This is a genomic window from Blautia sp. DFI.1.216, assembly GCF_020594215.1.
Classification (GTDB): domain Bacteria; phylum Bacillota; class Clostridia; order Lachnospirales; family Lachnospiraceae; genus Blautia_A; species Blautia_A wexlerae.
In genome coordinates, this window is record NZ_JAJDML010000013.1 from 1 (window position 1) to 85,443 (window position 85,443).

Below are 85,443 nucleotides of genomic sequence, written 5' to 3' on the forward strand. Positions count from 1 at the left end.
CTGTGACTGTTACTTACACAAAATGCAAAAATGCCACAGGTTATGAAATCCTGCTGGGAAACAAATACAAAACCTCCGCAGGTGAAAAATATCCGGTTAAGAAATATCTGAAACGTACAGAAGGCAAAAATACCGTAACTGTAACCTTTACAAACGTAAAGAAGGGTACCTGGTATGTGACCATACGGGCATGGAACCAAACATCCAAAGACAAATCCAGAGTTTACAGTCCATACTCCACAATGAAGAAATTTAAGACAAAGAAATAGCTTCTGTTTCTTACAGATATTTCTACTGTAAAGATAATGCCAAACAGCCTTGTAGGCAAATGAAACAGTTGACAGCTGAAAAAACCAATGATAAGATAAATGCACTCAAATTATAACAGAACAGGCTTACAGTCAGAAAAGGATCAGAATTTCGGTTCTGATTATTTTTTGTGTTTTATTCCGTTGACAAGGGAAAGTTCGCACTTGAAAAAGAATAAAAACTGGGTTATAATACGAACAAATGTTTGCAATGCAAAAAATCATTCCCGGATTTACAGTAAGCAATCCGGTTGATAGAAAGAAAGGAAATGTAACAGACATGGCAAAGAAAAACACCTATGATGCAGGGAGCATCTCTGTCCTGGAAGGTCTGGAGGCGGTTCGTAAGCGTCCGGGAATGTACATCGGAAGTGTTTCACGAAAAGGATTAAATCATCTCATTTATGAGATCGTAGATAACGCAGTAGATGAACATCTGGCAGGATACTGCAGTCTGATCCATGTGATTCTGGAGAAGGATGGTTCCTGTACGGTTACGGATAATGGAAGAGGGATTCCGGTAGATATGCATGAGAAAGGAGTGTCGGCAGAGAGACTGGTATTTACAACTCTTCATGCAGGCGGTAAATTTGATAATTCTGCCTATAAGACCAGCGGAGGACTTCATGGAGTAGGTTCTTCGGTTGTGAATGCCCTGTCTACATATCTGGACATTAAGATCAGTCGTGACGGATATGTGCATCATGATCACTATGAACGGGGAATTCCGACCATTGAACTTGAGGAAGGGCTGCTGCCGAAGCTGGGTAAGACCAGACAGACCGGAACAAGTATCAATTTCCTCCCTGACCCGGAGATTTTTGAAAAGACAAGATTTTCTGCAACAGAAGTAAAGAGCAGACTTCATGAGACTGCATATCTGAATCCGGAACTGACTATTCGCTTTGAGGATAAAAGAGGTGCAGAGGTCGAGGATATTACCTATCATGAGCCGGATGGTATCATTGGATTTATCAAAGATCTGAACCACAGCGCGGAAGTCCTGCATGATCCGGTTTACCTGAAAGGGGAAGCAGACGGCATTCAGGTAGAGGTGGCATTTCAGTTTACCAATGAATTTCGTGAGAATGTACTGGGCTTCTGTAATAACATTTACAATGCAGAGGGCGGTACTCATCTGACTGGATTTAAGACTACATTTACCACAGTCATGAATACTTATGCGAGAGAGATTGGCGTTCTTAAAGACAAGGATCCGAACTTCACAGGTGCAGATATCCGTAACGGAATGACAGCAGTTGTTTCCATCAAGCATCCGGAACCGCGTTTCGAGGGACAGACCAAGACAAAGCTGGATAATCAGGATGCATCACGCGCAACCGGAAAGGTTGTAGGAGAGCAGATGGTACTCTATTTTGACAGAAATCTGGAGACTCTTAAGACAATCCTTTCCTGCGCGGAGAAAGCTGCCAAAATCCGCAAGACAGAGGAGAGAGCCAAGACCAATCTTCTGACAAAGCAGAAATATTCCTTTGACTCTAACGGAAAGCTGGCAAACTGTGAAAAAAAGGATCCTTCCCAGTGTGAGATCTTTATCGTAGAGGGAGATTCTGCGGGAGGTTCCGCAAAGACTGCCCGTAATCGTAATTATCAGGCGATCCTTCCTATCAGAGGTAAGATCCTGAATGTGGAGAAGGCTACTATTGATAAGGTGCTTGCCAATGCGGAGATTAAGACCATGATCAATGCATTCGGATGTGGATTCTCCGAAGGATACGGAAATGACTTTGATATTACGAAGCTTCGTTACGACAAGATTGTGATCATGGCTGATGCCGATGTGGATGGGGCGCATATTTCCACACTGCTCCTTACTTTATTCTATCGTTTCATGCCGGATCTGATTACTGAGGGACATGTGTATATTGCCATGCCGCCATTATATAAAGTCATGCCTAAGAAGGGGCAGGAGGAATACCTGTACGATGATAAGGCACTGGAGAGATACAGACGTGCCCATAAGCCGGGAAGCTTTACTCTTCAGAGATATAAAGGTCTGGGCGAGATGGATGCGGAGCAGCTCTGGGAGACGACTCTGAATCCGGAAACTAGAATGATGAAGCGGGTGGAGATTGAAGATGCGAGACTTGCATCAAGCGTGACAGAGATTCTGATGGGAAGCGATGTCCCGCCGAGAAAGAAATTTATCTATGAGCATGCACAGGATGCAGAGCTGGACATCTGATTTCGCCGGAGTGTTATGTGGAAATTAAGACAGATACATGGATATGTGTCTGAGATGGAGGAAAGAAATTAAATGGAAACAAAACAGGAGAATGTGATTCCTACCGACTATGCGGAGGTCATGCAGAAATCCTATATAGATTATGCCATGAGTGTTATTATCTCCAGAGCCCTGCCGGATGTGCGTGACGGATTGAAGCCTGTACAGAGAAGAACCCTGTATGATATGTATGAACTGGGCATCCGTTATGACAGGCCATACAGAAAATGTGCCCGTATCGTAGGGGATACCATGGGTAAATATCACCCCCACGGTGACAGTTCTATCTACGAAGCGCTTGTGGTAATGGCTCAGGATTTTAAGAAAGGCAAAACATTGGTCGACGGACATGGAAACTTCGGTTCCATCGAGGGCGACGGTGCAGCTGCCATGCGATATACAGAAGCCAGACTGGAGAAACTGACACAGGATGTTTTCCTCGAAGATCTGGATAAGAATGTGGTAGATTTTATGCCGAACTTTGATGAGACAGAGAAGGAACCGGTGGTACTTCCTGTCAGAATCCCGAATCTGCTGGTAAACGGAGCAGACGGTATTGCAGTCGGTATGGCAACCAGTATTCCACCTCACAATCTGGGTGAAGTGGTAGATGCTGTAAAAGCATATATGAAGAATAACGACATCAGCGTCAAAGGGCTGATGCGCTATCTCAAGGGACCGGACTTTCCGACAGGTGGTCTGGTAGTAAATAAAGATGACCTGCTCAGGATTTATGAGACAGGAACAGGGAAGCTCCGTGTCAGAGGTAAGGTGGAGACAGTGAAGCTCAAAGGCGGCAGACAGCAGCTTGTGATCACGGAGATTCCTTACACAATGATCGGTGCAAATATCGGAAAATTCCTGAATGATATTGCGTCTCTTGTGGAAAACAAGAAGGCAACAGATATCGTGGATATTTCCAACCAGTCTTCCAAAGAGGGAATCCGTATTGTTCTTGACCTGAAGCGTGACGCAGATGTAGAGAATCTTACAAATATGCTCTATAAGAAGACAAAGCTGGAAGATACTTTTGGCGTGAATATGCTGGCAGTTGCGGATGGCAGACCGGAGACTCTGAGTCTGAAGCAGGTGATCGAGCATCACGTAGATTTCGTATTCGATGTCACGACCAGAAAGTACACCACACTTCTGAATAAAGAGCAGGAGAAGAAAGAAATCCAGGAAGGTCTGATCAAGGCATGTGATGTGATCGACCTGATCATCGAGATCCTGCGAGGAAGCAAGAACAGAGAACAGGTAAAGAAATGCCTGGTTGACGGTGTGACAGAAGGAATCAGGTTCAAGAGCAAATCAAGCGAGAAAGCTGCGCAGAAGCTGCATTTCTCAGAAAAACAGGCAGCTGCGATCTTGGATATGCGTCTGTACAAACTGATCGGTCTGGAGATCGAGGCACTTCAGGCAGACTATGCAGAAACAATGAAGAACATTTCCGTTTATGAAGATATCCTGAATAATTATGATTCCATGGCAGAAGTGATTATGAAAGAACTGGATCAGATCAAGAAAGAATACGGTACGAAACGCCGCACAGTGATCGAGAATGCAGAAGAAGTTGTCTATGAGGAAAAGAAGATGGAAGAAATGGAAGTCACATTCCTTATGGACCGCTTCGGATATATGCGGACCATTGATAAGTCTGCATATGAGAGAAATAAAGAAGCTGCCAATGCAGAGAACAAATATGTGTTTAACTGTATGAATACAGATAAGATCTGTATCTTTACAGATAATGGAAAGATGCACAGTATCAAGGTGGCAGATATTCCGCTGGTTCGTTTCAGGGATAAGGGGACACCGGCAGATAATCTGAGCAATTATGACAGTGCACAGGAACGTATGCTCTATGTAGCACCACTGGCATCTGTAAAAGAAAATACACTTCTGTTTGTCACTGCTGCATCCATGTGCAAGCTGGTGAGTGGTGCAGAGTTTGATGTGGCGAAGAGAACGATCGTGTCTACGAAACTTGCTGAAGAGGATTCTCTGATTTTTGTGGGTTCTGCGGATGAAATGGAACAGGTGGTATTCCAGAGTGAAGGCGGATATTTCTTAAGATTTCAGAAACAGGATATTTCTGCTATGAAGAAAACATCTATCGGGGTGCGTGGAATGAAACTGGCAGAAGGAGATAAGCTGGATCATGCATATCTTCTGGAAAGCCGCCAGGAATATACCATTACTTACCATGATAAACCCTATATTCTCAACAGGATAAAACTGTCCAAACGGGACAGTAAAGGAATAAAACCACGTATATAAAACCAACAAATCCGCTAAAATCAAGGTTTTTGCAGGAAAAGCCTTGCAATTGCCGGAAATTGGTGTTACAATACATCTAAATTAGAACTTGTTGACAAAGGAGTGGGCGTGAGCCCACTCTTATTTGTTGCATGGAAAGGCAGGTGGGAAAATGAGCAGACGGGAAGAGTATGAAAAGCGCGCAGAGGAACTTCTGGCACCGATCGTAGAACTTAACGGCTTTGAACTGGTTGATGTAGAATATGTGAAGGAAGCAGGTAACTGGTATCTGAGAGGATACATTGACAAACCAGGCGGAATTACAGTAAATGACTGCGAGACAGTCAGCAGAGCATTCAGTGACAAACTGGATGAGAATGATTTTATTGAAGACAGTTATATCATGGAGATCAGTTCACCGGGACTGGACAGACCGCTGAAGAAAGACAAAGACTTTGAGAGAAACATGGGAAAACTGGTGGAAATCCGTACCTATCGGCCAATCGAGAAGCAAAAAGAGTTCTGCGGGATTTTGACCGCATATGATAGTAACAGTGTGACAATCGATGAGGATGGAACCGAGCGTGTTTTTGATAAGAAAGACACAGCCCTGATACGCCTCGCAATAGAGTTTTAGTTAATTCGGGAGGATAAGAAAAAAATGAGCAGAGAGTTAAAGGAGGCACTGGATATCCTTGAAAAGGAAAAGAGTATCAGCAAAGATACTCTGCTTGAGGCAATTGAGCAGTCTCTGATCCAGGCCTGCAAAAACCATTTTGGAAAAGCTGACAATGTACATGTAACTATTAATCCGGAAACCTGCGATTTTTCAGTGTATGCAGACAGAAGTATCGTAGAATACGTAGAGGATCCTGCAATGGAGATTTCTCTGGCAGATGCTTTGAAGATCACATCAAGAGCTGAGATCGGAGGCATGATACAGGTTCCGATCCAGTCTAAGGAATTCGGACGTATTGCGACACAGAATGCAAAGAACGTTATCCTGCAGAAAATCCGTGAGGAAGAACGTAAAGTGCTGTATGATGAATATTATGGAAAAGAGAAAGAAGTAGTAACCGGTATTGTACAGCGTGTGATGGGTAAGAATGTAAGCATCAATCTTGGTAAGGCAGATGCAGTATTAAGTGAGAATGAACAGGTGAAAGGGGAAACCTTCCAGCCGACAGAGAGAATTAAGGTGTATATTCTTGAAGTCAAGGATACCCCGAAGGGACCTCGTATTCTGGTATCCAGAACTCATCCGGGACTTGTGAAACGTCTCTTTGAGTCAGAAGTTGCAGAAGTAAAAGACGGAACTGTTGAGATCAAGAGCATCGCACGTGAGGCCGGTTCCCGTACAAAGATCGCTGTATGGAGCAACGATCCGGATGTAGATGCAGTTGGTGCATGCGTAGGTATGAACGGCGCACGTGTCAATGCAGTAGTTGAGGAACTTCGCGGTGAGAAGATCGATATCATCAACTGGGATGAGAATCCTGCAATCCTGATCGAGAATGCATTGAGCCCTGCAAAGGTTATCGCAGTTATGGCAGATCCTGATGAGAAGACAGCTCTGGTAGTTGTTCCTGATTATCAGCTGTCCCTTGCAATCGGTAAAGAAGGTCAGAATGCACGTCTTGCTGCAAGACTTACAGGATTTAAGATTGACATCAAGAGTGAGACTCAGGCAAAAGAAGCCGGTGATTTCTATGATTATGATGATGACGAGACTGCAGAAGATGCAGCTGAGGCATCAGCAGAGGAAACTTCAGCAGAAGATTCCCTGACAGAAGAAACCGAAGCAGAAGAAGTTTCAGAGGAAGTTCCTGTAGAAGAAGAGCCACAGGCTCAGGAAGCAGGAGAGAATGAAGACGAAGAATAAGATTCCCATGCGCCAGTGTACCGGCTGCAGGGAAATGAAAAGCAAGAAAGAGATGCTCAGAGTTCTTAAGACTACAGAAGATGAAATCGTGCTTGATACTACTGGTAAGAAAAACGGCAGAGGCGCATATCTGTGTCTTTCCAGAGAATGTCTGGATAAAGCGATTAAAAATCATGGACTTGAGCGTTCACTGAAAACTGCGGTTCCGGATGAGGTATACGAACGACTTAAGAAGGAGCTGGAAGATATTGAAAAATAACAGAGTACTGTCGCTGATAGGGCTGGCTACCAAAGCAGGCAAGACCGTAAGCGGAGAATTTTCCACAGAGAAATCTGTAAAGACCGGAAAAGGACTGCTTGTGATCGTTGCTGAGGATGCCTCCGAGAATACAAAGAAGAAATTCAGGAATATGTGCAGTTTTTATGAAGTTCCGATTTTCTTCTTCTCAGATAAAGAGAGCTTAGGCAGAGCAATGGGAAAGGAGTACCGCGCCTGTCTGGCTGTCCAGGATGAGAACTTTGCGAAAGCAATCATGAAGGAGGTATAGCGATTGTCAAAATTAAGAGTACATGAGCTGGCCAGAGAGCTTGGACGACAGAACAGAGAAGTGATCGAGTTTCTGAAATCAAAAGGCGTTGATGTGAGAAGCCATATGAGTATGGTGGATGAGCCTGCGGTTTCGGAAGTAAAGAATAGATTCAGAAAAGACAATAATAACAGGGGAAAGGAGCATATTGCGAAATTGGAGACTCCCAAGACAGAAGAAAAGGTTGTAACAGCAAAATCAGAAGGAGATAAAACTGAAACACCTAAAAAGAAAAAAAATATTATCCGCGTTTTTCATGCACAGAATGCAAGTGACGGAGGAAAAACAAGAAAGAAACCTGTGAAAGCTGAAGGCGAGAGAACAGGTTCACCAAGAAATGCAGAAGGAAGAAATTCCGACAGTTCAAGAACAGACGGTGACAGACCAAGAAGAAATAATAATGACCGCCCAGGTACAGGCAACAGAAGACCGGACGGACAGAACCGTCAGGGAAGACCTCAGGGTGAAGGAAGATCCCAGGGAGGACGTTTTGGCCAGGGAAGAAACCAGGGCGAAGGAAACCGTCAGGGAAGACCTCAGGGCGAGGGAAGATCCCAGGGAGATAACCGCCAGGGAGGACGTTTCGGACAGGGAAGATCCCAGGGCGATGGTCAGGGCCGTTCGGGCGGAAGATTCCAGGGCGATGGAAATCGTCAGGGAGGACGTTTCGGACAGGGAAGACCACAGGGAGATGGAAACCGTCAGGGAGGAAGACCGCAGGGCAATGGCCAGGGTCGTCCGGACGGAAACAGAAGTGAAGGACGTGACGGACGCTTCGGCGGCAGTCAGGGACGTCAGGGACAGCGCCAGAATACAAGAAAGAATGACGATATGGCATTTGCACCGGAACTGACAAAGACTTCCAAAGACAGCAAGAGAGAAAGAGACAGAGAGAACAAAAACAAGAAAAAAGATTTTGATAAGACACAGAGTGGCGGACGCAGACCAAACCAGGGTGGATTCAATAAGAATTCCAGAATCCCGAAAGCTCTGCAGAAACCGGCTCCGCAGCCAAAACAGGAAGAGAAGAAACCTGAGGTTAAGGAAATCACACTTCCGGAGAAGATGACGATCCGCGAACTGGCAGAAGCTATGAAAATGCAGCCGTCAGTAATTGTGAAGAAGCTCTTTATGCAGGGTATGATGGTTACCGTAAACCATGAGATCGATTTTGAGAAAGCTCAGGAGATTGCTCTGGAATATGATATCATCGCAGAACCGGAAGAGAAGGTAGACGTTATCGAAGAACTCCTCAAAGAGGATGAAGAAGACGAAAAAGATATGGTTTCAAGACCACCTGTAGTCTGTGTTATGGGGCACGTTGACCATGGTAAAACATCTCTTCTGGATGCAATCCGTAAGACAAATGTAACACGTGGAGAAGCCGGCGGTATCACACAGCATATCGGTGCTTCTGTAGTAGAGGTTGGCGGACAGAAGATCACATTCCTGGATACACCTGGACATGAAGCTTTCACAGCTATGCGTATGCGTGGTGCAAACTCCACAGATATTGCAGTTCTGGTTGTAGCAGCTGATGATGGTGTGATGCCTCAGACAGTAGAGGCTATCAGCCATGCGAAGGCGGCAGGCGTTGAGATCATAGTTGCAATCAACAAGATTGATAAGCCAAGTGCTAATATTGAGCGTGTAAAACAGGAACTTTCTGAATATGAACTGATTCCGGAAGACTGGGGCGGAAGTACGATTTTTGTTCCTGTATCCGCACATACAGGAGAGGGAATCGATACTCTTCTTGAGATGATCCTTCTTACAGCCGAGGTATGTGAATTAAAGGCAAATCCGAACCGTTCCGCAAGAGGTCTTGTAATCGAGGCTCAGCTTGATAAAGGTAAAGGTCCGGTTGCCACGATCCTTGTCCAGAAAGGTACTCTTCATGTGGGAGACTTTATTGCAGCAGGAGCATGCAATGGTAAGGTTCGTGCCATGATGGATGATAAGGGACGCAGGATTAAAGAAGCAGGTCCTTCTACTCCTGTAGAAATCCTGGGACTTGGTGATGTGCCGAATGCAGGTGAAATTCTTCTTGCATTTGACAGTGATAAGGAAGCCAAGAACTTTGCAGGTGCATTTGTATCTGAGAACAAGAACCGTCTTCTTGAGGAGACTAAGGGCAAATTATCTCTGGATAATCTCTTTGATCAGATTCAGGCAAGCGATCTGAAGGAACTTCCGCTCATTGTCAAAGCAGATGTACAGGGATCTGTGGAAGCTGTAAAACAGAGTCTGACCAAACTTTCCAACGAAGAAGTGGTTGTAAAGGTGATCCATGGCGGTGTTGGTGCGATCAATGAGTCTGACGTAAGTCTTGCGGCTACATCAAATGCGATCATTATCGGCTTTAATGTCCGTCCGGATGCAACCGCAAAACAGCTTGCTGAGCAGGAAGGTGTAGATCTTCGTCTGTATAGAGTTATTTATCAGGCAATCGAAGATGTAGAAGCTGCCATGAAGGGTATGCTTGATCCTATATTTGAGGAGAAAGTTATCGGTCATGCGGAAGTGCGTCAGCTGTTCAAGGCATCCGGTATTGGTACGATTGCAGGAAGCTATATTCTGGATGGTATCTTCCAGAGAAACTGCAAGGTTCGTATTTCCAGAGAAGGCGAGCAGATATTTGAAGGTGAGCTTGCATCCCTGAAGAGATTCAAAGACGATGTTAAGGAAGTTAAGGCAGGATACGAATGTGGCCTTGTATTTGACGGATTTAACGATGTGAAAGAGGAAGATAAAGTAGAAGCTTATATCATGGTAGAAGTACCGAGATAGTAATGGTTTATAAAGGTAGGGTGCGCGATTCATAGTGTCAGGTACAGTGTGGTGCGCACCTTGACTTGATTGTGGTAATTCAGAAAATAATGTGATCAGGATAGTCGATGATCCGGATTGCTCACAGTATTTGACAGAATTGCCGGATATATAGGAGTAAAACTTAAAATGAGAAAAAACAGTATTAAGAATACCCGGATCAATGGGGAAGTCCAGAAGGAACTCAGCACCATTATCCGCAACGAGATCAAGGACCCGCGTATTCATCCGATGACTTCTGTCATGGCTGTAGAAGTGGCTCCTGACCTGAAAACCTGCAGAGCATATATCAGTGTGCTGGGTGAAAAAGAAGCAAAGGAAGCGACGATCAAAGGTCTGAACAGTGCAGAAGGCTACATCAGACGCCAGCTGGCGCGTAATTTAAACCTGAGAAATACACCGGAGATCCGTTTTATTCTGGACGAATCTATTGAGTATGGTGTAAATATGTCAAAGCTTATTGATGATGTTACCAAGAAAGACAGCAACTCCCACAGACAGGATGAGGAGCAGGATGAGAATTAAAAGAGGATGAGAACATGGAAAATATTGCGGAAATACTGGAAGGTGTGAAAACAATGGGAATCGGCGGACATATCCGTCCGGATGGTGACTGCGTTGGTTCCTGTATGGCGTTATATTTATATGTAAAAACCTATTATCCGGAAATTCAGGCAGATGTGTACCTGGATAATCCCAAACCTGTTTTCGGACATATTGACTGTATGGATGAGATTAAAACAGAGCTGGACGGTGACAAAGAGTATGACCTTTTTGTTACCTGTGATGTAAGTGCAAGAGACAGACTTGCCATTGCAGGTCCATACTTTGACACTGCAAAAAGAACAGCATGTATTGATCATCATATCAGTAACTCCGGATTTGCACAGGTGAATCATATCAGGGGAGAGGTAAGCTCTGCCTGTGAAGTTCTCTATGGGCTTTTTGATCCTGAGAAAGTGGTCCGTACCATTGCAGTGCCGATCTATACGGGAATGGTTCATGACACAGGGGTATTTCAGTACTCTTCAACTTCACCGGAGACCATGCGTATTGCCGGGGAACTGATGAAGACAGGATTCAATTTCAGTAAGATCATTGACGAATCTTTCTATCAGAAAACTTATGTGCAGAATCAGGTAATGGGGCGTGTTCTTGCAGAAAGTATCCTGCTTCTGGATGGAAAATGTATTATCGGATATCTTAAAAAAAGAGACATGGAGTTCTATGGTGTGGATGGCAAGGATCTGGACGGTATCGTCAGTCAGCTTCGTCTTACAGCGGGAGTGGAAGTTGCCATGTTTATCTATGAAGTGGAAACTCAGTCTTTCAAAGTTTCCCTGCGTTCCAACGGAAATGTGGATGTAAGCAAGATTGCAGTATATTTTGGCGGCGGCGGTCATATGAGAGCAGCAGGATGTGATCTTCAGGGTTCTGTGTATGATGTGATCAACAATGTGACAGAACAGATCTGCAAACAGTTTCAGGAGCAGGAAGTCTGATGGATGGAGTAATTGTAATCCGTAAGGAGAAAGGATTCACTTCCCATGATGTGGTGGCAAAGCTTCGGGGAATCCTTCATATGAAGAAAATCGGACATACCGGAACTCTTGATCCGGATGCAGAAGGAGTGCTCCCGGTGGCTCTGGGAAAAGCAACCCGTCTGGTGGATATGATCACAGATAAAGAGAAAACCTATGAGGCAGTGATGCGTCTGGGTGTTGTTACGGATACCCAGGATATGAGCGGAACTGTTCTCTCACAGACTACAGAGCTTTCCGTTACAGAAGAAGAGCTTTGCACAGTGGTCAGTTCTTTTGTGGGAGACTATATGCAGGTGCCGCCAATGTATTCAGCACTGAAGGTCAATGGAAAGAAACTCTATGAACTTGCCAGAGAGGGCAAGACTGTGGAGCGTAAACCAAGACCTGTACATTTTTATGAGATAGAAATTCTGGATATCAGTTTTCCGCTGGTGCGTTTTCGTGTGACCTGCAGCAAGGGAACCTATATCCGTACTCTGTGCCATGATATAGGGGAAAAGCTGGGCTGTGGAGCTTCCATGGAAAGTCTTTTGCGGACAAAGGTGGGCAGATTTACACTGGATGATGCCATTACCCTGGCGCAGACAGAAGAGGCAGTGCAGAAAGGAACCATAGAGAGTAAAATCCTCGGTATTGAGGAGATTCTTGCAGAGTATCCAAGGGTATGCTGTACAAAAGAAGGGGACAGACTTCTGGCTAATGGAAATCCTCTTGTACAGGCACTGGTCGATGCACAGGAGAAAAACGGATGGATCCGTATGTGCAGCAGTGAAGGCAGTTTTGCCGGAGTTTACCAGTGGGACGAGAAAAGAAACAGGTATTTCCCTGTAAAAATGTTTTAGGAGACATGATGGAATATTTAAGGATTGAGAATGATTTTCCCAGAATTTCACACAGTGCGGTAACACTTGGGAAGTTTGACGGCATACACCGCGGACATCAGAAACTGGTTGAGAAAATTATTGAGCAGAAACAGGAAGGTGCACAGGCGGTTGTACTTGCGCTTGGAACTGCCTCAAGAACAATCCTCACAAAGGAAGAGAGATGTCGTATATTGGAAGAAATGGGAGTGGATATACTGTTGGAATGTCCGCTCACAGAGAAAATACGGCACATGAAAGCAGAGAATTTTATAAAAGAAATACTGATAGGAGATCTGCAGGTTTCCTATGTGGCAGTTGGAGAGGATTTCCGTTTTGGCTATGAGCGGAAAGGAACTCCTGCCATGCTCAAAGAGTTCGGAAAGAAATATGGATTTCATACGGAAGTCCTGCCAAAAGAAATGGACGGACGCCGTAAGATTAGTAGTACCTTTGTCAGGGAAGAACTGAACAGAGGAAATATGGAAAAATTCCGTTTCCTTATGGGAACAGATTTCTCAGTAGAAGGAATCGTTGAACATGGACGTGGAATGGGACATAAATATCTGCTTCCGACCACCAACCTGATCCCTCCGGTAGAGAAACTGATGCCTCCAAACGGGGTTTATATCACAGTATCCCATTTCAGAGACAGAAGTTATCAGGGAATTACCAATGTAGGTCATAAGCCTACTGTTGGCGGCGAGAAGTTTATTGGTGTGGAAACATATCTGTTTGACTGCAATGAAGATCTGTATGGGGAATACTGCAAGGTGGATTTCAAAAAATTCCTCAGACCTGAACAGAAGTTTTCTTCGCTGGAGGCACTGAAGGCACAGCTGGAGAGGGATGCTGTGAAGGGACAGGAATATTTTGAAACTTTGTAAAAAAGAGGTTTACACGCCAGAATCAATGTGCTATACTAACCAAGGTGAATTTAGCCCATGTTCAGGGACCGGACACTCCGACCATCTCTTAATGTGTGGCGGTCAATCAATAATAATTATAGAATACAGGAGGAAATCACAATGATTTCAAAAGAAAAGAAAGCAGCGATCATGAAAGAATATGCAAGAACTGAAGGCGATACAGGATCACCGGAAGTACAGGTAGCAGTTCTTACAGCAAGAATTCAGGAACTTACAGAGCATTTACAGAGCAACCATAAAGATCATCACTCCAGACGTGGTCTTCTGAAAATGGTAGGTCAGAGACGTGGACTGTTAGCTTACCTGAAGAAAACAGACATCGAAAGATACCGTGCACTGATTGAAAAATTAGGCTTAAGAAAATAATAGCCTTTTAGTATGCGGAAGGGGGCGGATTTCCATCCGCCTCCCTTTTTATGTATATGGCAGTTCTGTAAAATATGGTGTTTTTCAGGATTGCGGTGGCTTGTTGTTTCGACTGCATCTGCATATTCAGAAGCTGCGAAACATGACAGGAGTTATTTCCGAGACTACTGAAAAGATTATTTTGTATATGAAAGTAACAAAACAGGCAGATATATTTGCCTGAAAAGTAGTTTTTTCAGTTGTTTCGGACTCCTGTTTTAATGTGACAATTTCATAAAAAGTCTGAACGTTGATGGACAAGATTGTCAGCAGACGGAACAGACAAATTTGAAAAGAATAAAGTAGTTACCGGACATGCAGTGAACGGTAACAGAAAATGACAACAGAATTATGAAAAAAGGAGAATGAACATATGTACAAAAGTTATTCCATGGAATTAGCCGGAAGAACCTTGACAGTAGATATCAACCGCGTTGCAAAACAGGCAAACGGTGCAGCATTAATGCACTATGGTGATACTACAGTTTTATCTACAGCAACAGCATCCAAAGAGCCAAGAGAAGGAATTGATTTCTTCCCGTTAAGCGTTGAATATGAAGAGAAAATGTATGCAGTAGGCAAAATCCCAGGAGGATTTAACAAGAGGGAAGGAAAAGCAAGCGAGCATGCAATCCTTACTTCCCGCGTGATCGACAGACCAATGCGTCCTCTGTTTCCGAAGGACTACAGAAACGACGTAACACTGGTAAACATGGTTATGTCTGTTGATCCTGAGTGTAATCCGGAGATTCCGGCTATGCTTGGTTCCTCTATTGCAACCTGCATTTCCGATATTCCGTTTGATGGTCCGTGTGCTACCACACAGGTTGGTCTGATCAATGGTGAATATATCATCAACCCTACCATGGCACAGAAAGATGTATCTGACCTTCAGCTTACAGTAGCTTCCACAAGAGAGAAAGTAATCATGATCGAAGCCGGCGCAAAAGAAGTTCCGGAAGACAAGATGATCGAAGCTATCTATAAAGCTCATGAAGTAAACCAGGAGATCATCAAATTTATCGATAAGATCGTAGAAGAATGCGGAAAACCGAAACACAGCTACGAATCATGTGCAGTTCCGGAAGAACTCTTCGCAGCGATCAAAGAGGTCGTACCTCCGGCAGAAATGGAAGTTGCCGTATTCTCTGACGATAAACAGACAAGAGAAGAAAATATCCGTCAGGTAACAGAGAAACTGAAAGAAGCTTTTGCCGACAAGGAAGAGTGGCTTGCAGTTCTGGGCGAGGCTGTATATCAGTACCAGAAGAAGACTGTCCGCAAGATGATCTTAAAAGACCACAAACGTCCTGATGGTCGTGCCATTACTCAGATCCGTCCTCTGGCAGCAGAGACAGATATTATCCCGAGAGTACATGGTTCTGCTATGTTCACACGTGGACAGACACAGATCTGTACCATCACAACTCTGGCTCCTCTTGCAGAAGCACAGAAGCTTGACGGACTTGACGAATTTGAAACTTCAAAGAGATATATGCATCACTACAATTTCCCGTCCTATTCTGTAGGTGAGACAAAACCATCCAGAGGACCGGGACGTCGTGAGATCGGACATGGTGCACTTGCTGAAAGAGCATTAGTTCCTGTACTTCCAAGCGAAGAGGAATTCCCATATGCGATCCGTACTGTATCTGAGACATTTGAATCCAATGGTTCTACTTCTCAGGCAAGTATCTGTGCATCCACAATGTCTCTGATGGCAGCCGGTGTACCGATCAAAAAACCGGTAGCAGGTATTTCCTGTGGTCTGGTAACAGGCGATACAGATGATGATTACATCGTTCTGACAGATATCCAGGGACTTGAAGACTTCTTCGGAGATATGGACTTCAAGGTAGCCGGAACTCATGACGGTATCACAGCAATCCAGATGGATATCAAGATCCATGGACTGACAAGACCGATCGTGGAAGAAGCAATCAGACGTACAAAAGAAGCAAGAGAATATATCCTGACAGAAGTTATGGAGAAATGCATCGCAGCTCCACGTACAGCTGTAGGCGAATATGCTCCGAAGATCATCCAGATCCAGATCGATCCTCAGAAGATCGGTGATGTTGTAGGTCAGAGAGGAAAGACTATCAATACGATCATCGAGCGTACAGGTGTTAAGATCGATATCACAGACGAAGGTGCGGTATCTATCTGTGGAGTTGATCAGAAGAGCATGGATGAGGCAGCTAACATGGTTAAGATCATTGCAACTGATTTTGAAGCAGGACAGATCTTTACAGGTAAAGTTGTCAGCATCAAAGAGTTTGGTGCATTCGTTGAATTTGCACCGGGTAAAGAGGGAATGGTACACATTTCCAAGATCTGTAAAGAAAGAATCAATCGTGTTGAGGATGTTCTCACACTTGGTGATAAAGTTAAGGTTATCTGCCTTGGCAAAGACAAGATGGGAAGAATCAGCTTCAGCATGAAGGATGTACCGGAAGAAGCGTAAAAAATTATGAGATATCACAATATTACCAAGGACGATATGCTTAATGGCGACGGACTTCGTGTAGTGCTCTGGGTGGCAGGATGCAATCACTGCTGTCCGGAGTGCCAGAATCCTGTCACCTGGGATCCAAACGGCGGACTGCCTTTCGGTGAGGCAGAACGCAAGGAGATTTTTGCGGAACTGGATAAGGATTATGTGAGCGGAATTACCTTTTCAGGTGGAGATCCACTGCACCCGGCAAATATCACTGAGGTAACAGCCTTTGCGAAGGAGATCAGAAAGAGATATCCTGGTAAAACAATCTGGCTTTATACAGGTTTCCTCTGGGAGGAGATCTGCAAAGAAGAGATTGTGCGTTATCTGGATGTCTGCGTAGACGGTGAATTTGAGGTGGACAAGAAAGAACTTTCCCTTAAATGGAAAGGTTCCAGCAATCAGAGAGTGATCGATGTTCCCAAAACTCTTCATGAAGGAAAAGTCGTATTGCATAAATAAGAAATATACAGGCAGTTCAAGTATGCGTCAGGTGTACCTGAACTGCTTTTTTACTGAATCAGTCAAATATTCAGCTATGAGTGTACTGCGAAGCAAGAGTGTCAGCTTTGCATGACCAGACAGGAGGAAAAACAGATGAAACGAATCGCAAAATTTCATAAAGTAAGCAAAGAACGCTTCACAGCAGACTGGATTGATACCTTCGCACAGTCTCAGGAAGAAGCAGAGAAAGTATACGAGGCTATCCGTCTGCCGAAGAGAGCGACAGCAGGAAGTGCCGGCTATGACTTCTTTGCACCGGCAGAATTTACTCTGAAGCCAGGCGAAACAGTAAAGATCCCGACAGGAATCCGGGTAGAAATGCAGCCGGAATGGGTGCTGAAATGTTATCCGAGAAGCGGACTGGGATTTAAATACCGTCTTCAGCTTAACAACACAGTTGGTATCATTGACAGTGATTATTTCTATTCAGATAACGAAGGCCACATTTTTTCAAAGATCACAAATGATTCCAATGAAAACAAAACTCTGACAATTCCGGCAGATACAGGATTCATGCAGGGAATCTTTGTAGAGTACGGAATCACGGTAGATGATGATGCTACAGAAATCCGCAATGGTGGATTTGGAAGTACTACTGCGAAATAGTGGGTAAAAGTAATGTAATGTTCGGGCGGAGCATATTTCACAAAGTTTATAGATGAAATCAGAGCCAGAATGTAAAAAAAGTAGAACATAGGGAAGAATCTGAGATTTTTACTTTACGTTCTGCTTTTTCTTTGCTATAATATTTTGAGATTCAAAATATTTGCAATACATACAATTTAAACGAATCAAGTAAGGTCCTGCTTCAATTGCGAAAAGCAATAAGCAGTGGGTGGGGTCGTATATTCGCAGTATATCAGAAGCAGCTTTAATAGAAAATATCAGGCAAAGGAATAAATTCAGGGAGAAAAGTTATGATCATTGAGCCAAAAGTAAGAGAATATATCTGTACAACCGCACATCCGCAGGGATGTGCAGAGAGTGTGCGCAATCAGGCAGATTACGCCTGTAAGCAGGGAATTGTAAATGGAACAAAGAAAGCTCTGATTATTGGATGTTCTACAGGATACGGTCTGGCATCCCGTATCTGTGCACTGGAAAACTGTGGTGCCGATACTCTTGGAATCATGTTTGAACGTCAGGCAAATGGCAGAAGGACAGCTACACCCGGATGGTATAATACAGCAGAGTTTCACAGACTGGCTTCCGGGAAAGGTGTTTATGCAAAGACCATTAACGGAGATGCTTTTTCAAAGGAAATCAAGGAGAAGGCGATTGAACTGATCAAAAAGGATCTTGGAAAAGTGGACCTGGTAGTCTACAGCCTGGCAGCACCGAGACGTACAGATGCAGAAGGAAAGACCTGGTCTTCCTGTCTGAAAACTACAGATGAGCCATTTACAGAGAAGAGTCTGGATCTGAGAAATAATGAGATCACAGAGAAAACAGTGGAACCTGCTACAGAGGAAGAAGTTTTAAGTACTGTAAAGGTTATGGGCGGTGAAGACTGGGCAGACTGGATCGATGCGTTGAAAGCGGCAGATGTACTGACTGAGAATGCAGTGACTGTAGCATATTCCTACATCGGACCGGAACTGACTTATCCAATCTACTATCATGGAACCATTGGAACTGCCAAACAGCACTTACAGAAAACAATGTCAGAGATTAATCAGGCACATCCGGATGTCTGTGCGGTAATATCAGTAAATAAAGGCCTTGTAACTCAGGCAAGTGCAGCAATTCCAGTTGTGCCGCTGTATTTTGCAATTCTCTATAAAGTAATGAAGAAAGCCGGAAATCATGAAAACTGCATTCAGCAGATTGCCAGACTATTTACACAGAAACTCTACACACCAACAGGCTTCCAGACAGATGAGAATGGTTTCATTCGTATGGATGATTACGAACTGACGCCGGAGATTCAGGAAGAAGTAAAAAAATGCTGGAAAGCTGTTACTACAGACACTGTAAAGGAATATTGCGATATTGATGGTTACTGGGAAGATTTCTATCATATGTTTGGATTCCGATATGAAGATATCGACTATACTCAGGATGTGGATGCTGATATAGAAATTGATGGAGTTGTAATGTAATAAAAAATTCTCTCTTAACAAATGATCATGAAGTATATTGGTTCATAAATGTTAAGAGAGAATTTTTTATTTTGCCTTATGCACCGGATCTGCCGGGTATCCGCTGCGAAGTTTCTGCATTCCACGCTGGAGCGCATCTTTGGAGTTTTTCCAGTCAGCATCCTTATTTCTGTAATCAAACTTATCTGACAGCCATACCAGATCTTCTTCCATACGCTGGAAGTTTTCATCCATCAGCCTGAACATGGCAGGATAAAACTCAGCTTTTTCTTTATCGTTCAGATACTTATCTGCGCCGTCGCACAGAATCCCGAAGTGATGCAGACAACAGTTTCTCAGCTTTTGGACAGGCTTTTCCCAATTTCTATGATCTGCTCATAGCACTGCCTGAAAAACATCCGATATCCTTCACAGAAATAGTTTTTATAAAACCCAGTATCAGGTTGAAAATCCCGATTGCGCTGGCAACCTCCCCGGCAGAGCCGGAAATACTTACAGAAGCGGCACTCTTCATCCAATTTCCGGGATTGCTCGATGAACTGAATCTCGCTCCTTCTCTGGTTAATGTCATCCAGGCGATCTGTGTTAAAATTTCCTAAACGGTACTCATCCATCATATAAAAATCGCATGGATACACACTTCCGTCTGCTTCTACCACATTCTGGATTCCACAGACTCCTCTCTGTTCACAGGATTCCGCCATGTATCCTGCCGCAAGACCGACATAATTTTCAAACTGCCGGATAAAAGGCTGCTTTCCGCGCCTCAAATCCTTGTACCACAGCCGGAATAAATCTGTCAGAAACCGTCCATATACTTCTGGTGAAAGGGAATACGGGTTTTTCCCATGTTCTTCTCCAAAGGGATCCAGACAGGCAATATATTGTTGATAATACCATCCCCTCCTTTGATAAGTGCCATATATTTCCCGAATATTCTCCGCGATTTTTGGCGTGACAACGGTTAAGATATTATAATCCACCCCATACTCATCCAACAGCATTGCCGTCTGATTGACACGGGCAAAGGTGCCGCTCCCAGAATGTGTGTGCCGCATAGAGTTATGGATTTCTTCCGTTCCGTCCACCGACAGACCAATCAGGAAATGATTTTCTTTGAAAAACTGGCACCATTCTTCTGTAATTGCATAGCCATTGGTCTGAAACGCATTCTGCACCCGTACATGATTTCTGTTGTATTGGTTCTGAAATTCAATTACTTTTTTAAAAAAACCAACTCCGCGCAGGGTTGGCTCACCGCCTTGATAAGTGTAGCTTATCATGCCCTCTGCATGCAACATTGTTTTCCGTATTATGTTTTTCAGCGTTTTCTCACTCATGTACCCGAAAGATTCTTGTGTACGTTTCTGTGCTTCATCACAGTAGAAACAATAGTCACAAGACATGTTACACATGCTGGAAGATGGTTTCATTAAAACACTTATTGCCGGCATTTTATCTCTCCTTTATCTATAATTACTTAGGTGTTTTATAAACACCATCAACCCTTTGATTTTATTGGGCTTTCTCACTTGATTTATATAAATTTTCTCTCCTCCAGTGGTAAAATATAGGTAATGACACCAATATATTTGCACACCAGAGAGGAGAAAAATTATGGCTACTAAATACCACCAGATTTCTTTAAGCGACATTTTTTCAGACTGTCAAAACTCATTCATTGATGAGTCCCCTTCTTTCTTTTCACTTCTGTCGGAACACTTCGACTTAAATGAATTTATTCCTCCAGAATTCCCTACAGCTTTTTATCTTTCTATCGGTCGAAAACGTTTGTATCCATTACAGGGGTTTCTTATCGCTTTCATTCTTCAAAAGATTTTTTCCATCCCTACGGATTCCCTGCTTTTGCTTTTTTTGCATCTCAGCAAAGAATTAAAAGAGTTCTGGGGTTTCACTAAGGTTCAGGATGCTTCTTTGATGTCTTGCTTTAAGCATGATTTTGAGCCTTACATTGAACTTATGTTTCAACGCATGGCTGATTACACCGAACCCATTTGTCAGCTGATCGATTCTTCTCTTTCTCAGATGCTCACTTTGATACATCTGGGATTGAACTTTATGTTACCCAAAATAATCCCAAGACTCTCAATGCTTTGATCAAGAAGCTTAAAGTATTCTATAAAGACAAGCCTGACATCGATCCTTATAAGATGGCTTACGGACTAATACCTTCACAGGCTGTTTCCTGCACTGATGCCAAACAGATGTATATCAATGGACATTTCTGTTATGCCGATAAATTTGCTATTCTTACAAACGGTTTAGGAATCGTAAGGCACATCTCTTTTATTGATGACAATGACTTTAAAGCTTCTCGCCCTGAACTTAATGCATAAAAGAAAACAGATTCTCCTGATGAAAATAAATCAGTCGGGGATGCTTCAGCTCTTGTTTCTGTTCTCAGCGACTACTTTTCACTCCATCCTGATTTTCATCCGGATACTTTTCTGGGTGATTCTGCTTTCAATGCTGCCGAACTATATGGAAAGTTATTCCATGACTTTCATTTTTCCCGGACTCTGATTCCTTATAACCTCAGAAATGAAAGTTCCCTTAAAAAGTTGGGTACAATGCTTATGGCTATCCAACCTGCCTCAATGACCCTTCTCTTTCCATGAAATACTGTGGAATTACAAAGGAAAAAGGACGGACTCACCGTATCAAATGGATCTGTCCCAAAATGAACTACCATAAAGGCTGGATCTGTGATTGCGATAAACCTTGCAGCTCTGCCAAAAGGGGCAGGACAACTTACACCTACGAAAATATGGATTTACGAATATTTCCCGGAGTCCAACGTGATTCTGATGAATGGAATGATACTTATAAAGTAAGGACCATTGTAGAACGAGCTATCAATCATTTCAAAATCAATATGTGTATTGCCGGAAGAAAAACCAGAAGTCATATCTCCACAAAAGCTGACGTTTTTCTCGCTGGTATTGCCAGCCAGTTAACCGTAATTGTTGCATATGCAATAAATTGTCCACAATACATTCGAAGCTTGAAACCTTTAGTTGCCTGAAAAAATATTCAATTGTCATAATTCTTATTTGGGCTTATTAAAGTACGTACGCCCAAAATCTGATGTTCTATGTCAATTCAGAAACAATTCTGAATATTAACCTTTTTTCTCTCCTTATATAGGGGATAGTTGTCCACAATAATTAATAAAATCATTTATCAATTACCTACTATAATTACTCTGTTTGTTTTTCCCCCAGTGTACAAAAGGAAACGCGCCACCGAAGGTATCTATGATTGTTCCATATGTAGAATCATAGCACATTTTCTTTTTCAGTTCTAGAGCGTGTTTGAAAAATCATTCCCGCAATCTGCACGCCCCACTTTGCGGGATATTTCACCCAAATTCAGTTGCCGTAGCCCACTACGGCGCTCTCGTCCGGGCAAAATATCCCACAAATTGTGACACACATCTTGCAGAAAGCCTTTTTCAGACACGCTCTAGTACAGCTTTCCTCTTTACTGTGACCTCGGCATTCGTATCTCTACTACAGTGCCCTGACGGATATTGTACACGGTAAAGGCTCTTGTGATGCCTGATTCTTCCCTGTTTATTGTCCCCTCCAGCTTGTTCACAAGCAACTTATCATCCACAATTAATATACGAATGTCCACGGTTATCACTCTCCTGTAGTTTCGACTATCTCTTTTATTCTTTGTCTTATTTTATGGAATTATGTCAGTCTTCACTGCGGGTATTCATACCGAAACCAAAGCCGCAAGTATTTTCATATACTTAACATACGTAAAACTATCTGTCTATTTAAAACCTGACTTATCATTATCAATTATACGTCATGCCATACATTTACATCGTTTATACATAACAGTTTTACAACAAAGGATGCTGTGCCCTTCTTAGTATCCTCTGGTAAGATTATGCGGCACAATCATACTTCCGCAGATTCATAACCTTTTCCATATTTTCGGCATAAATCAATAAAGGACTTCATTTGTTCTGTGAAATATTTCCGCTTATAATAAATCACATTCAGATTTCTTTTTAGCGGTTTTTTGAATGGTAACAGACATACATGATTCTCTTCCATATCTTTTTTCACTAAAAGGTAAGGAAGTACGGCAACGCCAAGACCGACAGACACCGCTTTTACAATAGCCTGTGTACTTGTGCTCTCCCAGACAGGATGAACTGTCATATTTTTCAGTTCAAAACCGGCATCTAGGATTTCCCGTCCCGCACTTCCTTTTTCCCGCATGAGAAAAGGATACGCTGACAATTCTTCCAAAGTAACCCATTTTTTATCAGCTAATGGATGCGTAATAGGAACAATCGCACATAAATGGTCTGTCATAAATGGAATTGCCATGATATCAGCGTATTCGGGCTGGTTTTCAATCAAAGCAATGTCAATCTTATTCTCTAAAACAAGTTGTTCAATAGCAGCAGACTGTTTGATGATAACAGTAATTTTCAGCATTGGATAAATTTCCTGATATTGTTTAAGCATTAGTGGGAGAATATGAGTGCCAATCGTAATGCTTGCACCGATACGGAGTGTTCCGCAATGATCCCAATTTTTAATTTTCTGTTCCATTTCATCAAACAACTCTATAATATGCAGTGCATATCTGTAAAGTTCATTCCCCGCTTCGGTCGGACTGATGTGCCGCCCAATCCGCTCAAAGAAACGGGTCCCGTAATATTCCTCCATCTCTTTTATGGCAAGGCTGACGGACGGCTGAGCGAGATGCAGATCATCAGCAGCCTTTGTAATGCTGTTGTGTTCATATACAGAGACGAATATTTTCATATATCTGAGCGTCATAATATCCTTTCTTCCAATCCATAATAAAATAGTTATCTATTTCATAGAATAATAATATTTTACATATGTGTCAAGAGCGGATATACTGGTATGCGAAGGAGGAAAAATCATGGAAAATAAAAAGAACGTATTATGGAAGCTATTTATATCAACTTTATATTTAAGTGCCTTTACATTTGGCGGCGGATATGTAATTGTTACATTGATGAAAAAAAAATTTGTGGATGATTATCACTGGATTGGAGAGAATGAGATGTTGGATTTGGTTGCAATCGCGCAGTCATCGCCGGGACCAATCGCAGTAAATGGCGCAATTGTAGTTGGGTATAAGCTTGCCGGAATGCCTGGAGTACTGGTGGCAATCATTGGAACAATTATTCCACCGTTTTTGATTATATCTGTGATTTCGGCTTGTTACAATGCTTTCCGCAGCAATTATTTTGTGAGCCAGATGTTGGAAGGTATGCAGGCTGGCGTTGGCGCGGTTATCGCATCTGTGACTTATGAAATGGGAGCCGGTATCGTTCAGGATAAGAATGGCATATCCATAGTAATCATGGTTGGTGCATTTATTTCCTCCTGTATCTTTGAAGTAAATGTAGTCTATGTTGTTATCGTTTGCGGACTGATCGGAGTAATCCGGACATGTATTGCAAAGAGGAGGAAGAATAAATGATTTATCTGCAATTGTTTTTGAGTTTTTTACAGATTGGTTTATTCAGTTTTGGCGGCGGATATGCGGCAATGCCCTTGATTCAGGGGCAGGTGGTTACAGCACATGGGTGGCTCAGCATGTCTGAATTTACAGATCTTATCACCATTTCCCAGATGACACCAGGTCCGATTGCAGTCAATTCAGCAACTTTCGTTGGAATTAAGATTGCCGGGATTCCGGGAGCTTTGATTGCGACTCTTGGATGCATTTTGCCATCTTGCATCATTGTTACGGTGATTGCAAAGTTATATCTGAGATATAGAGAGCTGGATATGCTACAGGGAATCCTGAATTCTCTGAGGCCTGCTGTTGTTGCGATGATTGCATCTGCCGGAATTTCCATTTTGATTACAGCATTTTGGGGAAGTTCCGCATCAATTGCATTGGCAGGAACGAAATGGAGCCTTGTAGTGATATTTGCCATCTGTGTCGTATTACTTCAGAAAGTGAAAATGAACCCTGTCTGGGTTATGGTGGCGGCAGGAGTTATGAAAGTGGCAGTATCATTCCTTGGAGGATGATACCCCACAGCCGACAGCGGGCATCACGGTTTCCTGTCCACTAAGGGGAAATAAATCCATTATTTATCAGGCCACCACTTTGGAGTATTGGATGTAAGCAGAGACTGCTGGAATTCTTTAGGAGGAATTCCGGCAGTCTTTTTGAATACCCGGCTAAAATAAAGCGGATCGGAGAAACCCACCATGGATGCAATATCTGACAGTTTCATCGCATTTGTTGCAATTAGCTCCTTTGCTTTTTCTACCCGAAGTTCATTTAGATAACGCATCGGTGCAACCCCAATACGTTTCTTGAATATGTGGGAAAAATACCCAACACTTAACTTGCAATATTCTGCCATTGATGCAACATTCCAGTTATCTTTATACCGTTGATTAAGCTGCATGATCAGCCGGTCAATAGAGAAGTCATTTCCTAACGGAGAGAGAATCTGTTGATGGTAACGCGCGATGACGGCAAGTATTTGTAAAAAATTACATAGAACAACATCCTCAAAAAATGGTTTTTTCAATTGCAGCTCAATAATCGTTTCCTGAAAAAGAGTCTTTAACATAGTATGCTCCCCGATATAACAGTTATGTAGATTGTATTTCTCTATTATATTTTTACAGTTATTTCCGGTGAAATGAATCCAATAGATTTCAGGGTGTTCATTTGCATAATAGGAATAGATCTGAGGCTCTTTCGGACGGAAAAGAAGAATATTTCCGGCGCCTAATACTTTTCGTTCATTATTCAGCCAATAGTGACCGGCACCTTTGTAGACATAAATAAGCTGATAATCAACGCGGCCGGCGAAACGGTTCTGAGAATAATCTTTTGTTTTAAAAACCTGCATGCCGCAGCAGTTGACGGATAATGAAACAGAGTCATCAGCAAACCCGGTTACACGTCTTTCATTTCTTAAGTGCCCGGATACATTAATCATAAAAACACCCTCTTCCCTTTAGTCAGACTTTCTCTTTTTAATGTGAATATAACACGAAAAAGCAGAACTGTCCATACAAAACACATAAAAAGGTATGGAATAAAGATTTAAAACCACTATACTAAAATGAAGAAATGAGCAGAATAAACCATAGTGCATAAGATTGAAGGAGGATGTAACATGAGAAAACAATTGATATTTCTGATGACAGATACGACCAGAAAAGACATGGTCGGATGCTACGGCAATCCAAAGATGAAAACCCCGAATCTGGACCGTCTGGCTGAAGAAGGAATCCGTTATGAGAATGCGTATACCTGCCAGCCGGTCTGTGGACCAGCAAGAAGTGCAATCTTCACTGGTACATTTCCGCACACGAATGGCATGGTAACAAACAGCATTGCAATGGGGGACAACGTAAAGACGGTAGGACAAAGACTGAGTGATAACGGCATTGCATGCGGTTATATAGGAAAATGGCATCTGGATGGCTCAGATTACTTTGGAAACGGACGTTGCCCGGATGGATGGGATTCAGATTACTGGTATGATATGAAAACTTACCTGAATGAACTAAGCGATGAAGATAAGGTGAAATCCAGAGATCCAAAGGAGGCTTACAAAGAAGGTTTTTCGGAAGAATTTACCTATGCACACCGCTGCTCGGATCGTGCAATTAAATATCTGGAAGAACATAAGGATGAAGATTTCTTCTTAAGTGTATCTTATGATGAACCTCACGGTCCGTCTCTTTGTCCGGCACCATTTAATCATATGTATGATGGGTTCAGGTTCGACAGTTGTCCGAATTTTCAGGATGACCTTTCTAAGAAACCATTCATGCAGAGACTGTGGTCCGGAAAGAACTTACATGCAGCGGAGGACGAAATCAATAAGCCATCCGATGGATTATCCTTATTCCTTGGATGTAATTCCTTTGCAGATTATGAAATCGGAAGAGTATTGGATAAAATCAAAGAAGTCGCACCGGATGCGATGGTTATCTTCACATCTGACCATGGAGATATGCTCGGAGCGCACAGATTATTTTCCAAAAATGCAGCCGCGTACAGGGAAGTGGCAAATATCCCTCTGATTATCAAAGGCGGCGCAAAGGGCTGCGTGGAAGATGCGATGGCATCCCACATTGATATTGCACCGACAATCATGGATTACTTTGGACTTCCGATTCCGAAATTACTGGAAGGAAAGAGTATGCTGCCGCAGATCTATGAGCCATCAAAGGAAATCAACGATGTGGTATACACAGAATTTACCAGATATGAGCTTGACCACGATGGATTCGGCGGTCTGCAGATTATGAGGGCAGTCATGTCCAAACGGTATAAACTGGTTATTCATCTGTTAGACAGTGATGAATTCTATGATTTGGAAAAAGACCCGTATGAGATGAACAACCTGATTGATGATGAAACTTATACAGAAATCAGAAATGAAATGCATGACAGGCTGATTGAACATATGAATAGTACCAGAGATTTGTACAGAGGTTATCAGTGGCGCATGCGTCCATGGAGAAAAGATTTCATACCAAACTGGGAAAACGAAGGCTATACAAGACAGAGAGAAAATGAAGAGTATGAACCAAGACAGTTAGATTATGATACGGGACTTCCAATGGAATCATCCGTCAGGAAAAAATGTTAGAGGGATAAGGAGAGAATACGATGGAAGAAAAGAAATATTTAAAATGGTATAATAAAGTAGGCTATGGCTCTGGAGATATTGCCGGTAATGTGGTATTCGCATTCCTGTCATCATTCATTATGATTTATCTGACCAATACGGTAGGGCTGAATGCAGGTGTCATCGGCTCACTGATTGCTGTATCAAAAGTATTGGATGGTATTTCAGATGTTATCTTTGGTTCAATGATTGATAAGACACATACTAAAATGGGTAAGGCAAGACCCTGGATGCTCGGTGCATATTTTGGATGTGCGATCACACTGATTGCGGCATTTTCTGTACCGACAACCATTGGAAGAACATCCCAGTATATTTGGTTCTTTATCACATATTTACTGTTAAATGCAGGGTTTTATACAGCAAACAATATTGCTTACTCTACACTGACCGCTCTAATCACAAAGAATGGAAAAGAACGTGTACAGATGGGATCTATCCGTTTCATGTTTGCATTTGGAACAAGCTTTATCATTCAGACAATTACAGTAGATCTTGTTCAAAAACTGGGGGGCGGAGCTGCCGGATGGAGAACCATCGCAATCATTTACGCTATAATCGGACTGATTTCCAATACGATTACAGTATTTTCTGTAAAGGAACTTCCGGAGGAAGAACTCAGAGATGGAAACACAGAAAAAGCTGAAGAAAAATACAGCTTAATCGGATCTATTAAAATGCTGATTCATAATAAATATTATCTGGTAATCCTTGTAGTAGATATCCTTCGCCAGACTTATTCTGCAATCATTAACATGGGAATTTTTTATATGACTTATGTACTTGGAAAAGCAGAACTTTTGGGAACCTTCTCAGGTGCAATCAACCTGGCACTGATTGTAGGACTTGCATTCCTTCCGGCTTTGGTTGCGAAATTCAAAGGGTATTATAAACTGAACTTCTCAGGATATTTAGTAGCTGCTGCAGGACGCGGAATCGTCATTGTTGCAGGTTATATGGGCAATGTACCGTTGATGTTAGTTGGTACTGCAATCGGTGCAATTGGTATGGCCCCATGGCAGGGCAACTTAAATGCGTTAGTTGCAGAATGTTCTGAGCATACATTCCTTCAGTATGGAAAGCGAATCGACGGAACTATGTTCTCATGTACATCCATGGGACTGAAAATCGGCAGCGGACTTGGAACAGCAATTGTAGGCTGGCTGCTTGACTTCGGTGGATTCAACGGAAAACTGGCAGTTCAGTCACAGTCTTGCATCAATATGCTTCACTTTATGTACCTGTGGCTCCCAATGCTGATTAATATTCTCGTCGTTCTTCTTTTGACACAACTGAATGTAGAGAAGGCAAATGAAAAATTAAGGGCACAGAAAGCAATTGAAACAAAATAAATCGAGTAGGAGGCAACCATTAGTTGATTAGTCGACCTCTCGTCGAGTAAGTAAGAGGACTCTCACCTCAAACTTCTCACGGAACCGTACGTGAAAGTCTCCTTTCATACGGCTCTTATCATTCAACAATACGAATACAGATCACTCCAATGAGTAAACAGTTTTGGCTCTCGCTGTCTTACAGTGCTGAGACCTATCCGTTTCTTTCCGAAGCTGACAAGGGGCGTTTCAAAGAGGCAAAGGAAAATATCACCAGGCATGAGACATTCCCCCTAAGCATTGGAGTGTAGTTCTGATTAAGTCTGGATTGGTGTTATTAAAGAATCGAATGGTAGAATTACCCATCACGATTTCCATAGCAACACCAGTGTGCCAACAAGTTGATTTCTCAAACAATCTTGCGTCTGAATTTCTTATTTCCGCGTTGTCGTCGGTCGCCGTAGCACCGGCACGGCAAAGATATCTGACGCAGAACTTCACACTATGATGGACTGGATTGTTTGCAGTAATTTATGGAATTGCTATAGGACTGCTATAAGATAAAAAATAAGAACCATCACACATTTCATAAAATGGTGATGGTTCTTATTTTTCAGACACGCTCTAGTCAATCTTCTCCATAGAATCTTTTGCATTCTGGAGAACTGTGTCAAAAGCAACTGCAGCTTTTGCATATTCTTCATCGCTTTCGATGTTGGAAAGCATCGGATCACCGCTCTCAGTACGGGCAAATGTGTAGAGGTAAACCTCGCCACTTTCATTCTGACCGTTCTCATCAAGTGGGAGAAGTGCGATATATTCCTTCGCATCTACCGGGAAAACGGTGAGGATCGCACATTCTACCTCTGTATCGTCTTCCATGGTAAGGGTGATTGTCTTGTGGTTTTCAACAGGATCGCATCCGCCGGCTGAACTGCATCCACCACCGCAGGAAGCGCAGTCACTCGGGTTACATCCGCCAGCTGTAAATTCGTCACTCATTTTATATTCCTCATTCTTTCTTATTTATCAGGGACTATGTTTATCTGATGTCAGTTCATTGTAGCAGAAACCGGAAAAAAATGCAATGAGCAGAAACCGGAGAAAAAGAGGTTTTTTACAGTCATGAAACGTGCTATAATAGACCAGAAGCGTTCAGGGGAGAATCGTTAGCAAATGCTGAACAGGGCTAATAAGAAAACAAAGGGGATCAGTTGATTATGAAATTAATCTCATGGAATGTAAATGGTATACGTGCATGCATTGGCAAAGGGTTTGAAGAGAGTTTTGCAGCACTTGATGCGGATATTTTCTGCCTGCAGGAAACGAAATGCCAGCAAGGGCAGGTGAAGCTGGAACTTCCGGGATATTATCAGTACTGGAATTATGCCAACAGACGGGGATATTCCGGAACTGCTGTTTTTACAAAGAAAGAGCCACTGTCTGTGGCGTATGGAATTGGAATTGAGGAACATGACAAAGAAGGGCGTGTGATCACCCTGGAATATGAAAAATTTTATCTGGTGACTGTATATACACCAAATTCCCAGAGTGAACTGCGCAGACTGGAATACCGTATGCACTGGGAAGAGGATTTTCTGGCATACTTGTTGAAATTGCAGGAAAGTAAGCCTGTGATCTGCTGCGGGGATTTCAATGTGGCACATCAGGAGATCGACCTGAAGAATCCTAAGACCAACCGGAAAAATGCCGGATTTACAGATGAAGAGAGAGCATGCTTTGGTAAGGTGCTGGAGAGTGGATTTATCGATACATTCCGTTATTTTTATCCGGATGTAGAGGGCAGATATTCCTGGTGGTCTTACAGATTTAAAGCAAGAGAGAAGAATGCAGGGTGGAGAATTGACTATTTTATCACGTCTCCACAGTTGAAGGATAAGCTTGAAGGCGCAGAAATCCATTCTGAAATTATGGGTTCCGATCATTGTCCGGTAGAACTTCAGATTACATTATAGCGTTGTATAGTGTTTCTGAAAAGTGTAATGAGCAACAAGAAAAAATATGAAGGAGAGAAAGAGATGGCTGAGAGCAGAAAGATGAAAACAGAAAAGGGGCTGGCTCTTGTGCCTGGTGCAAATCCGTTGGCAGATGGCTGTAATTTTGCAGTTGAGGTACCGGAAGACAGCAGAGCATCTCTGATTCTCTACAAAAAGAGATCAGCAAAACCTTATGTGGAGATTCCTTTTACAGAAGAAAACAGAACCGGAAATGTATATGCAATGTATATTCCGGATTTTGATCTGAAAGAGTACGAGTACAATTTTCTGATAAATGGAAAGGTGTATACTGATCCCTGTGCGTACAAGATTCTGGGACGGGAACGCTTTGGTGCAGAGGTGGGTACGAATCCGCACAAAGTCAGGGGAGGATTTCTTAAAAAAGAAGTTTTTGACTGGGAGAACGACAAAAATCCGGCTATTCCATATCACGAAATGATCCTTTATAAACTGCATGTGCGCGGATATACAAAAGCGAATCGGACGATAACCGGTACAAAGGGAACTTTTCAGGCACTGGAGGAAATGATCCCGTACTGGAAAGAGCTTGGTATCAATACAATTGAACTGATGCCTGCATATGAATTTATGGAAAGCGGTACCTGTAAGAATTCTGAATCTGAGAAAATGGTATCTGAGAAGCATACACAGGGACGTGTTAATTTCTGGGGATATATGTATGGCTATTATTTTGCACCCAAGAGATCTTACTGTGCAACAGATGATCCGGAGAAAGAGTTTAAAACATTCATTAAAAAACTGCATCAGGCCGGAATTGCCTGTATCATGGAAATGTATTTTCCACGAGAATGTAATCCTGTGACAGCACTCAGGGCATTGCAGTTCTGGAAGCTTTACTATCATGTAGACGGATTTCATGTATTGGGTGAGGGAGTTTCTGCCAAATTGCTGATGCATGACGGGGTTTTAAGTGATACCCGGCTGATGTTTCACGATTTTGATGAGAGCCAGATCCGGAAAAAGAAGAAACCGGAAGACAAATGTATTGCACAGTATAATCCGGGATTTTTGCAGGATATGCGCCGTTTTCTGAAAAGTGACGAGGATATGGTTTCAGCGGCTGCTTACCATATCAGAAGGAATCCAAATACCTATGCAGTCATTAATTATATGGCCTGTCAGGATGGCTTTACCATGAATGATATGGTGACCTATAATTACAGACATAATGAAGCAAATCAGGAGAATAATCACGATGGCAGCAGTTATAATTATTCCTGGAACTGTGGCGTGGAAGGGCCAAGCAGAAGGCTGCAGATCAGACAGATGAGAGAACGTCAGATCAGAAATGCTTTTCTTATGGTGCTGCTCAGTCAGGGTGTTCCTATGATCTATGGCGGGGATGAGTTTGGAAATTCACAGAACGGAAATAATAATGCCTATTGTCAGGATAATCAGGTTGGATGGATTGACTGGAAAGCACTGAAGAAAAATGAATCCCTGTTTCAGTTTGTAAAGAATGCCATTGCTTTCCGGAAAGAACATCCGATTCTTCATGTTCCAGGAGAAATGTACGGAGTGGATTATCAGACTAGGGGACTGCCGGATGTTTCCCTTCATGGAGAACGCGCATGGTATATGAATTCTGAGAACACATCCAGACTGCTTGGAATTATGTATTGTGGCGCCTATGCGCACCGGGCAGACGGCAGCGAGGATGCTTCCATATACGTTGCATATAACTTTCACTGGGAAGATTGTATTTTTGCGCTTCCTAATCTGGCAGGATACAGAAAATGGAAGAAAGTGATTGATACCAGTGCTGTGAAAGAGAATGGTTTCCTGGAGCAGGAACAGGAAACTTATAGTAAAAAGCTGAAGGTCACACCGCGTACGATCGTGGTGCTGATGGCTGTAGAGGAGGAGAAGAAAGATGCATCCGTGGCTGCACTTTAAAACAATAACCAGACATAAGCTGTTGGTTATGCATTACTGTTTCCGGGCTGGTATGTATAAACAGGGACTGCTTCATGACCTGTCCAAATATGCACCTGTGGAATTTCTGGTTGGATGTAAATACTATCAGGGAGACAGAAGTCCCAACAATGCAGAAAGAGAAGATACAGGAATATCAAAATCCTGGCTTCATCATAAAGGGCGCAACAAACATCATTTTGAGTACTGGGTAGATTATGCACCGGGAGATGAGCATATCATCAATGGTGTGCCCATGCCCCGTAAATATATTGCGGAAATGGTGATGGACAGGATCAGTGCTTCCAGAAATTATCTGGGGGATAAGTATGATCAGCATCAGCCGCTGGACTATTATCTGAAAGGTAAGGAAAAGCTGTGGTTTATCCATCCGAAGACAAAGAGAGATCTGGAGGGACTGCTGCGGATACTTAATGATCATGGGGAAGAGGTACTGATTTCCTATATTAAGAATGTTTATCTGAAAAAAGATAAAGCCCTGGAGCGTGTCTGAAAAATCATTCCCGCAATCTGCACGCCCCACTTTGCGGTATATTTTGTCCGAATTCGGTTGTCGTAGCCCACTACGACGCCCTCATCCGAACAAAATCTCCCACAAATTGTGACGCACATCTTGCGTAAAGCATTTTTCAGACACGCTCTGGCAGGCAGAAAACATACAGCAAAAAGAGAATGTAAACAGGCTGGCAGACAGGAACAGATAAATTTCTGATTGACAGAGTACCTGTTTGGGTGTAAAAATATAAAACAGTTACTGTGAAGGTCTTTGCCGGACGGTAACAGTAATAATTCCATAAAATGGCGGAAAAATGTCGAAAAACAAGAAATACACTTGCGTGATGCTAAGGTAATGTGGTAAAGTAGCCGGGTACAGAAGTGGTACCCGGTTACTTTTTGCAGTATATAAAATGACTGTATTCTGTTTTTGGATAAATATGTGAAGGAAACAGAACATACTTTGACAAATCCAGAGTGTATGAAAAAAAGAAGAAAAAAGGAGGAGTAAATTTGAGTGGTACAACAATGGTCATATTGTCCGCATTTGTTGCCTATCTGTTACTTATGATAGTCATTGGTGTGGTTTATATGAAAAAAACAAGCAGCTCGGAAGATTATTTTCTGGGCGGACGTGGACTGAATGCATGGGTAGCTGCTCTTTCAGCACAGGCATCAGATATGAGCGGATGGCTCTTAATGGGACTTCCGGGAGCAATTTATTCACTGGGAACAGGACAGATCTGGATTGCTGTAGGTCTGTTCATCGGAACTGTATTAAACTGGGTGTGTATTTCACACAGACTTCGTAAATATACGATCGCAGCAAACAATTCCCTTACAATCCCGGCATTTTTTGAGAACAGATTTCAGGATAAGAAGAGAATCCTGTTATTGCTTTCATCCATCGTGATCGTAATCTTTTTCCTGGTTTATACAGCTTCTGCACTGGCAGCAGGCGGTAAACTTTTTAACACAGTATTTGGAATTGATTATCATATAGCTCTGGCAATTGGTGCAGCAGTCATCCTCTGTTATACATTTATGGGGGGATTTATGGCTGTATGCGTAACTGACTTTGTACAGGGAACACTGATGCTGATCGGTCTTCTGATCGTTCCGCTGGTTGCATATCTGACACTGAGCGGAAGTCTGAGTGATCTTCTGACACAGAGCGGAGCACCGGGTGGAGCAGCAGCTTTCCTGAATCCTTTTGAGAACGGAGAGCGCCCATATACATTTGTTGAAATCTTTTCCCAGCTTGCATGGGGACTTGGATACTGCGGTATGCCTCATATCCTTACCCGCTTCATGGCTGTAAAGAGTGAGAAAGAATTAAAAAAATCCAGTGCGATCGCAATCGTGTGGGATATCCTTTCTCTGACAGCAGCGTGCTTTATCGGTATTATAGGTCGTGCATATCTGCTTCCGACTGTACTTGGTGAAAATGGTGCATCTTCCTCAGAGAGTGTATTTATCGAGATGATCAATAAACTGTTTTCCAGTCATCTGGGACTTCCGTTTATCGGAGGAATCTTCCTCTGCGGTATTCTTGCGGCAATTATGTCTACAGCTGATTCACAGCTTCTGGTAACAGCGTCCGCAGCATCAGAGGATTTATATCATCAGTTCATTAAGAAGGATGCAGACTCAAAGGAAATCCTTGCAGTTGCAAGACTTACGGTTATCGTGGTGTCTGTTCTGGCATTTGTGATCGCGTGGAATCCGAACAGCAGTATCATGGGACTGGTATCCAATGCATGGGCCGGTCTTGGTGCAGCGTTTGGTCCGACTGTGGTAATGTCACTGTTCTGGAGAAGAACAAACCTTGCAGGTGCAGTTGCAGGTATTGTTTCCGGTGGTCTGACAGTTATCGTCTGGGATTATATACCGTTTGTAGCAGGACAGACTCTTGGTTCTTATACAGGACTTTATTCTCTGGCTGTAGGTTTTGCTGTCAGCCTTGTGATGATCATTATCTTCAGTCTGGCTACAAAAGCACCATCCAAAGAAATCACAGATGTGTTTGATAAAGTGACAGGAAAATAATAGAATAGAAAGACTATCCATTTTCGGATGAATTTGTTATAATGGCAGTAGCGCAAAAAAAGCGTTACTGCTTTTTCAATATTACAAGAAGAAGGTGTCGCACATGAAGAAATATGATTATCTGATAGTAGGAGCCGGCCTTTTTGGTGCAGTATTTGCACATGAGGCCACAAGACGGGGGAAAACATGCCTTGTGATCGATAAGAGAGGTCATATCGGCGGTAATATTTACACAGAAGAAGTAGAGGGGATCCAGGTACACAGATACGGTGCACATATCTTCCATACTTCCAGAAAACAGGTGTGGGATTATATCAATCAGTTTGCAGAATTTAATCATTTTGTGAATTCACCGATTGCAGTCTATAAGGATGAATTATATAATCTGCCGTTTAATATGAATACCTTTCATCAGCTCTGGGGAGTACGTACTCCTGCAGAAGCAAAGGCGAAGATACAGGAACAGATCGCAAGAATGCACATTACCCATCCGAAGAACCTGGAGGAACAGGCGCTTGCACTGGTTGGACAGGACGTATATGAGAAACTGGTAGAGGGATATACAAGGAAGCAGTGGGGCAGGGAGTGTAAAGATCTGCCGGCATTTATCATAAAAAGACTGCCTTTGCGTTATACTTATGATAATAACTATTTCAAAGATCCTTATCAGGGAATCCCCAAAGGTGGATATACACGTATTGTGAAGAAACTTCTGGAGGGTGTACAGGTATGTCTGAATACAGATTTCTTTGCAAACAGAGAAGAACTGACTGCACAGGCAGATAAAGTACTCTTTACAGGTATGATCGATGAATTTTATGACTATTGTTACGGAGAACTGGAATACAGATCACTGAGATTTGAGACAGAAGTGCTGGATATGGGAAATTATCAGGGCAATGCGGTTGTCAATTATACAGATTATGAAGTTCCGTATACAAGGATCATCGAGCATAAACATTTTGAATTTGGTACACAGCCAAAGACTGTGATCACCAGAGAATATCCGGCAGCATGGGAGAAAGGCAAAGAACCGTACTATCCGGTCAATGACCCGAAGAACAGTGAACTGTTTGACAAATATGAACGTCGCGCACTGGAAGAGAAGAATGTGATCTTTGGCGGAAGACTCGGCATGTATCGCTACATGGATATGGATCAGGTTATTGAAGAGGCGCTGTCTCTGGCAGAAACAGAGCTTACCTATGAAGAGCCATGAAAGTAAATTTGGGGATTGTAAGATAAAGGTAGCAAACAGTTACAGATAAAGTAACCGGAAAGGATAAATATATGACAGACACACCAATAATTGCTCTTTATTACAGAGAGCATGATCCGATGAAAAGAAAGATGTTTCTTGACCAGTCTATTGCTGCAGGCGAAGATGAGGAGGCAAATGCTGTCCGTAAGGAACTGTGGGAACTGCGTTACGGAGAACCTTCAGAGGCAGGTTCCGGTACGCGTGCTGATGGGTATCTGGCGCTTTGGATGGCAATGGAATACAGCAAGGATACAGCGGGAAAGCTATTTGGTTTAAGGAGAGCCAGAAAAGAAATCGAGAAAAACCTTGCCAGACTGAAATTCAGGGAAATGCAGGAAAAGAGCGAACTTCACAGGGAACTGCTTTACAGAGAATGCTGCCATATGGTCAAAACCTATATGGAACTCTGCGAGAAGGATAAGGCCTATAACACAATCTTGTGCGGGATTGTCCATATCAGCGAGAAAAGTGCAAAGAGTAAGATTCAGAACGATATTTATACCACTGCCATTGCATTTCCGGAGGAAATCAACATGCAGGAAGAACTGGAAATGATAACAAGGGCAGCAAGAGAAGTTTATGAGGCACATTTCCCGGGAGAAGGCGGATTATAAAGAAAAGCCAAAAAAAATTACTGGAGGCATACATGAACAAAGAAAATTTGACGGCTTATGAAGTTGTGACAGAAGAAAATCTGACAGATATCCATTCTACAGGCTGGCTTCTGCGCCATAAGAAAACAGGTGCAAGAGTTATGCTGATCGAGAATGATGATGAGAATAAAGTATTTAATATCGCATTCCGCACACCGCCTAAGGACAGCACAGGTGTGGCACATATCCTGGAGCACAGTGTACTCTGCGGTTCAAGGGAATTTCCATTAAAGGATCCTTTCGTAGAACTGGTAAAGGGTTCTCTGAATACGTTCCTGAATGCCATGACTTATCCGGATAAAACCTGCTATCCTGTGGCCAGCTGCAATGATAAGGATTTTCAGAATCTGATGCATGTTTATCTGGATGCGGTATTTTATCCGAATATCTATAAAAGAGAAGAGATTTTCCGTCAGGAAGGCTGGAACTATCATCTGGAACAGAAGGAAGGACCGCTGAAATATAACGGTGTTGTATATAATGAAATGAAAGGTGCTTTCTCCTCACCGGATGAAGTTCTGGAACGGGAGATTATGAATCACCTTTTCCCTGATACCACTTATGGATGTGAATCAGGTGGTGATCCGAAAAATATTCCGGATCTTACCTATGAAAATTTCCTGAACTTCCACAGAACCTATTATCATCCTTCCAACAGCTATATTTATCTGTATGGAAATATGGATATGGAAGAGAAACTGGCATTCCTGGATGAGCATTATCTGTCGCATTTTGATTATCTGGATGTGGATTCTGTTATTCAGGAACAGAAAGCATTCGGAGCATGCCAGGATGTGACTCTTGAGTATCCGGTTGCTGAGAATGAGGGAGAAGAGGACAATACCTATCTTTCTTATAACATGGTTGTTGGAAATGCTGCGGACAGTCAGATGGCGATGGCATTTGAGGTATTGGATTACGCACTGTTAAGCGCACCGGGAGCACCGTTAAAGCAGGCACTTCTGGATGTAAAAGCAGGCAAGGATGTCTATGGATCTTATGATGATGGTATTCTCCAGCCATATTTTACAGTAATTGCAAAAGGTTCCAATCCGGACAGAAAAGAAGAATTCGTATCTGTGATCAGACAGGTACTGGGAGATATTGTTAAGAATGGAATTGACAGGAAAGCTGTAGAGGCAGGAATCAATTACTTTGAATTCCGCTATCGTGAAGCTGATTTTTCCTCTTATCCGAAAGGACTGATGTACAGTCTGGATATTCTGGGAGACTGGCTGTATGAAAAAGGAAATCCCTTTGCACAGGTACAGCAGCTTACAGTTTTTGAAAAACTGAAAAAGGCAGTAAACGAAGGATATTTTGAAGAACTGATCCGTAAATATCTTCTTGAGAATCCACATGGATGCATCATGACTCTTGTGCCGAAGAAAGGTCTGGCAGCCCAGCGTGAGAAAGAGCTGGAGGAGAAGCTGGAAGCATACAGAAGCAGTCTTTCTGAAGAACAGCTGGATGCAATGGTTGAGAAGACGAAAGCACTGGAAGCATATCAGGAAGCCGGCGAAGATCCAAAAGCACTGGAGTGCATTCCGATGTTAAAGAGAAGTGATATTAAAAGAGAAGCTGCAAAGATCATAAATGAAGAATTAACGGTAGATGACAGTCTGTTCCTTTACCATGACGTATGCACAAATGGTATCGGTTACGTAGACCTGATGTTTAAGACTGACAGTATTGCGCCTGAGCAGATTCCTTATCTGGGACTTTTGAAATCCGTACTGGGTTATGTGGATACAGAGAATTACACATACGGAGAACTGTTCAATGAAATCAATGCCAATACAGGCGGTATCAACTGTGGGGTAGAGGTTTTTGACAGAGCTGATTCTACAGAAGAGTTTCAGGCTATGTTCTCTGTAAGAGGTAAGGCACTTTATACGAAAATGGATTTCCTTTTCAAAATGATCGGGGAGATCCTGAACAGCTCGAAACTGGAGGATACCAAGCGTCTCTATGAGATTGTTGCATCTGTGAAGTCCAGGGCACAGGTAAACCTGACAGGTGCCGGACATTCCACTGCTGTACTCAGAGCAGCTGCATATTCTTCTCCGATGGCTGCATTTCAGGATGAGATGGCGGGAATCGGATATTATCAGTTTATCGAGAAACTGGAAAAAGATTTTGAACAGCGAAAAGAGGAAACTGTAGAAGAGCTTTGTAAACTGATGAAAGAAATTCTCCGTCCGGAGAACTTTATGATCAGTTATACAGGTGAGAGAGAGTCCCTGGAGACAGTTCAGAAACTGGCGGGAACTGTAAAGGCAGGACTTGGCACAGAGCCGGTGGAGAAATCGGAAGAGAAGCTGACCTGCACAAAGAAGAATGAGGGATTTAAGACTTCCGGACAGGTCCAGTATGTGGCTCAGACCGGTAACTTTAAGAAAAAAGGCCTGGAATATACAGGTGCACTGGAAATTCTGAAGGTTATCTTAAGTTATGATTATCTGTGGATGAATCTGCGCGTAAAGGGCGGTGCATATGGATGTATGAGCGGATTTAAGAGGAATGGTGAGAGCTATCTGGTATCTTATCGCGATCCTCATCTGAAACGTACACTGGATGTATATAAGGGGATTCCGGATTATATCCGCAATTTTCAGGCAGATGAGCGCGAGATGACAAAATATATCATTGGTACCATCAGCGGAAAGGATGTTCCCAGGACACCTCAGATGAAAGGTTCTGTTTCCAAGACAGCATATTTCTGCGGTGTGACAGAGGAGATGCTCCAGAAAGAACGTGATCAGATTCTGAATGCGTCTGCAGAGGATATCCATGCACTGGCCGAGATTATAGAGGCAGTTCTGGCAGCAGATCAGATATGTGTGGTGGGAAGCGAGAGCAAGGTGGCTGAGGCCTCTGATGTACTGATGGAAGTGAAACCACTGATCAATTGTTAAAAAAGGAAAGAACAGAATGAACGAAAATTTTAAATCCGGATTTGTAGCGATTATTGGACGTCCAAACGTAGGTAAATCCACTCTGATGAATCATCTCATCGGACAGAAGATCGCTATCACATCCAAGAAACCACAGACAACCAGAAACCGTATCCAGACCGTTTATACCTGTGACGAAGGTCAGATCGTATTTCTCGATACTCCCGGTATCCACAAGGCAAAGAATAAGCTGGGAGAATATATGGTCCAGGTGGCAGAGCGAACTTTAAAAGAGGTAGATGCCATTATGTGGCTGGTAGAGCCAAGTACCTTTATCGGGGCAGGAGAGCGTCATATTGCAGAACAGCTTCAGGGAATCGGAGTGCCGGTAATCCTGATCATCAACAAAATTGATACTGTATCAAAGGAAGAAATCCTTCCTGCCATTGACACCTACCGAAAAGTATGCGATTTCGCAGAGATTATCCCATGCTCCGCACTGCGTGGACAGAATACACAGGATATTATCGGTTGTATCCTGAAATATCTGCCTTACGGTCCTATGTTTTATGACGAGGATACAGTTACTGATCAGCCTCAGCGTCAGATTGTGGCTGAGATCATCCGCGAGAAAGCACTTCATGCACTGGATGCGGAAATTCCGCATGGAATCGCAGTTGCCATTGACCGGATGAAAACACGTCCGGGAAAAAATCCAATCGTGGATATTGATGCGACAATTATCTGTGAAAGAGAGTCTCACAAAGGAATTATCATCGGCAAACAGGGTGCGATGTTAAAGAAAATCGGAAGTAATGCAAGATATGAGATTGAGCGTATGCTGGAATCAAAAGTGAATCTGAAGCTTTGGGTAAAAGTAAAGAAAGACTGGAGAGACAGTGATTTCCTTATCAAGAACTTTGGTTACGATAAGAAGGAAATCTAAATAAAAAGACAGTCAGGAAACAGAGAGAATGAGTGATTTGATAACTGTGCAGGGAGTAGTGCTCTCTGCCATGCCTGTGGGAGAATATGACAAGCGGATCGTCCTTCTCACCAGAGAAAGAGGCAAGATTTCCGCGTTTGCAAAAGGAGCCCGCCGCCCAAACAGCCAGTTTCTGGCGGCTGCCAATCCTTTTGTGTTTGGAACCTTTGCCCTTTATGAGGGGCGTTCCAGTTATAATCTGAATCAGGTATCCATCAGTCATCATTTTGTGGAACTGGCAGGCGAACAGCCTGGAATCTACTATGGATATTATTTTCTGGAACTGGCAGATTATTTCGGACAGGAGGGGATTGACGAGAAAGAATCTATGAACCTTCTGTATGTGACAGTGAAGGCACTTCTGAACCCGAATATTGATGACAGGCTGGTGAGGTGTATTTTTGAACTTCGTATGATGGCTGCACAGGGATTGTGTCCTTCACTGTTTCATTGTGTGTGCTGCGAAAGACAGCCTGTGGAGGGAGAAGAGCTTTTCTTTTCTCAGCAGAATCATGGTATTCTGGATAAAGCCTGTCTGGGACATGTAAATGATGCAAAGAGAATCTCAGCACCTGCATTATATACCATGCAGTACATAGTAACTGCTTCTCTTGGGAAGCTTTATACATTTACTGTTACAGAAGAAGTACTCCATGAATTGGAACGTCATATCCATACCTATATTGCTGCGAACACTGAAAAACGGTTCAAAAGTCTGGAAATTCTGGAAATAATGAGCTGAGATACCTTGAAAAAGAAATCAGATACAGTTATAATAACGTTAATTGTAGCTGTTTATTACGTTAATCAAATAGCGGAATGGATTGTGAATCAAATTGCCTGACGGATATGAACAGTTACACGCATTTTATAAAAAGAACGAGGAGAATAGTCATGGAAAAAACAATGGACAAAATCATTGCGCTGGCAAAGGCAAGAGGATTTGTTTACCCGGGTTCCGAAATCTATGGTGGTCTTGCAAACACATGGGATTACGGTAATCTTGGTGTAGAATTAAAGAATAACGTAAAACGTGCATGGTGGCAGAAATTTATTCAGGAATCCCCATACAATGTAGGTGTTGACTGTGCAATTCTGATGAACCCGCAGACATGGGTTGCATCCGGACATCTGGGAAGCTTCTCTGACCCGCTGATGGACTGTAAGGAATGTCATGAACGTTTCCGCGCAGATAAGATCATCGAAGACTTCAGCCAGGAGAATGGCATTGAACTTGAGAGCTCTGTAGACGGATGGTCTCAGGAAGAGATGATGAACTTCATCAAAGATCACAATGTACCATGCCCTACATGCGGCAAACATAACTTTACAGATATCCGTCAGTTCAACCTGATGTTCAAGACATTCCAGGGTGTTACAGAGGATGCCAAGAATACAGTATACTTAAGACCTGAAACAGCACAGGGTATTTTCGTAAACTTCAAGAATGTTCAGAGAACATCACGTAAGAAAATCCCGTTTGGTATCGGTCAGATCGGTAAATCTTTCCGTAACGAGATCACACCGGGTAACTTCACATTCCGTACACGTGAGTTCGAGCAGATGGAGCTTGAATTCTTCTGTGAGCCGGATACAGACCTTGAGTGGTTTGCATACTGGAAGAACTTCTGCCTGAACTGGTTACATTCTCTTGGATTGAAGGATGAAGAAGTTCGTTATCGTGACCATGATGCAGAAGAGTTAAGCTTCTACAGCAAAGCTACTACTGACGTAGAGTTCCTGTTCCCATTCGGATGGGGCGAGCTTTGGGGAATCGCTGACAGAACAGACTATGACCTGACACAGCATCAGAACGTATCAGGACAGGATCTGACATATTTTGATGATGAGAAGAAGCAGAAATATATCCCATATGTAATCGAGCCGTCACTGGGTGCTGACCGTGTGGTACTTGCATTCCTGTGCAGCGCATATGATGAGGAAGTTCTGGATGCAGAGAAGAATGACGTTCGTACTGTCCTTCATTTCCATCCGGCACTTGCACCTGTTAAGATCGGTGTGCTTCCTCTTTCCAAGAAGCTTAATGAGGGTGCAGAGAAAATCTATCAGCAGTTAAGCAAGAAATATAACTGTGAATATGATGATCGTGGAAACATTGGTAAACGTTACAGAAGACAGGATGAGATCGGTACTCCGTTCTGTGTAACTTATGACTTTGAGTCCGAAAACGACGGAGCAGTTACAATCCGCGACCGTGATACTATGGAGCAGGTTCGTGTGAAGATTGATGAACTGGATGCATATTTTGCGGATAAATTTACATTTTAACTGAATAAACTGCAAAGAAATTATTCGGTTATATGAGCAAATAACAAAGTGGATGATTATATCCACCTGACTGAAAAAACAGCAAGGGAGCTGTATCGGATGGGAATCCGGACACTCCTTTGCTGTTTTTTATTACAAAATACAGATTATAAAAATCTGATATCAAAAGTTATCAAAACAATTTTTGCTTGTGTAAATATTCATTTTTTAGTATAATGGGCAATAATAATATGAAAAGGAGGCAATAAAAATGAGCGAAAAGAAAAAGAGTGGCGGAGCCTTACTTGGCGCAGCGTTTCTGATGGCCACATCTGCAATCGGACCAGGATTCCTGACACAGACAGCAACGTTTACCGGACAGTATCAGGAAAGTTTTGGATTTGTTATCCTGGTTTCCGTAATCCTTGCAGCCATTGCACAGCTGAATATCTGGCGTGTGCTTTGTGTGACCGGACTTCGTGGTCAGGATGTTTCCAATAAGGTACTTCCGGGACTGGGATATCTGGTATCTATACTGATCGTATTCGGTGGTCTGGTATTTAATATCGGAAACGTAGGTGGCGGAGCACTTGGTTTTAACACATTGCTTGGAATACCTACCAAAGTTGGTTACATACTGGCAGGTCTTTTGGCAATCCTGGTATTTGTGCTGAAAAATGCCAAAAGTGCCATGGATACTATTACCAAGGTACTGGGTGCCATTATGATTATCGTAATCTTTGTTGTGATCATTGTGGTAAAACCACCGGTAGGAAGTGCATTGAAGAATACATTTGTACCGGAAGCCGGTGCCACAAATCTGATTCCTGCAATCCTTACACTTCTGGGAGGTACTGTTGGAGGATATATCACTTTCTCCGGCGCACATCGTCTGATTGATGCAGGAATTACAGGCGAGAAGAACCTGAAAGAGATCAACAAGAGTTCTGTTATGGGTATGATCATTGCTACGATTGTTCGTATTTTCCTGTTTCTGGCTGTTCTGGGCGTTGTTGTCAAGGGCGTAACACTGGATGCTGCAAATCCTGCAGCAGACGCCTTCAAGCAGGGGGCTGGTGAAATCGGATACCGTTTTGCAGGTCTGGTTCTTCTGTGCGCAGCAATCACATCCATTATCGGTGCAGCTTATACTTCAGTTTCCTTCCTGAAGACTTTCAGCAAGTCTATCGAGGAAAATGAAAATAAAGTGATCATCGGATTTATCATTATTTCTACAGCCATTATGTTTATCCTTGGAAATCCGGCAGTACTTCTTGTACTTGCAGGTGCTGTGAATGGTCTGATCCTTCCGATCACCCTGGCAATCTGTCTGATCGCTGCACATAAGAAATCTATTATGGGAGAGAATTATCATCATCCGGTAGTACTTACCATTCTTGGAGTGATCGTGGTAATTCTTACAGCATACCTCGGTGTGACTACATTTGTATCTAAGATCGGTACATTGTTATAATTGAGGAAAATGTATCCGGTTTTCAGACTGGAGAGTATATCAAAAAGGTGTGATCGTCCAGGTTACACCTTTTTGGTTCATTAACAGCCATGTGATGCAGAAAGAAGCAGATAAAAAGACATGGCGAAAAGATTAAGAAAAGAGGAGCAGATTATGCCGGACATTAGAATTTTAACAGAAGGTGATTCTTCTGTTCTGGTTGAATTTGGCAAAGAGATCAGTCCGGAGATCAACCGGAAGATCACTGCCACTGTACAGCTTATGAAAGAACAGCATATAGAGGGAGTTGTAGATATGATCCCTGCGTTCTGTTCTTTGCTGGTTAATTATGACCCGCGTGTGATTTCCTACGATGACCTGAAAAAAAGACTGGAAATTCTGTTAAAGATGGAAGTTACAGCAGGTGAAGGATGCAGAAAAGTTTATGAGATCCCTGTATGCTATGGGGGAGAATATGGTCCGGATATTGAGAATATTGCAGAACATGCCGGACTTTCCGTAGAGGAAGTAATAAAGATTCATTCTTCCAGAGATTACCTGATCTATATGCTTGGTTTTCTTCCGGGCTTTTGTTATCTGGGCGGGCTGGATGAAAGGATCCATACACCCCGTCTTGCAAATCCCAGAATCAAGATCAATGCAGGAAGTGTGGGAATCGGTGGTTCCCAGACAGGGATTTATCCTCTGGATTCTCCGGGAGGATGGCAGCTGATGGGAATGACACCTGTAAAAACCTATGATCCGGACCGTGAAATCCCGATTCTGGTAGAGGCAGGAGATTATATCCGTTTTGTACCGATCGATGAAGATGAGTACAAACGGATCAGAGAATTAGTAGAACGTGGCGAATACCAGTGCACCGTTCATGAGGAGGCATAAAATGGGAATTCGTATATTAAAAGGCGGAATGATGACAACGGTTCAGGATCTGGGGCGTTATGGATATCAGAGTCAGGGATTCAGTGTGGCAGGAGTCATGGATGTCCGTTCATTCAAAATAGCCAATCTTCTTCTGGATAATCCGGAGAATGAGGCAGTATTGGAGATAACGCTGATAGGCCCAACCCTTGAATTTACATCAGCTACTATCATTGCAATCACAGGCGGAGATTTCCAGCCAACCATTAATGGAGAGCCGGCTCCCATGTATACAGCCCTGTATATGAATAAGGGAGATGTACTGAAATTTGGAAGCGCCAGAACGGGAAGCAGAGGTTATATTGCTTTTTCCAGTTATCTGGATATTCCGGTAGTGATGGGAAGCCGATGCACCAATTTAAAGAGTGGTCTGGGCGGATTTAAGGGAAGAAAACTGGAAGCGGACGATTATATCGGATTTCGTATTAAGAGACGTTATCTGCCGTTTTTCCTTTCCCGAAAGCTTGATATGGATGAGTTTGATCAGACAGAAGCAACACTGCGGGTAGTAATGGGACCGCAGGATGGTATGTTCAGCAAACAGGGCATCCAGACTTTCCTGGGCAGTGAGTATACAGTGACAAATGAATTTGACCGTATGGGCTGCAGGCTGGAGGGACCGTTTATTGCTCCTAAGGAGACTTCGGATATTATTTCCGACGGAATCGCATTTGGGGCTATACAGGTACCTTCCCATGGTAAACCTATCATTCTGCTGGCTGACCGTCAGACAACGGGCGGTTATGGGAAAATTGCCACAGTAGCATCTGTGGATATTCCCAAGCTGGTACAGAGAAAAACAGATGATAAGATACATTTCAAGGCAATTACCGTACAGGAGGCTCAGGCTCTTTATGTTGAGGAAATGAAAGAACTTGACGGGCTGAGAAAGATCATTCATCAGCCATGTAAAGAGGTTCTGGACTGCCGTCTGGTGGCAAAGAGACTGCGTAAGCTGTTTGAAGAATAACCATAAAAATAATATAGAATAGACAGAAAGGATAATGTTCGATGGATTTAGAGAAGATTGAGGGATTGGTAAAGATTATTGAGGATTCATCACTTAACGAATTCACATATAAGGACAAGGATGTAAAGATTACAATGAGCAAGTTGGATCATCCTCCTGTAGTTGCAGCGGGAGTACCTGTGGCTGCATCTGCACCTGTGAATACAACTGTGGAAAAGGCTGAGGAAGAAGAGGAGGAAAGTCTGTTTATCACTTCTCCTATCGTGGGAACCTTCTATTCAGCAGCTGCTCCGGATGTACCTGCCTTTGTAAAGGTGGGAGATCAGGTAAAGGCAGGACAGACAGTCTGCATTCTGGAAGCTATGAAGCTTATGAATGAGATCCAGAGTGACTATGACTGTGAGATAGAAGCAGTTCTGGTAAGCAATGAACAGAAAGTAGAATACGGACAGCCTCTGTTCCGCGTTAAGAGACTGTAGGATAAGGAGGCTTTCATATTGTTTAATAAAATTTTGATCGCCAACCGTGGGGAAATTGCAGTCCGGATCATACGTGCCTGCAGGAATCTGGGGATCCGAAGTGTGGCTGTTTATTCAAAAGAAGATGCTAAGAGCCTTCATGTACAGCTGGCAGACCAGCGTATCTGTATCGGAGAAGGTCCTGCCAGAAACAGCTACCTGAACATGGACCGGATCATTGCTGCAGCAGAAAATATGGGAGCAGATGCTATCCATCCCGGTTTTGGCTTTCTTTCAGAAAACAGTGAGTTTGTACGTAAATGTAAAGAAAACGGAATTACTTTTATCGGACCGGATGCAGATGTTATTGATAAGATGGGTAACAAGTCCCATGCCCGTAAAACCATGATGGATGCCGGTGTACCGGTTGTACCGGGAACAAAGGAACCTGTATATGATGCAGAAACAGGTAAAAAGCTGGCTGAAGAGATTGGATATCCGGTTATGATCAAGGCTTCCTCAGGAGGCGGCGGTAAGGGAATGCGTGTAGCTGCCAATGAGGATGAATTTGAGTTTCAGTTTAATATGGCACAGAGAGAATCAGCCAATGCTTTCGGGGATGATACCATGTACATTGAACGTTTTGTAGAAAATCCCCGCCATGTGGAAATCCAGATTATGGCAGACAGTCATGGAAATGTGGTGGCACTGGGAGAGCGTGACTGTTCGGTACAGAGAAATCATCAGAAGCTGATTGAGGAATCCCCTTCTCCTGCCATTGATGAAGAAACCCGCAGGAAAATGAATGAATATGCAGTTCTTGCTGCGAAAACAGTAGGTTATACCAATGCAGGAACTATTGAATTTATCGTAGATCCAAAAGGCAACTTCTATTTCATGGAAATGAACACCAGAATCCAGGTGGAGCATGGAGTAACGGAGATGGTTACAGGTACAGATCTGATCATTGAGCAGATCCGTGTGGCTATGGGAGAGGAGTTAAGCTTTAAACAGGAAGATATCCGGATTAAAGGACATGCTATTGAATGCCGTATCAACGCAGAGATTCCAGAAAAGAATTTCATGCCAAGTCCCGGAGTAGTACAGCATATGCATCTTCCGGCAGGCAACGGAGTTCGGGTGGATACTGCTCTTTATACAGGATATAAGATTCCGTCAGAGTATGATTCCATGATTGCGAAGGTAATCGTCCATGCGCCTGACAGAGAGGCTGCCCTGCAGAAAATGCGCTCTGCGCTGGATGAGATGGTGGTCATGGGTGTGGAGACAAACCTTGATTTCCAGTATCAGATTATGAAGAATCAGGTATTCTGCGACGGAAAGGCAGATACGGGATTTATAGAAAATGTGCTGAAAATCAAAGGATGATAAATAAAAAAGAGGTAAGATGAATGTATACAGTAGATTTAAACAGTGACCTGGGAGAGAGCTTTGGAAACTATAAAATCGGTAATGATGATAAGGTCATTCCGCTAATCTCCTCTGCAAATGTAGCCTGCGGTTATCATGCTTCAGATCCGGTAGTTATGGGAAATACGCTGGCAATGGCAAAGGAAGCGGGAATTCGTATAGGAGCACATCCGGGTTTTCCTGATCTGATGGGCTTCGGAAGAAGAAATCTGAGTGTTTCCCCTGCAGAGGCAAAAGCATATGTGCTTTATCAGCTGGGTGCACTGGATGCATTCTGCAGAGTAACCGGTGTAAAAATGCAGCATGTAAAGCCTCATGGAGCCTTATATAATATGGCTGCAGAGGACTATGCCCTTTCTACTGCAATCTGTGAGGCAATCAAGGAATTTGACAGCAGTCTGATCGTACTTGCTCTTTCCGGCGGACAACTGGCAAAGGCTGCTCAGGATATGGGCCTGCGTACAGCTATGGAGGTTTTTGCAGACCGCGCCTATGAAGAAGATGGTACTCTGGTAAACAGACGTAAGGAAGGTGCTGTGATCACTGATGAAAATGAGGCTATTGTCAGGGTGATCCGTATGGTCAAAGAGAAAAAGATTACTGCAATTACAGGAAAAGATATTGATATTCAGGCAGATTCTGTCTGCGTTCATGGAGACGGAGCCAAGGCTCTGGCGTTTGTGGAAAAAATCAGAGAGGCTTTTGTAAAAGAAGGAATCCAGATCAGTTCTCTGGATGAGTTTGTAAAATAAAAGAAATTTAGAAACAACTATTAAAAGGACTGAAGTAAAGAGGCTGTGGCACAGATTTTCTGATTGCCACAGCCTTGTTGCTGTTTTACAGCTTGCAGCGGTCCTTCTACTGATGCTTCAGATTCAACCCCTGCTGTTTTGCAAGTGAAGTGATAATCTCAATACAGTTATCGTATCCAAGGCTTCCGGTATCCAGACACAGGTCATAATCGTGATAAGTGCCAAGCTCATGTTTTGTATAGGTTTTGAAATAGGTTTCACGCAGGTTGTCCATTTTGGTGAGATATTTCCTGGGATCTTCCTTTCCGTTTAGGCCTAATTTCTGAATATGTTCTGTGCGGAGATTCACATCTGCATGAAGGAAAATATCCAGACTGGGAATACCGGCATTTCGCAGGATAAGATTGGAACAGCGGCCGATAATAATACAGTCCTGTTCTGCTGCGAACTGGAGGATCAGCTCTTTCTGAGCCTGATAAATGGCATCATGGGAACTGAAATAGCCTGCAGAGTTATTCAGAATGTTGTCAAGAAGTCTGGCACTGCGGCTCAGATTTTCACCCTCACGATCAATATCCTCCTGGGAATATCCGCTTCTGGCAGCAGCCTGTTTTGCAAAATCCCGATCGTAATATGGGATACCAAGCCTTTCTGAAACTACTCTTGCAATACTGTGTCCCCCGGCACCAAACTCCCGGCTGATTGTGATGACAGGGTATTTTCTTTCGGACATAATAGATACCTCCATTGGGTTGTTATTTATTTTGTTATCCATGTTTTTCCTTTATTGTAACGTTTTTTGTAAGATTATTCAATAAAGATTATCATTTTTTGAAAAAATATGTTATAATTCAAAATATTATGTACCTGAAGGAGATGGATTTATGAGAAACAAAGAGCTTTTCAGAGGCAGGAGAAAAGCTGGCAGGATTGTTGGCCTTGTTTTGACTCTTGCACTTGCAGTCAGCCTTCTGAGCGGCTGCGGACAAAGTAAAGAACGTCTGACGTTCGGTACCGGCGGTACGGCGGGAACGTATTATTCCTACGGTGGTGTACTGGCCCAGTATATTACCAATAATACAAATGTAAAGGTTACAGCGGTTTCTACAGGTGGTTCCAAAGCGAACCTGCAGTCAGTACAGGACGGAGATTTTCAGCTTGGATTTGTCCAGTCAGATGTAATGGCCTATGCATGGGACGGTGTAAGAGCATTTGAACAGGACGGTGCAACCCATGATTTCAGGACTCTGGGCGGCCTGTATGCAGAGACTGTCCAGCTGTTTACCATGGATCCTGACATTAAGACAGTGGAAGATCTGAAGGGCAAGAGCGTATCTATCGGTGCGGCAAACTCCGGTGTATATTTCAATGCTCTGGATGTTTTAAATGCAGGCGGCATTACCCTGGATGATATCCATCCCCAGTATCTGTCTTTTGAGGACAGCAAGGAATCTTTGAAGGATGGAAAAATTGATGCTGCGTTTATTGTTGCAGGTGCACCTACAACAGCTATCACAGAGCTTGCAACTACCAATGGTGTCTATATGATTAATATTGATGGCGCGATCAGGGATTCGATCCTGAGTGACTGTCCATATTATACATCCTACCAGATTCCGGCAGGAACCTATCCGGGACAGGATGAGCCTGTAGAAACCATCACAGTCAAGGCGACGATCGTAGTGTCCGAATCTCTGGATGAGGATACAGTTTATGATATGACTGCGGCAATTTTTGACCATGCAGACGAGATTTCTGCTGAGAATGCAAAAGGAGCGGAGCTTTCTCTGGAAAACGCTACTTCCGGTATGACCATTCCTTTCCATAAGGGTGCGGCGCGTTATTATGCAGAGCATGGAATTACAGTGGATACGAAAGGGGAATAGTCAGGATGAAAGAAAATAAGATAAAAAAAGCAAACACATCCCCGGAAGGGCAGGCTGGTTCTGAGAACATGAGCACAGCAGATGTAGATGCAGTAATGAAGAAATACGACCGCGAATCCAATATTCGTGTGTGGACCGGCAAATATAAGCTGGCTGTACGCGGCCTGCTGGTTGCCTTTTCTCTGTGGTGTATCTATGTTACCTTATTTGCAACCTTCCTGGAGGAAATCCGACTGACTTCTTTTCTGGGGCTGATCATTCTTATCGGATTTCTTACCTATCCGGCGAAAAAAGGAGACATCAGAGAAAACTACATGCCGATTGGCGATATTATTTTTATGATCGCAGGCACAGGTGCTTTTCTGTATTTTACTTTTTCTGCAAATCAGATCATCAATCAGGGTACCAGATTTGCCCCTTATCAGATTGTGATCGGTATTATCGGTATTGCTGCACTGATCGAGCTTACCAGACGATGCGTGGGCCTGCCGATCCTGTTTGTGGCAGGTTTTTTCCTGATCTATGCACTGGCTGTAGGGCTTACCAATCCGGCATTTTGGGGAAGAGTGAAATTCCTGGTGCGGAATCTTTTCTACACAAAAGAGGGTATTTTCTCCACACCTGTAAATGTATGCTCTAAATATATTGTGGTATTTATTATTTTCGGTGCGTTTCTGGAGAGAACAGGAATCTCCAACTTCTTTATTCAGCTGGCTAACTGCATTGCAGGAAAATATGCAGGTGGACCGGCAAAGGTAGCGGTTATCAGTTCTGCACTCTGTGGAATGGTATCCGGTTCCTCTGTAGGTAACACAGTAACAACCGGTTCTGTTACAATCCCGATGATGAAGGACACAGGCTACAAACCGGAATTTGCCGGAGCAGTAGAAGCTGCTTCTTCCACAGGTGGACAGATCATGCCTCCGATCATGGGAGCTGCCGCATTCCTTATGGCAGATTTTGTGGGTGTACCGTACTCCAACATTATTGTCAGGGCGATTCTGCCGGCATTGTTGTACTTTACAGGAATCTTTATTTCTGTACATCTGGAAGCAAAGAAATTAGGACTTTCCGGAATTCCGAAGGAAAAACTTCCGGTATTTAAGCTTCTGATCCGTAAAATCTATCTGTTATTACCTCTGGTCATGCTGGTAATCTGGGTGTCCGGAAACTATATGACCATGCAGAAGGCTGCCAGCTATGCAATCGTTCTTTCTGTTATCGTAAGTCTTTTTGACAAAGAAAACAGAATCAGTGTTACCAAATGTATTGATGCGCTGGAAGCAGGAGGAAGAGGTGTTATCTCCGTAGCAGTAGCCTGCGGTGTTGCAGGAATCATTTCCGGTTCCATCACCATGACAGGACTTGCCAATGACCTGATCAACGGAATCATCAGTGTTGCAAACGGAAAACTGATCATTGCACTGCTTCTGACTATGCTGTGCTGTATCGTACTTGGTATGGGTGTACCTACCACTGCCAATTACTGTATCATGGCAGCAACCTGTGCTCCGATCCTGGTACGTATGGGAGTACCTACACTGGCAGCTCATTTCTTTGTATTTTACTTTGGTATTGTTGCAGATATCACACCGCCGGTAGCGCTGGCTGCCTACGCAGGTTCAGCCATAGCGAAGGCCAATCCGATGAAGACTGCATTTACAGCCTCCAAGCTGGCTATCGCAGTATTTATCGTACCTTATGTATTCTGCTTCAATCCGGCAATGCTGCTGATCGATACCACACCGCTTAAGGTTGTTCAGATCTTTATCACCTCACTGATTGGTGTGTTTGGATTGTCCTCCTCACTGGAAGGCTTTCTGTCAGTGAAAATGTCTGTACCGGTTCGTGTCTTAATGGCAGCAGGCGGACTGATGCTGATCGACCCGTCACTGATGACTGATGTTGTGGGAATACTTCTGATCGTGGGATGCTGCGTATGGCAGACAGCGCAGAAGAAGAAAACTGCATAGAGAAGAATAAAAAAACCGGCAAAACACCTGTCATTTGGGTGTCCTGCCGGATTTTTTTATTTAGAAATCCAGTTCTTTCAGATACCGTCCAAGTGCATCCTGCCAGGTGGGGAGTGGTGTGAAACCATTGGCTGTCAGTTTGCTCTTATCCAGGCGGCTGTTAAACGGTCTGGCTGCTTTGGAAGCGCCATACTCTGCAGTTGTGACGGAGTTGACTGTCATGTTTTCCGGGAGATATTCCGGGTGTCCCATGGCAGCGGCCTGACGGAAGATTTCTTTTGTGAAATCATACCAGCTGATATATCCGCCCTCATTGGTTGCATGATAATAACCGTATTTTTCAGTTTCGATCATATCTACCAGAAGTCTTGCCAGGTCATAGGTATAAGTAGGTGTACCGATCTGGTCATTGACTACGGAGAGAGTATCATGAGTTTTTCCGAGGTTGATCATGGTTTTGATAAAGTTCTTGCCGTTTTTGCCGAATACCCATGCAATACGGACGATAAAGAACTTATCAACTGTGCCGGATACGGCAAGTTCACCGTCCAGCTTTGTCTGTCCATAGACATTTAATGGTTTATAGTCCTTGCAGTCAGGCTCCCATGGAGTGGTTCCCTGACCATCGAATACATAATCAGTGGACAGATACAGCATCTTGATGTCAAGCTCTTTGCACACATCAGCAATATTCTGAGTTCCGGTTACATTTACCAGACGGACCTTCGGCTGGTTATCTTCATCTTCGGCAGCATCTACAGCTGTCCATGCAGCACAGTGGATCACAGCATCAACATTTGCTTCTTTAATGACTTTTTCTACAGAAGCTTTGTCAGTGATATCCATCTGAACATAAGGCATTGTGGTAACTGCAGTGCCATCAGCGATTCCGCTGTAGGAAGGAGCAATGTCGCTTCCCACACCTTCATAGCCGCGTTTCGCAAGTTCGTTCATAACATCATGTCCAAGCTGACCGCCTACACCTGTTACAAAAATTCTCATAAATTATGCCTCCCCGCGGTTTGCGTACATTTTTTCATAGTAGTTCTGGTATTCACCGGAGATGATAGTTTCCCACCATTCCTTGTTATCCAGATACCATTTGATTGTTTTCTTGATACCGTCTGCGAATTTTGTTTCCGGTAACCAGCCAAGTTCGTTGTGAATCTTAGTCGGGTCGATTGCATAACGCATGTCATGACCTTTACGGTCTGCTACGTAGGTGATCAGGCTTTCTGGTTTGCCAAGTTCTTTGCAGATGATCTTAACGATATCAATGTTTGTCATTTCATTGTGTCCGCCGACGTTGTAAACTTCTCCAACACGTCCTTTGTGGATGATCAGGTCGATTGCGCGGCAATGATCTTCTACATAGAGCCAGTCACGAACGTTTTCGCCTGTTCCGTATACCGGAAGTGGTTTGTCATTTAATGCATTGGCGATCATTAACGGAATCAGTTTTTCCGGGAAGTGATATGGTCCGTAGTTATTGGAGCAGCGGCTGATGGTTACAGGCAGTCCGTAGGTTCTGTGGTAAGCCAGCACCAGAAGGTCTGCAGAAGCCTTGGAAGAGCTGTAAGGGCTGCTTGTGTGGATCGGAGTTTCCTCTGTGAAGAACAGGTCAGGTCTGTCTAATGGAAGATCTCCGTAAACTTCATCAGTAGATACCTGATGATAACGTTTGATACCGTATTTGCGGCATGCATCCATGAGAACAGCAGTACCGATAATATTTGTGGTAAGGAAAACTTCCGGGTTTTCGATGGAACGGTCAACGTGACTCTCTGCAGCGAAGTTTACAACCATATCAGGGTGTTCTTCCTCAAAAAGTTTGTAAACTGCTTCGCGGTCGGTGATGCTTTCTTTTACGAAACGGAAATTTGGGTTGTCCATGACAGGTGCAAGAGTGGAAAGGTTTCCTGCATAGGTCAGACAGTCCAGACAGATGATGCGGTAATCCGGGTATTTTTTTAACATGTGAAAAATAAAGTTGCTTCCGATAAATCCGGCACCGCCGGTTACGATAATGTTCATAGTGATTCTCCTTAAAAAATATATAATATGAATATCTGTAAGATTCTGTTATAGAGTCAGGCAGATAAAATTATCCGCCTTGCTGCATGGCGGGTGATATATCAAATAACTGTTTGAAAATTTGATATATCACTCACTTGACTGCGAATTCGGTTGTACAGGTCTAAAAGCTTCGGTTAGTGCAATACATCCAGATATTTACCGTCCAGAACGTCTTTTAAGTACTGACCATACTGATTTTTCTTCAGTATTTCATAAACCTTCAGCACATCTTCCTTTGTAATCCAGCCATTGAGATATGCAATCTCTTCCAGGCAACCGATTTTGCGGTGCTGGTGGCTTTCCATTGTTTTTACAAAGTTGGTGGCTTCCACAAGGCTCTCGTGTGTACCTGTATCCAGCCATGTGAATCCCTGTCCGAGAAGCTCTACGTTTAATTCGCCCTTTTCCAGATAGATGCGGTTCAGATCTGTGATCTCAAGTTCGCCTCTGGCACTTGGTTTCAGATTTTTTGCATACTCTACGACGCGATTGTCATAGAAGTATAAACCTGTGACACAGTAGTTGCTCTTCGGGTGCTCCGGTTTCTCTTCAATTGAGATAGCCTTGCCTTCATGGTCAAATTCTACAATACCGAATCTCTCCGGATCATCTACATAGTATCCGAAAACAGTTGCACCCTCGCCGGATTCTGCGTTCTTTACAGCAGCTTTCAGTCTTTTCTTCAGTCCATGTCCTGCGAAGATATTATCGCCGAGAACCATGGCAACAGTATCATCACCGATAAATTCTTCGCCGATGATAAATGCCTGAGCAAGTCCGTCCGGACTTGGCTGTACTGCATAGGTGAGATGGACACCGAACTGATGTCCGTCACCAAGAAGTTCCTCAAAACGAGGAGTATCCTGCGGAGTAGAGATGATCAGGATATCTCGGATTCCTGCGTTCATCAGTACAGACATGGGATAGTAGATCATTGGTTTATCATAGATTGGCAGAAGCTGTTTGGATGTTACCATTGTAAGCGGATAAAGGCGTGTGCCGGAACCGCCTGCTAAAATAATACCTTTCATGTGTATTCTCCTTTGTTATTGGCAGTATGCGGTCGGAGCGATATTCTGTCAGTTATCTGTGTAAATGATAAGCAAAATATCAGGCGACTGCGGTACTAATCAACGGGTTTCTGATTGTCAGTCTGAGTTACGATATCATCCTGACTCTGGTGATTGTATTATAAAAGGTGACCTTAGGTCACCTTCAAGCACTTTTTACAAAAAAGTTAAATTTTGGTTATTTTTCACAAAGAAAAATGCCGGCATCCTTGGTAATAAAGAACCCATCCTTTGTCTTTCGCGATACAAATCCCCGGAAATCTTTGTATTTGTCCAGAAGATACTGATTCTGATTTCCATGGCAGGAGAGGATATAGGAAATCAGCGGTTCTGCATCGGGGACAAGAAGAGAGTCCTTATAGCTTTCCCAGAAAATACGGGAAAAATACGGTGCCAGGATATCTGCTCCGTTTTCTCTGCCAAAACGCTCATAGAGTTTGTCTGCGGAGAGAACGATCCGGTCGTCAAAATCCCGGACCAGTCTGCTGACTTCCTGCATGTGTTTTTTTCCATAGGTACTGCAGATCAGTTTTCCGCCCGGAGTGAGCACACGTTGAATTTCGCTGCATACAGCAGAGATATCTTCACAGTAAAAAAGCACATGGTTTGCAATGACCAGATCAAAGCTTCTGTCTTCATGAGGAATTCTTGCACAGTCAAATGCCTCGAAGGAAAAACGGCTGTCTTTGCGTCCGATAGCACGTCTGGCATCACGAAGCATTCCGGATGAAAGATCAGAAAGAGTAACGGAAACTTTACCGGGGAGGCTGGAAATATTCTGTGTCCACAGAACACCGTCGCCGCATCCAAGTTCAAGGATACGCATCCCCGGATGAATCTGACACTGCTCATAAACCCATGGAAACCATCCCTGTTTATTCTGGGAATAAAGGCTGTGCAGATTAATGCGTGAGGAAATGTTGGAGGCGTTCTGGTATTGATTTTTCATGCTTTTCTCCATGCCTGTCAGGTGGATCAGGTCAAGCATCTGATTCCAGTCTATGGAATGATGGGAGCGGATCGCATCTGTGGTATCCTGGATTGCCTTTTCCACCAGCTGCATTTGTTCGATACGGTCACGTACCAGCTTTAGCTGGATGTTCAGGGAATTTTCCATAAAATGATAGTCTGAGTCGTCAATGGTCATTTCCCGTATGTCATCCAGGGAGAAACCCAGATATTTCAGAAGCAGGATCTGGGAAAGTCTTGCAAAATCCTCATCTGTATAAAAACGTGCGCCGGATTCTGTTACATAGGAGGGTTTGAGGATATTCTGTTTGTCATAATAGCGGATAGTGCGGAGTGTTACATGTGCCATCCGTGCAAATTCTCCGGAAGAGTAGTAGCCGTCTTTTTTCATTGTAAAACCTTCTTTAAGAAAAATAGTCTTGCCCGCAAATGCGGATAGAAACAGTTGTTCAGCCTGCATTTGCGTATTGCTGATATGTGTAGAGTATAACATAGCTGACCGGCAGGCTACAAGCATCAGGTATTACCGGATGGATAATACTATACTGGCTGAATGGTAAGTCAGATGGTGATTTTTGACATTTTTTGGAGGATGCTAATCCTTGTCTTTTGACAGAAATTATGGTATGTTAAATAATAACAATCAAAACTGATTTTCATACAAATCATAATCTGGCAGTTCTGCCATATTTTTTCCAAAATACAATAAATATTAAGAGAGAACAGTAATGACAATATGAAAGGTGCAGGGACAGGAGGAGCCTGATGATTAATTTATTTGATTTTACTTACTGCGGAGACTATAATCGGCAGATTCAGAACCTGGCAAGGATGGTGCCGGAGAAGTGGAGCTTTTCGGATACAGATGATAACGGAATTCTGAAAGGATACCTGGAACATACATTTAAACGCCTTTATGAAGAACAGAAGGTGTGGGAGAAAAAGAATTATGCCATATTTAATACAGGACTCTTTAATTACTATTATCAGCCGATTTATGCGTATTTTATTCCCAATCTGGTCCCGGACAGGCAGCCCTGGTTTCTGGATGGCTTTTATACAGAATACTATTTGTTAAAAGAAGGAATCACCTGTCTGCCGGAAAAGGCATGCTATGTGGAAAATCCGTCAGATCTTGTGTTTGATACAAAACTTCCGGTAATTCCACAGTACGAGCATATTTTCGGGGATGAGGAAAATGCTGCCCGTCTTCCAAAGGAAGTACGTGACAGCAGCATGAAAATGCAGCTGTTTGACGGCGCGCTGAAACAGACAAAAAGAATGCTTGAGGCAGATTACAGAACGGCAATTCCACAGTATTATAATCACTCAATTCAACTGCTGCTCCCAATCTGTCTCCGCCATCCGGGAAAACCCGACCTTGCACTGGCGTGTATGAAAACTTCGGACGGAAGCAAATATCTGGGGCGTACCTGCCTGACTCTCAGAATGGCCTATCATAATGCCAGACTCCTTGCAAGGGTGGACCGAAGCTGGCTGATGACTTCTGTATCTGCCTGAGGTTTGACATGTGTGGTTCGCTTTGATATATTATAGCAGCGAAGCAGATGATTTTATCTGTCTGACTGAAATGATGTCAGGTTAGATATTTTTACGGATTGTTCTGCTGCTATAGATGAAACAACAGAAAAAGGTGGGTGAGAAATCAAATGCGAAATAAAAGTCTGGATGCTGTAAAGGCCATTGCTGCGTGCCTGGTGGTATGCATCCATGTAAGCTTTCCGGGACAGGCCGGGCAGCTTGTAAAAGTACTGGCAAGATGTGCGGTGCCGTTTTTCTTTATGGTATCCGGGTATTTCTGTTATTATCAAAATTGCAATGCCTCAAAAAGAATATTGTCTAAAATCCTGCATATCATGAAGCTTTTTGCAGTTTCAGTTGTGTTTTATTTTATCTGGGAATGTTTTATGAAAGCCTGGAATGGGGAGAGAGTATGGACATGGATAAAAGGGCTTGTGAGTACAGAGCATCTGAAGGAATTTTTCGTGTACAACAGTACTTCTCCGGTAAGAGCACATTTATGGTTTCTTCCTGCATTAATTTACTGTTATCTGCTTGCTCTCCTGCTTGAAAAATGGAGAATGCGTAAGGCTGCATATTGTATGGCACCTGTATTGCTGGCAATACTTTTATGGAGAGCGGAGTTTTGTGTCTTTTTTGACATATTTTATCACACTATGGAATACAGAAACTTTCTGTTTACAGGAATGAGCTTTTTCCTTACAGGTCAGATGATCCGTGAATATCAGGATAAGATAGTATGCAAACGTCAGGAGCAATGGGGATTGAAAGCAGGGATGATTTTCGGTGTGGCACTCAGCATGATGGAATATGCTTTCCGAGGGGCAGGAGAAATTTACACAGGAAATTGTGTTGCAGTGATCTGTCTGTTTCTGTGGCTTATTTTATATGGAAGGGAAATAAATTTTCCCTCTGTACTGGTGGAAACCGGAAGAAAATATGCTTTCCTGATCTATCTTCTTCATCCAGCGATGTCAGACCTTCTGAAAAAATGTGCAGAAGGTCTGGGAGTCAGCAACTGTCAGATTTATTTTTGGCTGCGTCCGGTTTTAGTATATATGCTGACAGTGGTGACAGTTTCCGGCATATCTGCGGCCTCTGCATATGCAAAGCAAAATATTTTGCAGAATGATCATGTATAGTCAGGGGATGAAAATCAGGAATGAATTTTGGCTGCATTACTGAGAATAGAATGAATGGTAATATAATAATGTAGTAATTCTATTTTCGGAAACTGCGGGAATTATAACTGTTCACATAATGGAAAATGTGATATAGTAATCAGTAAATCTTATGAATGCAACCGTCAGGTGTTTCGCAGAATGGCGGATTGCTGAACAGTTACCGAAGACCATTATGCAGAAAATACAAAGGAGAGAGAATGGCAGATAAAAATCAGGACAAGAACCAGAGTAAGAACAGAGCAGAACAGGCAGAAGAGCACGATGAAAGCGTGCTGAATCCGGAGATTAAGAATGAATCGGATTTGTCAAAGAAAGAAAGACGTCTGATTGAGAAAGAAAAATTAAAGGGAATGGGACCAAAGAAAAAGCTGGAATATATCTGGATGTATTATAAACCGGCTATTTTCGGAGTGATCGCAGTGATTGCTCTTATATTCGGAATAAAGGATTACTATGAACAGTCCAAAATAAAAACAGTTCTGTCCATGACAGTGGTAAATTCAATGGCAAATGATACGGAAACTCCTGAGCAGAAAATCAAAGAAACACTTGGGTACAAAGATGATCCCTATAGTAAAGTAGAGATAGGCGTGAATCTTACTACGGACTCTGAAATGGCAGAATTTGATTATAATGCACAGATAGCTTATATGGCACAGATCCAGGCAGGTTCCATTGATATTATGGTTATGCCGGAGAAGCTTTATCAGACTTTGAAGAAGAATGAGCCATTTGCAGATTTGAAGGAATTGATGGGTGAGGAAGCTTTTGAGAAGTCTGGAATGCAGACAGATACTACGCACATTTCCATTACTGACAGTGAGCTTGAACAGGAATTAGGTGTAATCTACGATCCTGTATGCATTGCAGTGCCGTATTCAGCACCGAATCAGGAAAACGCAGTAAAATGGATAAAAAGTCTTGACAGCAGGAGATAAATTATGATATGTTAATCACACCAAAACTGGTGTGGATTTTTCAGTCTTGTGACAAACATGAACTCTTTTCGCCGCACGATTATCATACAGCAATGTAGAGATAATTGTGTGGCGTTTTTTGTTGCAATGAAACAGAGAAAGGAAAAAAGAATGAACAATACTTTTATGAAGAAAAAACCGATTCTGCCGCTTCTGGCATCTATGGCAATGCCTATGGTACTGTCTATGCTGGTGAATTCACTGTACAACATTGTAGACAGCTTTTTTGTGGCAAAGATCAGTGAGCAGGCGATGACAGCTCTGTCTCTGGTATTTCCTGTACAGAACTTTATTAATGCAGTTGCCATTGGTTTCGGTGTGGGAATCAATGCACAGATTTCTTTTCAGCTGGGAGCAAAAAATATTAAAAATGCGAATATAGCAGCTACCCATGGTATGCTCTTTAATATTATCCATGGAATTATTTTTACAGTAATCTGTATTCCGTTTATGCCTGTATTTCTCAGTATGTTTACAAAAGAGCAGGAAGTGATCTCATCTGGTGTGCAGTATTCAACCATTGCATTTGCATTTTCCACAGTGATCATGATCAGCCTGTCCTTCGAAAAGATTTTTCAGGCTGTGGGCAGAATGAAACTGACAATGATCAGTCTGATGATCGGTTGTATTTCCAATATTATCCTGGATCCGCTGCTGATTTTCGGAGTGGGGATTTTTCCGGAAATGGGGATCAGAGGTGCAGCACTGGCAACTGGTCTTGGCCAGGTATTTACAGTTATTGTATATCTGATCGCATATAAGAAGTGTAGTATTCCGGTGGAGATCAGCAGGAAATATCTGGAACTTAACAGGAACCTGGACGGGAAGCTGTATATGGTAGGGATTCCCGCAATCCTGAATATTGCCCTGCCGTCAGTTCTGATCTCTTTCCTGAATCAGATATTATCGGCTTTTTCCGGAAGCTATGTAGTGGTTCTGGGAATCTATTATAAGCTTCAGACTTTTTTGTATCTGCCTGCAAGCGGCATTGTCCAGGGAATGCGCCCGTTGATAGGATATAATTACGGAGCAGGAGAAATAAAGAGGGTAAAGAAACTTTTTGGGATTTCTGTGCTTCTGAATGGTATGATCATGCTGGTAGGAACGATCATCTGCTTTACAGCATCAGAGACATTGATGGGAATGTTTACTGAGAACCCGGAAACTGTAAGACTTGGCACTGCAGCATTACAGATTATCAGTATCGGGTTTATCCCATCTGCCATCTCTGTTACAGCTTCCGGTGCATTAGAAGGACTGAGCAAAGGTGCTCAGTCCCTGGTGATTTCGTTATTAAGATATATTATAGTGATCATTCCGGCAGCTTATCTGCTGTGCTATTTTGCCGGGGCAGATGCTGTGTGGAATGCGTTCTGGATCTGTGAATTTATAACAGCAGTAGTAGTAGGTATCGGGATAAAGTATTACTGGAACCGTCTGCTGCAGTAGACGATAGTGATAAAGCTGCTAAGTCAGGCTGCGCCTGCTTCAGCAGACTCAGCATCAGACTCTGCTTCTGAGGCATTTTCATCAGTAACATCTTCGGCATCGGAATTGCTTCCGCCGCTGAGAACATAAGTGATGACTTCGTCCGGAACGCCTGCATTGGACAGATTATCCATAAGTGTAGTGAGGTCGAGTGTAGCTGCGTAGGCACTCATATCATCTTCATTGGTTACGTCATAAACATCTCCAAGAGCCGTAAGGTCCGGAATTTCAACAGATTCGCCTGCACCGGAAGTAACAGTGAAGCTTCCGAGAGTGCTTCCTGCACTTTCAACGGACAGTGCAACAGAACCAGAATCTTTTGCTGAATTTAAATCTAATACAAGTGCAAAGTTCTCGAGCATGGAAAGAGAAGAATCTGTATCTTCTGAAGAATCAGCAGGGAAGGTGATAGTATAGTTACCGTTTAAGTAACCTTCTTTTGCAGATTCGGTGTCGTAGTCCTTTACTTCGATAACAGCTGCGGCTGTATCATCCTGAGAAATTTTATAGGTTCCGTTTAATTTACCGCCATCAATCTGACCGGATCCGGACAGGGAGAGTGTGCCGGAATCATCTGTTTCAATGGAGAGAAGATAGCCAAAGTCTGAGCCGTCCCTGGTCATCTGCCAGTTCAGAACAGGAGTTATTTTATCACCTTCCTGAAACTCAATTTTACGTCCTGCAATTCTGCCGGTTTCATCAACCCAGATTCTGGTGTTGAGATGAGAATCATCGGAATCACCGGTATCTGCATCTTTCAGAAAATCAAGACCGTCTTCTACAGCTTTGGTAAAGCTTTCATGCAGGTCCTCATTACTTGAGAGTTTCTCTGTCCAGGTATCGAGGATGTTCTCAATATCACTGTCTGATTTTGCTTCTTCCAGGATTGCAGTTGCAGTTTTTACAGCGTCTTCGGCTGAAATCTGGCCTTCATATACTGTACAGTCCTGACTGATATCACCTGCTGTCAGAGTTTCCTGACTGCTTTCGCCTTCTGTTACATTGTCAAAAAGCATAGATCCGTATTTATCCAGAAGTGTTTCTACTACAGAAGCTTCTGGAGCTGCTGCTGACAGATCAGACATCATGGAAACAGTCAGGCTGAGACTGTCAGAATAAGCGGAAGCGAAATTGTCTGTCGGAATATCTGCATCTGAATCATCAGGGGTTAATTCTTCAAGATCATTTTCAATATTGGCAGCCTGTTGGTCTGCGGCTTCTTCCAGATTGGTCTTGAAATATTTATCAGAGAGTTCAGGGATGCGCATATAAATATCCTGGCTGTCCGGATCAAGATAATATTCCAGAGTACAGATTTTATTATCATTAAGAAGGACCTTCATCAGAATACCTTCTTTTCCTTCTGTAAAAGAGATATCATTGGAAAGTGTGACATTGTCCAGCCAGGAGACATCAAATGGTGCGACAAACCCCAGCAATGAGCGTCCGGAATCTTCAAATTTCAGAATCATGTCACTCTGCATTCCTGACATCAGAGACTGGCTTTCTTCTATAGATGTAGCGTAAGAAGATGCCATTTCTGTGACCTTTTTTGCCCATGCATCTTTTTCAATGGAAGCGTAACTGTCTGCTGCAAATGCTGTAGATGGAATTGCAGCAGTACCAAGAAGTGCTGCAGTACAGATAGCGGTTGTTTTTCTTAACCATTTTTTCCTTGTTTTCATAAAGGGCCTCCTTCCGTTCTGTTATGAATCTTATGTAGTGGAATTACATTTCAGGACATTCATTTTCAGATATGTCGTTTGACTGAAATAATAATCTATAGCAGTCCTTGTAAATGATTTTTCAAATACGCTCTATATTAAGATGCATTATTTTAGAGGATTGCTATATATCAATTTTACCAGATAAAGATAGAAAAAGCTATGTTTTTTCGACAATATGGAAAAAGATGTTGATTTTAGACTAAATTATTTCTATAGAAAAATAACAAAATATAGACAAAAACTATATGTGTATATAAATAATTGATATAAGAAAATTTATTGACAGATTTATGTGAAAAATATATACTACTATTCATATCAAAACACTATGAAATTAGTAAAAACAGGGAAACGATATATCACAGAAAACATACCGTTAGTCCGGAGATTATTATATTTTACAAGGGGAATATGCTCATGGAATTTCAGACTAAATTATTACACGGAAAAGCAGTAGACAATTATGCGAATGGTTCAACAGTGCCGCCTATCAGCCTGGCAAATGCTTTTGCATATGAATCTTCAGAACAGTTGGAAAAAGTATTCCAGAATCGGGCACCGGGATTTGCATATACCAGGATTGCGAATCCGACAGTAGATGCGTTTGAGCGAAGAGTAAATGAATTAGAAGGCGGGATTGGAGGTGTAGCCTGTTCCTCCGGAATGTCAGCGGTTACATTATCATTACTTAATATCCTGCAGGCAGGGGATGAGGTAATCGCAGGAAGTGCATTGTTCGGAGGTACACTGGATCTGCTTCATGATCTGGAGGCATTCGGAATCAAAGTACATTTTATACCGAGGGTAGAGAAGGCGCTGATCGAGCCGTTTCTTACAGATAAGACCAGAGCAGTGTTTGGTGAAATAGTAGGAAATCCCGCACTGAATGTAATGGATGTCCGGGAAACAGCAGATTTTCTTCATGGAAAAGGAGTACCGCTGATTGTAGACAGCACAACTTCGACTCCGTATCTGCTTAATCCGATTCAGTATGGTGCGGATGTAGTGGTGCATTCTACTTCTAAATATATAAATGGAAGTGGAGATGCCATCAGTGGAATTATCATTGACAGCGGAAACTTTTCCTGGAGTCCGGAACGTTATCCGGGAATGAAGGAATATAAGAAATACGGAAAGTTTGCTTATCTTGTGAAACTGAGGAACGGAATCTGGCGAAACATGGGCGGCTGTCTGGCTCCGATGAACGCTTATCTGAATATTATCGGAATGGAGACACTTGGTCTTCGTATGGAGCGGGTCTGTAATAACGCTTTCCGGCTTGCCCAGGCACTGGAGAAGCTGGAAGGTGTATCTGTCAACTATCCGCTGCTGGAGTCCAGTCCATATCATGAACTGGCAGAAAAACAGCTTAGTGGAAAGGGCGGAGCGATTCTGACTATCCGTGCAGGTTCCAAAGAACGGGCGTATAAGCTGATCAATCATCTGAAATATGTAAAGATTGCAACCAATATCGGTGATGTGAGAACTCTGGTGATTCATCCGGCGTCTACGATTTATATTCATAGTACGCCGGAAGCAATGGCAGAGGCAGGAGTGTACGACGACACAATCCGTATCAGTGTGGGTATCGAAGATATAAAAGATCTGATACAGGATTTCACAGAGGCAGTGGAGAGCCTTGGAGAAGAATAATTCATGATATACACATTATCAGGCGCTTTGGTCGGAACATGATAGTAACCGGACAGAGGCGCTGGTTTAAAAACAGAACAACTGACAGACAGTCAGAGACAAGAGAAGCCCCGGAAGTTCAGGAGTGTCCAGTTAAGTGGAACTCGATGATCTTCCGGGCTTTTTTGCAGCAAAATTTTTTCAGATATTGAATCTGTTTCCGAAACCGTTTCGTTATAAAAAATAGCGGTTAAAAATTAACAACTATCTGCGGGCGCGTTTTTCAATCAGTCCGAGGAGTCCGTACAGGATAATAGCGATGATGCACAGAATGATAATGGACATCAGTACCCAGGTAAGCTTAAAGGTCTGGCTGGAATAGATGATCAGGTAGCCAAGCCCTTTTCTGGCACCGATAAATTCGCCTATGATAACACCAACCAGACACAGACCAATATTAACTTTCATAACACTGAGCAGTAACGGCACAGAAGACGGAAGAATAATCTTCATAAGCTTTTCTTTCTTCCCACCGCCCAGCGTCTCAATCAGCTTCAGTTTTTCCGGGTCAGCTTCGCCAAAACCTGTATACAGATTCAAAATCGAACCAAAGATAGCAACCGACATACCGCAGACAATAATCGTCCGTTCGTTGGCACCAAGCCATACAATAAGCAAAGGTGCCAGAGCAGATTTCGGAAGGCTGTTCAGTACTACGAGATAAGGCTCTGTGATCTTCGCAAGTCTGGGACAGGTCCACAGCAGAACCGCCATCCCTGCACCCAGAACAACAACGAACAGAAAACTGACCAGTGTTTCCGTAATTGTAACAGAGAGATGGGGAAAAATAGAGCCGTCTCTGCACATACTGCAGAAGCTGTGCCAGATCATTACAGGACTGCTGAAGATAAAAGAATCGATCAGCCCGGTCCTGGCGGAGATTTCCCACAACACCAGAAAGAAAAGAAGAATAAATATCCGCAAAAAAAGAACAAGTTTCTTTTCTCTTTTCTGATGTCGGATATACTGTTGCTGATGATATGAGATTTCAGACATCATGATTCAGCTCCTTCCAGATAAGATTGAAATAAGATTTAAATTCAGGCGCATTTCTGGAAACCATAGGAGTACGGTTTTCCAGATCAAAACAAACTGGCACAATCTTACGAATAATGGCAGGCCTTGGAGAAAGAATGATAACCCGGTCTGCCATGCTGATCGCTTCTGAAATATCATGGGTGACGAGGATCGCAGTCTTTTTTTCCTGACGCAGGATTCTGCCGATATCATCACTTACGCTGAGTCTGGTTTGAGAGTCAAGTGCAGAGAACGGTTCATCCAGCAGAAGAAGTTCCGGCTTTAATGCCAGAGTACGGATCAGTGCAGCTCTCTGGCGCATTCCTCCGGACAATTCAGACGGATGAGCAGAGCGGAATTTGTCCAAACCGTAATCTGAGAGAAGCTGATTTACATAAGCAAGTTTTTCGGCAGTGAGTTCCCTGCGGATTTCCAGTCCGAGAAGAACATTTTTATAAATTGTCCGCCACTCCAGCAGATGATCCTTTTGCAGCATATATCCGATACGGCAGTCACCGGAAGTTACCGGTGTGCCGTCCAGAAGAATCTGTCCCTGTTCCGGCCGGAGCAGACCGCAGATCAGATTCAGCAGCGTGGACTTTCCACAGCCTGACGGCCCGACGATGGCGAGAAATTCACCTGGCATCAGTTGAAAGGATATATGAGAAAGGGCAGGGGTTTCCCCTGATAAACTGTGGTAGGAGAGACTGACATCTGTAATATCCAGCAGTGGTTTCATACAGATACCTCCATATTCGGTGAATAGTAACGAATATTTTCATAATTTATGATATGCAGAAATGTCAGGGTATGATATAATAGATAGACTATAGTATTTTTGCTGCTATAGTATTTGAGGGCAAATGTTCTGTAAGGAATACGTTACTGTTTACTATGTGTTTCATATCAGAAATATACATATATCAGACACTGTGACATACATGAATTGGGTATAGAAATCAGACGAATGCTGTAAAAAAATGTATAAGAAAGTGTAAGCAAATGAGAAACAAAAAGAAAGCAATATTTAACACCATTTTTCTGATCCTTATATTTTCCATTACCGTATATATGGTATTTAAGGGAGAGGATCTGGGAGAGATTATTCATACAGTACGGCAGGCAGATCCGGTTTACTTACTGGTCAGTGTGGTTTGTGTGGTACTGTTCATACTTGGCGAGTCTGTAATTATTTTCTATATGATGCGGACTCTCGGAGCAAAAGTAAAGATGGGGCATTGTGCTCTGTATTCTTTTGTGGGATTCTTTTTCAGCTGTATCACACCGTCTGCATCCGGCGGACAGCCAATGCAGATTTATTTTATGAAAAAGGACAAACTTCCGATTCCTGTCACTACGCTGGTCCTGATGATTGTCACAATTACTTATAAAGCGGTTCTGGTAGTGATCGGAATTGTAATCTGGATTTTTGGCAGAGGCTTTCTGGAAGGATATCTTGGCCAGTACATGTGGGTGTTTTACCTGGGTGTAGGTCTGAATATTTTCTGCGTTACTTTCATGATGATCCTTGTATTTGCACCTGGACTGGCGAAATGGATCATGGTAAAAGGTCTGAAACTTATTGAACATTTCCGTTTCCTTAAGCCAAAGACAACCCGGCTTGAGAAACTGGAAGCGTCTATGGACCAGTATCATGAAACTGCGGCTTTCTGGGCAAGTCACAAGCTGGTGATCCTGAAAGTGTTACTGATCACTATGGTGCAGAGGATTTTGTTATTTACAGTTACATACTGGGTATACCGTTCGCTGGGATTTCATGGATATTCCATTATAACCCTTACGATTTTGCAGTCTGTCATATCTGTCTCTGTTGATATGCTGCCTTTACCCGGAGGAATGGGAATCAGTGAGTCTCTTTATCTGGTGATGTTTGCACCGGTTTTCGGAGAAGCATTACTTCCTGCAATGCTGCTCAGCAGAGGAATTTCCTATTATGCACAGATGCTTATCAGTGCAGTGATGACCTGTGTGGCGTATTTCATAATAGGAAGAAAAGAACAAGAAGAAAAGTAGGGGGAGAAAATATGTTTTTAGGAATTTATGATTATACGGTAATATTGACTTATATAAGTCTGGGAATTTCCGTATTTGGAATTACCAGGGCTCTGGAGGGGGATTTTAAGGTTGCGATTTTCTGTCTGGCGCTTTCCGGACTGTGTGATATGTTTGACGGAAAGATAGCCAGAACAAAGAAGAACCGTACGGATGATGAGAAGAATTTCGGGATTCAGATCGATTCCTTATGTGATGTGGTCTGCTTTGGTATTTTTCCGGCAATGATCTGTTACTGTCTGGGTGTGAATACATCGGCGGGGATTGGGGCGCTTATTTTTTACAGTGTGGCATCTGTCATCCGCCTTGCATATTTTAATGTTTCAGAAGCAAAGAGACAGAATGAGACTTCTGAGAACAGACAGTATTATCAGGGGCTTCCGATCACATCCATGGCGATCATCCTGCCGTTCCTTTATCTGATGAGAAGATATTGCGGACTCTATTTCCTGATTGTGATACATATTGCAGTGATTATCGTGGGACTGCTTTTTATTCTGGATATCAAGGTAAAAAAACCTCAGAATCCGGTACGTATCCTGCTGGTTGCAGTCGTGGCACTTGCACTTGCGAAGATGTTCCGTTTGATATAAAATAAATATAACTGTTGACTGGCCGCAGCGGTTCCCGGGAAACGGGGAGGCTGCGGTTATACTTTTATGGAGGGAAGATACGAATGAAGTATATTGACAGAAAAGGAAATATCACGATTGAAGAGAATGAGCAGGATAAATTCCTGCGGCATTTATATAATGACCGGGGTGGCAGACTCTGCCTGAAACTCCTGATCAGACCTTTCGTGTCAAAGGCAGCGGGAGTCCTGCTTAACACCAGACTTTCTGCCAGATTTGTACCGGATTTTGTAAAAAACAACAAGATTGACCTGAGCATTTACGAAAAACAGAACTTCTCTTCATGGAATGACTTCTTTATAAGGCGCATCCGAAAAGAAGAACGCCCGATCGATATGCGCGAAAACATCCTGATCAGCCCCTGTGACGGAAAACTTTCCGTACACAGGATCAGCTCAGACTCACGTTTCAGCATCAAAGATACAGAATATACAGCAGGACAGCTTCTGAAGAATAAGGCAATTGCTGAGAGATACACAGGCGGCTATGCGCTGATTTTCAGACTGACAGTAGATGACTATCATCATTACTGCTATGTGGCAGATGGAAGAAAATCCGCGAATGTAACTCTGCCCGGCGTTTTCCACACAGTGAATCCTGCAGCAAACGATGTATATCCCATCTACAAAGAAAACGCCAGAGAATACACTCTGCTGAAAACAAAACAATTCGGAACCATCCTCATGATGGAAGTAGGCGCCATGATGGTAGGAAAAATCACAAATCTCCATAAAAATCCTGCCACAGTAAAGAAAGGCCAGGAAAAAGGCAACTTCGAATTCGGAGGTTCCACAATAATCCTCCTCATCCAGCCGGGAAAAGTCCGTATTGCCTATGATCTGATCGAGAATACAGAAGAGGGATATGAGACTATTGTAAAAATGGGCGAACGAATAGGAGAGTGCAGGAAGTTAAAAAATACAAAGAATCATTACGAAGGCACAATAGAGAATACCTGAACAGGTATTCGCATTTTATTAAAAGATAATAAAAAGCATTTGTGAAGATGCAGAAAGGATATAATAATACTGTTGAATAAACGAAACTATCAGAAAGAACTGGAAAAACTTATAGATCAGGCGCAAAAAGATAACAAGATCCCAAGCCTGTTTCTCCACAGCTGCTGTGCACCCTGCAGCAGTTACGTACTGGAATACCTGTCAAAATATTTCAACATCACAGTATTCTACTACAACCCAAACATCTACCCGGAAGAAGAATATCGCAAACGAGTCCATGAAATTACCCGTCTTGTAAACTCCATGGAATTTGAACACCCTGTCAAACTGATAGAGGGTCACTACGACCCACAGGAATTCTTCCAGATGGCAAAAGGCCTCGAAGACGTACCCGAAGGTGGCGAACGCTGCTTCAAATGCTACCGCCTCCGCATGGAAGAAGCAGCAAAACTGGCAGAAGAGGGCGGCTATGACTATTTTACCACCACCCTTTCCATCAGCCCTCTGAAAAACGCAGCCAAGATTAACGAAATCGGACAAGAACTGGCAGAAATCTACCACGTCCAACACCTCCCATCTGACTTCAAGAAAAAAAACGGCTACAAACGTTCCATCGAACTATCCCACGAATACGACCTCTACCGTCAGAACTACTGCGGTTGCGTCTATTCCCGAAGAGAGGCTGAAAACAGAAAATAAAGCAGTAACCACAATTATGTAACATATAGCCAATACCCAGTGAAGAAAAAGAAGGTGTGTTGGGGCGCATTTGAGGGTTCTTGTAATTCTTGGTATTCGGGAATCTGCGTTATGAGCCGACCGTCTCACGTGTCTGAGCGAAGTTTGCAACGGAGCGAGTTTGAGAGGGCGGCTCATGGTTTTAGCAGATTCCCGAATGCCTTAGAATTACAGGGTTCCGAAACTAAGCCTCAACACACCTTCTTTTTCTTCACGTACCTTTTGAATGATTCCAAACTAACTACTTTGCAATACTGAAAAAATATGTTACACTAACACGTAAAAGCAATAATACCAAAAATAAAGAAGAAACGAGGAATAACACAATGGCACAGCTTTGGGGCGGACGTTTCACAAAAGAAACAGACAAACTTGTATATAACTTCAATGCATCCATCTCTTTTGACCAGAAATTCTATGAGCAGGACATCAGAGGCAGCAAAGCACACGTAGCAATGCTCGCCAGACAGGGAATCCTGACAGCAGAAGAAAAAGATCAGATCGAAGCAGGTCTTGACGGAATCCTTGCAGATGTAAGATCCGGCAAACTCGAGATCACATCCGAATATGAAGATATCCACAGCTTTGTAGAAGCAAACCTTATCGACAGAATCGGTGATGCAGGCAAGAAACTTCACACAGGAAGAAGCCGTAACGACCAGGTAGCCCTTGACATGAAACTCTATGTAAGAGATGAGATTGACGAGACAGACGAACTGGTAAAGAAACTTCTCGAAGCACTTCAGAAGATCATGGAAGAGAATGTCCACACATACATGCCAGGCTTCACACACCTCCAGAAAGCGCAGCCGGTCACACTGGCTCACCACGTAGGTGCATACTTTGAAATGTTTGTACGTGACAGAAGCAGACTTGCAGATATCCGTAAGAGAATGAACACCTGCCCTCTGGGTGCAGGTGCACTGGCAGGAACCACCTACCCACTTGACAGAGAATATACAGCACAGCTTCTCGGTTTCGACGGCCCGACCAGAAACAGCATGGACTCTGTATCAGACAGAGACTATGTGATTGAGCTTCTGTCCGCATTCTCCACAATTATGATGCACATGAGCCGTTTCTGCGAAGAAATCATTATGTGGAACTCCAATGAATACCGCTTCGTAGAGATAGACGATGCCTACAGCACAGGCAGCAGTATCATGCCTCAGAAAAAGAACCCGGATATCGCAGAACTTGTAAGAGGAAAAACAGGTCGTGTATACGGAGCATTAACATCTATCCTTACAACCATGAAGGGAATCCCTCTTGCATACAACAAAGATATGCAGGAAGACAAAGAACTTACATTTGATGCCATTGACACTGTAAAAGGATGTCTTGCCCTCTTTACAGGCATGATCTCTACTATGCAGTTCAACAAACAGAATATGGAAGCAAGTGCAAAGAATGGCTTTACAAATGCTACAGATGCAGCCGATTATCTGGTAAATCATGGAGTACCTTTCCGCGATGCACACGGCATTGTAGGCCGTCTGGTGCTTACCTGTATTGATAAAGGGATTTCTCTGGATGAACTTCCTCTTGAAGAATATAAAGCCATCAGCCCGGTATTCGAGAACGATATTTACGAAGCAATCAGTATGAAAACCTGTGTGGAAAAACGTATGACCATCGGTGCACCGGGACCTGACGTGATGGAGAAAGTGATCGCTGAGAACAAAAAATATCTGGAAGAAAATTAAAAAAAATGCTTGCAATTTATTTTGGTTTGTTATAGTATGTACAAGAAAGACAGATGTACGCAATATAAGGACACCTGGATAAAAATGTCCGCGAAAGGGTAGAGACGCGGGCAGAAGATAAAGAGGAGAAAGATATTATGAGTGAAAAGCTTAGAGTCGGTATTTTAGGTGCTACAGGTATGGTAGGTCAGAGATTTATCTCTCTGCTTGAGAATCATCCATGGTTTGAAGTTGTAACTGTAGCTGCAAGTCCGAGAAGTGCAGGAAAGACATACGAAGAGGCAGTTGGCGGAAGATGGAAAATGGATACTCCAATGCCGGAGGGTGTCAAGAATCTTGTTGTTATGAACGTAAACGAAGTAGAGAAGGTTGCTGCAACAGTTGATTTCGTATTCTCTGCTGTAGATATGTCAAAAGAAGAGATCAAGAAGATCGAAGAAGAATATGCTAAGACAGAGACACCGGTTGTTTCCAACAACAGTGCTCACAGATGGACACCGGATGTACCGATGGTAGTGCCGGAAATCAATCCGGAACACTTCGATGTAATCGAATCCCAGAAGAAACGTCTTGGAACAACACGCGGATTTATCGCTGTTAAACCAAACTGTTCTATCCAGAGTTATGCTCCTGTATTAACTGCATGGAAAGAGTTCGAGCCATATGAAGTAGTTGCTACTACATATCAGGCAATCTCCGGAGCAGGTAAGACATTTAAGGACTGGCCGGAAATGGTTGGAAACATCATCCCATACATCGGTGGCGAGGAAGAGAAGAGCGAGAAAGAGCCATTAAGAATCTGGGGTAAAGTAGAAGACGGTGTAATCAAACCTGCTACAGAACCGGTTATCACATGCCAGTGTATCCGTGTACCGGTACTGAACGGACATACAGCAGCTGTATTCGTTAAATTCCGTAAGAACCCTACTAAGGAGCAGCTTATCAAAGCATTAGTAGAGTTCAAGGGACTTCCACAGGAATTAGAACTTCCAAGTGCTCCGAAGCAGTTCATCCAGTATCTGGAAGAGGACAACCGTCCGCAGGTTACAGAGGATGTAAACTTCGAACATGGCATGGGCGTATCTGTAGGACGTCTTCGTGAAGACACCGTATATGACTGGAAATTCGTAGGACTTTCCCACAATACAGTCAGAGGTGCAGCAGGCGGAGCAGTTCTCTGTGCTGAAACCTTAAAAGCAAAAGGATATATCCAGGCGAAATAATTTATAGAAAATAATAAAAGAGGTGCCGGTAACGGTGCCTCTTTTTATGAGGACACGACGGATTATGAAAGAAAAAGTTCTGACAACAGTGGTGACTTTTGAAACTACCACTCAGGCAATTGCCATGGAAAGGGAATGTAAGAAAAACAAATTTACAGGCAGACTGATCCCTGTGCCAAGAGAAATATCAGCTTCCTGCGGCCTTGCGTGGAAATGTGGGGAACAGAACGAAGAAGAAACAGCTTCCTATATGAAGGAACAGGATCTGGAATATGAAAAGATTTATAGGATTCTTGCGTAAAATGGAAAGATTTATAGGAACACCTGATATATGGTAAACGGTTCACATTTTGACGGATATGTGAAAACATGATACAATGATAGCACTGAATCTCTTGTTATAGAAGATATGTAACTATTCGGCAGTCTGTCGGCTGTGAAAGTACGTTACTGTTCACTCCGTTTACAGTAACGAAAGTATTGAACAGTTACGAGGAGATTCTGAATATGGAGATCAATTGGGGTGAACTGACTTATGGGAAATGAAATGAAAAAAAATGAAGTGCGTCTTACACAGCTTGCCAGTGCAGCCGGATGCGGTGCTAAGATTGGCCCGAAGGTTCTGGCACAGGTAGTAGGCAAACTTCCGAAATTTACAGATCCGATGCTTCTGGTAGGTCCGGAGACATCAGATGATGCAGCAGTATACAAGATTAATGATGAACTGGCAATGATCCATACAGTAGACTTTTTTCCGCCAGTAGTGGATGATCCGTATATGTACGGGCAGATCGCAGCAGCCAATGCACTGAGTGATGTCTATGCAATGGGCGGTGTTCCGAAACTGGCATTAAATGTGGTAGCATTTCCAAACTGCCTTGGTCCGGAAGTACTGGAGCAGATTCTGCGCGGCGGTGCAGATAAGGTCATGGAAGCCGGAGCAGTCCTTGCAGGCGGGCATACTATCAATGATAAAGAACCGAAATACGGACTCTGTGTAACTGGTTATGTGCATCCGGACAAAATGTGGAAAAATTACGGCGCAGAAGAAGGAGACATCCTTATTCTTACCAAACCGCTGGGCTGTGGAATCCTTAACACTGCCATTAAGGCAGAAATGGCGTCTCAGGAAGAAATTGAGAGAGTTCAGAAAATCATGGCGAAGCTGAACAAATATGCAGCAGAGATTGCATCTAAATACACGATCCACAGCTGCACCGACGTAACAGGATTCAGTCTTGCAGGTCACAGTCTGGAAATGGCAAAAGGCAGCCGGAAAACCCTGGTGATCCAGTCTGAGAAACTTCCGATCATTGAGGGTGTTGAAGAGTATGCACAGATGGGGCTGATTCCTGAAGGTGCATACAGAAATCGTGACTTCGCAGGCGATGAAGTACGAAGTGAGATTAAGGAACTCTGGATGGAGGATCTGGTATTTGATCCGCAGACATCCGGCGGACTTCTGCTTGCAGTACCGGCAGAAGAAGCCGATGCCCTTGCAGAAGAGCTTGCAGGTATGGATATCTTCGGCGGTGTTATCGGATATGTAACAGAATTGCAGGATAAAGCAGTTGTATTTGAATAAAAAAATCAGCTTTACTTTCAGACATTTTCTCCTGCGTCAGCATGTCTGCAGATATCTTTCTTGTCCTTTGTATTCTGCCGAACTGTCTCGATTGCATTAGTATATGGAATTGCTATAAAAATCTTCGAATATAATGGAACATAATTACAAATCTGATGAATATTCTTGAATTGTTTGACGATTTCGGTTGTGAAACAGATATTCAGGTGATATAATGTTCTCAATAAAATACATTGCGGAGGTGTAGTTATGAATTACGAAGATGTACAGAAAGTGTCAAACGCGGCGAAAGCCAAGAGTAACCTGGTGAATACCAATTTTTTCAAGTACTTTATACGTGCGGTCATGGCGGGATTTTTTATTGATGTGGCTATGATCTACAGTAATGTAGTTGGAAACGTATTCTCCAAGACCATGCCTGAATGGGGAAAATTTGTGGGGGCATTAGTATTCTCCATTGCAGTGCTTCTGATCAGCTTCGTAGGCGGCGAGCTTTTTACAGGAAATAATATGGTAATGGCGTTCGGAGCCTATGATAAACAGGTAAGCTGGAAAGAGGCCGGTAAGGTATGGGGCGTAAGCTACCTTGGAAACTTTGTCGGATGTGCAATTTTAGCATTGTTGTTTGTAGGTGCAGGAGCATCCGGAACAGCAGACTATTTTGCGGGATTCATTGGAAATAAACTGAGTATTCCGCTCGGACAGATGTTCTTCAGAGCAGTGCTCTGTAACTTCTTCGTCTGTCTTGGCGTGCTTTGTGGTATGAAATTAAAGAGTGATGCAGGAAGATTCCTGATGATCGTTATGTGTATCTCAGGATTCGTTGTAAGCGGATTTGAGCACTGCATCGCAAATATGGGAATCTTTGTTACCGCATACTGCCTGGTACCTGGATTATCCCTTGGAGCCATGGTAAAGAGCATGGTAGTAGTAACTTTAGGAAATATGGTGGGCGGTGCCCTGTTGCTGGCATGGCCGCTCAGAAAGATGAGTGCAGATAAATAATATGTCAAAAGCTTTATACATAGCCGAAAAGCCCAGTGTGGCGCAGGAATTCGCAAAAGCTTTGAAAATCAACGGACAAAGACGGGATGGCTACCTGGAATCTCAGGACAGCGTGGTGACCTGGTGTGTGGGACACCTGGTCACCATGAGCTACCCGGAAAAATATGATATCAAATATAAAAGGTGGAGTTTAGATACCCTGCCTTTTTTGCCGCGCGAATTTAAATATGAAGTGATCCCCGGAGTGCAGAAGCAGTTTGAGATTGTCAAAGGACTGCTTAACCGTGAGGATGTGGACACCATTTACGTGTGTACCGACTCCGGACGCGAGGGAGAATACATCTACCGTCTGGTGGCACAGATGGCAGGTGTTCATGGAAAAAAAGAAAAGAGAGTCTGGATTGACTCTCAGACAGAAGAAGAGATCATGAGAGGAATCAGAGAGGCAAAGGATCTGTCAGCATATGACAATCTTTCTGCTTCAGCCTATCTTCGAGCAAAAGAAGACTATCTCATGGGAATTAATTTTTCCCGTGTACTGACACTGCGTTATGGAAACAGTGTGTCAAATTATTTAAATACGAAATATCAGGCCATTTCTGTAGGACGGGTTATGACCTGTGTGCTTGGAATGGTAGTGCGAAGAGAACGCGAGATCCGTGCGTTTGTGAAAACTCCGTTTTACCGCGTACTCAGCTGCATTGCCCTTGAGGGAGAAAACTTTGAGGGAGAATGGAGAGCTGTGGAAGGCAGCAGATATTTCCAGACTCCTTATCTGTATAAAGAGAACGGATTTAAAGAGAAAGCCTATGCTGAAAAACTGATACAGGAGCTGTCTGTGAGTCAGCCACTGCAATGTACAGTAGAGAAAATCGAGCGGAAAAAAGAGAACAGGAATCCGCCGCTTTTATTTAACCTGGCGGAGCTTCAGAATGTGTGCTCCAAGCTGTTCAAGATCAGCCCGGATGAGACATTAAAAATCGTACAGGAACTGTATGAAAAGAAACTGGTCACTTATCCCAGAACAGATGCCCGTGTATTGTCTACTGCGGCAGCAAAGGAGATTTATAAGAATATTTCCGGACTGCGTAATTATGAACATACAGCGGAAATCGCACAGCACATTATTGAACAGGGAAATTACAAAAATCTGGCAAAGACCAGATATGTTAATGATAAGCAGATCACAGACCATTATGCAATCGTACCCACAGGCCAGGGCTTAAACACATTGAGAAGTGTTTCTCTTACTGCGCAGCGTGTATATGAGACCATTGTCAGAAGGTTTGTATGTATTTTTTATCCTCCTGCAGTATATCAGAAGATCAGTCTTGTGACAAAAATTCAGAATGAGAGCTTCTTTTCTTCATTTAAAGTACTGCTGGATGAAGGGTATTTAAAAATTGCCACAAATTCTTTTGCGAAGCGAAAAGCAGCAGATGCCATGAGCAGTGTGAACAGAGCCGGTGCAGCGGACAGTGAGGGAAGTGAAGAGGAAGATCCGGATACAGGAAAAAACGGCGGGAACAAAGCTGATGATTCGGCTGAGGATATGGCATGTGATACCAGACTTCTTGCCGCATTGCAGAACCTGAAAAAAGGTGATATACTCTCTGTGGACAGCCTGAGTATCAAAGAGGGCGAGACATCGCCGCCAAAGCGTTATAATTCCGGTTCTATGATTCTTGCAATGGAGAATGCAGGTCAGCTGATCGAGGACGAAGAGCTTCGTGCCCAGATTAAAAGCTGCGGAATCGGAACCAGTGCCACCAGAGCGGAAATTCTTAAGAAACTGTGCAATATCAAATATCTGGCACTCAATAAGAAAACCCAGGTGATCACTCCAACCCTTCTTGGAGAGATGATCTTTGATGTGGTAAACTGCTCCATCAGACAGCTTCTGAACCCGGAACTGACTGCAAGCTGGGAAAAAGGACTGAATTATGTGGCAGAGGGCAGTATTACAGAACAGGAATATATGGATAAGCTGGAACATTTTGTGCGCCTTCGCACCAGACAGGTGGAGGACAGCAATATCCAGCCATATCTGAGACAGTTCTTTGATGCTGCAGCAGTGAATTATAAGGATTCATCTGAAAAAAACAGTGCGAAAACAACAGGCAGATCAACGTCCGCAGCGGGACGATCACGTACCTGCAGAAAGCCGTCTGCTTCAAAGTAGTGTGTATTTGTGACAGATAAAAGAAAACATGTCATCATAGCGAGAGAAAAGAGGAAAATATTATGTTAAAAGATTTTACAATTGCAAACCTTCTGGATCTGAACGAAACAATCGCAAAGGATTTATTTGAAGGAAAAACATATCCATGGGAAGTATTACCGGAGATCGGAGATTTCATTCTGAAACTGGGACAGACCTTAAGTGAAGAAGAATACGACCACCCGTCAGAAGATGTATGGATTGCTAAGAGTGCCAAAGTGGCACCTACAGCCTGTATCAACGGTCCGGTCATCATAGGTAAAGAAGCAGAAGTACGCCACTGTGCATTTATACGCGGAAAAGCAATTATAGGTGAGGGTGCAGTAGTAGGTAATTCTACGGAATTAAAGAATGCGGTACTTTTCAACAAGGTACAGGTTCCGCACTACAATTATGTAGGCGATGCAGTTCTCGGCTACAAATCCCATATGGGTGCAGGTTCCATCTGTTCCAATGTAAAATCTGACAAGAAACTGGTAGTTGTAAAAGACGGTGACGAGAAGATTGAAACAGGTCTGAAGAAATTCGGCGCAATGCTTGGAGATAACGTAGAAGTGGGATGCGGTTCCGTATTAAATCCCGGAACTGTGATCGGACGCTGCTGCAACATTTATCCACTTTCCTCAGTAAGAGGCTGCGTACCTGCAAATCACATTTATAAGTCAAAAACAGAAATTGCAGAAAAGAGAAGTTGAAAATATAGAAGAGGCAGGTTGTATGAAGGATATTATTTCAATCATACAGCCTGCCCTTTTATATTTTTATGTCTGTCTGAGATAGAAGATATTTGTTGTACCTGATATTACATATGAAATAAAAGTTTTCTCAGGATTACCAGAATGGTAATGTGCACCGGATAAAACCAGTAAAAAACATATTTCAGAAATCTTCCTTTTACAAATCCACGTTCACCATTGTACATATTAATGGAAAGAAAAGCAAAGCAGGCTTTCCATTCATAGTAAAGCCAGCAGCTTCCGATGATCGCCTGGGCGGTTTTATCGTTGCGGAACCAGTACATGATCAGCAGGAATACAAATCCCCGCCATCCGTAATCTGCCTTCAGAAACACAGAGACAGTCAGCAGTGCCAGCACGCAGACAAGCTGCATTCTCTGATTATCCCAGAAGTATTCCAGGGCACAGAATGCCAGGTATCCCAGAAACAGGGTGAAAAATACATTCTGTTTTTCATATCTCCAGGTGTTGGTAAACATGAAGTTCCATGGAATCTCAGAGATACATGCAAATAGAAACAGATTCAGGCCATATTTCTTACGGTTATGTGTATGCAGAAATCCTTCCACTAACAGAAAACAGAAAATTGGAAAAGCGGCCCTGCCGATATCCCGGAAAATCCGATACCAGCTGTAATCCACGCCGCCGAAACTGAAAAGGGTTGCAGTTGTGGCAGGATAATTATACAGGATCATTAAGCCGGTATGGTCAATCAGCATCAGGGTGATAGCAATTAATTTTAAAGAGCTTCCGCTCAGAACCTGAAATTTTGCAGGGAGAAAGGAAGCAGGTAACTTTGTTGTCATAATAGAAATCCCTTCATTAATAGAAATTAGAACTATTTTACCACAAAAAAATCAAAGATGGTTAAAAATTTTACAATTTATGACTGGACGAATCAGCACTTTTGTGAGAAAATAACACTAGGTTGTTAGGCATACTCCTCTGAAGTCATTCAGCAGACATCGGAGTTTTATCCTGTGCAGTTCATTCAGCAGTTCTGTACAGTGGAGAGTATAACAACATGAAGTTAATCTATACTTGAAAGGAGTTTTACAATGATTTATTCACGCGAAGTAGAAGAAATGTGCCCAGTTGCACAGGGCGTTCATCATGGCGCCGCTCCAATCCCAGAAGAAGCTAAATGGGTACAGGCAAAAGAAGTCAAAGATATTTCCGGTCTTACACACGGTGTTGGCTGGTGTGCACCACAGCAGGGTGCCTGCAAGCTTACATTAAATGTTAAAGAGGGTATCATCCAGGAAGCACTGGTTGAGACTATCGGATGTTCAGGTATGACTCACTCTGCAGCTATGGCTTCCGAGATTCTTCCGGGACTTACAGTTATGGAGGCACTGAACACAGACTTAGTTTGTGATGCGATTAATACAGCTATGAGAGAACTCTTCCTTCAGATCGTTTATGGACGTACACAGTCTGCATTCTCAGAAGAAGGACTTCCAGTAGGTGCTGGACTTGAAGACCTTGGTAAAGGACTTCGTTCTCAGGTTGGTACAATGTATGGAACTCTGAAAAAAGGACCTCGTTACCTTGAAATGGCAGAAGGTTATGTAACAGGTATTGCTCTTGATGCAGATGATGAGATCATCGGATATCAGTTCGTAAGCCTTGGAAAAATGACTGATTTCATCAAAAAAGGCGATGACCCGAATACTGCATGGGAAAAAGCAAAAGGTCAGTATGGCCGTGTTGCAGACGCTGTTAAAATTATCGACCCAAGAAAAGAATAATTTAGGAGGTAACAGGAAATGGCTTTATTTGAATCATATGAGAGACGAATTGACAAGATCAATTCTGTTTTAAACAGCTATGGCATTGCTTCTATCGAAGAAGCTGAGAAAATCACAAAAGACGCAGGTCTTAATGTTTACGATCAGATCAAAGGCATTCAGCCGATCTGTTTTGAGAACGCTTGCTGGGCATATACAGTAGGTGCTGCGATCGCAATCAAAAAAGGATGTAAGAAAGCAGCAGATGCAGCAGCAGCTATCGGTGAAGGACTTCAGGCATTCTGTATTCCTGGATCCGTTGCTGATACACGTAAAGTAGGTCTTGGACATGGTAACCTTGGCAAGATGCTTCTTGAAGAAGAAACAGAGTGCTTCTGCTTCCTGGCTGGACATGAGTCCTTCGCAGCAGCTGAAGGTGCTATCGGTATCGCTGAGAAAGCTAACAAAGTTCGTCAGAAACCATTACGTGTTATCCTGAACGGTCTTGGTAAAGATGCTGCTCAGATCATCTCCCGTATCAACGGCTTTACATATGTAGAGACAGAATACGATCCATACAAGAACGAAGTTAAAGAAGTATTCAGAAAAGCATACTCCGAAGGACTTCGTGCAAAAGTTAACTGCTACGGCGCTAACAGCGTTCCGGAAGGTGTTGCTATCATGTGGAAAGAAGACGTTGACGTTTCTATCACAGGTAACTCCACAAACCCGACACGTTTCCAGCATCCGGTTGCAGGTACATACAAGAAAGAACGTCTTGAAGCAGGTAAGAAATACTTCTCAGTTGCTTCCGGTGGTGGTACAGGACGTACACTTCACCCGGACAACATGGCAGCAGGTCCAGCTTCCTACGGTATGACAGATACATTAGGACGTATGCACTCTGATGCACAGTTCGCTGGTTCTTCTTCTGTACCGGCTCACGTAGAGATGATGGGTCTCATCGGCGCTGGTAACAACCCGATGGTTGGTATGACAGTTGCAGTAGCTGTTTCCATTGAGGAAGCTGCTAAGGCTGGAAAGTTCTAATCAAACCTTTTTAATCAAAGAGTCAACAAACCTAGAAAGTACCGTAGTTCCAAGGGCTGCGGTACTTTTCTTAGTTTAGATCAAAAAATGAGAAAGTAATTTGAGACACGGTGAGAAGCCTTGAAAATGGCAAGATAGGCAAACAGGTAGGTAACAAGTAGGCAACAGAGCGAAGGAAACAAAAAGAAGAGCCGATCACAGGAAAAGAAATGCCGCAACCACAAGGGTTACGGCATTTTTTCTATCTCATCTCTGAGTCACTCAATATCACGGATTGTATAGACCGCCTCGGTTACGTCTGTGATCTTGTGACCGGCAAGACGTTTCACAACGTACTCATCTACGCCCGCTTTTTTCGCCATCGTAATGAATGTTGTTCGGGGATCGTGCGGCCGATGTTCGGAACGAAGATGCAGTGCGGCAACGACCTTGTTAAAACGCCCAGCGGATGCTGCATTATCTCAAGGGATATGGGCAGTATTGGCAGTATTTCTTTTGATCTACATTGTGAAATCAAATGAAAGATTTTCGGCAAGACAGGAAGAGCGGGAAAAACAGTATCAGGAATTACTGTCAGCATTAACAGAAAAATTTAATGTATTAAGTGTTATCGAGAGGGATATTACAGAGGTAAAAGAGTACATTATGGCAGATACAAAAGAAATCAATAAAAAAATATAAAAAGTAGTTTCCGAAAATAGAGAAAACGGGTTTTTATTTTATGTAAGCGCTTATGAAACAGACCAATAAAACTATAAGGGTCTGCAAAAAACAGAAGGAGGATATTTTATATGCCAGGAACATTTAATGGAAAAACACTTGTTATTTCAGCGACACCTACAGCAGGAGCAAAAATTGTGGATGCAGGAGCTGCGACGAATGTAGCGGGAATTACAATCAGCGGAGACACTATGTACAGTGTGAAAACAAGCGGAAAGGTAACAACCTTATATAAAACACCGGATTATTCAAACGCAGATGCACAGGCTGTGGCAGTTAAAACCGGTTTGGGATATTTTGCATTAGGGCTTAGCAAAATCGGCACAGAATTATTTATGCTTGCTGAAGATACAGCGGGATATGGAAATACTACAAAGATTGTAAAAATGGATACTGCCGGTAATGTTATTAAGGAGTTTGATATTGTAAGTGAATTTCAGTATGGAGCGCTTGGAATTGCACATACAGGTGCGGCAAATGAATTTTTCATTCTTGCACGAGGCTCCAACGATGCAGATAACGATACTCTGATTGTAAAAAAACTGAGATTGGAGAGTTCTAATAGTTATGAAGTAGTTCATGAATTTAAGGTTACAAACAGAGGATATGGATATACAAGCCGTATCCAGGATATTTATTACCATTTAGGCTACGGTCTGTTTATTCTGACAAATGATGAATTGTCTGCCGGAAGAAACAGAATTGTACATGTGGATTACAGAAGTAATGTGAATTCATATATTCCAGACGGAGTTATTAATGTTGAGATGAAAGGGTATAAGCAGTATAATCTGGAATCTATTTGTATGAAAGCAGGTCATCTTGTACTGGCTGCAAATGTAATTACAGGAACCGGGAAAGCAGAGGACCGTTTTTCTGTCCTGAATGGAATTACTTATGAAAAAGGTACTTATAGTTTTAACTGCGCTCTTGCCAAGGGAATGAAAGTAGACAATGAGATATTTGTTGATGATTTAGGAAAAAAAATCATAGCAACGAATTTTGGTGCGTTAGCATTTGATGAGAATAACCAAAAGTTGTATGGTATAAAAGCCGGTACAAATGGAAAATACGCAAATCCGAGTGTGTGTGCAGCAGCCATTTGGGAATTTGAGGATTACACAAGCGGTACGAAGGGCGTAAAAAGACTGGTGAATAAGGTTAAACCGGGAGAGAAGAGATGTCTGTATCATGCCAATGGAATGGATATATACAATCATGAATTGTATGTTACCTGTGCGGAACCTAATGGAAAAGGTGAATATTCGGTTGTGAAGCTTACTATGGGCAGTACATCTGAAGAATGGCCCTATAATAGGTATACCTGGGAAAACCGGACAAACGCAATCAGCCATTACAAAGGCAATCAGTTTATTCTTCTTACCGAAACCGGTGCAGAGGGTGAAGAAGATAAAAAAATATATAAACTGTGTATTGTACACTTCTCAGCAGGAAAAGTTGTGGTTGATCAAACAAAATATTTTATGAATACCGGTTATGAAGTGCTTCAGGGAATCAATTACAGTGACAAATACGGATTATTTATTGTTACGACGAAAAAACTGGAATATTTTCCTAATGGTGATGTGCAAACCAGTGGAAGCAGGGTACTACACATTGATATGAGCAGAACTAAAACAATGAAATTTAAAGATGGCAAGAAATATCCTGTTTTAATTCCGGATTTTGCCTTTAACAATGAACTGGATGAATCAAAGTTCTTTAGTTTTGAAATGGAATCCGTAGCGATTGACAGAAATACAAACAATATGATTGTGTCGGTTAATGCGAACAGTCCGATTGCGGGCGATAATGGTAAACATCCGGGGGAAGACTACATCTACAGATTTTCTTCCATTGAATTTAAATAACGAAACTTATCTTTACAG

The 85,443-nt window shown here is 42.9% G+C and carries 76 protein-coding genes and 3 pseudogenes; 63 read left to right on the plus strand and 16 right to left on the minus strand.

Features of this window, described 5'->3' with window-relative positions; genetic code table 11:
- The 17 genes from LJE11_RS06880 to fabV form a co-directional block, all read left to right on the plus strand.
- Positions 1-269, plus strand: a 269-nt coding sequence (locus LJE11_RS06880) for a hypothetical protein (RefSeq protein ID WP_227295735.1), incomplete at its 5' end; no start/stop codon positions are given.
- A 319-nt stretch (positions 270-588) separates the two neighbouring features.
- Positions 589-2,514, plus strand: coding sequence for a DNA gyrase/topoisomerase IV subunit B (locus LJE11_RS06885; RefSeq protein ID WP_044952445.1), 1,926 nt, complete (start codon positions 589-591; stop codon positions 2,512-2,514).
- Positions 2,515-2,586: 72 nt separating this feature from the next.
- Positions 2,587-4,833 carry a DNA gyrase/topoisomerase IV subunit A gene (locus LJE11_RS06890; protein ID WP_227295737.1) on the plus strand — a complete coding sequence of 749 codons (2,247 nt, stop codon included), beginning with the start codon at positions 2,587-2,589 and terminating at the stop codon, positions 4,831-4,833.
- 151 nt (positions 4,834-4,984) lie between these two features.
- Positions 4,985-5,449: a ribosome maturation factor RimP gene (rimP, locus tag LJE11_RS06895; RefSeq protein ID WP_008707593.1), complete on the plus strand. Its 465-nt coding sequence runs from the start codon at positions 4,985-4,987 to the stop codon at positions 5,447-5,449.
- Positions 5,450-5,473: 24 nt separating this feature from the next.
- Positions 5,474-6,694, plus strand: coding sequence for a transcription termination factor NusA (gene nusA / locus LJE11_RS06900; RefSeq protein WP_022380143.1), 1,221 nt, complete (start codon positions 5,474-5,476; stop codon positions 6,692-6,694).
- Complete coding sequence (gene rnpM, locus LJE11_RS06905) at positions 6,678-6,953, plus strand: RNase P modulator RnpM (protein WP_008707588.1); 276 nt, start codon at positions 6,678-6,680, stop codon at positions 6,951-6,953. The genes nusA and rnpM overlap by 17 nt, the downstream gene beginning before the upstream one ends.
- Entirely contained in the window at positions 6,904-7,242 is a 339-nt protein-coding gene (locus LJE11_RS06910) for a L7Ae/L30e/S12e/Gadd45 family ribosomal protein (protein ID WP_008707587.1), read from the plus strand. The genes rnpM and LJE11_RS06910 overlap by 50 nt, the downstream gene beginning before the upstream one ends.
- A 3-nt stretch (positions 7,243-7,245) precedes the next feature.
- Positions 7,246-10,071, plus strand: coding sequence for a translation initiation factor IF-2 (gene infB / locus LJE11_RS06915; RefSeq protein WP_227295739.1), 2,826 nt, complete (start codon positions 7,246-7,248; stop codon positions 10,069-10,071).
- 168 nt (positions 10,072-10,239) lie between these two features.
- Entirely contained in the window at positions 10,240-10,635 is a 396-nt protein-coding gene (rbfA, locus tag LJE11_RS06920) for a 30S ribosome-binding factor RbfA (protein WP_008707585.1), read from the plus strand.
- A 14-nt stretch (positions 10,636-10,649) separates the two neighbouring features.
- A complete protein-coding gene (locus LJE11_RS06925) occupies positions 10,650-11,612 on the plus strand; it encodes a DHH family phosphoesterase (RefSeq protein WP_008707584.1) in 963 nt (320 codons plus the stop codon).
- Positions 11,609-12,496, plus strand: coding sequence for a tRNA pseudouridine(55) synthase TruB (truB, locus tag LJE11_RS06930; RefSeq protein ID WP_334303273.1), 888 nt, complete (start codon positions 11,609-11,611; stop codon positions 12,494-12,496). Before LJE11_RS06925 ends, truB begins: the two co-directional genes overlap by 4 nt.
- An 8-nt stretch (positions 12,497-12,504) precedes the next feature.
- Entirely contained in the window at positions 12,505-13,401 is an 897-nt protein-coding gene (locus tag LJE11_RS06935) for a bifunctional riboflavin kinase/FAD synthetase (RefSeq protein WP_025577184.1), read from the plus strand.
- Positions 13,402-13,542: 141 nt separating this feature from the next.
- A complete protein-coding gene (gene rpsO, locus LJE11_RS06940; RefSeq protein ID WP_008707580.1) occupies positions 13,543-13,809 on the plus strand; it encodes a 30S ribosomal protein S15 in 267 nt (88 codons plus the stop codon).
- A gap of 412 nt (positions 13,810-14,221) precedes the next feature.
- On the plus strand, positions 14,222-16,315 hold the full coding sequence (locus LJE11_RS06945; protein ID WP_026648524.1) for a polyribonucleotide nucleotidyltransferase: 2,094 nt from the start codon (positions 14,222-14,224) through the stop codon (positions 16,313-16,315).
- Positions 16,316-16,321: 6 nt separating this feature from the next.
- Positions 16,322-16,810, plus strand: a complete 489-nt coding sequence (gene nrdG / locus LJE11_RS06950; RefSeq protein WP_008707576.1) for an anaerobic ribonucleoside-triphosphate reductase activating protein — start codon at positions 16,322-16,324, stop codon at positions 16,808-16,810.
- A 135-nt stretch (positions 16,811-16,945) separates the two neighbouring features.
- Positions 16,946-17,458, plus strand: a complete 513-nt coding sequence (locus LJE11_RS06955) for a deoxyuridine 5'-triphosphate nucleotidohydrolase (protein ID WP_008707572.1) — start codon at positions 16,946-16,948, stop codon at positions 17,456-17,458.
- Positions 17,459-17,769: 311 nt separating this feature from the next.
- Positions 17,770-18,954, plus strand: a complete 1,185-nt coding sequence (gene fabV, locus LJE11_RS06960) for an enoyl-ACP reductase FabV (protein ID WP_227295742.1) — start codon at positions 17,770-17,772, stop codon at positions 18,952-18,954.
- 66 nt (positions 18,955-19,020) lie between these two features.
- Here fabV and LJE11_RS06965 read toward each other — a convergent pair whose 3' ends face one another.
- Both LJE11_RS06965 and LJE11_RS06970 read right to left on the minus strand, forming a co-directional pair.
- Positions 19,021-19,293 (minus strand): DUF6062 family protein, encoded by a 273-nt coding sequence (locus tag LJE11_RS06965; protein ID WP_227295757.1) that lies wholly within the window; start codon positions 19,291-19,293, stop codon positions 19,021-19,023.
- On the minus strand, positions 19,290-20,408 hold the full coding sequence (locus LJE11_RS06970; RefSeq protein WP_227295744.1) for an anaerobic sulfatase maturase: 1,119 nt from the start codon (positions 20,406-20,408) through the stop codon (positions 19,290-19,292). Before LJE11_RS06970 ends, LJE11_RS06965 begins: the two co-directional genes overlap by 4 nt.
- Before the next feature lie 163 nt (positions 20,409-20,571).
- On the opposite strand from LJE11_RS06970, the gene LJE11_RS20055 reads away from it, so the two are divergent.
- Both LJE11_RS20055 and LJE11_RS20060 read left to right on the plus strand, forming a co-directional pair.
- Positions 20,572-21,072: a transposase gene (locus tag LJE11_RS20055; protein ID WP_044956036.1), complete on the plus strand. Its 501-nt coding sequence runs from the start codon at positions 20,572-20,574 to the stop codon at positions 21,070-21,072.
- 583 nt (positions 21,073-21,655) lie between these two features.
- Positions 21,656-22,000, plus strand: coding sequence for a hypothetical protein (locus LJE11_RS20060; RefSeq protein WP_331466272.1), 345 nt, complete (start codon positions 21,656-21,658; stop codon positions 21,998-22,000).
- Between the two features lie 253 nt (positions 22,001-22,253).
- Here the strand turns inward: LJE11_RS20060 and LJE11_RS20285 are convergent.
- Positions 22,254-22,412: pseudogene (locus LJE11_RS20285) on the minus strand (DUF6783 domain-containing protein).
- Here LJE11_RS20285 and LJE11_RS20290 point away from each other — a divergent pair.
- A pseudogene (locus LJE11_RS20290) lies at positions 22,350-22,520 on the plus strand (DUF6783 domain-containing protein); the annotation flags it as partial. The pseudogenes LJE11_RS20285 and LJE11_RS20290 overlap by 63 nt on opposite strands.
- Before the next feature lie 369 nt (positions 22,521-22,889).
- On the opposite strand, the gene LJE11_RS06980 reads toward LJE11_RS20290, so the two are convergent.
- A complete protein-coding gene (locus LJE11_RS06980) occupies positions 22,890-23,786 on the minus strand; it encodes a LysR family transcriptional regulator (protein ID WP_026650140.1) in 897 nt (298 codons plus the stop codon).
- Positions 23,787-23,895: 109 nt separating this feature from the next.
- Between LJE11_RS06980 and LJE11_RS06985 the strand changes: the two genes are divergently transcribed.
- Together LJE11_RS06985 and LJE11_RS06990 are read left to right on the plus strand one after the other, a co-directional pair.
- Positions 23,896-24,462 carry a chromate transporter gene (locus LJE11_RS06985; RefSeq protein WP_026650139.1) on the plus strand — a complete coding sequence of 189 codons (567 nt, stop codon included), beginning with the start codon at positions 23,896-23,898 and terminating at the stop codon, positions 24,460-24,462.
- The gene (locus LJE11_RS06990; protein ID WP_227295746.1) at positions 24,459-25,022 is read left to right on the plus strand and encodes a chromate transporter; all 564 of its coding nucleotides are present in this window, start codon (positions 24,459-24,461) and stop codon (positions 25,020-25,022) included. Before LJE11_RS06985 ends, LJE11_RS06990 begins: the two co-directional genes overlap by 4 nt.
- Positions 25,023-25,081: 59 nt before the next feature.
- Here LJE11_RS06990 and LJE11_RS06995 read toward each other — a convergent pair whose 3' ends face one another.
- A complete protein-coding gene (locus tag LJE11_RS06995) occupies positions 25,082-25,951 on the minus strand; it encodes an AraC family transcriptional regulator (RefSeq protein ID WP_025578269.1) in 870 nt (289 codons plus the stop codon).
- Positions 25,952-26,131: 180 nt separating this feature from the next.
- Here LJE11_RS06995 and LJE11_RS07000 point away from each other — a divergent pair, with 180 nt between their 5' ends.
- Together LJE11_RS07000 and LJE11_RS07005 are read left to right on the plus strand one after the other, a co-directional pair.
- Positions 26,132-27,619: a sulfatase-like hydrolase/transferase gene (locus tag LJE11_RS07000; RefSeq protein ID WP_119252755.1), complete on the plus strand. Its 1,488-nt coding sequence runs from the start codon at positions 26,132-26,134 to the stop codon at positions 27,617-27,619.
- 20 nt (positions 27,620-27,639) lie between these two features.
- A complete protein-coding gene (locus LJE11_RS07005; protein WP_227295747.1) occupies positions 27,640-29,010 on the plus strand; it encodes an MFS transporter in 1,371 nt (456 codons plus the stop codon).
- A 603-nt stretch (positions 29,011-29,613) separates the two neighbouring features.
- Here LJE11_RS07005 and LJE11_RS07010 read toward each other — a convergent pair.
- Positions 29,614-29,991, minus strand: a complete 378-nt coding sequence (locus LJE11_RS07010) for a DUF1292 domain-containing protein (RefSeq protein WP_026649275.1) — start codon at positions 29,989-29,991, stop codon at positions 29,614-29,616.
- A gap of 218 nt (positions 29,992-30,209) precedes the next feature.
- Between LJE11_RS07010 and LJE11_RS07015 the strand changes: the two genes are divergently transcribed.
- The 3 genes from LJE11_RS07015 (at position 30,210) to LJE11_RS07025 (ending at position 33,456) form a co-directional block, all read left to right on the plus strand.
- A complete protein-coding gene (locus tag LJE11_RS07015; protein ID WP_055053692.1) occupies positions 30,210-30,965 on the plus strand; it encodes an exodeoxyribonuclease III in 756 nt (251 codons plus the stop codon).
- A 63-nt stretch (positions 30,966-31,028) separates the two neighbouring features.
- Positions 31,029-32,924 (plus strand): Type II secretory pathway, pullulanase PulA and related glycosidase, encoded by a 1,896-nt coding sequence (locus LJE11_RS07020; RefSeq protein WP_227295749.1) that lies wholly within the window; start codon positions 31,029-31,031, stop codon positions 32,922-32,924.
- Complete coding sequence (locus LJE11_RS07025; protein WP_025577200.1) at positions 32,902-33,456, plus strand: DUF5662 family protein; 555 nt, start codon at positions 32,902-32,904, stop codon at positions 33,454-33,456. The genes LJE11_RS07020 and LJE11_RS07025 overlap by 23 nt, the downstream gene beginning before the upstream one ends.
- Here LJE11_RS07025 and LJE11_RS20760 read toward each other — a convergent pair.
- A pseudogene (locus tag LJE11_RS20760) lies at positions 33,420-33,536 on the minus strand (DUF6783 domain-containing protein); the annotation flags it as partial. The gene LJE11_RS07025 and the pseudogene LJE11_RS20760 overlap by 37 nt on opposite strands.
- Here LJE11_RS20760 and LJE11_RS20765 point away from each other — a divergent pair.
- The 14 genes from LJE11_RS20765 to LJE11_RS07090 all read left to right on the plus strand — a co-directional run bounded on the left by LJE11_RS20765 (position 33,495) and on the right by LJE11_RS07090 (position 49,574).
- A complete protein-coding gene (locus LJE11_RS20765) occupies positions 33,495-33,584 on the plus strand; it encodes a DUF6783 domain-containing protein (protein ID WP_329288283.1) in 90 nt (29 codons plus the stop codon). The pseudogene LJE11_RS20760 and the gene LJE11_RS20765 sit on opposite strands and share 42 nt — an antisense overlap.
- 387 nt (positions 33,585-33,971) lie before the next feature.
- Positions 33,972-35,507, plus strand: a complete 1,536-nt coding sequence (gene putP / locus LJE11_RS07030; RefSeq protein WP_173679332.1) for a sodium/proline symporter PutP — start codon at positions 33,972-33,974, stop codon at positions 35,505-35,507.
- A gap of 103 nt (positions 35,508-35,610) precedes the next feature.
- Positions 35,611-36,726, plus strand: a complete 1,116-nt coding sequence (gene glf / locus LJE11_RS07035) for a UDP-galactopyranose mutase (RefSeq protein ID WP_025577203.1) — start codon at positions 35,611-35,613, stop codon at positions 36,724-36,726.
- A 71-nt stretch (positions 36,727-36,797) separates the two neighbouring features.
- On the plus strand, positions 36,798-37,382 hold the full coding sequence (locus LJE11_RS07040; RefSeq protein WP_227295751.1) for a DUF6553 family protein: 585 nt from the start codon (positions 36,798-36,800) through the stop codon (positions 37,380-37,382).
- A 32-nt stretch (positions 37,383-37,414) separates the two neighbouring features.
- Positions 37,415-40,339, plus strand: a complete 2,925-nt coding sequence (locus tag LJE11_RS07045; RefSeq protein WP_227295752.1) for an insulinase family protein — start codon at positions 37,415-37,417, stop codon at positions 40,337-40,339.
- 16 nt (positions 40,340-40,355) lie between these two features.
- A complete protein-coding gene (gene era / locus LJE11_RS07050) occupies positions 40,356-41,264 on the plus strand; it encodes a GTPase Era (protein ID WP_008707556.1) in 909 nt (302 codons plus the stop codon).
- 28 nt (positions 41,265-41,292) lie between these two features.
- Positions 41,293-42,045, plus strand: a complete 753-nt coding sequence (gene recO / locus LJE11_RS07055; protein WP_173696835.1) for a DNA repair protein RecO — start codon at positions 41,293-41,295, stop codon at positions 42,043-42,045.
- A gap of 152 nt (positions 42,046-42,197) precedes the next feature.
- Entirely contained in the window at positions 42,198-43,592 is a 1,395-nt protein-coding gene (locus LJE11_RS07060; RefSeq protein WP_022380971.1) for a glycine--tRNA ligase, read from the plus strand.
- A gap of 250 nt (positions 43,593-43,842) precedes the next feature.
- Positions 43,843-45,045 carry an NRAMP family divalent metal transporter gene (locus LJE11_RS07065; RefSeq protein ID WP_008707553.1) on the plus strand — a complete coding sequence of 401 codons (1,203 nt, stop codon included), beginning with the start codon at positions 43,843-43,845 and terminating at the stop codon, positions 45,043-45,045.
- A 153-nt stretch (positions 45,046-45,198) separates the two neighbouring features.
- Positions 45,199-45,924, plus strand: coding sequence for a 5-oxoprolinase subunit PxpB (gene pxpB / locus LJE11_RS07070; RefSeq protein WP_020993687.1), 726 nt, complete (start codon positions 45,199-45,201; stop codon positions 45,922-45,924).
- Position 45,925: 1 nt separating this feature from the next.
- The gene (locus LJE11_RS07075; RefSeq protein ID WP_026649284.1) at positions 45,926-46,933 is read left to right on the plus strand and encodes a biotin-dependent carboxyltransferase family protein; all 1,008 of its coding nucleotides are present in this window, start codon (positions 45,926-45,928) and stop codon (positions 46,931-46,933) included.
- 41 nt (positions 46,934-46,974) lie between these two features.
- Positions 46,975-47,412, plus strand: coding sequence for an acetyl-CoA carboxylase biotin carboxyl carrier protein (gene accB / locus LJE11_RS07080; RefSeq protein WP_025577217.1), 438 nt, complete (start codon positions 46,975-46,977; stop codon positions 47,410-47,412).
- An 18-nt stretch (positions 47,413-47,430) separates the two neighbouring features.
- Positions 47,431-48,780 (plus strand): acetyl-CoA carboxylase biotin carboxylase subunit, encoded by a 1,350-nt coding sequence (gene accC, locus LJE11_RS07085; RefSeq protein WP_008707547.1) that lies wholly within the window; start codon positions 47,431-47,433, stop codon positions 48,778-48,780.
- Positions 48,781-48,803: 23 nt separating this feature from the next.
- The gene (locus LJE11_RS07090) at positions 48,804-49,574 is read left to right on the plus strand and encodes a LamB/YcsF family protein (RefSeq protein ID WP_144136583.1); all 771 of its coding nucleotides are present in this window, start codon (positions 48,804-48,806) and stop codon (positions 49,572-49,574) included.
- A gap of 106 nt (positions 49,575-49,680) precedes the next feature.
- Here LJE11_RS07090 and LJE11_RS07095 read toward each other — a convergent pair whose 3' ends face one another.
- The gene (locus tag LJE11_RS07095; protein WP_144136582.1) at positions 49,681-50,307 is read right to left on the minus strand and encodes a cytidylate kinase-like family protein; all 627 of its coding nucleotides are present in this window, start codon (positions 50,305-50,307) and stop codon (positions 49,681-49,683) included.
- A gap of 151 nt (positions 50,308-50,458) precedes the next feature.
- Between LJE11_RS07095 and LJE11_RS07100 the strand changes: the two genes are divergently transcribed.
- Both LJE11_RS07100 and LJE11_RS07105 read left to right on the plus strand, forming a co-directional pair.
- A complete protein-coding gene (locus LJE11_RS07100) occupies positions 50,459-51,460 on the plus strand; it encodes a TAXI family TRAP transporter solute-binding subunit (RefSeq protein ID WP_008707541.1) in 1,002 nt (333 codons plus the stop codon).
- 5 nt (positions 51,461-51,465) lie between these two features.
- Positions 51,466-53,433 carry a TRAP transporter permease gene (locus LJE11_RS07105; protein ID WP_118330337.1) on the plus strand — a complete coding sequence of 656 codons (1,968 nt, stop codon included), beginning with the start codon at positions 51,466-51,468 and terminating at the stop codon, positions 53,431-53,433.
- A 60-nt stretch (positions 53,434-53,493) separates the two neighbouring features.
- Here LJE11_RS07105 and rfbD read toward each other — a convergent pair whose 3' ends face one another.
- The 4 genes from rfbD to LJE11_RS07125 all read right to left on the minus strand — a co-directional run bounded on the left by rfbD (position 53,494) and on the right by LJE11_RS07125 (position 57,939).
- Positions 53,494-54,435, minus strand: coding sequence for a dTDP-4-dehydrorhamnose reductase (gene rfbD / locus LJE11_RS07110; RefSeq protein ID WP_144136579.1), 942 nt, complete (start codon positions 54,433-54,435; stop codon positions 53,494-53,496).
- A gap of 3 nt (positions 54,436-54,438) precedes the next feature.
- Positions 54,439-55,467 (minus strand): dTDP-glucose 4,6-dehydratase, encoded by a 1,029-nt coding sequence (rfbB, locus tag LJE11_RS07115; RefSeq protein ID WP_008707535.1) that lies wholly within the window; start codon positions 55,465-55,467, stop codon positions 54,439-54,441.
- A gap of 176 nt (positions 55,468-55,643) precedes the next feature.
- The gene (rfbA, locus tag LJE11_RS07120) at positions 55,644-56,540 is read right to left on the minus strand and encodes a glucose-1-phosphate thymidylyltransferase RfbA (RefSeq protein ID WP_022380581.1); all 897 of its coding nucleotides are present in this window, start codon (positions 56,538-56,540) and stop codon (positions 55,644-55,646) included.
- Between the two features lie 217 nt (positions 56,541-56,757).
- Positions 56,758-57,939 (minus strand): MerR family transcriptional regulator, encoded by a 1,182-nt coding sequence (locus LJE11_RS07125; RefSeq protein ID WP_022380582.1) that lies wholly within the window; start codon positions 57,937-57,939, stop codon positions 56,758-56,760.
- Between the two features lie 374 nt (positions 57,940-58,313).
- Here LJE11_RS07125 and LJE11_RS07130 point away from each other — a divergent pair, with 374 nt between their 5' ends.
- From LJE11_RS07130 to LJE11_RS07145, 4 genes are all read left to right on the plus strand, one after another.
- A complete protein-coding gene (locus LJE11_RS07130; protein ID WP_020993689.1) occupies positions 58,314-59,069 on the plus strand; it encodes a DUF3825 domain-containing protein in 756 nt (251 codons plus the stop codon).
- Positions 59,070-59,218: 149 nt separating this feature from the next.
- Positions 59,219-60,232 (plus strand): acyltransferase, encoded by a 1,014-nt coding sequence (locus LJE11_RS07135; RefSeq protein WP_144136577.1) that lies wholly within the window; start codon positions 59,219-59,221, stop codon positions 60,230-60,232.
- A gap of 239 nt (positions 60,233-60,471) precedes the next feature.
- A complete protein-coding gene (locus LJE11_RS07140) occupies positions 60,472-61,212 on the plus strand; it encodes a hypothetical protein (RefSeq protein WP_022379887.1) in 741 nt (246 codons plus the stop codon).
- Between the two features lie 150 nt (positions 61,213-61,362).
- Positions 61,363-62,700: an MATE family efflux transporter gene (locus LJE11_RS07145; RefSeq protein WP_055058283.1), complete on the plus strand. Its 1,338-nt coding sequence runs from the start codon at positions 61,363-61,365 to the stop codon at positions 62,698-62,700.
- A 23-nt stretch (positions 62,701-62,723) separates the two neighbouring features.
- On the opposite strand, the gene LJE11_RS07150 is transcribed toward LJE11_RS07145, so the two are convergent.
- A complete protein-coding gene (locus tag LJE11_RS07150; RefSeq protein ID WP_118409284.1) occupies positions 62,724-64,424 on the minus strand; it encodes a hypothetical protein in 1,701 nt (566 codons plus the stop codon).
- 459 nt (positions 64,425-64,883) lie between these two features.
- On the opposite strand from LJE11_RS07150, the gene LJE11_RS07155 reads away from it, so the two are divergent.
- Positions 64,884-66,119, plus strand: a complete 1,236-nt coding sequence (locus LJE11_RS07155; protein ID WP_144136575.1) for an O-acetylhomoserine aminocarboxypropyltransferase/cysteine synthase family protein — start codon at positions 64,884-64,886, stop codon at positions 66,117-66,119.
- A 243-nt stretch (positions 66,120-66,362) separates the two neighbouring features.
- Here the strand turns inward: LJE11_RS07155 and LJE11_RS07160 are convergent, their stop codons facing one another.
- Both LJE11_RS07160 and LJE11_RS07165 read right to left on the minus strand, forming a co-directional pair.
- Positions 66,363-67,154 carry an ABC transporter permease gene (locus LJE11_RS07160; protein ID WP_020993690.1) on the minus strand — a complete coding sequence of 264 codons (792 nt, stop codon included), beginning with the start codon at positions 67,152-67,154 and terminating at the stop codon, positions 66,363-66,365.
- A complete protein-coding gene (locus LJE11_RS07165) occupies positions 67,147-67,914 on the minus strand; it encodes an ABC transporter ATP-binding protein (protein WP_144136573.1) in 768 nt (255 codons plus the stop codon). Before LJE11_RS07165 ends, LJE11_RS07160 begins: the two co-directional genes overlap by 8 nt.
- Positions 67,915-68,177: 263 nt before the next feature.
- Here LJE11_RS07165 and LJE11_RS07170 point away from each other — a divergent pair, with 263 nt between their 5' ends.
- The 11 genes from LJE11_RS07170 to LJE11_RS07220 all read left to right on the plus strand — a co-directional run bounded on the left by LJE11_RS07170 (position 68,178) and on the right by LJE11_RS07220 (position 80,012).
- Positions 68,178-69,209, plus strand: coding sequence for a lysylphosphatidylglycerol synthase transmembrane domain-containing protein (locus tag LJE11_RS07170; protein WP_008707518.1), 1,032 nt, complete (start codon positions 68,178-68,180; stop codon positions 69,207-69,209).
- An 11-nt stretch (positions 69,210-69,220) separates the two neighbouring features.
- Positions 69,221-69,841 carry a CDP-alcohol phosphatidyltransferase family protein gene (locus tag LJE11_RS07175; RefSeq protein ID WP_020993691.1) on the plus strand — a complete coding sequence of 207 codons (621 nt, stop codon included), beginning with the start codon at positions 69,221-69,223 and terminating at the stop codon, positions 69,839-69,841.
- 83 nt (positions 69,842-69,924) lie between these two features.
- The gene (locus LJE11_RS07180; protein WP_008707516.1) at positions 69,925-70,839 is read left to right on the plus strand and encodes a phosphatidylserine decarboxylase; all 915 of its coding nucleotides are present in this window, start codon (positions 69,925-69,927) and stop codon (positions 70,837-70,839) included.
- 69 nt (positions 70,840-70,908) lie between these two features.
- A complete protein-coding gene (locus LJE11_RS07185; protein ID WP_044951999.1) occupies positions 70,909-71,538 on the plus strand; it encodes an epoxyqueuosine reductase QueH in 630 nt (209 codons plus the stop codon).
- A 365-nt stretch (positions 71,539-71,903) separates the two neighbouring features.
- Positions 71,904-73,283 (plus strand): argininosuccinate lyase, encoded by a 1,380-nt coding sequence (gene argH / locus LJE11_RS07190; protein WP_008707514.1) that lies wholly within the window; start codon positions 71,904-71,906, stop codon positions 73,281-73,283.
- Between the two features lie 137 nt (positions 73,284-73,420).
- Positions 73,421-74,506 (plus strand): aspartate-semialdehyde dehydrogenase, encoded by a 1,086-nt coding sequence (asd, locus tag LJE11_RS07195; protein WP_008707510.1) that lies wholly within the window; start codon positions 73,421-73,423, stop codon positions 74,504-74,506.
- A gap of 64 nt (positions 74,507-74,570) precedes the next feature.
- Positions 74,571-74,807, plus strand: coding sequence for a DUF3343 domain-containing protein (locus tag LJE11_RS07200; protein ID WP_008707504.1), 237 nt, complete (start codon positions 74,571-74,573; stop codon positions 74,805-74,807).
- Between the two features lie 246 nt (positions 74,808-75,053).
- Positions 75,054-76,091, plus strand: coding sequence for a selenide, water dikinase SelD (selD, locus tag LJE11_RS07205; RefSeq protein ID WP_008707503.1), 1,038 nt, complete (start codon positions 75,054-75,056; stop codon positions 76,089-76,091).
- A gap of 249 nt (positions 76,092-76,340) precedes the next feature.
- On the plus strand, positions 76,341-77,096 hold the full coding sequence (locus tag LJE11_RS07210) for a formate/nitrite transporter family protein (RefSeq protein ID WP_008707502.1): 756 nt from the start codon (positions 76,341-76,343) through the stop codon (positions 77,094-77,096).
- Between the two features lies 1 nt (position 77,097).
- On the plus strand, positions 77,098-79,278 hold the full coding sequence (locus LJE11_RS07215) for a DNA topoisomerase (RefSeq protein WP_008707501.1): 2,181 nt from the start codon (positions 77,098-77,100) through the stop codon (positions 79,276-79,278).
- Between the two features lie 62 nt (positions 79,279-79,340).
- On the plus strand, positions 79,341-80,012 hold the full coding sequence (locus tag LJE11_RS07220; protein WP_008707500.1) for a UDP-N-acetylglucosamine pyrophosphorylase: 672 nt from the start codon (positions 79,341-79,343) through the stop codon (positions 80,010-80,012).
- 107 nt (positions 80,013-80,119) lie between these two features.
- Here LJE11_RS07220 and LJE11_RS07225 read toward each other — a convergent pair whose 3' ends face one another.
- Positions 80,120-80,860: a TraX family protein gene (locus tag LJE11_RS07225; protein ID WP_227295754.1), complete on the minus strand. Its 741-nt coding sequence runs from the start codon at positions 80,858-80,860 to the stop codon at positions 80,120-80,122.
- 252 nt (positions 80,861-81,112) lie between these two features.
- Here LJE11_RS07225 and LJE11_RS07230 point away from each other — a divergent pair, with 252 nt between their 5' ends.
- The 4 genes from LJE11_RS07230 to LJE11_RS07245 all read left to right on the plus strand — a co-directional run bounded on the left by LJE11_RS07230 (position 81,113) and on the right by LJE11_RS07245 (position 85,425).
- Positions 81,113-81,805 carry an iron-sulfur cluster assembly scaffold protein gene (locus tag LJE11_RS07230; RefSeq protein ID WP_008707498.1) on the plus strand — a complete coding sequence of 231 codons (693 nt, stop codon included), beginning with the start codon at positions 81,113-81,115 and terminating at the stop codon, positions 81,803-81,805.
- Positions 81,806-81,823: 18 nt separating this feature from the next.
- A complete protein-coding gene (locus tag LJE11_RS07235; RefSeq protein WP_008707497.1) occupies positions 81,824-82,834 on the plus strand; it encodes a GGGtGRT protein in 1,011 nt (336 codons plus the stop codon).
- 366 nt (positions 82,835-83,200) lie between these two features.
- The gene (locus LJE11_RS20770; protein ID WP_081703169.1) at positions 83,201-83,515 is read left to right on the plus strand and encodes a BhlA/UviB family holin-like peptide; all 315 of its coding nucleotides are present in this window, start codon (positions 83,201-83,203) and stop codon (positions 83,513-83,515) included.
- A 110-nt stretch (positions 83,516-83,625) separates the two neighbouring features.
- Entirely contained in the window at positions 83,626-85,425 is a 1,800-nt protein-coding gene (locus tag LJE11_RS07245; RefSeq protein ID WP_227295756.1) for a hypothetical protein, read from the plus strand.
- Positions 85,426-85,443 lie beyond the last annotated feature (18 nt).

Bases quoted from the DNA above. Each gene is read 5' to 3' on its own strand.
- LJE11_RS07090 (WP_144136583.1), top strand. From the start codon at position 48,804: ATGTATACAGTAGATTTAAACAGTGACCTGGGAGAGAGCTTTGGAAAC.
- recO (WP_173696835.1), top strand. From the start codon at position 41,293: ATGAGTGATTTGATAACTGTGCAGGGAGTAGTGCTCTCTGCCATGCCT.
- LJE11_RS07005 (WP_227295747.1), top strand. From the start codon at position 27,640: ATGGAAGAAAAGAAATATTTAAAATGGTATAATAAAGTAGGCTATGGC.
- LJE11_RS20060 (WP_331466272.1), top strand. From the start codon at position 21,656: ATGAACTACCATAAAGGCTGGATCTGTGATTGCGATAAACCTTGCAGC.
- LJE11_RS06995 (WP_025578269.1), bottom strand. From the start codon at position 25,951: ATGATTAATGTATCCGGGCACTTAAGAAATGAAAGACGTGTAACCGGG.
- rfbA (WP_022380581.1), bottom strand. From the start codon at position 56,540: ATGAAAGGTATTATTTTAGCAGGCGGTTCCGGCACACGCCTTTATCCG.
- accB (WP_025577217.1), top strand. From the start codon at position 46,975: ATGGATTTAGAGAAGATTGAGGGATTGGTAAAGATTATTGAGGATTCA.
- nusA (WP_022380143.1), top strand. From the start codon at position 5,474: ATGAGCAGAGAGTTAAAGGAGGCACTGGATATCCTTGAAAAGGAAAAG.
- LJE11_RS07000 (WP_119252755.1), top strand. From the start codon at position 26,132: ATGAGAAAACAATTGATATTTCTGATGACAGATACGACCAGAAAAGAC.
- LJE11_RS07095 (WP_144136582.1), bottom strand. From the start codon at position 50,307: ATGTCCGAAAGAAAATACCCTGTCATCACAATCAGCCGGGAGTTTGGT.
- LJE11_RS07040 (WP_227295751.1), top strand. From the start codon at position 36,798: ATGACAGACACACCAATAATTGCTCTTTATTACAGAGAGCATGATCCG.
- rimP (WP_008707593.1), top strand. From the start codon at position 4,985: ATGAGCAGACGGGAAGAGTATGAAAAGCGCGCAGAGGAACTTCTGGCA.
- argH (WP_008707514.1), top strand. From the start codon at position 71,904: ATGGCACAGCTTTGGGGCGGACGTTTCACAAAAGAAACAGACAAACTT.
- rnpM (WP_008707588.1), top strand. From the start codon at position 6,678: ATGAAGACGAAGAATAAGATTCCCATGCGCCAGTGTACCGGCTGCAGG.
- LJE11_RS06890 (WP_227295737.1), top strand. From the start codon at position 2,587: ATGGAAACAAAACAGGAGAATGTGATTCCTACCGACTATGCGGAGGTC.
- LJE11_RS07220 (WP_008707500.1), top strand. From the start codon at position 79,341: ATGTTAAAAGATTTTACAATTGCAAACCTTCTGGATCTGAACGAAACA.
- LJE11_RS07145 (WP_055058283.1), top strand. From the start codon at position 61,363: ATGAACAATACTTTTATGAAGAAAAAACCGATTCTGCCGCTTCTGGCA.
- LJE11_RS07130 (WP_020993689.1), top strand. From the start codon at position 58,314: ATGATTAATTTATTTGATTTTACTTACTGCGGAGACTATAATCGGCAG.
- LJE11_RS07075 (WP_026649284.1), top strand. From the start codon at position 45,926: ATGGGAATTCGTATATTAAAAGGCGGAATGATGACAACGGTTCAGGAT.
- LJE11_RS07150 (WP_118409284.1), bottom strand. From the start codon at position 64,424: ATGAAAACAAGGAAAAAATGGTTAAGAAAAACAACCGCTATCTGTACT.
- LJE11_RS07230 (WP_008707498.1), top strand. From the start codon at position 81,113: ATGATTTATTCACGCGAAGTAGAAGAAATGTGCCCAGTTGCACAGGGC.
- LJE11_RS06935 (WP_025577184.1), top strand. From the start codon at position 12,505: ATGGAATATTTAAGGATTGAGAATGATTTTCCCAGAATTTCACACAGT.
- LJE11_RS07045 (WP_227295752.1), top strand. From the start codon at position 37,415: ATGAACAAAGAAAATTTGACGGCTTATGAAGTTGTGACAGAAGAAAAT.
- LJE11_RS07165 (WP_144136573.1), bottom strand. From the start codon at position 67,914: ATGAAACCACTGCTGGATATTACAGATGTCAGTCTCTCCTACCACAGT.
- selD (WP_008707503.1), top strand. From the start codon at position 75,054: ATGAAAAAAAATGAAGTGCGTCTTACACAGCTTGCCAGTGCAGCCGGA.
- LJE11_RS07175 (WP_020993691.1), top strand. From the start codon at position 69,221: ATGTTTTTAGGAATTTATGATTATACGGTAATATTGACTTATATAAGT.
- rfbD (WP_144136579.1), bottom strand. From the start codon at position 54,435: ATGAGAATTTTTGTAACAGGTGTAGGCGGTCAGCTTGGACATGATGTT.
- LJE11_RS07200 (WP_008707504.1), top strand. From the start codon at position 74,571: ATGAAAGAAAAAGTTCTGACAACAGTGGTGACTTTTGAAACTACCACT.
- LJE11_RS07245 (WP_227295756.1), top strand. From the start codon at position 83,626: ATGCCAGGAACATTTAATGGAAAAACACTTGTTATTTCAGCGACACCT.
- LJE11_RS07160 (WP_020993690.1), bottom strand. From the start codon at position 67,154: ATGTCTGAAATCTCATATCATCAGCAACAGTATATCCGACATCAGAAA.
- LJE11_RS07010 (WP_026649275.1), bottom strand. From the start codon at position 29,991: ATGAGTGACGAATTTACAGCTGGCGGATGTAACCCGAGTGACTGCGCT.
- rbfA (WP_008707585.1), top strand. From the start codon at position 10,240: ATGAGAAAAAACAGTATTAAGAATACCCGGATCAATGGGGAAGTCCAG.
- LJE11_RS07025 (WP_025577200.1), top strand. From the start codon at position 32,902: ATGCATCCGTGGCTGCACTTTAAAACAATAACCAGACATAAGCTGTTG.
- LJE11_RS07225 (WP_227295754.1), bottom strand. From the start codon at position 80,860: ATGACAACAAAGTTACCTGCTTCCTTTCTCCCTGCAAAATTTCAGGTT.
- era (WP_008707556.1), top strand. From the start codon at position 40,356: ATGAACGAAAATTTTAAATCCGGATTTGTAGCGATTATTGGACGTCCA.
- LJE11_RS07180 (WP_008707516.1), top strand. From the start codon at position 69,925: ATGAAGTATATTGACAGAAAAGGAAATATCACGATTGAAGAGAATGAG.
- LJE11_RS06955 (WP_008707572.1), top strand. From the start codon at position 16,946: ATGAAACGAATCGCAAAATTTCATAAAGTAAGCAAAGAACGCTTCACA.
- LJE11_RS06985 (WP_026650139.1), top strand. From the start codon at position 23,896: ATGGAAAATAAAAAGAACGTATTATGGAAGCTATTTATATCAACTTTA.
- LJE11_RS06925 (WP_008707584.1), top strand. From the start codon at position 10,650: ATGGAAAATATTGCGGAAATACTGGAAGGTGTGAAAACAATGGGAATC.
- LJE11_RS07065 (WP_008707553.1), top strand. From the start codon at position 43,843: ATGAGCGAAAAGAAAAAGAGTGGCGGAGCCTTACTTGGCGCAGCGTTT.
- LJE11_RS07235 (WP_008707497.1), top strand. From the start codon at position 81,824: ATGGCTTTATTTGAATCATATGAGAGACGAATTGACAAGATCAATTCT.
- LJE11_RS07020 (WP_227295749.1), top strand. From the start codon at position 31,029: ATGGCTGAGAGCAGAAAGATGAAAACAGAAAAGGGGCTGGCTCTTGTG.
- LJE11_RS20055 (WP_044956036.1), top strand. From the start codon at position 20,572: ATGGCTACTAAATACCACCAGATTTCTTTAAGCGACATTTTTTCAGAC.
- nrdG (WP_008707576.1), top strand. From the start codon at position 16,322: ATGAGATATCACAATATTACCAAGGACGATATGCTTAATGGCGACGGA.
- LJE11_RS07210 (WP_008707502.1), top strand. From the start codon at position 76,341: ATGAATTACGAAGATGTACAGAAAGTGTCAAACGCGGCGAAAGCCAAG.
- LJE11_RS07125 (WP_022380582.1), bottom strand. From the start codon at position 57,939: ATGAAAAAAGACGGCTACTACTCTTCCGGAGAATTTGCACGGATGGCA.
- LJE11_RS06910 (WP_008707587.1), top strand. From the start codon at position 6,904: ATGAGGTATACGAACGACTTAAGAAGGAGCTGGAAGATATTGAAAAAT.
- LJE11_RS07105 (WP_118330337.1), top strand. From the start codon at position 51,466: ATGAAAGAAAATAAGATAAAAAAAGCAAACACATCCCCGGAAGGGCAG.
- fabV (WP_227295742.1), top strand. From the start codon at position 17,770: ATGATCATTGAGCCAAAAGTAAGAGAATATATCTGTACAACCGCACAT.
- LJE11_RS07135 (WP_144136577.1), top strand. From the start codon at position 59,219: ATGCGAAATAAAAGTCTGGATGCTGTAAAGGCCATTGCTGCGTGCCTG.
- rfbB (WP_008707535.1), bottom strand. From the start codon at position 55,467: ATGAACATTATCGTAACCGGCGGTGCCGGATTTATCGGAAGCAACTTT.
- LJE11_RS07170 (WP_008707518.1), top strand. From the start codon at position 68,178: ATGAGAAACAAAAAGAAAGCAATATTTAACACCATTTTTCTGATCCTT.
- asd (WP_008707510.1), top strand. From the start codon at position 73,421: ATGAGTGAAAAGCTTAGAGTCGGTATTTTAGGTGCTACAGGTATGGTA.
- LJE11_RS06980 (WP_026650140.1), bottom strand. From the start codon at position 23,786: ATGACGCTCAGATATATGAAAATATTCGTCTCTGTATATGAACACAAC.
- LJE11_RS07100 (WP_008707541.1), top strand. From the start codon at position 50,459: ATGAGAAACAAAGAGCTTTTCAGAGGCAGGAGAAAAGCTGGCAGGATT.
- LJE11_RS06970 (WP_227295744.1), bottom strand. From the start codon at position 20,408: ATGCCGGCAATAAGTGTTTTAATGAAACCATCTTCCAGCATGTGTAAC.
- LJE11_RS06945 (WP_026648524.1), top strand. From the start codon at position 14,222: ATGTACAAAAGTTATTCCATGGAATTAGCCGGAAGAACCTTGACAGTA.
- LJE11_RS07140 (WP_022379887.1), top strand. From the start codon at position 60,472: ATGGCAGATAAAAATCAGGACAAGAACCAGAGTAAGAACAGAGCAGAA.
- LJE11_RS06990 (WP_227295746.1), top strand. From the start codon at position 24,459: ATGATTTATCTGCAATTGTTTTTGAGTTTTTTACAGATTGGTTTATTC.
- LJE11_RS07015 (WP_055053692.1), top strand. From the start codon at position 30,210: ATGAAATTAATCTCATGGAATGTAAATGGTATACGTGCATGCATTGGC.
- LJE11_RS07060 (WP_022380971.1), top strand. From the start codon at position 42,198: ATGGAAAAAACAATGGACAAAATCATTGCGCTGGCAAAGGCAAGAGGA.
- LJE11_RS07155 (WP_144136575.1), top strand. From the start codon at position 64,884: ATGGAATTTCAGACTAAATTATTACACGGAAAAGCAGTAGACAATTAT.
- LJE11_RS20770 (WP_081703169.1), top strand. From the start codon at position 83,201: ATGAATGTTGTTCGGGGATCGTGCGGCCGATGTTCGGAACGAAGATGC.
- pxpB (WP_020993687.1), top strand. From the start codon at position 45,199: ATGCCGGACATTAGAATTTTAACAGAAGGTGATTCTTCTGTTCTGGTT.
- LJE11_RS07215 (WP_008707501.1), top strand. From the start codon at position 77,098: ATGTCAAAAGCTTTATACATAGCCGAAAAGCCCAGTGTGGCGCAGGAA.
- glf (WP_025577203.1), top strand. From the start codon at position 35,611: ATGAAGAAATATGATTATCTGATAGTAGGAGCCGGCCTTTTTGGTGCA.
- rpsO (WP_008707580.1), top strand. From the start codon at position 13,543: ATGATTTCAAAAGAAAAGAAAGCAGCGATCATGAAAGAATATGCAAGA.
- LJE11_RS06885 (WP_044952445.1), top strand. From the start codon at position 589: ATGGCAAAGAAAAACACCTATGATGCAGGGAGCATCTCTGTCCTGGAA.